The organism is Lelliottia sp. GFLA7, assembly GCF_056490165.1.
This window is the reverse complement of the sequence record NZ_JBWLAQ010000003.1, coordinates 1-115,343: the sequence shown is the minus strand read 5'-3', so window position 1 is coordinate 115,343 and position 115,343 is coordinate 1. Positions and strand designations below refer to the sequence as shown.

At 54.2% G+C, this 115,343-nt stretch carries 102 protein-coding genes, 1 tRNA gene and 1 rRNA gene; 51 read left to right on the top strand and 53 right to left on the bottom strand.

The genetic code is table 11. From position 1 onward, the window contains the following. Positions 1-5: 5 nt before the first annotated feature. Positions 6-851, bottom strand: coding sequence for an AraC family ligand binding domain-containing protein (locus tag AC07RN_RS10820; RefSeq protein ID WP_478336341.1), 846 nt, complete (start codon positions 849-851; stop codon positions 6-8). Between the two features lie 169 nt (positions 852-1,020). On the opposite strand from AC07RN_RS10820, the gene AC07RN_RS10815 reads away from it, so the two are divergent. Together AC07RN_RS10815 and AC07RN_RS10810 are read left to right on the top strand one after the other, a co-directional pair. After that, positions 1,021-1,096: transfer RNA gene (locus AC07RN_RS10815), tRNA-Phe, on the top strand. Between the two features lie 693 nt (positions 1,097-1,789). After that, positions 1,790-3,769, top strand: a complete 1,980-nt coding sequence (locus AC07RN_RS10810) for a methyl-accepting chemotaxis protein (RefSeq protein WP_478336340.1) — start codon at positions 1,790-1,792, stop codon at positions 3,767-3,769. Positions 3,770-3,931: 162 nt separating this feature from the next. Here AC07RN_RS10810 and AC07RN_RS10805 read toward each other — a convergent pair whose 3' ends face one another. Beyond that, entirely contained in the window at positions 3,932-4,483 is a 552-nt protein-coding gene (locus AC07RN_RS10805) for a fimbrial protein (RefSeq protein WP_478336339.1), read from the bottom strand. A 572-nt stretch (positions 4,484-5,055) separates the two neighbouring features. Between AC07RN_RS10805 and AC07RN_RS10800 the strand changes: the two genes are divergently transcribed. Together AC07RN_RS10800 and AC07RN_RS10795 are read left to right on the top strand one after the other, a co-directional pair. After that, complete coding sequence (locus tag AC07RN_RS10800) at positions 5,056-6,429, top strand: HdeD family acid-resistance protein (RefSeq protein ID WP_478336338.1); 1,374 nt, start codon at positions 5,056-5,058, stop codon at positions 6,427-6,429. Between the two features lie 261 nt (positions 6,430-6,690). After that, a complete protein-coding gene (locus AC07RN_RS10795; protein WP_041689229.1) occupies positions 6,691-7,644 on the top strand; it encodes a nickel/cobalt transporter in 954 nt (317 codons plus the stop codon). 30 nt (positions 7,645-7,674) lie between these two features. On the opposite strand, the gene proP is transcribed toward AC07RN_RS10795, so the two are convergent. Beyond that, positions 7,675-9,177 (bottom strand): glycine betaine/L-proline transporter ProP, encoded by a 1,503-nt coding sequence (proP, locus tag AC07RN_RS10790; RefSeq protein ID WP_235134567.1) that lies wholly within the window; start codon positions 9,175-9,177, stop codon positions 7,675-7,677. Between the two features lie 651 nt (positions 9,178-9,828). Between proP and kdgT the strand changes: the two genes are divergently transcribed. After that, positions 9,829-10,824, top strand: a complete 996-nt coding sequence (kdgT, locus tag AC07RN_RS10785; RefSeq protein ID WP_011915576.1) for a 2-keto-3-deoxygluconate transporter — start codon at positions 9,829-9,831, stop codon at positions 10,822-10,824. Between the two features lie 59 nt (positions 10,825-10,883). Here the strand turns inward: kdgT and AC07RN_RS10780 are convergent, their stop codons facing one another. Then, positions 10,884-11,762: a diguanylate cyclase regulator RdcB family protein gene (locus AC07RN_RS10780; protein ID WP_011915575.1), complete on the bottom strand. Its 879-nt coding sequence runs from the start codon at positions 11,760-11,762 to the stop codon at positions 10,884-10,886. Beyond that, a complete protein-coding gene (crfC, locus tag AC07RN_RS10775; RefSeq protein WP_011915574.1) occupies positions 11,759-14,113 on the bottom strand; it encodes a clamp-binding protein CrfC in 2,355 nt (784 codons plus the stop codon). Before crfC ends, AC07RN_RS10780 begins: the two co-directional genes overlap by 4 nt. Before the next feature lie 601 nt (positions 14,114-14,714). On the opposite strand from crfC, the gene AC07RN_RS10770 reads away from it, so the two are divergent. The 19 genes from AC07RN_RS10770 to cbrB all read left to right on the top strand — a co-directional run bounded on the left by AC07RN_RS10770 (position 14,715) and on the right by cbrB (position 28,199). Beyond that, positions 14,715-15,050 (top strand): zinc ribbon domain-containing protein YjdM, encoded by a 336-nt coding sequence (locus AC07RN_RS10770; protein WP_011915573.1) that lies wholly within the window; start codon positions 14,715-14,717, stop codon positions 15,048-15,050. 80 nt (positions 15,051-15,130) lie between these two features. Next, positions 15,131-15,562 (top strand): VOC family metalloprotein YjdN, encoded by a 432-nt coding sequence (yjdN, locus tag AC07RN_RS10765; RefSeq protein WP_478336337.1) that lies wholly within the window; start codon positions 15,131-15,133, stop codon positions 15,560-15,562. A gap of 135 nt (positions 15,563-15,697) precedes the next feature. Beyond that, positions 15,698-16,486 carry a phosphonate ABC transporter ATP-binding protein gene (gene phnC, locus AC07RN_RS10760; protein WP_478336336.1) on the top strand — a complete coding sequence of 263 codons (789 nt, stop codon included), beginning with the start codon at positions 15,698-15,700 and terminating at the stop codon, positions 16,484-16,486. 158 nt (positions 16,487-16,644) lie between these two features. Next, positions 16,645-17,661, top strand: a complete 1,017-nt coding sequence (phnD, locus tag AC07RN_RS10755) for a phosphonate ABC transporter substrate-binding protein (protein WP_478336335.1) — start codon at positions 16,645-16,647, stop codon at positions 17,659-17,661. Positions 17,662-17,926: 265 nt separating this feature from the next. Continuing rightward, positions 17,927-18,706 carry a phosphonate ABC transporter, permease protein PhnE gene (phnE, locus tag AC07RN_RS10750; RefSeq protein WP_478336334.1) on the top strand — a complete coding sequence of 260 codons (780 nt, stop codon included), beginning with the start codon at positions 17,927-17,929 and terminating at the stop codon, positions 18,704-18,706. Between the two features lie 20 nt (positions 18,707-18,726). After that, a complete protein-coding gene (phnF, locus tag AC07RN_RS10745) occupies positions 18,727-19,452 on the top strand; it encodes a phosphonate metabolism transcriptional regulator PhnF (protein ID WP_478336333.1) in 726 nt (241 codons plus the stop codon). Next, complete coding sequence (gene phnG, locus AC07RN_RS10740; RefSeq protein WP_478336332.1) at positions 19,453-19,905, top strand: phosphonate C-P lyase system protein PhnG; 453 nt, start codon at positions 19,453-19,455, stop codon at positions 19,903-19,905. After that, positions 19,902-20,486: a phosphonate C-P lyase system protein PhnH gene (gene phnH / locus AC07RN_RS10735; RefSeq protein ID WP_478336331.1), complete on the top strand. Its 585-nt coding sequence runs from the start codon at positions 19,902-19,904 to the stop codon at positions 20,484-20,486. The genes phnG and phnH overlap by 4 nt, the downstream gene beginning before the upstream one ends. Next, positions 20,486-21,550: a carbon-phosphorus lyase complex subunit gene (locus tag AC07RN_RS10730; protein WP_011915565.1), complete on the top strand. Its 1,065-nt coding sequence runs from the start codon at positions 20,486-20,488 to the stop codon at positions 21,548-21,550. Before phnH ends, AC07RN_RS10730 begins: the two co-directional genes overlap by 1 nt. After that, positions 21,543-22,388 (top strand): alpha-D-ribose 1-methylphosphonate 5-phosphate C-P-lyase PhnJ, encoded by an 846-nt coding sequence (gene phnJ, locus AC07RN_RS10725; protein ID WP_235134556.1) that lies wholly within the window; start codon positions 21,543-21,545, stop codon positions 22,386-22,388. Before AC07RN_RS10730 ends, phnJ begins: the two co-directional genes overlap by 8 nt. Next, positions 22,385-23,140 (top strand): phosphonate C-P lyase system protein PhnK, encoded by a 756-nt coding sequence (gene phnK, locus AC07RN_RS10720; protein ID WP_011915563.1) that lies wholly within the window; start codon positions 22,385-22,387, stop codon positions 23,138-23,140. The genes phnJ and phnK overlap by 4 nt, the downstream gene beginning before the upstream one ends. A gap of 9 nt (positions 23,141-23,149) precedes the next feature. Next, positions 23,150-23,830 (top strand): phosphonate C-P lyase system protein PhnL, encoded by a 681-nt coding sequence (gene phnL / locus AC07RN_RS10715; RefSeq protein ID WP_478336330.1) that lies wholly within the window; start codon positions 23,150-23,152, stop codon positions 23,828-23,830. Then, on the top strand, positions 23,827-24,963 hold the full coding sequence (phnM, locus tag AC07RN_RS10710; RefSeq protein WP_478336329.1) for an alpha-D-ribose 1-methylphosphonate 5-triphosphate diphosphatase: 1,137 nt from the start codon (positions 23,827-23,829) through the stop codon (positions 24,961-24,963). The genes phnL and phnM overlap by 4 nt, the downstream gene beginning before the upstream one ends. Further along, positions 24,960-25,517, top strand: coding sequence for a ribose 1,5-bisphosphokinase (gene phnN, locus AC07RN_RS10705; RefSeq protein ID WP_478336546.1), 558 nt, complete (start codon positions 24,960-24,962; stop codon positions 25,515-25,517). Before phnM ends, phnN begins: the two co-directional genes overlap by 4 nt. Then, positions 25,504-25,938 (top strand): aminoalkylphosphonate N-acetyltransferase, encoded by a 435-nt coding sequence (gene phnO / locus AC07RN_RS10700; RefSeq protein WP_011915559.1) that lies wholly within the window; start codon positions 25,504-25,506, stop codon positions 25,936-25,938. The genes phnN and phnO overlap by 14 nt, the downstream gene beginning before the upstream one ends. Positions 25,939-25,947: 9 nt before the next feature. Then, positions 25,948-26,706, top strand: coding sequence for a phosphonate metabolism protein PhnP (gene phnP / locus AC07RN_RS10695; protein WP_478336328.1), 759 nt, complete (start codon positions 25,948-25,950; stop codon positions 26,704-26,706). Positions 26,707-26,862: 156 nt separating this feature from the next. Then, the gene (locus AC07RN_RS10690) at positions 26,863-27,174 is read left to right on the top strand and encodes a type II toxin-antitoxin system HigB family toxin (protein WP_478336545.1); all 312 of its coding nucleotides are present in this window, start codon (positions 26,863-26,865) and stop codon (positions 27,172-27,174) included. Further along, positions 27,171-27,590, top strand: a complete 420-nt coding sequence (locus tag AC07RN_RS10685) for a helix-turn-helix domain-containing protein (RefSeq protein WP_011915556.1) — start codon at positions 27,171-27,173, stop codon at positions 27,588-27,590. The genes AC07RN_RS10690 and AC07RN_RS10685 overlap by 4 nt, the downstream gene beginning before the upstream one ends. A gap of 123 nt (positions 27,591-27,713) precedes the next feature. Next, positions 27,714-28,199, top strand: coding sequence for an inner membrane protein CbrB (cbrB, locus tag AC07RN_RS10680; protein WP_478336327.1), 486 nt, complete (start codon positions 27,714-27,716; stop codon positions 28,197-28,199). Between the two features lie 57 nt (positions 28,200-28,256). Here the strand turns inward: cbrB and yjdP are convergent, their stop codons facing one another. Both yjdP and AC07RN_RS10670 read right to left on the bottom strand, forming a co-directional pair. Further along, on the bottom strand, positions 28,257-28,580 hold the full coding sequence (yjdP, locus tag AC07RN_RS10675) for a DDRRRQL repeat protein YjdP (RefSeq protein ID WP_407438290.1): 324 nt from the start codon (positions 28,578-28,580) through the stop codon (positions 28,257-28,259). 69 nt (positions 28,581-28,649) lie between these two features. After that, positions 28,650-30,932, bottom strand: a complete 2,283-nt coding sequence (locus AC07RN_RS10670) for an ATP-binding protein (RefSeq protein ID WP_478336326.1) — start codon at positions 30,930-30,932, stop codon at positions 28,650-28,652. Positions 30,933-31,395: 463 nt separating this feature from the next. Here AC07RN_RS10670 and AC07RN_RS10665 point away from each other — a divergent pair, with 463 nt between their 5' ends. The 6 genes from AC07RN_RS10665 (at position 31,396) to AC07RN_RS10640 (ending at position 37,916) form a co-directional block, all read left to right on the top strand. Then, entirely contained in the window at positions 31,396-32,916 is a 1,521-nt protein-coding gene (locus tag AC07RN_RS10665) for a sugar ABC transporter ATP-binding protein (RefSeq protein ID WP_011915551.1), read from the top strand. Then, on the top strand, positions 32,913-33,908 hold the full coding sequence (locus AC07RN_RS10660) for an ABC transporter permease subunit (protein ID WP_478336325.1): 996 nt from the start codon (positions 32,913-32,915) through the stop codon (positions 33,906-33,908). Before AC07RN_RS10665 ends, AC07RN_RS10660 begins: the two co-directional genes overlap by 4 nt. A gap of 29 nt (positions 33,909-33,937) precedes the next feature. Beyond that, positions 33,938-34,879 (top strand): ABC transporter substrate-binding protein, encoded by a 942-nt coding sequence (locus AC07RN_RS10655; RefSeq protein WP_011915549.1) that lies wholly within the window; start codon positions 33,938-33,940, stop codon positions 34,877-34,879. Positions 34,880-35,354: 475 nt separating this feature from the next. Next, on the top strand, positions 35,355-36,041 hold the full coding sequence (locus tag AC07RN_RS10650; RefSeq protein WP_449554892.1) for a D-lyxose/D-mannose isomerase: 687 nt from the start codon (positions 35,355-35,357) through the stop codon (positions 36,039-36,041). A 10-nt stretch (positions 36,042-36,051) separates the two neighbouring features. Continuing rightward, positions 36,052-36,912, top strand: a complete 861-nt coding sequence (locus AC07RN_RS10645; RefSeq protein WP_478336324.1) for a ketose 1,6-bisphosphate aldolase — start codon at positions 36,052-36,054, stop codon at positions 36,910-36,912. Continuing rightward, on the top strand, positions 36,912-37,916 hold the full coding sequence (locus AC07RN_RS10640; protein ID WP_478336323.1) for a carbohydrate kinase family protein: 1,005 nt from the start codon (positions 36,912-36,914) through the stop codon (positions 37,914-37,916). The genes AC07RN_RS10645 and AC07RN_RS10640 overlap by 1 nt, the downstream gene beginning before the upstream one ends. Here the strand turns inward: AC07RN_RS10640 and AC07RN_RS10635 are convergent. After that, positions 37,913-38,644: a response regulator gene (locus AC07RN_RS10635; protein WP_011915545.1), complete on the bottom strand. Its 732-nt coding sequence runs from the start codon at positions 38,642-38,644 to the stop codon at positions 37,913-37,915. The two genes, AC07RN_RS10640 and AC07RN_RS10635, sit on opposite strands and share 4 nt — an antisense overlap. Positions 38,645-38,899: 255 nt before the next feature. Between AC07RN_RS10635 and fdhF the strand changes: the two genes are divergently transcribed. Next, the gene (fdhF, locus tag AC07RN_RS10630; RefSeq protein WP_478336322.1) at positions 38,900-41,047 is read left to right on the top strand and encodes a formate dehydrogenase subunit alpha; all 2,148 of its coding nucleotides are present in this window, start codon (positions 38,900-38,902) and stop codon (positions 41,045-41,047) included. A gap of 149 nt (positions 41,048-41,196) precedes the next feature. On the opposite strand, the gene AC07RN_RS10625 is transcribed toward fdhF, so the two are convergent. Genes AC07RN_RS10625 through AC07RN_RS10615 form a run of 3 tightly spaced genes read right to left on the bottom strand, consistent with a single transcriptional unit; the run spans position 41,197 to position 42,603 of the window. Then, positions 41,197-41,700, bottom strand: coding sequence for an Hcp family type VI secretion system effector (locus AC07RN_RS10625; RefSeq protein WP_186754546.1), 504 nt, complete (start codon positions 41,698-41,700; stop codon positions 41,197-41,199). Positions 41,701-41,710: 10 nt separating this feature from the next. Continuing rightward, positions 41,711-42,055, bottom strand: coding sequence for a putative T6SS immunity periplasmic lipoprotein (locus tag AC07RN_RS10620; protein WP_449554894.1), 345 nt, complete (start codon positions 42,053-42,055; stop codon positions 41,711-41,713). Further along, complete coding sequence (locus tag AC07RN_RS10615; RefSeq protein WP_478336321.1) at positions 42,052-42,603, bottom strand: type IV secretion protein Rhs; 552 nt, start codon at positions 42,601-42,603, stop codon at positions 42,052-42,054. The genes AC07RN_RS10620 and AC07RN_RS10615 overlap by 4 nt, the downstream gene beginning before the upstream one ends. Before the next feature lie 162 nt (positions 42,604-42,765). Here AC07RN_RS10615 and AC07RN_RS10610 point away from each other — a divergent pair, with 162 nt between their 5' ends. Next, positions 42,766-43,440 (top strand): tetratricopeptide repeat protein, encoded by a 675-nt coding sequence (locus AC07RN_RS10610; protein ID WP_407438271.1) that lies wholly within the window; start codon positions 42,766-42,768, stop codon positions 43,438-43,440. A 39-nt stretch (positions 43,441-43,479) separates the two neighbouring features. Here AC07RN_RS10610 and gltP read toward each other — a convergent pair whose 3' ends face one another. After that, positions 43,480-44,793 (bottom strand): glutamate/aspartate:proton symporter GltP, encoded by a 1,314-nt coding sequence (gene gltP / locus AC07RN_RS10605; protein WP_407438269.1) that lies wholly within the window; start codon positions 44,791-44,793, stop codon positions 43,480-43,482. A gap of 419 nt (positions 44,794-45,212) precedes the next feature. On the opposite strand from gltP, the gene acs reads away from it, so the two are divergent. The 3 genes from acs to actP all read left to right on the top strand — a co-directional run bounded on the left by acs (position 45,213) and on the right by actP (position 49,295). After that, a complete protein-coding gene (acs, locus tag AC07RN_RS10600; RefSeq protein WP_478336320.1) occupies positions 45,213-47,171 on the top strand; it encodes an acetate--CoA ligase in 1,959 nt (652 codons plus the stop codon). Positions 47,172-47,334: 163 nt separating this feature from the next. After that, positions 47,335-47,649, top strand: coding sequence for a DUF485 domain-containing protein (locus tag AC07RN_RS10595; RefSeq protein WP_011915537.1), 315 nt, complete (start codon positions 47,335-47,337; stop codon positions 47,647-47,649). Further along, a complete protein-coding gene (gene actP / locus AC07RN_RS10590) occupies positions 47,646-49,295 on the top strand; it encodes a cation/acetate symporter ActP (RefSeq protein ID WP_235134529.1) in 1,650 nt (549 codons plus the stop codon). Before AC07RN_RS10595 ends, actP begins: the two co-directional genes overlap by 4 nt. A gap of 36 nt (positions 49,296-49,331) precedes the next feature. Here the strand turns inward: actP and AC07RN_RS10585 are convergent, their stop codons facing one another. Beyond that, positions 49,332-50,021, bottom strand: a complete 690-nt coding sequence (locus tag AC07RN_RS10585; RefSeq protein ID WP_011915535.1) for an LrgB family protein — start codon at positions 50,019-50,021, stop codon at positions 49,332-49,334. Then, positions 50,014-50,424, bottom strand: a complete 411-nt coding sequence (locus AC07RN_RS10580; RefSeq protein ID WP_478336319.1) for a CidA/LrgA family protein — start codon at positions 50,422-50,424, stop codon at positions 50,014-50,016. The genes AC07RN_RS10585 and AC07RN_RS10580 overlap by 8 nt, the downstream gene beginning before the upstream one ends. Positions 50,425-50,524: 100 nt before the next feature. Here AC07RN_RS10580 and AC07RN_RS10575 point away from each other — a divergent pair, with 100 nt between their 5' ends. Continuing rightward, on the top strand, positions 50,525-51,412 hold the full coding sequence (locus AC07RN_RS10575) for a LysR family transcriptional regulator (protein WP_133631975.1): 888 nt from the start codon (positions 50,525-50,527) through the stop codon (positions 51,410-51,412). Positions 51,413-51,838: 426 nt separating this feature from the next. Here the strand turns inward: AC07RN_RS10575 and AC07RN_RS10570 are convergent, their stop codons facing one another. From AC07RN_RS10570 to soxR, 4 genes are all read right to left on the bottom strand, one after another. Further along, entirely contained in the window at positions 51,839-53,485 is a 1,647-nt protein-coding gene (locus AC07RN_RS10570; protein WP_011915532.1) for a Na+/H+ antiporter, read from the bottom strand. Positions 53,486-53,832: 347 nt separating this feature from the next. Beyond that, positions 53,833-55,182, bottom strand: coding sequence for a guanine/hypoxanthine transporter GhxP (gene ghxP, locus AC07RN_RS10565; RefSeq protein ID WP_011915531.1), 1,350 nt, complete (start codon positions 55,180-55,182; stop codon positions 53,833-53,835). A 306-nt stretch (positions 55,183-55,488) separates the two neighbouring features. After that, positions 55,489-56,154, bottom strand: coding sequence for a glutathione S-transferase family protein (locus AC07RN_RS10560; RefSeq protein WP_449554898.1), 666 nt, complete (start codon positions 56,152-56,154; stop codon positions 55,489-55,491). A 264-nt stretch (positions 56,155-56,418) separates the two neighbouring features. Next, entirely contained in the window at positions 56,419-56,877 is a 459-nt protein-coding gene (soxR, locus tag AC07RN_RS10555) for a redox-sensitive transcriptional activator SoxR (RefSeq protein ID WP_011915529.1), read from the bottom strand. Positions 56,878-56,975: 98 nt separating this feature from the next. Here soxR and soxS point away from each other — a divergent pair, with 98 nt between their 5' ends. Further along, positions 56,976-57,302: a superoxide response transcriptional regulator SoxS gene (soxS, locus tag AC07RN_RS10550; protein ID WP_011915528.1), complete on the top strand. Its 327-nt coding sequence runs from the start codon at positions 56,976-56,978 to the stop codon at positions 57,300-57,302. Here the strand turns inward: soxS and AC07RN_RS10545 are convergent. Together AC07RN_RS10545 and AC07RN_RS10540 are read right to left on the bottom strand one after the other, a co-directional pair. Next, on the bottom strand, positions 57,299-58,885 hold the full coding sequence (locus AC07RN_RS10545) for an EAL domain-containing protein (protein ID WP_478336318.1): 1,587 nt from the start codon (positions 58,883-58,885) through the stop codon (positions 57,299-57,301). The genes soxS and AC07RN_RS10545 overlap by 4 nt on opposite strands. A 338-nt stretch (positions 58,886-59,223) precedes the next feature. Next, entirely contained in the window at positions 59,224-60,627 is a 1,404-nt protein-coding gene (locus tag AC07RN_RS10540) for a sensor domain-containing diguanylate cyclase (protein WP_449554932.1), read from the bottom strand. A 502-nt stretch (positions 60,628-61,129) separates the two neighbouring features. On the opposite strand from AC07RN_RS10540, the gene AC07RN_RS10535 reads away from it, so the two are divergent. Beyond that, positions 61,130-61,411, top strand: coding sequence for a YjcB family protein (locus AC07RN_RS10535; RefSeq protein ID WP_011915525.1), 282 nt, complete (start codon positions 61,130-61,132; stop codon positions 61,409-61,411). A gap of 98 nt (positions 61,412-61,509) precedes the next feature. On the opposite strand, the gene ssb1 is transcribed toward AC07RN_RS10535, so the two are convergent. Continuing rightward, positions 61,510-62,040, bottom strand: coding sequence for a single-stranded DNA-binding protein SSB1 (gene ssb1 / locus AC07RN_RS10530; protein ID WP_011915524.1), 531 nt, complete (start codon positions 62,038-62,040; stop codon positions 61,510-61,512). 245 nt (positions 62,041-62,285) lie between these two features. On the opposite strand from ssb1, the gene uvrA reads away from it, so the two are divergent. Continuing rightward, complete coding sequence (gene uvrA, locus AC07RN_RS10525; protein ID WP_011915523.1) at positions 62,286-65,108, top strand: excinuclease ABC subunit UvrA; 2,823 nt, start codon at positions 62,286-62,288, stop codon at positions 65,106-65,108. Positions 65,109-65,111: 3 nt separating this feature from the next. Here the strand turns inward: uvrA and AC07RN_RS10520 are convergent, their stop codons facing one another. From AC07RN_RS10520 to dnaB, 5 genes are all read right to left on the bottom strand, one after another. Then, positions 65,112-65,465: an MmcQ/YjbR family DNA-binding protein gene (locus tag AC07RN_RS10520; protein ID WP_478336317.1), complete on the bottom strand. Its 354-nt coding sequence runs from the start codon at positions 65,463-65,465 to the stop codon at positions 65,112-65,114. 117 nt (positions 65,466-65,582) lie between these two features. Then, a complete protein-coding gene (aphA, locus tag AC07RN_RS10515; RefSeq protein WP_235134516.1) occupies positions 65,583-66,296 on the bottom strand; it encodes an acid phosphatase AphA in 714 nt (237 codons plus the stop codon). A gap of 193 nt (positions 66,297-66,489) precedes the next feature. Further along, positions 66,490-67,683: an aromatic amino acid transaminase gene (tyrB, locus tag AC07RN_RS10510; RefSeq protein ID WP_478336316.1), complete on the bottom strand. Its 1,194-nt coding sequence runs from the start codon at positions 67,681-67,683 to the stop codon at positions 66,490-66,492. 140 nt (positions 67,684-67,823) lie between these two features. Beyond that, complete coding sequence (alr, locus tag AC07RN_RS10505; RefSeq protein WP_011915519.1) at positions 67,824-68,903, bottom strand: alanine racemase; 1,080 nt, start codon at positions 68,901-68,903, stop codon at positions 67,824-67,826. 153 nt (positions 68,904-69,056) lie between these two features. Next, positions 69,057-70,469 carry a replicative DNA helicase gene (gene dnaB, locus AC07RN_RS10500; RefSeq protein ID WP_478336315.1) on the bottom strand — a complete coding sequence of 471 codons (1,413 nt, stop codon included), beginning with the start codon at positions 70,467-70,469 and terminating at the stop codon, positions 69,057-69,059. Positions 70,470-70,531: 62 nt separating this feature from the next. Between dnaB and AC07RN_RS10495 the strand changes: the two genes are divergently transcribed. Next, the gene (locus AC07RN_RS10495) at positions 70,532-71,515 is read left to right on the top strand and encodes an NADPH:quinone reductase (protein ID WP_478336314.1); all 984 of its coding nucleotides are present in this window, start codon (positions 70,532-70,534) and stop codon (positions 71,513-71,515) included. Positions 71,516-71,827: 312 nt separating this feature from the next. On the opposite strand, the gene pspG is transcribed toward AC07RN_RS10495, so the two are convergent. The 4 genes from pspG to AC07RN_RS10475 form a co-directional block, all read right to left on the bottom strand. Further along, the gene (pspG, locus tag AC07RN_RS10490) at positions 71,828-72,070 is read right to left on the bottom strand and encodes an envelope stress response protein PspG (RefSeq protein WP_235134514.1); all 243 of its coding nucleotides are present in this window, start codon (positions 72,068-72,070) and stop codon (positions 71,828-71,830) included. A gap of 136 nt (positions 72,071-72,206) precedes the next feature. After that, positions 72,207-73,202, bottom strand: a complete 996-nt coding sequence (gene dusA / locus AC07RN_RS10485) for a tRNA dihydrouridine(20/20a) synthase DusA (protein ID WP_011915515.1) — start codon at positions 73,200-73,202, stop codon at positions 72,207-72,209. Between the two features lie 81 nt (positions 73,203-73,283). Continuing rightward, positions 73,284-74,543 (bottom strand): conjugal transfer protein TraF, encoded by a 1,260-nt coding sequence (locus AC07RN_RS10480; protein ID WP_235135686.1) that lies wholly within the window; start codon positions 74,541-74,543, stop codon positions 73,284-73,286. A gap of 218 nt (positions 74,544-74,761) precedes the next feature. Further along, the gene (locus AC07RN_RS10475) at positions 74,762-75,250 is read right to left on the bottom strand and encodes a cupin domain-containing protein (RefSeq protein WP_235134513.1); all 489 of its coding nucleotides are present in this window, start codon (positions 75,248-75,250) and stop codon (positions 74,762-74,764) included. Between the two features lie 116 nt (positions 75,251-75,366). On the opposite strand from AC07RN_RS10475, the gene zur reads away from it, so the two are divergent. Next, positions 75,367-75,882: a zinc uptake transcriptional repressor Zur gene (gene zur / locus AC07RN_RS10470; protein WP_041689221.1), complete on the top strand. Its 516-nt coding sequence runs from the start codon at positions 75,367-75,369 to the stop codon at positions 75,880-75,882. Positions 75,883-75,966: 84 nt separating this feature from the next. Here zur and AC07RN_RS10465 read toward each other — a convergent pair whose 3' ends face one another. The 4 genes from AC07RN_RS10465 to AC07RN_RS10450 form a co-directional block, all read right to left on the bottom strand. Then, positions 75,967-76,176, bottom strand: a complete 210-nt coding sequence (locus AC07RN_RS10465) for a CsbD family protein (protein WP_059179840.1) — start codon at positions 76,174-76,176, stop codon at positions 75,967-75,969. 145 nt (positions 76,177-76,321) lie between these two features. Continuing rightward, complete coding sequence (gene dinF, locus AC07RN_RS10460) at positions 76,322-77,641, bottom strand: MATE family efflux transporter DinF (RefSeq protein WP_478336313.1); 1,320 nt, start codon at positions 77,639-77,641, stop codon at positions 76,322-76,324. A gap of 66 nt (positions 77,642-77,707) precedes the next feature. Further along, a complete protein-coding gene (gene lexA / locus AC07RN_RS10455) occupies positions 77,708-78,316 on the bottom strand; it encodes a transcriptional repressor LexA (RefSeq protein WP_478336312.1) in 609 nt (202 codons plus the stop codon). A gap of 109 nt (positions 78,317-78,425) precedes the next feature. Next, the gene (locus tag AC07RN_RS10450; RefSeq protein ID WP_011915508.1) at positions 78,426-78,794 is read right to left on the bottom strand and encodes a diacylglycerol kinase; all 369 of its coding nucleotides are present in this window, start codon (positions 78,792-78,794) and stop codon (positions 78,426-78,428) included. 154 nt (positions 78,795-78,948) lie between these two features. Between AC07RN_RS10450 and plsB the strand changes: the two genes are divergently transcribed. After that, on the top strand, positions 78,949-81,369 hold the full coding sequence (gene plsB / locus AC07RN_RS10445; protein WP_478336311.1) for a glycerol-3-phosphate 1-O-acyltransferase PlsB: 2,421 nt from the start codon (positions 78,949-78,951) through the stop codon (positions 81,367-81,369). A 350-nt stretch (positions 81,370-81,719) separates the two neighbouring features. On the opposite strand, the gene ubiA is transcribed toward plsB, so the two are convergent. The 5 genes from ubiA to malK form a co-directional block, all read right to left on the bottom strand. Then, positions 81,720-82,589 carry a 4-hydroxybenzoate octaprenyltransferase gene (gene ubiA, locus AC07RN_RS10440; RefSeq protein ID WP_449554903.1) on the bottom strand — a complete coding sequence of 290 codons (870 nt, stop codon included), beginning with the start codon at positions 82,587-82,589 and terminating at the stop codon, positions 81,720-81,722. Positions 82,590-82,601: 12 nt separating this feature from the next. Beyond that, positions 82,602-83,099, bottom strand: a complete 498-nt coding sequence (gene ubiC / locus AC07RN_RS10435) for a chorismate lyase (RefSeq protein WP_133631991.1) — start codon at positions 83,097-83,099, stop codon at positions 82,602-82,604. Between the two features lie 181 nt (positions 83,100-83,280). Then, positions 83,281-84,228, bottom strand: coding sequence for a maltose operon protein MalM (malM, locus tag AC07RN_RS10430; protein ID WP_478336310.1), 948 nt, complete (start codon positions 84,226-84,228; stop codon positions 83,281-83,283). Between the two features lie 115 nt (positions 84,229-84,343). After that, complete coding sequence (locus AC07RN_RS10425) at positions 84,344-85,681, bottom strand: maltoporin (RefSeq protein WP_150099598.1); 1,338 nt, start codon at positions 85,679-85,681, stop codon at positions 84,344-84,346. Positions 85,682-85,752: 71 nt separating this feature from the next. Then, entirely contained in the window at positions 85,753-86,862 is a 1,110-nt protein-coding gene (malK, locus tag AC07RN_RS10420) for a maltose/maltodextrin ABC transporter ATP-binding protein MalK (RefSeq protein WP_235134508.1), read from the bottom strand. 371 nt (positions 86,863-87,233) lie between these two features. On the opposite strand from malK, the gene malE reads away from it, so the two are divergent. The 3 genes from malE to malG all read left to right on the top strand — a co-directional run bounded on the left by malE (position 87,234) and on the right by malG (position 91,083). Beyond that, positions 87,234-88,424 carry a maltose/maltodextrin ABC transporter substrate-binding protein MalE gene (gene malE / locus AC07RN_RS10415; protein WP_478336309.1) on the top strand — a complete coding sequence of 397 codons (1,191 nt, stop codon included), beginning with the start codon at positions 87,234-87,236 and terminating at the stop codon, positions 88,422-88,424. Between the two features lie 121 nt (positions 88,425-88,545). Next, entirely contained in the window at positions 88,546-90,090 is a 1,545-nt protein-coding gene (gene malF / locus AC07RN_RS10410; protein ID WP_449554905.1) for a maltose ABC transporter permease MalF, read from the top strand. Positions 90,091-90,192: 102 nt separating this feature from the next. Further along, positions 90,193-91,083, top strand: a complete 891-nt coding sequence (malG, locus tag AC07RN_RS10405; RefSeq protein WP_011915499.1) for a maltose ABC transporter permease MalG — start codon at positions 90,193-90,195, stop codon at positions 91,081-91,083. 221 nt (positions 91,084-91,304) lie between these two features. Here the strand turns inward: malG and psiE are convergent, their stop codons facing one another. From psiE to pgi, 6 genes are all read right to left on the bottom strand, one after another. Beyond that, positions 91,305-91,715 (bottom strand): phosphate-starvation-inducible protein PsiE, encoded by a 411-nt coding sequence (psiE, locus tag AC07RN_RS10400; protein ID WP_011915498.1) that lies wholly within the window; start codon positions 91,713-91,715, stop codon positions 91,305-91,307. Positions 91,716-91,889: 174 nt separating this feature from the next. Beyond that, on the bottom strand, positions 91,890-93,986 hold the full coding sequence (locus tag AC07RN_RS10395; protein WP_478336308.1) for a YjbH domain-containing protein: 2,097 nt from the start codon (positions 93,984-93,986) through the stop codon (positions 91,890-91,892). Then, positions 93,986-94,723: a capsule biosynthesis GfcC family protein gene (locus AC07RN_RS10390; protein ID WP_478336307.1), complete on the bottom strand. Its 738-nt coding sequence runs from the start codon at positions 94,721-94,723 to the stop codon at positions 93,986-93,988. Before AC07RN_RS10390 ends, AC07RN_RS10395 begins: the two co-directional genes overlap by 1 nt. Next, on the bottom strand, positions 94,720-95,358 hold the full coding sequence (locus AC07RN_RS10385) for a YjbF family lipoprotein (RefSeq protein WP_478336306.1): 639 nt from the start codon (positions 95,356-95,358) through the stop codon (positions 94,720-94,722). The genes AC07RN_RS10390 and AC07RN_RS10385 overlap by 4 nt, the downstream gene beginning before the upstream one ends. A 63-nt stretch (positions 95,359-95,421) precedes the next feature. Beyond that, positions 95,422-95,664, bottom strand: coding sequence for an exopolysaccharide production protein YjbE (yjbE, locus tag AC07RN_RS10380; RefSeq protein WP_011915494.1), 243 nt, complete (start codon positions 95,662-95,664; stop codon positions 95,422-95,424). 365 nt (positions 95,665-96,029) lie between these two features. After that, positions 96,030-97,679: a glucose-6-phosphate isomerase gene (pgi, locus tag AC07RN_RS10375; RefSeq protein WP_011915493.1), complete on the bottom strand. Its 1,650-nt coding sequence runs from the start codon at positions 97,677-97,679 to the stop codon at positions 96,030-96,032. Between the two features lie 374 nt (positions 97,680-98,053). Here pgi and lysC point away from each other — a divergent pair, with 374 nt between their 5' ends. From lysC to AC07RN_RS10360, 3 genes are all read left to right on the top strand, one after another. Then, the gene (lysC, locus tag AC07RN_RS10370; RefSeq protein WP_478336305.1) at positions 98,054-99,403 is read left to right on the top strand and encodes a lysine-sensitive aspartokinase 3; all 1,350 of its coding nucleotides are present in this window, start codon (positions 98,054-98,056) and stop codon (positions 99,401-99,403) included. Between the two features lie 93 nt (positions 99,404-99,496). Beyond that, positions 99,497-100,441: a ketopantoate/pantoate/pantothenate transporter PanS gene (gene panS / locus AC07RN_RS10365; protein ID WP_011915491.1), complete on the top strand. Its 945-nt coding sequence runs from the start codon at positions 99,497-99,499 to the stop codon at positions 100,439-100,441. Positions 100,442-100,503: 62 nt separating this feature from the next. Then, the gene (locus AC07RN_RS10360; protein ID WP_011915490.1) at positions 100,504-100,776 is read left to right on the top strand and encodes a YjbD family protein; all 273 of its coding nucleotides are present in this window, start codon (positions 100,504-100,506) and stop codon (positions 100,774-100,776) included. On the opposite strand, the gene rluF is transcribed toward AC07RN_RS10360, so the two are convergent. Next, the gene (gene rluF, locus AC07RN_RS10355; RefSeq protein WP_011915489.1) at positions 100,777-101,646 is read right to left on the bottom strand and encodes a 23S rRNA pseudouridine(2604) synthase RluF; all 870 of its coding nucleotides are present in this window, start codon (positions 101,644-101,646) and stop codon (positions 100,777-100,779) included. Between the two features lie 189 nt (positions 101,647-101,835). Between rluF and AC07RN_RS10350 the strand changes: the two genes are divergently transcribed. Together AC07RN_RS10350 and AC07RN_RS10345 are read left to right on the top strand one after the other, a co-directional pair. Next, positions 101,836-102,153 (top strand): type II toxin-antitoxin system RelE/ParE family toxin, encoded by a 318-nt coding sequence (locus AC07RN_RS10350; RefSeq protein ID WP_235134500.1) that lies wholly within the window; start codon positions 101,836-101,838, stop codon positions 102,151-102,153. Next, positions 102,146-102,433: an addiction module antidote protein gene (locus AC07RN_RS10345; RefSeq protein ID WP_478336304.1), complete on the top strand. Its 288-nt coding sequence runs from the start codon at positions 102,146-102,148 to the stop codon at positions 102,431-102,433. Before AC07RN_RS10350 ends, AC07RN_RS10345 begins: the two co-directional genes overlap by 8 nt. On the opposite strand, the gene AC07RN_RS10340 is transcribed toward AC07RN_RS10345, so the two are convergent. Together AC07RN_RS10340 and metH are read right to left on the bottom strand one after the other, a co-directional pair. Continuing rightward, complete coding sequence (locus AC07RN_RS10340) at positions 102,430-104,061, bottom strand: Na/Pi cotransporter family protein (protein WP_011915486.1); 1,632 nt, start codon at positions 104,059-104,061, stop codon at positions 102,430-102,432. The genes AC07RN_RS10345 and AC07RN_RS10340 overlap by 4 nt on opposite strands. Before the next feature lie 175 nt (positions 104,062-104,236). After that, on the bottom strand, positions 104,237-107,920 hold the full coding sequence (gene metH / locus AC07RN_RS10335) for a methionine synthase (protein ID WP_478336303.1): 3,684 nt from the start codon (positions 107,918-107,920) through the stop codon (positions 104,237-104,239). A 194-nt stretch (positions 107,921-108,114) separates the two neighbouring features. On the opposite strand from metH, the gene iclR reads away from it, so the two are divergent. Beyond that, positions 108,115-108,942 (top strand): glyoxylate bypass operon transcriptional repressor IclR, encoded by an 828-nt coding sequence (gene iclR / locus AC07RN_RS10330; RefSeq protein WP_478336302.1) that lies wholly within the window; start codon positions 108,115-108,117, stop codon positions 108,940-108,942. 182 nt (positions 108,943-109,124) lie between these two features. Here the strand turns inward: iclR and aceK are convergent, their stop codons facing one another. The 5 genes from aceK to rrf all read right to left on the bottom strand — a co-directional run. After that, positions 109,125-110,846 carry a bifunctional isocitrate dehydrogenase kinase/phosphatase gene (aceK, locus tag AC07RN_RS10325; RefSeq protein WP_478336301.1) on the bottom strand — a complete coding sequence of 574 codons (1,722 nt, stop codon included), beginning with the start codon at positions 110,844-110,846 and terminating at the stop codon, positions 109,125-109,127. Positions 110,847-110,889: 43 nt separating this feature from the next. After that, the gene (gene aceA / locus AC07RN_RS10320; protein WP_478336300.1) at positions 110,890-112,194 is read right to left on the bottom strand and encodes an isocitrate lyase; all 1,305 of its coding nucleotides are present in this window, start codon (positions 112,192-112,194) and stop codon (positions 110,890-110,892) included. Between the two features lie 32 nt (positions 112,195-112,226). Then, the gene (gene aceB / locus AC07RN_RS10315; protein ID WP_478336299.1) at positions 112,227-113,828 is read right to left on the bottom strand and encodes a malate synthase A; all 1,602 of its coding nucleotides are present in this window, start codon (positions 113,826-113,828) and stop codon (positions 112,227-112,229) included. Between the two features lie 270 nt (positions 113,829-114,098). Then, positions 114,099-115,028: a homoserine O-acetyltransferase MetA gene (gene metA / locus AC07RN_RS10310; protein ID WP_011915480.1), complete on the bottom strand. Its 930-nt coding sequence runs from the start codon at positions 115,026-115,028 to the stop codon at positions 114,099-114,101. A gap of 213 nt (positions 115,029-115,241) precedes the next feature. Continuing rightward, positions 115,242-115,343 (bottom strand): 5S ribosomal RNA (rrf, locus tag AC07RN_RS10305); the annotation flags it as partial.

Below are 115,343 nucleotides of genomic sequence, written 5' to 3'. Positions count from 1 at the left end.
TGCCGCTATTTTCTGGAAACGTCTGGAAGGTTTGTGCACAACCGACGGTAGTGGGCTGGCGTGATGCGATAGGCGCGCTGGAACCAGCGACCTAAATGACTTTGATCGGCAAAACCGAGCGCTGCGGCCACATCGACAGGCTGTTCGCCCATCCCCAGCATCTGACGCGCTTTTGCCAGGCGCAGCTGAATAAGCCAGGCGTGCGGTGCCAGGTGGAATTCGCGTTTAAAGCAGCGCGTCAGCGTAAAACGATCGGTGCCCGTTTCTCGCGCCAGATCGGACAGACCAATGTTGTCCCCCATATGAGCATACAAATAATCACGCGCGCGATGGGCAACCGCAGCGCTTTGTCGCTGCACGGACAGTCTTTTGCGCCAGTGACAATGGGAGGTAATTTGCGCGAGCAGATTATCCATTGTGCTCTGCTGCACGATCTTCATCTCCTCATTGTGAAGCGTGGAAAAGGTGTCGCTAATGGTCCGCACCAGCTGCGGTTCACGCGTCAGGGTCTGCGCGAAATGCAGCGAGTAGCTGCCCGGAGTGGATTCATATAGACCGTGCAGCGTGTTGGTCAGCCACTGTTCATCGAGGTAAAAAGTCAGATAGGTAAAACCACCGTCTACCGGCGCGTCACCGTCATGAATTTCACCTGGTTCCAGTAAAAACGCATCTCCTGGATGACTGCGATGCCGCTCGCGGCGGCAGTGGAATTGTTGCGTGCCAGACAGGGTAATGCCCACCAGATAACTGTCGTGCCAGTGCGGATCGAAGGCGTGGCCTTCAAAGTGTGCTTTGATCGTCTCAATACCCGTTTCCGCATGCTGACGCAGCTCAAGCCAGTCGTTTGCCATACCACCTCCTCATCACAATCAGCATTGCTCCGCCCTGGCTTTTTTGTCTGGAAGATTTGTGCAAAATCGACGCGTAGACTGACAGATTGCCGTAAAGTTAAGCAGTTGAACAGCTTTCCCCGAATTAGGGTTGACGATCAAACGGGATTAAGGTTTAATGCGCTCCGTTGCCCGGATAGCTCAGTCGGTAGAGCAGGGGATTGAAAATCCCCGTGTCCTTGGTTCGATTCCGAGTCCGGGCACCACTATTTAGAAGAACCCGCCTATGGCGGGTTTTTTGCTTTTGGAAGCACGTACACTTCCCCAAATCCGTTCGATGACTCGTCACCCTCCCCCGTCCCAACGCAAACCCAGCACGTTCGCCCACTACGCCACCACCCAGAATCCTTCATATCGTTTGTTAACATCATGACCTCATGCAGTAAATCAGGATAACTCCAGCCACGCCTGGATATTTTTGTATTGAATATCAGCGAGTAAGCACTATCCCAGGTTTGCTGCGCATCTTTACTGTGCGTTAAAAAGATGAATTACGCCTGTAATGCTATTGTTTTAACAGATAAAAATGTTGATATCTATTTTCATCATCAACTTAAAAAACCAGTATTTAAACCAAACGAGAAAAAGGGCCTATTTCGTCACTCATAATGACATCTCAATATTCGAAATGAATGCATCACCTTACTCCACAGAAAAGTTAACTCCTTGAATGGTATATTAATATCCACAAACTCACCCTACTAAAAATTAACCTGGTAATTTTGTTTTCATAATATAAATCAATCAGATAACCCCAGACCAGACCATTACCCTACGCAGGATTAAAATACAGAATAAATTCTAAAACGCGGCTGCCGATAGTTGAGATGCGGGATGTTGAGAGTAATAACCTTCTGAAAATCATCCTATTCTCTTCTTTATCTATGTGGACCGGAATAATGACCCAGCATCAAAGTACCTTTACCTATTTTGCAAATTTGCGAATCGGTAAAAAATTGAGTCTCGGATTTGCCATCGTGCTGTTTCTGACAGTGATTGTTGCTTTTACCGGTATTCGGGGTTTTGAACAAATCCAGGACAACTCGGCAAAAACAGCGGTGATGGTAAAGTTAATGGATTCACTCGGGAATGCCCGATCCAGTCGGTTGATTTTCCAGTCCACAAACAATCAAAAAGATCGTGACGTCAATACCGCGTCCATGAATCGAATGGGGGAACTGATTACTCAGCTTCATGAGCAGTTTCAGTGGAGACCTGCAGGTAAAGCGAGTGCAGACAACGTGGCCGAGCTGTTTAAAACCGATCTCGTGGTTCGCGCCATTTTCCTGGATGCTTTTGACAAGCGAGCTGAACTGGCTCAGACCCTGAACACCGACGACCTGTACAAAAGCTCTGTTGACTTAGATGCCCTTAGCCACCAGCCCGGCTTATCGATTGAAACGTCACGCGATATGGCGCATCTGGCCTTTGAATGGAACGATATCGTCACGCGCATTGAGAGCTTTATCCTTAACCCGCAAGAGGTGAGCAAACAGGGAATTAGAGAACAAATTCCTGCCGCTGACGTGATGGCTGAAAAAATTCGCCCGTCATTGTCGACCGACCAGCAGAAAATACTCACTTCCGGTGTTGCCGCTTCACAACGCTATCTCGATGCCCTTGATGCTTACCAACAGGCGCTGAAAAAACAAATCGATACGCAGGCCGAGTTTTCACGTTTAGGCGTGCAGTTGGGCAAAGACATCAATAGCTGGTTCACCTACCAGCAAGAACTATCAAAACAGTTTGTTGGTAATTCCGAATGGATGATGGGATCCACCGCCCTGACAGTGGTCATCCTGGGGGTGCTATTGGCCTGGCTCATTACCCGCTCAATCACCCATCCGTTGAACCAGACGCTGACCCTTGCGCAACAGATCGCTAAAGGCGATCTCACCGGTACGCTGATCACGAATCGCAAAGATGAAACCGGGCAGCTGATTCAAGCCGTCTCTACGATGAATGAGAATCTGAAAGGCATTATTTATAACGTGCGCGACGGCGTAGGGAGCGTGAGTCGGGCATCAACGGAAATCGCCGCGGGTAATATGGATTTGTCGGCCCGCACGGAACAGCAGTCTGCGGCGGTGGTGCAAACGGCTGCCAGCATGGAGCAACTGACGTCTACCGTGGCGCAGAACGCCTCAAATGCACATCAGGCCCGTCAGCTGTCCGAACAGGCGTCGCAGAAGGCCAACGATGGCGGTGCAGTGGTTGATGAATTAATCGCCACGATGAAAGGTATTCGTGACAGCTCGCAACGTATTTCAGAAATTATTTCGGTGATAAACGGTATTGCCTTCCAGACCAATATCCTGGCACTCAACGCGGCAGTGGAAGCCGCGCGTGCGGGTGAACAGGGCCGTGGGTTTGCGGTCGTTGCGGGAGAGGTAAGAAGCCTGGCGCAACGCAGCTCGCAGTCCGCCAAAGAAATTGAAGCGCTGATTAATGAATCGGTATCAAAAGTAGACAGTGGTTTTGTGAAGGTGGAGCATGCCGGTTCCATTATGGGTGAGACGGTGAAATCGGTCATTCAGGTGCGCGATATCATGAGTGAAATTGCCGCCGCCTCCGATGAGCAAAGTCGCGGCATTGCGCAGATAGCACAGGCGATGACGGAAATGGATACCTCTACCCAACAAAACGCCGCACTGGTTGAAGAATCTTCAGCCGCTGCCAGCTCGCTGGAAGATCAAGCGGCACAACTGGAACAAGCGGTAGCCGTTTTTACCTTACCGAATCATGCCGGAGCCAAAACGGTAAAACTCGCCGCCACCGTGAAAAAGCAGGGACTGGCACAAACGTCCACAGTACGAAAATCCGAGGCGCAAAGTTTGGCGCGCGGCGCAGTCAACGGCAGTGACTGGGAAACCTTCTAACGTTTAAACGCTGAGCAAAATGCCCATATCTGTCAATGTCGATATGGGCGTGACGATGAACAGCCCCCCTCGCCAGAGAGGTTTTACATCTGAAGAACCGAGTATTTCCTAAAACGCAGCCAATTAATCACTCAGGGCTGTACGATACTTTTAGGTCTAAAATTAAAGACGCTCGATGTCAATTGTTAACGCGCCTTGCAATGTCCCTGGAACCACGTCCTGCCCGTTAAGCTTAACCATCGCAATATTGAACACGTTCGTGCCTTCCGCAGTGGCCGCTAACGTGCCTTTGTTCAACGCAATAATATTATGCTCTTGGTCAAAAATACCTATCCCCAGTCCTTTCGCACTTGTTTGAGAGACATCATTATTAGCCAGAACAGTGCCATCGGCATTATCCGCATTACCCGAAAAATGATATATCAACCTGCCTTGCTTGGCTAAATCTCCGCATTCTGCCCCGCCGGTAAAATAAAGATGAATATTGGCCCCGCCGCCGCTGTAATTTTTATCCCCCTGACTGATGACATCTTCCAAATTTTGCGTCACGTTGACACTGCTTTGGCTTAAACTCACACTGCAGGCCGATGCAGTAGCGTTCACCGTACCGCTAATTTCCAGGGTGGCGGGAATATCAGGTGTACTTTCCTGTGCGTAAACGCCGGGAAAGGCAAGCAGGGGAGACAACGCCAGCAAAAGTAAACTGTATTTCATTGAAAATCCTTTTATAAACATTTTATATGTATCACTGAATAAAATACGCATAGATTTCGCGCATTTACTTGTGAGCGAACGAGAAAGACAATGTTCACTCTAATACGAATAGATCACTTAGCGTCGTAGCATTATGTAATCGATATTGCATGCGCAAATACCAGCCATTTTAAGAGGCATCATGAACGCGATAATATTTCGTCATAAGAACAACTTGCAATACTTGAGGTGTTACAACATATTTTCCCTATGCGAAACCATTTTAAAAAAGATATCAATGAATTTACTCAGCATTAATGAAAAGTAAATATGTAAAAACAACAAAGCATTCCATGCGATAAATTAAGACAACACAGTTAATATCTCATTTTAGATTCAAATAAAGAGGACTTCTGCGTGCGTTCATTATGATGTTCTTTTGCGCGTCATATTCACGGCAAACGCATCATCGCGTCTTATAAGGGATGTCATTCCGGTGAACGCACCCTCCCCTTCGCTTCTCTATCATTTCCTGAAGCACTTCCGCCCCGAGTGGGTTATAAATGTGGGATACCCATTCCGGAAGCCCCCTTATGATGCGATTGATCCTGATTCTGCTCGGCGTTGATTATCTGCGTTCGCACTGGCGCGGACTGCGGCGCTTCGGGTGGGTCACGCTGATTGCCGGGACGGTTATCTTTATCGACGCGATGGATGGCGTGCTCTACTTCCCTATCGAACCTTTTGCGTTTCTGCTGCTGATTGAAGGCGGCGCAACCTTGCTGGTCGCGCACAGCGGCATGGGCGGGCAGCGCATTTTGCGCTATGTCAAAGGTGCGACATTTTCACTGGCCGCCGTGCTGATCCTCGCCGGAAACCACGACGGTAATATTGTGCTGGCAATGATTTTCGGCACGCTGTTCTTGCTGGATGGCGCGCTACAAATCGCCTCGGCCATTGTGGTGCGCTATCGGCGCTGGCGGTCTGCCCTGGCAGGGGGAATCGTCGAAATTGCGCTGGCGATTTTCTTCTATCAACCGTGGCCCTCGAATTATACAGGCACCGTTCCGTACTGCCTCGGTCTCGGCCTGGCCTTTGCGGGCTGGAATATGTTTATTCTCGCTAACCGGGTCAAAGTGGCGGCAGCCAACCCAGGTCTCAAAGGCGAAGAGTATATGGAAGAAGCCGATACGCATCAGCCTGCCGTGGTGGAATGGGATGGTCCGCCAGACGACGATGAAAAAGCGCTGACGGTTCACGTCTGGACTCCCGTTGGCTCAGCACCCGGCGAGACGATCTCCCGCCCCGTGATCAGCCGTTATATTGCTGCCGTGGATAAAAATGGCGTGATCTCAACCGGTCACGCGGCGCTGGAATCCCCTGGCGGGATTTACATCAGTTTATATCCCGCCGTTGAGATCGACCGCTCACCGGATGCCTTCGCCCGCCTGCTACGCGCCACGCCCGAAAATAACGTGCCGGGTGAATTTCAGTCGGATTACATCACCGAATCCAGTAAATGGTGCCACTCCACCCGCAAGGTGCGGATTCGCAATTACAGCGAAACGCGTCTGGCGGCATTCTGGGAAAACTACCGCCAAAACGAATCCTATAATCTGACCCACCGTAACTGTTCCAGTAGCGTGGCAAGAGCGCTGGAAGCGGCGCTTGAGGGTTCCGTCGGCAGGTTGTGGCAAAAGCGCGGCTTTTGGCTCTCGATTGGGAAACTGATATCCACACCCGAGCTGTGGGTCGCGTTACAACTGCGAAAACGAGCGGAAACAATGGCCTGGACGCCAGGACTGGTGCTGGATTACGCGCGCGCCATGAGCATGCTGGCGGACCCGCGCCCGACAGGCTGGTTCAATACCCTTGGCCGGGCCTTGCGAAAGATGTTCCACCGACGCCTCGCATGGGTAAAAGGGAAGCATGGTGAAGGGGTGACAGGTGAGGAAGATGCTGGCTGATAGTTAAAGCCGATTTTGCATAACGCCCTTTCGAACAGAAAAATCAAAGAGCGAACAACAGGGTGCTATACCGCTTCCACGGCGGATAAATGGGATAACCGTTTTACCCAACCCTGGCTTATTGCGATGGACAGGCAACGATAAATAAAGTCGAGTTTTGCGAATGCATAACAGCCCGTGAGCGCCCCGCAAAATGCCCTCGCCGCCTCGCGACTCACGCTATACTTGCCCCAGAATCCCCCCCTCCTGACAGGCCGCAACATGACGACAAAAATTCTCTCGCGTGACTGGCGTATTCCCACGGCAGGCCTGCTTTTGTTGCTGGTTCTGTTTAGCGGATTCACTTTACATGCTCACTGGAGCGCGTTTATTCAATGGTGTCTCGCCACCCAAATCACGCTGCACCGCTATCTGGTGATGTATTTGTTGCAGCTGAATAATCATCAATACAGCGGCGGATTGTGGCTCCTGACGGGCGCGTTCTTCTACGGCGTTCTGCACGCGATCGGCCCGGGACACGGTAAATTCATCGTCACGACCTATCTCACCACCAATAAAGAGAGCCAGCTTGCCGCGCGCGTCGTACCATTTCTCGGTAGCCTGATGCAGGGCCTCAGCGCCATTCTGTTCGTCTTTGTGCTGGCCGTTGGATTTAACCTCGCCTCTGGCGATCTCAGCGCCAGCCGTTGGTACGTGGAGAAAATCAGCGCATTGCTGATCGGTGCATTCGGTATCTTTATGATTTACCAAACGCTGAAAAGCCTGCGGCCACGCAGAGTTTCCATTCGCAGCGTAACACCGCTCCATCAGCACGATGACCGCTGCGGTTGCGGGCATCACGGCGTCAGCGTCGATGTGGAAAAAGGCGACTGGAAAACGCGTCTGGGAGTGATTCTGGCGATCGGTGCGCGTCCATGCAGCGGGGCGATCATGATTCTGATGTTCTCAAATGCGCTAGGAATTGTGACGTGGGGAATGGCGGCGGTGATGACCATGTCGCTCGGTACCGCGCTGTCGATTATGGGACTATCGCTGGCGGTGCGCTATGCGCGGGAACGGACGGTCGCTTTCTTTGGCGGCAGTTCTACGATGAGCTGGCTGGTGCCCGCGGCAAAAATTGCCGGGGGAATCGTGCTGATCCTGTTTGCAACAGTGCTGTTCCTGACGGTGATCCCCATCAGCGCCAACGGCGACTACATCGCCGCCGGATGCTAATAAAAAACCCGCCGAAGCGGGTTTTTCGTTTTACTCGTTAATGCGTGGATGCTGATCCACCAGACGAGATCGCTTTTTCTGCAGCTCTTCAATCTCTACGTCAAGATCGTCAATCTTCTGCTCAACATTGTCGTAGTGTTCACGCAGAATCTCTTTCGCTTCCTGAAGGTCAGACGCCGCAGGCGTGGCCCCTTTCAGTGGCTGATTCGCGGTCTCTTTCATTGTCAGACCGGTAATCAAACCAATCACCGCAATCACCATCAGATAGTACGCAGGCATCATCAGGTTCTGCGTGCTTTCGACCAGCGAGGCCGCAATGGTCGGCGTCAGACCGGCAACCAGCACCGAAATGTTAAACGCTGCCGCCAGCGCGCTGTAGCGAATATGCGTCGGGAACATCGCCGGAAGCGTTGACGCCATCACCCCGATAAAGCAGTTCAGAATCACCGCCAGCATCAGCAGACCGGCGAAAATCAGGCCCAGCACGTTACTGTTAATCAGGATAAAGGCCGGGATCGCCAGCAGTAAGAGCGCAACGCTGCCCAGAATAATGAACGGACGGCGACCGTAGCGGTCACTCAGCAGGCCCATAATCGGCTGCACAAACAGCATCCCCACCATGATGGCGATAATAATCAGCACACCGTGATCTTCGGAGTAATGCAGGTTATGCGACAGGTAGCTCGGCATGTAGGTCAGCAACATGTAGTAGGTCACGTTGGTCGAAATGACCAGACCGACACAGGTCAGCAGGCTACGCCAGTGTTTCGTCGCAATCTCTTTAAAGGAGACTTTCGGTCCTTCCTGCAGCCCTTCGCGATCGCCCTGCTCCAGTTTTTCAACATGCTGCTGAAACGCCGGCGTCTCTTCTAAGGCATGACGCAGGTATAGACCAATCAGACCCAGCGGCAGCGCCAGGAAGAACGGAATACGCCAGCCCCACTCAAGGAAGTTATCTTCGCCGACGACGGTGGAAATCAGCACCACGACGCCCGCACCTAGCACAAACCCGGCAATCGAGCCAAAGTCCAGCCAGCTTCCCATGAAGCCGCGTTTACGGTCCGGAGAATACTCGGCAACAAAGATCGACGCACCGGTATATTCACCACCGACCGAGAAGCCCTGCGCCATTTTACACAGCAGCAGCAGTATCGGTGCCCAGATGCCAATCGTCGCATAGGACGGAATCAAGCCGATACAGAATGTACTGATCGACATGATCACAATCGTGATGGCGAGTATCTTCTGGCGACCGTATTTGTCGCCCAGCATCCCGAAGAATAAACCACCCAGCGGGCGAATCAGGAAGGGTACGGAGAAGGTACCTAAAGCCGCGATCATCTGCAGGCTCGGGTCGGCACCCGGGAAGAAGACTTTACCTAAAGCGTAGGCAACGAAACCATACACACCGAAATCAAACCACTCCATCGCGTTACCCAGCGACGCAGCGGTAATGGCTTTACGCAACTTGCCGTCATCAATGATAGTGACGTCGCGCAGTGTAATGGGTTTGACTTTTTTCCTTTTAAGCATTGCTATCCTCGTAGACTCAGCCCTGTCCATACCACAGATCTTCTTGCGGTCTGTGAACCTCGAATTCGCCTCATGCGAATCTTCTTCTTCAAGCGTAGCAGGTTTACTTACATTGACGTTTCTCGTCGATACAACCGAACCTGTTGACGCCTGTCTGGGCAGTTAGTGACGTCTTTACCCTACCAGCCTTTAAATAGGTGATCAACTTCACAGATATTTACGTGGGGTGTCAGATGTTGTCAGAAAACGTCAACACACTTTAATGACCGCGAAAATCCTGTGCCCTTTAGGATTCACTTTATAAGGTTATTATTTTCATCAAAATTCAAAAAACCACTCACCTTTATTCACATTAAATTCACAGCAATTTTAATAACTAATAATGTAGACACGCGTTTACAAAAATATGTGATCCAGATAACTAAAACATTGTTTTATTTTCATTGAATCATAATTCCAAAGATCAGATGATAAGCCCGAACACGCCGCCCCGGGTGCATTTCACCCGCCGTAAACAAGGTAAAACTGATTACGGCTTCTGATTAAACAGACGGTTCACCAGACAGTAAGAATTCACAATAACTTGAATTCAATACGAATTTCTACCCGACTTGTCCGCCAGAAACGCGAGATAAGATGTGAGGATTTATCATGAAAATCAAAGCCACAATTGAACGCATCCCTGGCGGGATGATGTTGGTCCCCCTGGTACTTGGCGCAATCTTAAATACCCTGGCCCCGAATACCGGCGCTTATTTTGGCGGATTTACCAAAGGAATGATTTCCGGCACGGTGCCAATTCTGGCGGTGTGGTTCTTCTGTATTGGCGCATCCATTAATTTACGTGCAACCGGAACCGTATTACGTAAATCCGGTACGTTAGTGCTCACCAAAATTGCTGTTGCCTGGGTTGTCGCCATGGGCTGTGCGATGTTCATTCCTGAGAATGGCATTCAAACCGGTTTCTTCGCCGGTCTCTCCGTTTTGGCGATTGTGTCTGCCATGGACATGACCAACGGCGGTCTGTACGCCAGCCTGATGAATCAGTACGGCACGAAAGAAGAGTCCGGCGCATTCGTGCTGATGTCTCTGGAGTCTGGCCCACTGGTGACCATGTTAATCCTCGGCTCCGCGGGCCTGGCATCGTTTGAACCGCACCACTTCGTGGGCGCAGTCCTGCCATTCCTGATTGGTTTTGCCCTGGGCAACCTGGACACCGACTTGCGCGATTTCTTCAGCAAAGCAACGCCGGTTCTGATTCCCTTCTTCGGCTTCGCGCTGGGTAATACCATCAATCTGAACGTGATTATGGACACCGGCCTGCTGGGTATCGTGCTGGGTGTTGCGGTTATTATTATCACTGGTATTCCGCTGATTATTGCCGACCGCGTGATTGGTGGCGGGAATGGTACCGCCGGTGTCGCCGCGTCGTCAGCCGCAGGCGCTGCGGTGGCGAACCCGATGATCATTGCGCAGATTAACCCGTCATTCGAGCCTGTTGCGGCCTCCGCGACGGCACTGGTGGCCGCGTCAGTCATCGTGACCGCGATTCTGGTGCCAATCATCACCGCCCTGTATGCCAAACGTTACGGCAATATCCCGAAAGCCGACGTCGAGCCGCAGCCGGTCGAATCGTTGCACCACTAAGCTCCTCACATAAAAAAACCTCTCATCTGAGAGGTTTTTTGTTTTACCGACGCACCGTATTATTCACCGAACATCTCGCCCACCATCGCGTCCGCCAGCCTTTTCGCCGAACACAATCGCGGCATGCCAAGCGCCACCGTTTGCCAGCTCTGCGTCACCGACCAGCTCACCGGATGACGGTCCGCATGACACCAGTCCCCCAGCCAGCCGAGCATATCTTTATGATCCATTAAACCCGGCGATACCGGTGTGGCGAGCCACTGATGGTAAAAATGACGTGTTGTTGGGGCAGCATTAATGCCCTGAGCAAGATAGTTCGCTGCCAGGCTGCGCAAATTGTCCTTCAGCATCGCCGCGACATCATCATTCGCCAGACGGCAGGCATCACCAAATGCGCCCCAGCGCAGCTCTTCCAGCGCGATATAACACCGTCCCGCCAGCGACCAGCCATCGTATTGGCCCGCCCGCCAGTGGTTAAAGATTTGCTCGCTGTGTTCGCCCGCCTGCACCGTCAAGCCACGCTGTGACAACGCTTTTTCTTTATAGGCCGCGCGTTGATGAAAATAGGAAGAGAGATCGTCGTATTGCTGTATCAATCCCAGAGAGTGTTGCTTGGGACGGTTAGTTTGCTGACGCAATGAGGTTAATTTGTCGGTCATACGCGTCAAGGCCAGATGTCCAGGATCGAACATACCGGCCAGTTTTTCCGCCAGACCCAGCCGCAGGGCAGCATTTTCGCTGAACATTCCCGTCATCGCCCAGGGTCGAAGCTTCGTCTGAGTCATGATCTCCTGGGCTAAACGCTCACGAAACTGCTGCTGCTGAGGCACCAGCGGAGTGAGACGCACCGCGTCCACTCCTTGCACCAAATCAACCATAAATTTGGGATGAATACACTCTAACGTCCGCCCGGGACCGTCCAGCAATGGGGTTGTCATGTTTGCTCTGCCGCGAATAAAGTTTGAATATCATCGCGTAACAATCGGGTATCTTCCTGAATCCACGTCGCAGTTGTAATACATTGCTGCAACAGTTGGCTGAGCGCTCTGGTTGAATGCTCATTTTGCTGTCGCACTGCGAGGCTATCACGCAAGCTTTCCTGTAAACCGGTGAGGCATAACGAGAATTCCGCAAAAAACGTTGCCATGCCTGCCGTAACAGAAACATCGACCTGCGCCACCAAAGCTTTATAGATTTGTTCACAAAATTGATCAATATGTTCTTTGATTCGCGTATGAAGCTGCGCGACGTCAATGACGTATCGCGTGCGCGTCACCACGCAATCCTCCCAACCCCAGCCCGGATTGTTTAGCCAGCGTGAAACCGTTTCGCGCACGCTGCTGGAGCCAGAGATCTCACCGGCGGGACGATTTTCTGAGGCAATCGCGTCGTTAAACAGCCCGCGCGTGTTGAAGTTGAGCTGACTGGCCTGGAACGCCGGGAAGCTAATCCGCGCCCGAAATCCAGCGTGACTTAACTCTTCCTTGATGCGTTTCTCAATCGGACGCATCGCCTCGTTTAAGGATCGCGCCAGCGTCGACTCAAGCTGATCAAAGCGCAACGCTAGCTCGCGGCTGATTTTGCCCTGCGCGTCCAGCATCACGAGTTCACAGGATGAACGGATTTTGCTCAGCACAATCTGCGCCTGGCCTTCGTCATCGAGCACCAGTTGCCCCATGTCGTGTTGCGCCCCGTTTCGCAAATTCATGCGGTCAATGCCGGCCAAATCGAGAATGTTATCGCCGTCAAAAATATGGCTAATCGCCTGCTGGATCTGGTTTTTCTGATGTGTGATAAACGTTTGTGCCGCATCCAGTGCCTGCTCGACTTCGTGTCCGACTTCGTCGCTCACCACATCCTGACGCATCTGAAGCAGTGCCATATCCTCTTCCAGACGAGAAATATTCAACTCCAGCTCATCAAAGGCGACCGTCAGCCCCTGATAGCGGAAATCGAGATATTCACGGGCGTTCTGCGCATAGTTGAGGAGCTTATGGGACGCCGAGCGCAACGCATACAGCGACGCGTTGGCATACGCGGCATAAATCAGTTTGCGAATCGGCTGCTCAAACAGCGAATCTTCCCACAGCAGATCGGCGGCATGGCGAATATGTTCTACGTCATCCAGATCCGCCGTGCGCCAGCGACGCCCCAGTGCGGCTTCCGCAAAATCTTGCACCCAGCGCTGCTCCTGATGATCCGGCAAACGGCCATTATTGGCGATTTCAAAGCGCGCACGATTCGCCAGATAGGCCCACATCGAGGAGACGGGATAAATCTGCCCTGGCGAAATATTGCCTTTCATCAGCGTGCCGGAAATCATCGCCCGCACCTGTTCTTCATCGTCGCTATTGCGGTCTTTCTGATCGAATTTATTGACCAGCGCGTACAGCGGCACTGATTTGCCCACCGCCGAAATCGCTTGCCGCACCTCTTCATCAGAAATCGATTTAAGCTGGGTGTAATCCATCACCGCCAGCACCGCCGAGGAGCGCGCAAGCTGCTCGTTGAGCATTTTTTGCAGATGCGGTTGCCCGGCTTCATTCGGCCCTGGCGTGTCAAGCAGCGTCAGTTGCCCAAGGTGAGAATCCATGCCCGCGAGGTGGACAAACTCCACTTCAATCACCGGAATATGCTCAATCGCGGTGTATTCAGTAAACGGAAAATCAACGCCTAGCGCCTGAGAGAGCCGCACTAAATCATTCAGGCTTTTCAAACACTGAAAAATAGGCTCCGCGCCAAGATAATGTTTTTCGAAGGCTTGACCTTGCTCAATGCGCCCGAGCAACGCATTCATGTCTTTATCAATTTCGAGGCGCTGCGTCAGCTTGCCGCGATCGTGATTACACAGTTTTTCCTGCAATTGTTTAATCAGCGTGTCGATCGGTGAAACGTGGGCAAAATGCAGCACTGGCTCTTTTTGCCCCGGCGTGTGGCGGATCATCGTCGGCAGCGCGGTCATTGGACGATTACGGTTGGGTAAGACTTCCGTGCCGACAATCGCATTAATCGTGGTCGATTTCCCGGCCTTCATCGTGCCAACAATGGCCAGCACCATCTCAAGACGGGTTATTTTTCGTAATTCGTTATTCAGCATCGACAGCTGGGTTTCAACACCCCGGGTGCTGAAGTGCAAAGGCAGCACATTATTGCTGACACCGGTTATTGCTGCAGTCGTGCTATCCATTGCCGCAATCGGCATTGATTTCAAGGCATCAAGATTCTGTAAAGCAAGTTGTAGCAGCCGCTCTGCTTCCTGGCTCAATTCAAATATTGTTTGTGTGTGCATGATAAAAGCCTTTCCTTAACGCAAATTTATTACTTTTATTAAGCCAGATAGTTTTAATAATGAAATTTCGGCTTTATTGATTACGCGTGGAAATTAGGTTCATTGAATATAAGCGTCTGATGACAAAACAAATATAATCTGTTTGCAGCGTAGAGCGCTCGTACACTCCTCTCGGCTAGAAAAGCCGAAAGATAATGAGCGTAGACCATTTTTTATGGAGCTATAGGATATATCAAAGTAATTTACCCACCTAAAAAGAGAGGTAATTCCCGGTCACCAAAGAAGAAGTGGCAAATCCGGTTGCGGTTGCTAAATAACAACAGCGCACCTCACCTTATCCGAAATGTCAGTACCTGGCAATTTGCGCAATAAAATATTCTATATATTTCATTGCGATGTTTATCTCTTAAGCACGCTGTTAGCATCGCTTAACTGACTGACAGGAAATGTCACTCCAGATGCGGTGTTTTATTTATTTTTTAAAAAAAGAATATCACCGACAAAAGTGGGGGCTTACGCTATACTTGACGCCTTTTTCGGCAAACTGCCGTGTTTTGGCTGGCGCTTTCCAGCCCCGTTCGCACTTTTAGAGGATACCGATATGTCTCTTCCACACTGTCCAAAATGTAATTCCGAATACACCTATGAAGATAATGGCATGTTCATTTGCCCTGAATGCGCCCATGAATGGAATGACGCAGAAACATCGCAAGATAGCGATGCGCTGATCGTAAAAGACGCCAACGGTAATCTGTTGGTCGATGGCGATAACGTCACCGTCGTAAAAGACCTGAAAGTAAAAGGCAGTTCTTCCATGCTGAAAATCGGCACGAAGGTGAAGAATATTCGTCTGGTTGAAGGCGACCATAATATTGACTGCAAAATTGACGGCTTCGGCCCAATGAAGCTCAAATCAGAATTCGTTAAAAAGAACTGATTTGCCTGCCCGGTAGCGCTTAGCTTACCGGGCAGACTGGAACTACACTTATCGAGCTTCTCTTACCTGAGGTAATGATTATGCCGTTAAGTCCCTACATCTCTTTCGCCGGAAACTGTGCAGAGGCCACCGCCTTTTATCAGCAAACGCTCGGCGCAGAACTCCTCTACAAAATCACCTTCGGCGAAATGCCCAAAGACGAGCACAGCGAAGACGGCTGCCCTTCGGGCATGTCATTCCCTGATTCCGCCATTGCCCATTCCAACGTCCGCATCGCCGGGAACGATATTATGATGAGCGACGGCCTGCCCGGTGACAAAGCCCAGTACGCAGGCTTTACGCTGGTGCTCGACACGCAGGATGTATCAGAAGGCAAACGCTGGTTCGATAATCTCGCCGAGGGCGGCAACATTGATATGGCGTGGCAGGAAACCTTCTGGGCGCACGGATTCGGTAAAGTCATCGACAAATATGGCGTTCCGTGGATGATTAACGTCGTTAAACAGCAGTAACAGGCTGGCGGAGGCCGCGTGCTTCCGCCTGTCATCCCTTTCACCTCAACTCTTCAAACTCCCGCAACCAATACTTAACCCAAATGTCACATTAATCCGCCAGCATGAGGCCACATTTATCGTGAGGCCCAGCACATGCAAACTGTCATCCGCGTCGAGAAACTGAGCAAGACCTTTCATCACAATAAGGCCCTGCATGCCGTTGATCTGACCGTCGAGAAAGGCGAAATGGTGGCGCTGTTGGGGCCTTCCGGTTCAGGCAAATCCACGCTTCTGCGCCATCTGAGCGGCTTAATTACCGGGGATAAAACGCCTGAAAGCCACGTCGAACTGCTGGGAAATACCGTGCAGCGCGCGGGGCGTCTGGCAGGCGACATCCGTAAAAGCCGCGCGCAAACCGGCTACATCTTCCAACAGTTCAACCTGGTAAACCGCCTGACGGTGATGGAAAACGTACTGATTGGCGCGCTCGGCAGTACCCCTTTCTGGCGCACCTGTCTGCGCTGGTTTTCACCCGTTCAAAAACAGCACGCTCTTCAGGCGCTGACCCGCGTTGGCATGGCGCATTTCGCCCACCAGCGCGTCTCCACGCTATCCGGTGGACAACAGCAGCGCGTGGCGATTGCCCGGGCGCTGATGCAAAAAGCCAAAGTGATTCTGGCCGATGAACCCATTGCCTCTCTCGATCCGGAATCTGCCCGCATCGTGATGGAAACCCTGCGCGACATTAACCAGAACGACGGCATCACCGTGGTCGTGACGCTGCATCAGGTGGATTACGCCCTGCGCTACTGCGAGCGCATCGTCGCCCTGCGTCAGGGACACGTGTTTTACGACGGCTCAAGACAGGCCTTTGATAACGACCGTTTTGACCATCTCTACCGCGGCATTAATCGCGTCGAAGAGAACGCGCAGGCTGCTTAATTTAACTGAAAAGACCAGGCGTAATTGGCGCAGCCAGATTGGACACGTACAGCGCGGAAAAACCGGAGCGTACACGTAGTACGTGAGGATTTTGAGCACTGTCCGGGTTCAAGCTGGCAAGTGAAATAGCCTGGAACAATGCCAAATGAGGATGATCGATGAGCTACAAAGCCGTTGCCGCGCTGGCCTTTACCAGCATGTTCAGTATCAGCGCCCTGTTAAGCCCGGCGTACGCCGAAGAACAGGAAAAAGTGCTGAACTTTGGCATTATTTCGACCGAATCACAGCAAAACCTGAAGCCCCAGTGGGAACCGTTCCTGAAAGATATGGAAACCAAACTGGGGATCAAAGTGAACGCCTTCTTCGCGCCGGATTACGCGGGCATTATCCAGGGCATGCGCTTTAACAAAGTGGATATCGCCTGGTACGGCAACCTCTCCGCCATGGAAGCGGTGGATCGTGCTAACGGCCAAGTCTTTGCGCAGACCGTCGCCGCTGACGGTTCTCCGGGTTACTGGAGCGTACTGATCGTTAACAAAGACAGCCCAATCAATAACCTCAATGACATGCTCGCCAGGCGCAAAGATCTGACGTTTGGGAACGGCGATCCAAACTCAACGTCCGGTTTCCTCGTCCCTGGCTATTACGTCTTCGCCAAACACAATATCTCCACCAGTGAATTCAAACGCACCGTCAACGCGGGACATGAAACCAACGCGCTGGCTGTCGCCAATAAACAGGTCGATGTTGCCACCAACAACACCGAAAACCTCGACAAGCTGAAAACCTCCGCGCCCGAAAAACTGAAACAGCTGAAGGTTATCTGGAAATCACCGCTGATCCCTGGCGACCCGATCGTGTGGCGTAAAAACCTCTCCGAAGGCACCAAGGACAAGGTGTACGACTTCTTTATGAATTACGGGAAAACGCCAGAAGAGAAAACCGTGCTGGAACGCCTGGGCTGGGCACCGTTCCGCGCCTCCAGCGACCTGCAGCTGGTGCCGATTCGCCAGCTCGCGCTGTTTAAGCAGATGCAAAGTGTGAAGGATAACAAAGGCCTGAGCACGGAAGAGAAGACCAGCAAAGTGTCCGGCCTGCAGGCGCAGCTGGAAGATCTCGACCGTCTGACCGCCGCCCTGAGCGCGATGACCAGCGTGAACAAAGTGGTGCAGTAACTCAAGTCCCCTCTCCCTTGAGGGAGAGGGTTAGGGTGAGGGGGAAAGGCACACGCTGATGCCCTCACCCCGGCCCTCTCCCACAGGGAGAGGGAGAAAAACCGCGCCGAGCACTTCCCTCTCCCACAAGGAGAGGGAGAAAAGTTGCACCAGACAGTTCCCTCTCCCTTGAGGGAGAGGGTTAGGGTGAGGGGGAAGGCACACGCTGATGCCCTCATCCCGGCCCTCTCCCACAGGGAGAGGGAGAACAGATTAAGGAGCCAACATGCAAACCATCACCGTTCCACCGCCAAAGCGCAGCTGGTTTTCGCTGATCAGTTGGGCCATTTTGCTGGCGGTCCTGGTCGTCTCCTGGAAGGGCGCGGAAATGAACCCGCTGATGCTCATTCAGGACTCCGGCAACATGGCGACCTTCGCCGCCGACTTCTTCCCGCCAGACTTTAGCCAGTGGCAGGATTACCTCAGCGAAATGGCGGTCACCATGCAAATCGCCGTCTGGGGCACCGCGCTCGCGGTGGTTCTCTCGATTCCATTTGGCCTGATGAGCGCCGAAAACATCGTGCCGTGGTGGATTTACCAGCCGATGCGCCGCCTGATGGACGCTTGCCGCGCCATCAACGAAATGGTGTTCGCGATGCTGTTCGTGGTCGCCGTCGGTTTGGGCCCTTTCGCGGGCGTCATGGCGCTGTTTATCCACACCACCGGCGTGCTCTCCAAGCTGCTTTCCGAAGCGGTCGAAGCCATTGAACCCGGTCCCGTCGAAGGCATCCGCGCAACGGGTGCCAATAAAATCGAAGAAATTCTCTACGGCGTGCTGCCCCAGGTAATGCCGCTACTGATCTCCTACTCACTCTACCGTTTTGAATCCAACGTGCGCTCCGCCACGGTGGTCGGCATGGTTGGCGCAGGCGGAATCGGCGTCACGCTCTGGGAAGCGATCCGCGGCTTCCAGTTCCAGCAAACTTGCGCGTTGATGGTGTTAATCATCATGACCGTCAGCCTGCTGGATTTCCTGTCTCAACGTTTGCGTAAGCACTTCATCTAAGTTGCGAGGCATTGATTGTTATGCACTTATCCAGACATCCGACCAGTTACCCAACCCGCTGGCAAGAGATTGCCGCGAAGCTCGAAGTGGAGCTGCGCACCCACTACCGCTGCGGGGATTTTTTGCCCGCCGAGCAACAGCTCGCCGACCGCTATGAAGTGAATCGCCATACCCTGCGCCGCGCCATTGACCAGCTAGTTGAGCGCGGCTGGGTACAGCGCCGTCAGGGCGTGGGCGTGCTGGTCCTGATGCGTCCGTTCGACTACCCGCTCAATTCCCAGGCGCGCTTTAGCCAGAATTTACTCGATCAGGGCAGCCACCCGACCAGCGAAAAACTGCTCTCGGTGCTGCGCCCGGCCTCCAGCCATATCGCCGATGCGCTGGGGATTCAGGAGGGAGATAACGTAGTGCATCTGCGCACGCTGCGTCGCGTTAACGGCGTGGCTGTCTGTCAGATCGACCACTACTTCGCTGACCTCGCCCTGTGGCCGATTCTGCAAAATTTCTCCAGCGGCTCGCTGCATGATTTTCTGTTTGAGTCGACCGGGATCGCGCTCAAGCGCACCCAGACGCGGATCAGCGCCCGTCGCGCACAAGCCAAAGAGAGCAAAGTGCTGGAGATCCCCAACATGGCACCGCTGCTCTGCGTGCGCACCCTTAACCATCGTGACGGTAAGATCAATGCGACGGAATACTCCGTCAGCCTGACCCGCGCCGACATGATCGAATTCACCATGGAGCACTGAATGCCTTTCACCCTCTCCACTCGCCAGCGCTGGATGAGCGTGCTCGCGCACAGCCAGCCCGCCGCGCTGCAGGCACACATGCATCGGCTGAATATCACTGCGGACTATGAGTCAATCCGCGCGCCCGAAATTGGTCTGGTACAGATTCAGGCGCGGATGGGCGGCACCGGCGCACGTTTTTTTGCCGGTGACGCCACGCTCACGCGTGCGGTGATTCGCCTCACCAGCGGGACGCTCGGCTACAGCTATCTGCTTGGACGCAACAAAGACCACGCCGAGCGATGCGCCGTTATCGACGCGTTGCTGCAAGAACAACCCCATTTCCAGACCCTAATGGAAACCTTAATTGCCCCGCTGGAAGCCGATCGCGCCGCACGTATCGCCGCGCGCCAGGCCGAAGTGAACACCAGCCGGGTCGACTTCTTTACGCTCGTTCGCGGAGATAACGCATGACTCTCAAACCCGCTTTTACGCTGCCCGTGCAGGATGCCCAACACAGTTTCCGTCGTCTGCTCAAAGCCATGAGCGAGCCGGGCGTGATTGTCTCGCTGCATCAGCTCACCCACGGCTGGCAGCCGCTTAATCTCGCGACCACCAGCGTGCTGCTGACGCTCGCTGACAGCGACACGCCCGTATGGCTTTCCACCAGCCTGCAAAATGATATCGCCAGCCAGAACCTGCGTTTTCACACCAGCGCACCGCTGATCGACCAGCCGCAGCAGGCGTTGTTCGCCGTGGCGGATGAAAAAATCAGCCACGAGCAGTTGAACGCACTTTCCGAAGGCTCGGCCGTCGCGCCGGAAACCAGCGCCACGCTGATTTTGCAGGTCTCAAGCCTGAGCGGCGGTCGCATGCTGCGCCTGACGGGCGCCGGGATTGCCGATGAACGTATGGTCGCCCCGCAGTTACCGGAATGCATCATTCATGAACTCACCGAGCGACCGCATCCGTTCCCGCTGGGTATCGATTTGATCCTCACCTGCGGCGAGCGCCTGCTGGCGATTCCGCGGACCACGCATGTCGAGGTGTGCTGATGTACGTCGCCGTCAAAGGGGGCGAGAAGGCGATAGCCGCCGCCCATGCGTTGCAGGAATCCAGACGACGCGGCGATGAAGCGCTGCCCGAGCTGGGCGTCGCCCAAATAGAACAGCAGCTCAATCTCGCCGTCGATCGCGTGATGACCGAAGGCGGCATTGCCGACCGCGAGCTGGCAGCACTGGCGCTGAAACAGGCCAGCGGCGATAACGTCGAAGCCATTTTCCTGCTGCGCGCCTACCGCACGACGCTGGCAAAACTGGCGGTGAGCGAGCCGATTAACACCGCCGAGATGCGCCTTGAGCGCCGAATCTCAGCGGTCTACAAAGATATCCCTGGCGGCCAACTGCTGGGCCCGACCTACGATTACACCCATCGCCTGCTGGATTTCACCCTGCTGGCAAACGGTGAAATCCCGGCGCTGCAAACCCGAGACGCCGAGCACGCGTCGTCCCCGCACGTGTTTAGCCTGCTGGCGAATCAGGGGCTGGCGAAAGCGGAAGAAGATTCGGGCGCCACGCCCGATGACGTGACTCGCACGCCGCCGGTTTATCCCTGCTCACGTTCGTCGCGCCTGCAACAGCTGATGCGCGGCGACGAAGGTTATCTGCTGGCGATGGCCTATTCCACACAGCGTGGCTACGGGCGCAATCACCCGTTTGCGGCGGAAATTCGCAGCGGCCAGGTGGATATTGAGATCGTTCCGGAAGAGCTGGGTTTTGCGGTGAACGTTGGCGAACTGCTGCTCACCGAGTGCGAAATGGTCAACGGATTTGTCGCGCCAGCGCAGGAAGATCCCCATTTTACACGGGGCTACGGGCTGGTGTTTGGCATGGGCGAGCGTAAAGCGATGGCGATGGCGCTGGTTGACCGCGCGCTACAGGCCCCCGATTACGACGAGAATATTGCGGGCCCGGCGCAGGACGAAGAGTTTGTGCTGGCGCACGCGGATAACGTCGAGGCGGCGGGCTTTGTCTCACACCTCAAACTGCCTCACTACGTCGATTTCCAGGCCGAGCTGGAACTGCTGAAACGTCTGCAACGGGAGCGCAAAAATGGCTAACCTCAGCGGGTATAACTTTGCTTATCTGGACGAGCAAACCAAGCGCATGATCCGCCGCGCCATCTTAAAAGCGGTAGCCATTCCCGGCTATCAGGTGCCGTTTGGTGGCCGTGAAATGCCGATGCCGTACGGCTGGGGAACTGGCGGAATTCAGCTGACCGCCAGCGTAATTGGCGAGACGGACGTGCTGAAGGTCATCGACCAGGGCGCAGACGACACCACCAATGCCGTGTCGATCCGCAACTTCTTCAAGCGCGTCACGGGCGTGAACACCACCGAAAAAACCGAAGACGCCACGCTCATTCAAACCCGCCACCGCATCCCCGAAACGCCGCTCAGCGAAGATCAAATTTTGATTTTCCAGGTGCCGATCCCGGAACCGTTGCGCTTTATTGAGCCGCGCGAAACCGAAACCCGCACCATGCACGCCCTGGAAGAGTACGGCGTGATGCAGGTGAAACTGTACGAAGACATCGCCCGCTTCGGCCATATCGCCACCACCTACGCCTATCCGGTGAAAGTGAACGGGCGCTACGTGATGGACCCGTCGCCCATCCCGAAATTCGATAACCCGAAAATGGACATGATGCCCGCGCTGCAGCTGTTTGGTGCGGGACGCGAAAAGCGCATCTACGCCGTGCCGCCGTATACGCGTGTCGAAAGCCTGGATTTCGACGATCACCCGTTCACGGTGCAGGAGTGGGACGAGCCGTGCGCTATCTGCGGCTCCAAACACAGCTATCTCGACGAAGTGGTGCTGGACGATACGGGCAAACGGATGTTTGTCTGCTCCGACACCGATTTCTGTCGCCAACAGAGCGAGGCGAACGGCCAATGAAACCGCTGCTTTCGGTGAATAATCTGACCCATTTATACGCGCCAGGAAAAGGCTTTAGCGACGTGTCGTTTGAGCTGTGGCCGGGCGAAGTGCTGGGCATTGTCGGTGAATCCGGCTCAGGCAAAACCACGCTGCTGAAATCTATTTCCGCGCGCTTAACGCCGCAAAATGGCGAAATTCGCTATCAGGATGAGTCGCTGTACGGCATGAGTGAAGCCGAGCGCCGCCGTCTGCTGCGCACCGAATGGGGCGTGGTGCATCAGCACCCGATGGACGGACTGCGCCGCCAGGTGTCGGCGGGCGGGAACATCGGTGAACGGCTGATGGCCACCGGCGCACGCCATTACGGCAATATCCGCGCCACCGCCCAGCAGTGGCTGGAGGAGGTGGAAATCCCCGCGTCGCGCATTGACGACCTGCCGACCACGTTTTCCGGCGGGATGCAGCAGCGCCTGCAAATCGCCCGCAATCTGGTGACCCATCCAAAACTGGTGTTTATGGATGAGCCAACCGGTGGACTGGACGTGTCGGTCCAGGCGCGGCTGCTGGATTTGCTGCGCGGGCTGGTGGTGGAACTGGATCTCGCGGTGGTGATTGTCACCCACGATTTAGGCGTAGCACGTCTGCTGGCGGATCGTTTGCTGGTCATGAAGCAGGGCCAGGTGGTGGAAAGTGGTTTAACCGACCGAGTGCTCGACGATCCGCATCACCCCTACACGCAGCTGCTGGTGTCATCCGTTTTGCAGAACTAAGAGGTCAACATGATCCGCGTAGAAAATGTCAGTAAAACGTTTGTGCTCCATCAGCAAAACGGCGTGCGCCTGCCAGTCCTGCAAAACGCCTCGCTCGAGGTAAACGGCGGCGAATGCGTGGTGCTACACGGTCATTCCGGCAGTGGAAAATCGACGCTTTTGCGCTCGCTGTACGCCAACTATTTGCCCGACGAAGGGCATATTCATATTCGCCACGGTGATGAATGGGTGGATCTGGTGCAGGCCCCGGTGCGCAAAGTGCTGGAAGTGCGTCGGGCGACGATCGGCTGGGTGAGCCAGTTCCTGCGGGTGATCCCGCGGATCTCCGCCCTCGACGTGGTGATGCAGCCGCTGCTGGATCTGGGCGTGCCGCGCGAAGCGTGCGCCGCGAAGGCCGCGAATTTGCTGACACGCCTGAACGTACCGCAACGCCTGTGGCATCTCGCGCCATCGACATTTTCTGGCGGGGAGCAGCAGCGCGTGAATATCGCACGCGGGTTTATCGTCGATTACCCCATTTTACTGCTCGATGAACCGACCGCCTCGCTGGACGCCAAAAACAGCGCCGCCGTCGTCGAACTGATTGAACACGCCAAAACGCGGGGCGCAGCGATCGTCGGGATCTTTCACGACGCTACGGTGCGCGATCGCGTAGCGGATCGTTTGCACGCCATGGGAGTCGCACCATGATTATCAATAACGTCAAACTGGTGCTGGAAAACGAGGTCGTCGAAGGATCGATTGAAGTCCAGGACGGCGAAATCCGCGCCTTTGCCGAAACGCAAAGCCGAACGCCTTCGGCGATGGACGGCGAAGGCGGCTGGCTGTTGCCGGGGCTTATCGAACTGCACACCGATAACCTCGACAAATTCTTCACGCCGCGCCCGAAGGTGGACTGGCCCGCCCATTCGGCGATGAGCAGCCACGACGCGCTGATGGTCGCCTGCGGGATCACCACCGTGCTGGACGCGGTGGCGATTGGCGATGTGCGTGACGGCGGTGATCGCCTGGAAAACCTCGAAAAGATGATTAACGCGGTGGAAGATACACAGAAGCGCGGCCTGAATCGCGCCGAACACCGCCTGCATCTGCGCTGCGAACTGCCGCATCACACCACCCTGCCGCTGTTTGAAAAGCTGGTTGGGCGCGAGCCGGTGTCGCTGGTGTCGTTAATGGATCACTCGCCGGGTCAGCGCCAGTTCGCCAACATTGAAAAGTATCGTGAATATTATCAGGGCAAATATTCGCTCAGCGATGATGAAATGGCGCGCTACGAAGAGGAACAGTTGGCGCTGGCCGCGCAATGGTCGCAGCCGAACCGGCTGTCGATTGCCGCGATGTGCCGCGAGCGGAATATTGCCCTCGCGAGCCATGACGACGCCACGCACGAGCATGTGCTCGAATCCCATCAACTTGGCAGCGTGATCGCCGAATTTCCCACCACGTTCGAAGCGGCAGAAGCCTCCCGCAAGCACGGGATGAACGTCCTGATGGGCGCGCCCAATATCGTGCGCGGCGGATCGCATTCCGGCAACGTTGCCGCCAGTCAGCTCGCCTCGCTGGGGCTGCTGGATATTCTCTCGTCCGACTATTATCCCGCCAGCCTGCTGGATGCGGCTTTCCGCGTTGCCGACGATGCAGGCAACCGCTTTACCCTGCCGCAGGCGATTCGTCTGGTGACCAAAAACCCGGCGGATGCGCTGAACCTACAGGATCGCGGCGTCATCGGCGAAGGCAAACGAGCCGACCTGGTGCTGGCGCACCGCAAAGGCGAGCACGTTCATATTGACCACGTCTGGCGTCAGGGAAAACGGGTGTTCTGATGGGAAAACTGATCTGGCTAATGGGGCCGTCTGGCTCCGGAAAAGACAGCCTGCTGACGGCGCTGCGCCAGCAGGAACATACACGGCTGTTAGTGGCGCATCGTTACATTACGCGTGCGGCGAATGCGGGCAGCGAAAACCATATCGCCCTGAGCGAGCAGGAATTTTTTACCCGCGCCGGGCAAAATTTACTGGCACTGAGCTGGCACGCGAACGGCTTTTATTACGGCGTCGGCGTGGAGATCGACCTGTGGCTGCATGCCGGATTTGACGTGCTGGTGAACGGTTCGCGCGCCCATTTGCAACAGGCACGAGCCCGGTACGGACAGGCGCTGCTGCCCGTCTGTTTGCAGGTCTCGCCTGACGTGCTGCGTCATCGCCTGCAAAACCGAGGGCGGGAAACCGCGCGTGAGATTGACGAACGGCTGGAGCGCGCCGCGCGCTATACGCCATCCGACTGTCATCTCCTCAATAACGACGGAAGTTTGCTACAGTCAGTCGATAATTTGATCGCGCTTATTCGCCAGAAGGAAAAACGCCATGCCTGCCTGTGAACTCCGCCCCGCCACCCCTGAAGATGCTCAGGCCGTTTACGGTCTGATCTGCGAACTCAAACAGGCGGAATTCGATCGTGACGCGTTTCTGGCGGGCTTTCTCGCCAATCTTCAGGATCGCAACATGCATTATCAGCTGGCGGATCTGGACGGACAGACCGTCGGCATGATTGGCCTGCATCTGCAATTTCACCTCCATCACGTTAACTGGATCGGCGAAATTCAGGAGCTGGTGGTACTGCCGCAGGCGCGCGGTCTGAAAGTCGGTAGCCAGCTGCTGGCCTGGGCCGAAGACGAAGCGCGCAAAGTGGGTGCGGAGATGACGGAGCTGTCGACCAGCGTGAAGCGCGTCGATGCCCACCGTTTTTATCTTCGCGAAGGGTATGCCCAGAGCCACTATAGATTCACCAAACCTCTGTAAGGAGGCGCTATGAGTTTGACGATTACGCTGACGGGAACGGGCGGCGCGCAGCTGGTGCCGGTCTTTGGCTGCGACTGCGCGGCGTGTCGTCGGGCGCGATTACAGGAGGCTCATCGCCGTCGCCCGTGCAGCGCGGCGGTCAAATTCAACGACGCGGTGACGCTGCTGGACGCAGGCATTCCGCATCTGATGGATGACTGGCCGGCGGGCAGTTTTCAGCAGTTTTTGCTGACGCATTATCATATGGATCACGTCCAGGGGTTGTTCCCGCTGCGCTGGGGCATGGGCGCAACCATTCCCGTGTACGGCCCGCCGGACGATGCGGGCTGCGACGATCTGTTCAAACATCCCGGTATTCTGGATTTCAGCCACACAGTAGAATCCTTTGTGATGTTCGAACTCCAGGGTTTACGGGTGACGCCGCTGCCGCTGAACCACTCTAAGCTGACGTTTGGCTATCTGCTGGAAAGCGCGCACAGCCGCGTGGCGTGGCTGTCTGACACCGCCGGGCTGCCGGAAAAAACGGTAAAATTTCTGCTCAACAACCAACCGCAGTGCATCGTTATCGATTGCAGCCACGCGCCGTGCGAGGAAACGCCGCGCAATCATGGCGATCTGAACACGATTATCGCACTCAATGAGGTGATTGGCTGCCCGCAGGTAATTTTGACCCACATCAGCCACCAGTTTGACGTGTGGCTGATGGATAACCCGTTGCCAGACGGGTTTGAAGCGGGGTACGACGGGATGGTTTTGGTGCTGGATTGAGTTTTAAGTCTCTACCTGAGCGCTATGGGATAGCTCACTTTCCCCAGCAGAAGGTGATTTATGAGAGTTAAAAATAATACATAGTTTACATATTGTGAACGACCAGGTGTGGTGCTACAGTGTTCACATAATGTAAACGGATGGAAGTCATGCATGATGCACGTCATTTCGAAAGAGCCTTTTGAGGAAGCGGCAAAGCACTACCCAAACGATTCGTTAGCTCTTCTGGCGTTGTACCGCTTACTTCGTGAGACAGATTTTGTTTCACCGACAGAACTGAGAACGTTAATACCGAGTCTGGATAATTTTAAGTATCGGAATAAATGGTGGGTATTAGATGTGGGGGGCAACAACTTGAGGATTGTCGCTTATATCAATTTTGTGAATAAACGCTTTTACGTGAAGCATATCGTCACCCACTCTGAATACGATAAGTTGAACCGCTACTACAGGGAGAACAAAGAATGATCACTGATACCGCAAGAGCCATTGAGGCCACTAAACAACTCGTCGACGCTGTTCCTTTCCTGGGTGGCAGTTCTTCAGAGAGTGATTATCGCGAAGCCCTGGCGCTGGTGGATTATCTGATCGAGAAAGACGATGAAAATCCCCTGATTGACTTCCTCGCGAGCAAAATTGCCGACTATGAAAATAATAGCGACCGCTTCGCTGAGTTTAATAAATCTGTCGCTGAAATGCCTGTCGGCGTTGCTCTGCTGCGCACGCTGATCGATCAGTACAAGCTTTCTTACGCTGATCTGAAAGAAGAGATTGGTTCGAAATCACTGGTCAGCCAGATCTTATCCGGACAACGCTCTCTGACCATCACCCACATTAAGGCCCTTTCTGCACGCTTCGGTGTGAGACCGGAATGGTTCCTGTAACTCGTTTTTGGTTTGAAGCGGGGTACGACGGGATGGTTTTGGCGCTGGATTAACACCACTTCACTGTCACTTCACTTTCGCCATTTATGCTCCCCTTCAAATGACTATATGAAGGGGACTTTCATGACTAAAACACGCCGTATTTTCCATCACGCCTGCTGGTTTGCGTTACTGGGACCGCATCTTGGCGTCCCTGTTACCTTCGCTGGCGAACTGCTCACCAATCACCGCACGGCGGAAAACCTCTTGCTACAAATCGTCCTGAATTTTCCGTTTTTTATGGCCGTGACGTGGTTTCTGGGAGGGGTTTCTGCCCTGCTGACCGGGATCGCCGCAGCCTGTCTTCCGCCACAAATTTATCAGCACGCCTGGCATAGAACACTCGCCTGCGGGGCCATGGGTTCAGTGATTGCAACACTGTACGGGCTGATTTATTCAGGCTCCATCGATTCAGTTATCTTCTGGATGGCAACGGGTCCCGGGCTGTTGGCCGGACTGATCATGGGCAGGTTTGTGCCGTATCTTCCTGGCCGCGGGGATAAAAAATATGTGCGTCCAGCCCTCGTGAAAATCCCAACAGGGAGTGCGCAACCCGAACTGAAAGAGTAAGCGTTAGTGGTCTGCGAGTGAGTGCGGTACGTCCTGCGCACTCACTCTCATCGACGACTACCGATCGTAATTGTCTTCCAGCCGCTGTTCATCGTCTTCAAGCTGACGTCTGTCCTGATCGAGCTGGCGCTGTCTGTCGTCTAACTGACGGCGGCGATCCTCAAGCTGGCGGCGTCGGTCGTCATACTGACGGCTGTCGTTGCGACGGCGGTCTTCATAGCGATCATCATCGTCATCCCGGCGGCTATTGCTGCTGGGAGTGTAGGCGTCGTTAATCGCCTGCTGAATGTTGCCGATAGCATCGTCAACAATGTCGGCATGTGCCAGCTGGCTGGTTAAAGACAGCAGACCAAATAACAGGGCAGAAGCGTATTTTTTCATAATGCCAGTCTCGCAGTTGGGCTGGCTGTACGTTAATCAACGGCGTAAACCGGGAGTAGCGGAGGAATCTCAAATTTTCATCGCTTTGCGCAGCGCCTGCGCCAGCTGCGCGCGCGTGAAGGGCTTGCGCAATAGTTCAACGTCCGGCAGCTGTGGATTGTGCGTTGGACGCAAATCCTGGCCGCTCACCAGAAGCACCGGAAGAAGCGGGAAATGCGTGCGAACGTGGTGAATCACCTCCGCCCCGCTCATGCCGCCTGGCAGCATTAAGTCGCTGATAAACATCTCGATATCAGGTGAGGATCCCAGCATTTTCAGCGCCTGTTCGCCGTTTTCAGCTTCCAGGGTTAAATAGCCAAGCTGATGCAACTGCTCGCACAGCGTCTGGCGTACATCGGCTTCATCCTCCAGCACCAGCACCAGCCGATCGCTTTGCGGTAACGCACTTGCCGCCTGCGTTTCATCCTCAATCATCACCTGCTGCAATGAGCGCGGGAGCTGGAGCCGCACGGTCGTGCCTTGCCCCGGCGCGCTTTCGATTTCCACGCGCCCGCCTGACTGGCGCACGAATCCGTAGACCATCGACAGGCCCAGTCCGCTGCCGCTGCCGGTCTGCTTGGTGGTGAAGAACGGCTCAAACACCCGCGATTTCACCTCCTGGGACATGCCGCTGCCATGGTCGATGACCTCCAGCGCCACCATATCCTGACGACGGCCATCGCTGCGAGTAACACGCTGATTCCATGTGCGGATTCTGATAATGCCGCCCTCGCCTTCCATCGCATCGCGGGCGTTCATCACCAGATTGATAATGGCGTTTTCCAACTGGCTGACGTCAATCCACGCGGGCCATGCGGGGTGCTGCGCCTCAATGTCCAGCGTGATGGTGGCAGGCAAAGAGTGGCACATCAATTCGCCGAGATTTTCCAGCAGCGGCTTCATCTCGACCGCGTGTGGATGCAGAGATTGTTTGCGCGAAAAGGCCAGCAGGCGCTGCGTGAGCAACGCCCCACGCTCGGCGGCTTTGAGCGCACGGGTGATGCGCGGCGCGTCCGGCGAGTCGGGATTCGCCAGCTCAAGGCTGCCGATAATCACCGCCAGCAGATTGTTAAAATCGTGCGCTAGCCCGCCCGTAAGCTGGCCCACGGCTTTCATTTTTTGGCTGTGCAGCAGGGCTTCTTCCAGCCCCTGACGCTCCAGTCTGTCGATTTCCATCTGCGTGGTTTTTTGTTTCAGCAGCCGGGTGGTGTGCTCAAGCGAGGCGGTGTTACGGGCAAACACGTTGAACGCGCGCGCCAGTTCGCCCAGCTCATCGCGCCGCTGTAGCGCAGGCACCGACACATCCGGCTCGCCGTGCGCCAGCCGCGACATGGCGCGGGAAATGGCCGTGAGGTTGGAGCCTAAATTGCGGTAGATATACCAGCATGCGCAGCCAGTGATAATCAGCGCCAGCAGCGCAAAAACGCTGATGAACACGCTGATCGAGCGCAGCTCTTTATGGCTCTGCGCGGTGCGTAATTCCGACGCCTGCGCCACCTGCGCCACGTACTGATTGATATCGCTGTTTAAAATCGCCACCAGCGCTTTGATGTGAAACATGTACCAGCTGATCGCCAGATCGCTCTCTTCAAGCTGCTTTGACAGCGGCGCGAGCTTGCGCAGCTCGGCGTTGAAATCTGGCAGCACAAAATCAATCACCGGCAGCGTGGCCGACTGCGGCAGAGAGGCCATCACTGCATTCAGTTGCTGGATAGTGGCGCGCGGTGACGGGGTTTCAATGGCGGCCATCAGCAGCCGGTCCATCTCGCCAAGCAGTTGTGCATCCGGCACATCGCCGCCAACGCGACGGTTGATGTCCTGCAAATGGCGCAAAAAGCTTTGGCTTTGATAGAGCGAGCTCAACAGCTCGTTGCGTTCCAGATGGCGGCGCTGTCCGCGCTCGAGCATCCCGGTCACGCTTTGCTGTAATTCATTGCTGCGGCGAATAATTCGCGCCACCAAAGCCGGTTCCTGCTGCGCCAGCGGCGCATCGGCGAGTTGTTCCAGCGAGTGGCGCAGCGCCATCTGCGTTTGCTTGAGCCGATCCGCCTCGCTTTTGTACTCTAGCGCCCCCACCACCTGCGACAAGCGCACCGCCGCGGTCGCCACATTTGCGGTGTCGCGCGCCAGATTCATGCTGCCGGTCATGTCGTTCAGCGTTTGCTGCTGGACCTGCTCCTGTATCTGGCTGGCATGCCGAAAACCGAGCACCGCCACGCCGCTGACCATCAACGTCACGGCTACCACCAGCAGATTAAAAATCAGCAGGCGGCCACGGGCGCTGGCAAAAAAGGGCGGGCGGCGAGATGGCATGTTTGTTGGCTCCAGTGTGGTTTGATGCCCTCACCCCGACCCTCTCCCACAGGGAGAGGGGGAAGAACAGAGGGCTGAGGACATGATTTTTCCACTCCATTGGGGAGAGGGGAAGAGCAAAGCCTCCCGATAAGGCGAGGCGTAATGTCATTCTTTTCCCTGTAACGCTCCCCCAAAGGACCGAGGGCGCGATTTTCTCCCTCTCCCTTAGGGAGAGCCTCGCACCATGAGGCGGGGTGTAATGTGCTTCTTTTTCCCAGAACACTCCTCCAAAGGAACAAGGGCGTGGTTTTCTCCCTCTCCCTTAGGGAGAGGGCTGGGGTGAGGGTAAAAGGTCATCACCGCCCTAAACTGTGATCCACATTAACTATTCATAACTATGACAAATATGAACGGCTTCTGACATTTTGCATTTACCGGGATGTGATGGACTGCTGATATCGACCTTCACAGGAGATCCGCCATGAGCAGGACCCCGGTATTAGAGATGCGCAATATTGCCAAAACCTTTGGCAACTTCCATGCGCTCAAGGGTGTGGATCTGACGGTCTGGCCCGGCGAGATCCACGCGTTAATGGGCGAAAACGGTGCGGGCAAAAGCACGCTGATGAAGATCCTCGCGGGAGCGTATACCGCCACCAGCGGCGAAATTCTGATCGACGGCCAGCCCTACACCATCAAAGGCCCAAAAGACGCGCTGGCGGCGGGCATTACGCTGATTTATCAGGAGATGCAGCTCGCGCCCAATCTCACCGTGGCGGAAAATATTTTCCTCGGCAGCGAGCTGTCACGCGGCGGGCTGGTGCAGCGTAAAGAGATGGCCGCGCAGGCGCAGACGGTCATCGACCGGCTGGGTGCGCATTTTAAATCCACCGATTTAGTCATGAAGCTCACCATCGCGGAGCAGCAGCAGGTGGAAATCGCCCGCGCGCTGCATCGCAAAAGCCGCGTGCTGGTGATGGATGAACCCACCGCCGCCCTCTCCTCACGTGAAACCCATCGCCTGTTTGAACTTATTTTGCGACTGCGCGATGAAGGGATGGCGATTATCTACATCAGCCACCGCATGGCGGAGGTGTATGAGCTGTCTGACCGCGTGAGCGTCCTGCGCGACGGGCAGTACGTTGGCAGCCTGACGCGCGACAAACTGAATGCCTCCGAGCTGGTGCGCATGATGGTGGGGCGTCCGCTGAGCGATCTGTTCAACAAAGAGCGCGATATCCCGCTCGGCGGCCCGCGTCTTAATGTGCACCACCTGACGGATGGCAAAAAAGTCCAGCCATGCAGCCTGCAGGTACGTTCCGGCGAAATCGTCGGGTTGGCCGGGCTGGTCGGTGCCGGGCGTTCCGAGCTGGCGCATCTGATTTTTGGCGTACGTAAAGCCACGGGCGGCATGATTGAGGTCGACGGTGAACCGGTGGTGATTCACTCCCCGCGCGCCGCCATCGATCAGGGTATTGGTTATTTGACCGAGAACCGCAAAGAGCAGGGGCTGTTCCTGGAACTGGCGGCGCAGGAAAACATCACCATGGCGACGCTTGAGCGCGACGCCTCCTTCGGCATGCTGAACCGCAAAAAAGCGCAGTCCATTTCCGATGACGCCATCGCCCTGCTCAACATCCGCGTGCCGCATTCGCAGGTGCGCGCGGGCGGGTTATCGGGCGGCAATCAGCAAAAACTGCTGATCTCCCGCTGGGTGGCGATTGGCCCGCGCATTTTGATTCTGGATGAGCCAACGCGCGGCGTGGACGTCGGCGCAAAAAGTGAGATTTACCGCATCATGAACCAGATGGCGCGCAAAGGGGTGGCGATTTTGATGATCTCCAGCGAGCTGCCGGAAGTGGTCGGCATGAGCGACCGGGTCTACGTGATGCGCGAAGGCAGCATCGCTGGCGAACTGCACGGCGAAAGCATTACTCAGGAAAATATCATGACGCTGGCAACCGGCGTGAACGACTCTCATCATCAGGCGGTGCAACCATGACACAAACTCCTACTCCGCAACAGGTGGCGAAATCGGCCTCCGCCAAAAAAATTCTGATGAGCGATCTGATGCAAACGGTCGGGATTTTGCCGATTTTGATTCTGATCGTGGCGGTATTTGGCTTTATCGCCCCTAACTTCTTCACCGAAAGTAACCTGCTGAATATCACCCGTCAGGCGTCGATTAACATCGTGCTGGCGGCGGGCATGACCTTCATCATTTTGACCGGCGGGATCGACCTGTCGGTGGGGTCGATTCTGGGCACCACGGCGGTAGCAGCGATGGTGGTGTCGCTGATCCCCGAATTCGCGATGCTCTCGATTCCGGCCGCGTTAATGCTCGGCATGGTGTTAGGGCTGTTCAACGGCGCGCTGGTGGCGTTTGCCGGGTTGCCGCCGTTTATCGTCACGCTCGGCACCTATACGGCGCTGCGCGGCGCGGCTTATCTGCTGGCCGACGGCACCACGGTGATTAACTCCAATATCAGTTTTGAATGGATCGGCAACAACTATCTGGGCCCGGTTCCGTGGCTCGTGGTGATCGCCCTGGCAGTGATCGCAATTTGCTGGTTCATTTTGCGCCGCACCACCCTTGGCGTTCATATCTATGCGGTTGGCGGCAACATGCAGGCGGCGCGTCTGACCGGCATCAAAGTGTGGCTGGTGCTGCTGTTTGTCTACGGCATGAGCGGCCTGCTGTCTGGCCTGGGCGGCGTGATGAGCGCCTCGCGGCTCTACAGCGCGAACGGCAATTTAGGCATGGGATACGAGCTGGACGCCATCGCGGCGGTGATCCTCGGCGGCACCAGTTTTGTCGGCGGGATCGGCACGATCACCGGCACGCTGGTGGGCGCGCTGATTATCGCCACGCTGAATAACGGCATGACGCTGATGGGCGTTTCGTACTTCTGGCAACTGGTGATCAAAGGGGCGGTGATCATCATTGCGGTTCTGATCGACAAATACCGTACCCGACATCATCAAAGTGCATAACAACAACATCTTACCTTGAGGACTACCCTATGCGTTTGAAGCCATTAGTTACCGCGCTTTGTGCAGGCGCACTGCTTGCCTCCGCGCCGTTTGCGCAGGCAAAAGATCTGAAATCCATCGGCGTGACGGTGGGCGATTTGGCCAACCCGTTCTTTGTGCAGATAACCAAAGGTGCGGAGCTGGAAGCGCGCAAACTGGCGGGTGATAACGTCAAAGTGACGCTGGTGTCCAGCGGTTACGATCTGGGCCAGCAGGTGGCGCAGATTGACAACTTTATCGCCGCAAAAGTGGACATGATCATCCTAAACGCCGCGGATTCCAAAGGGATCGGCCCGGCGGTGAAACGCGCGAAAGAAGCCGGGATCGTGGTGGTGGCGGTTGACGTGGCGGCCGAAGGGGCCGATGCGACGATCACGTCCGATAACACCCAGGCGGGTGAGATGGCCTGTAAATACATTACCGATCGCCTGAAAGGCAAAGGCGATGTGGTGATCATCAACGGACCGCCGGTGTCTGCGGTGCAAAACCGTGTCGAAGGGTGCCAGACCGAGTTTAAGCGCCATCCGGGAATCAAAGTGCTGTCGTATAACCAGAACGCCAAAGGCAGTCGTGAAGGCGGCCTGGAAGTGATGACCGCGCTGCTGGCCGCCAATCCGAAGATCGACGGCGTGTTCGCGATTAACGATCCTACGGCGATCGGTGCTGATCTGGCCGCAAAACAGGCACAACGTAACGAATTCTTTATCGTCGGCGTGGATGGTTCACCGGATGGTGAAGAGGCGCTGAAGCGTGAGAATTCGCTGTTTGTCGCGACGCCAGCGCAGGATCCGCAGGTGATGGCGGCCAAAGCGGTTGAGATTGGCTACGACATTTTGCAGGGCAAAGCCGCGCCGAAAGAGCCGGTGCTGATCCCAGTGACGATGATCGATAAGAAGAGCGTCGCGAACTATAAAGGCTGGACGGTTAAATAAGATGAGTGCGGTCTGATGCCCTCACCCTAACCCTCTCCCACAAGGAGAGGGAACCGGTAGGTGCGGTCTGATAGCCTCACCCTAACCCTCTCCCACGGGGAGAGGGAACTGCCTGGTGCGGTCTGATGCCCTCACCCTAACCCTCTCCCACGGGGAGAGGGAACTTGGTGGGTGCGGTGTGATGGTCTCACCCTGGCCCTCTCCCACAAGGAGAGGGAACTTGGTGGGTGCGGCCTGATGCCCTCACCCTGGCCCTCTCCCACGGGGAGAGGGAACCGGTGGGTGCGGTCTGATAGCCTCACCCTGGCCCTCTCCCACAAGGAGAGGGAACTTGGTGGGTGCGGTCTGATGCCCTCACCTTGGCCTTTCCCACAAGGCGAGGGAACTGGTGGGTGCGGTCTTTTCTTTCCCCCTCTCCCTTGGGGAGAGGGCCGGGGTGAGGGGCACAGCGCGCACATTCATTCAAGGAGTTCCCATGAAACGCTCCGAAATCAATGAAATCCTCGGCCATACGCGGCAGTTTTTCTCGAAGCATGATGTGCATTTGCCGCCGTTTGCCAGCTTCCCGCCAACGCAGTGGCAGCAGCTTGACCATCACGCCTGGCGCGAAGTGTTTGACCTCAAACTCGGCTGGGACGTGACGGCGTTCGGCGGGAACCACTTCGCAGAGCGCGGGCTCACGCTTTTTGCGCTGCGTAATGGGTCGCCCAACGGCACGCCCTATGAAAAATGCTACGCCGAAAAAATCATGCATGTGCGCGACGGCCAGGTGACTCCCATGCATTTTCACTGGCGCAAGCGCGAGGACATCATTAATCGCGGTGGCGGGAACCTGATTATCGAACTTTGGAATGCTGGCACGCATGAAGAAACGGAAGAAACCGACGTCACGGTCAGCGTTGACGGTTGCTTTCAGACGCATGCAGCGGGCAGTCAGTTGCGCCTTCGACCCGGGGAAAGCATCTGTCTGACACCGGGGCTTTATCACAGTTTTTGGGGGGAGCGGGGGTTTGGCGATGTGCTGGTTGGCGAAGTCTCATCGGTCAATGACGATGATCACGACAACCACTTTTTGCAGCCTGTCTCGCGTTACAACAATATCGAAGAAGACGAACCGGCCGTGCTGGTGCTGTGCAACGAGTACAGCCTGTTTCGTCTATAAGGAGTGAATAATGCCGCTGATTTCTCTCGCCGCGGGGCTGGAACACGCCCGTGAAAACCGTTACGCACTGGGCGCGTTCAACGTGCTCGACTCCCACTTTCTGCGCGCGCTTTTCGCCGCAGCAAAACAGGAGCGCTCGCCGTTTATCATCAACATCGCGGAAGTGCATTTTAAGTATTTGTCCCTCGATTCATTAGTCGAAGCGGTGAAGTTTGAAGCCGCGCGCCATGATATTCCCGTGGTGCTAAATCTCGATCACGGCCTGCATTTTGAGGCGGTGGTGCGGGCTCTGCGCTTAGGATTCAGCTCCGTGATGTTTGATGGCTCGACGTTGAGCTATGAAGAGAATATTCGCCAGACTCGTGAAGTGGTGAAAATGTGCCACGCGGTCGGCGTGTCGGTGGAAGCCGAACTGGGTGCGGTGGGCGGTGACGAAGGCGGCGCGCTGTACGGCCATGCCGACGAGGCCTTTTTCACCGATCCGCAGTTGGCACGTGAGTTTGTCGACCAGACGGGTATCGACGCGCTGGCCGTGGCCATCGGCAATGCGCACGGCAAATACAAAGGCGAGCCGAAACTCGACTTCCCGCGTCTGGACGCCATCCGCCAGCAAACCGGCCTGCCGCTGGTGCTGCACGGTGGCTCCGGGATCAGCGACGCGGATTTCCGCCGCGCCATTGAACTGGGTATTCACAAAATCAATTTCTACACCGGGATGTCGCAGGCCGCGCTGGCGTCGGTTGAGCAACGCATCACGCATCGCCAGCCAATTTATGATGAGTTTGCCGAGCTGCTGTTAGGCATTGAAGAGGCGATTACTGACACCGTTTCTGAACAAATGCGCATTTTTGGTAGCGCGGGGCAGGCGTAATGGAACGCAAAGGGGTTATCGCCGCGGGCAACATGCTGGTCGATCATGTTCATCAGATCGTCCAGTGGCCGGAGCGCGGCTGGCTGGCGGAGATTATTCACAGCGAGCGGGCGACCGGCGGCGCACCGCTTAACGTCCTGCTGACGCTGGCGAAAATGCACGTCGGTTTGCCGTTGCAGGCGGTCGGTCTTATCGGAGAAGACAGCGATGGCGACTACATTATGGCGATGCTCGACCAGTACCACGTCAATCGCCAGCGGGTACAGCGCACCACGTTTGCCCCCACGTCAATGTCGCAGGTGATGACCGATCCCAGTGGGCAACGCACCTTTTTCCATTCGCCTGCCGCCAATCGCTTGCTCGATCTCCCCGCTTTTGACCGACTCGATTCTTCGATGAAGATTTTCCATCTGGGGTATCTGCTGCTGCTCGACAGCCTGGATATGCCGGATGACGAATTTGGCACCCGCAGCGCACGCCTGCTGGCGCAAATGCGCGAGCAAGGGTATGAAACGTCGCTCGATTTGGTGTCACGCAAAGGCGATCCGCGCTATCAGCCGCTAGTGCTCCCTGCCCTGCGCTATGTGGATTATCTGGTGATCAACGAGCTGGAAGTCGGGGAATTTAGCGGGCTGGAGATGCGTAACGGTGATGATGCCCCGGATATTGACCACATCGCGCTGGCGGCGTCGCAGCTGTTGGCCGCAGGGGTCAAACAGCGCGTGGTGATTCATTGTCCCGAAGGGGCCTGGGGCGAAACGCCGGGCGAGCCGGGCAAGTGGATTGCGTCAAAACAGCTCGAACAGGACGAGATTATCGGCAGCGTTGGCGCGGGCGATGCGTTTTGCGCAGGTTTTTTGTATGGCTGCCACGAAGCCTGGCCGTTGACGGACAGTATTCAGCTGGCGCATGCCTGCGCGCGAGCCAGCCTGCTGGCCGCGAATGCGATTGACGGGGCAAAAACGTTGGAGGAGCTTAAGACGCTAATTCACGACAACGCTTAGGCCGCTTTATCGTGATGGGACACGTCTGCGGCAAAGACGTAGCCCAGCCCACGAATGGTTTTAATCAGCAGCGGCTGATGCGGATTGATCTCGATTTTGCGTCGCAGACGCATGATTAACACGTCGATGGTGCGGTCAAACACGTCGGCGCTTTCGCTGTGGGTCAGCTCCAGCAGTTGTTCGCGGCTTAACACCCGCCGTGCGTTTTGCGCCAGCGCCAGCAACAGACCGTATTCCCCCTGCGTTAAAGGCACCGTCATGCGCTGGGGATCGCTCAGCTCACAGCGCGTGGTGTCGAGCGTCCAGCCGTTAAAACCGATCCCTGATACGCGCGGAGCAGTCGGTTCCGCCGCCAGTACGCCGGTGCGCCGTAGTACGGCTTTGACCCGCGCGACGACCACGCGCGGATTGAACGGTTTACCGATGTAATCATCCGCGCCCATCTCCAGCCCTACCACCACATCGGATTCGCCGCCCATGCCCGTAAGCATCACCACGGGCAGCTCGGGCCGCAATTTTTGCAGTTGCTGCAACACCATCAGGCCGTTGATATCCGGCAGCATCATATCCAGCAACACCAACGCAATCGCGGGTTCACGCTGCGCCATCGCCAGCGCATCCAGCCCGTTATGACAGACATGCACGGCAAAAACGTGCTCATTGAGCACATCCTGCAGCAGTTCGCAAACCGCGGTATCGTCATCAACAACCAGAATCGCCGGTTTCATCGCATGCTTCCGTCAGGGGATTATGTTAAGTCTGACCTATTCTGCAAACGGCTCCAGCCAAATCCATGACCGCGTGACGGAATTTCAACCCATGTCACATCCATTGCCCTTCGACACGTCAATTTTGACGATTGCCTGCTCCTCGTCAGGGTTTTTGGTGCACATCGCCCGTAAAGTCAGGGCATACCCACAATAAAAACATGGCATAGAAGCTGCATAATGGGTGCGAAGAACTGATTAACTGGAGCGAGACCGATGAAAAAAGTCGTCACGGTTTGCCCCTATTGTGCCTCGGGTTGCAAGATAAACCTGGTGGTCGATAACGGCAAAATCGTCCGGGCGGAGGCTGCGCAGGGTAAGACCAATCAGGGCACGCTGTGCCTGAAAGGCTATTACGGCTGGGATTTTATTAACGATACCCAGATCCTGACCCCCCGTCTGAAAACCCCGATGATTCGCCGCACGCGCGGCGGCAAGCTGGAGTCTGTCTCCTGGGATGAAGCGCTGGATTACGTCGCCAGCCGCCTGAGCGACATCAAAGCGAAGTATGGCCCGGATGCGATCCAAACCACCGGATCATCACGCGGGACGGGTAACGAAACCAACTATGTAATGCAAAAATTCGCGCGCGCCGTTATTGGTACCAATAACGTCGATTGTTGCGCTCGCGTCTGACACGGCCCATCGGTTGCAGGTCTGCACCAGTCGGTCGGTAACGGCGCAATGAGTAATGCGATCAACGAGATAGATAACACCGATCTGGTGTTTATTTTCGGCTATAACCCGGCGGATTCACATCCGATCGTGGCGAATCACGTCATTAACGCCAAGCGCAACGGGGCGAAAATCATCGTCTGCGATCCGCGTAAAATAGAGACGGCGCGTATTGCAGATATGCATATCGCGTTAAGAAATGGCTCAAACATCGCCCTGCTCAACGCGATGGGACACGTCATCATTGAAGAAAACCTGTACGACCAGGCGTTTATCGCCAGCCGTACCGAAGGGTTTGAAGAGTATCGCAAGATTGTCGAAGGCTATACGCCGGAGTCGGTCGAAACGATCACCGGCGTGAGCGCGCAAGAGATTCGCCAGGCCGCGCGGATGTATGCGGCGGCGAAAACCGCGTCGATTCTGTGGGGCATGGGCGTCACCCAGTTCTATCAGGGCGTGGAAACCGTGCGCTCGCTGACAAGCCTGGCCATGCTGACGGGTAATCTTGGTAAACCGCACGTGGGCGTTAACCCGGTGCGCGGGCAAAACAACGTTCAGGGTGCCTGCGATATGGGCGCGCTGCCGGATACTTATCCGGGCTATCAGTACGTGAAGTTCCCGGAAAATCGCGAGAAATTCGCCAAAGCCTGGGGCGTTGAAAGCCTGCCTGAGCATACGGGGTATCGCATCAGCGAGCTGCCGCATAGAGCGGCGCATGGCGAAGTGCGCGCGGCGTACATCATGGGCGAAGATCCGCTTCAGACAGACGCTGAGCTTTCTGCGGTGCGTAAGGGCTTTGAGGATCTTGAGCTGGTGATTGTGCAGGACATCTTTATGACCAAAACCGCGGCGGCGGCGGATGTTATTTTACCGTCAACGTCATGGGGCGAGCATGAAGGGGTTTACACAGCGGCGGACCGCGGCTTCCAGCGCTTCTTTAAAGCGGTGGAGCCGAAGTGGGATCTGAAAACCGACTGGCAGATTATCAGCGAAATCGCGACCCGCATGGGCTATCCGATGCACTACAACAACACCCAGGAAATATGGGACGAGTTGCGTCATCTGTGTCCGGATTTCACCGGCGCTACCTACGATAAAATGGGTGAGCTGGGGTATATCCAGTGGCCGTGCCGCGACGAATCGGATGCCGATCAGGGAACGTCGTATCTCTTCAAAGAGAAATTCGATACCCCGAACGGACTGGCGCAGTTCTTTACCTGCGACTGGGTCGCGCCTATCGATAAGCTCACCGACGAGTACCCGATGGTGCTCTCTACGGTGCGTGAAGTGGGCCACTATTCGTGCCGTTCGATGACCGGTAACTGCGCGGCGCTGGCTGCACTGGCCGACGAACCGGGCTACGCGCAGATCAACACCGCCGATGCCGCACGACTGGGTATCGAAGATGAGGCGCTGGTGTGGGTAAGTTCGCGTAAGGGCCGCATCATCACCCGTGCACAGGTCAGTGAGCGCCCCAATAAAGGCGCGGTGTATATGACTTATCAGTGGTGGATTGGGGCCTGTAACGAGCTGGTGACGGAAAACTTAAGCCCGATAACCAAAACGCCGGAGTATAAGTATTGCGCTGTGCGCGTGGAGTCTATCGCCGATCAGCATTCTGCCGAGCAATATGTCATTGATGAATATGCGAAGCTGAAAGCCAGTTTGCGCGAAAGCGCCATGGGTTGATTCTCACGCGGCGTTCAATAATGAAATGGGATGATTTATTCATCCCATTTTTATTTTTAACTTAAAACCACGTCCTATGGACGTGGTCATCGGAATACCAGGCCTTAGCAATGTCACCGTTATCCTCAGAAGATAGGCCGTAAAGGTAATCAACGCTGCTGTTGTTGGTTGTAGCCTACCGGGCGACTCCAGTCGTCGTCATACTTGATATTTCCTTCAAGATAAAACCATTCAATTCCTGAATAGGAAATAGCGATATTTTCCATCATGCCGGGAGTGTGAGAACCGGGCATATATGCATGGGCCGCGTTAACTGACATGATCACAATACTGTTAAGTGTAAGACGGTAGATCTCATACTCAATACCCGCTTCGTTTATATCGTAGTAGTGAATGACGGCCTTTTTTAGCCGTTTGCTTTGGCAGGCAGCCACTGCGAAATAGGGAGAGGTTTTATCAATTTCTTTATGCAGCGTAAATGCATTGTGTTGCCGCGATCCCATTAATTTACCCGTATTACGGCATGTGTTTTGGAAAACGCCGTAGCTGCTATTCATGATCTCAATAGCCCCCTCACGGCCCAGGGCCATGCAGCTACCTTTAATCTGGTTTCCATTTTCATCGTAAAGATACATATAAGCTGGTAATGACATTGCAATTTCCTTATTGAGAGCTTTGAACGTTCCAGTCGTTGTCGATAAAAAACACGTAGCGATAATTTATATTGTTCAATGTATAAGACACGCCATAGGTGTAGCCGGGCGTGAGCGCTAATTTCACACATGATGCGGGGTAGGAAAGCGAGAGAGTCTGTTCAGAGGCAAATTCTTTGTATTTTCCACCTTGTGTAGAAGAAATGTTATAGCGGCTTAAAATGTCTTCTTTATTCACTGAGAAGCAGACTTTCTCTTTATCCACGAGTACTGAGCGCCAGGGGGCTGCTCGATCGCCAACGCCGCAACCAGTGAGAATAGCAAAGCATGGAAGGAGGGTAAAAAAACGCCTCATTGTGGGAAACTCCCTAATATTTTCTGATAACGAGCCATAAGCTGTGGAATGGGTTCTGATGGGTCATAATCTTTGAGGCGGTATAAGTCACTACGATTGCCGAAGCCGTATGTTTTCAGCAGCCAGTAATCACTAACAATGCAAGCCTGGTTTTCAATGCCGTAATCCATGAGGTTTGGTTTATTGAGCTCGTAGTTATAATCAACTGCCCATGAGAATGCTCCCCGCGTTCTGACCATCATTCCACGCTGATGCTGCCAGACGTGCATCATCTCATGCAGAAAAATATGCTGACCCCCGACGCGATCCAGTTTGAGGAAAGGTCTGGAAAAATCAGACTCATATACTCCCTCCTGAAAATACATTTCACCGTTTGGGGTCATAGCATAATTGCTGGCCTGCATGTTGAAAGGTAAGTAACTGGCTCTATGGATCCAGACCTCGTTATAACGAATGCTGAAACTATAGAGTGTACGGGCCAGATTGATTTCCCCAAGCGTTAGGCGACGTAAACCACCTCTGTCAATGTCGTTCATTTCCCTGAGCATTTGCAGACCTTATCCACTGGTCAAAAAATATTCATACTCTGTAATTTAAAACCTTTCTTGCAAAAAAATGCTCACCTTCATTATCAGGCAGTCAGGTCACCCTTTCTCATTTTGTCGCATATTTATTATACTGCGCGCCATGTACCCCAATGATAAGACTCCATGAAAGCCATTTTTTCCCTGCTGTTACTGTTTACAACACTTGCCAACGCTGACGAAATTGGCAGCCAATTTAAAGAAAAGGCCGAAGCCGGTGATGCGCGCGCGCAGTACTACCTGGCAGACACCTGGTTCAGTTCGGGTGATGATAAGCAAGCTGGGCTGTGGGCCGAAAAAGCCGCCAAGGGCGGTGATATCGACGCCATGGCGCTGCTCGCGCAAATCCATTTCAAGCATGGCGAATATGCTCAGGCAAAAACGCTGGCGCAACAGGCCACACTTGCGGGCAGCAAACGCGGCGCTATCATGCTGGCGCGTTTGCTGGTGAATACCCAGGCCGGAACCACCGACTATCCGCAGGCGATCAAACTGCTGCAAACCGCGACGGACGATATCGATAACGATTCGGCGGTGGATGCGCAAATGCTGTTAGGTCTGATTTACGCCAACGGCGTGGAGATGGCGCAGGATGATGCTCAGGCCGAACTGTGGCTCAAACGCAGCTCTGCCCTTTCACGCACGGGGTATGCGGAATACTGGGCCGGAATGGTGTTCCAGCAGGGTGAAAAAGGGTTTATCACGCCCAACAAACAGAAAGCGCTGTACTGGTTTAATCTGAGCTGTAGCGAAGGATTTGATACGGGCTGCGAAGAGTTTGAGGCGTTGAGCGGCGAATAAAAGAGTTCCCTCTCTCTGCCGAGAGAGGGAATCAAAGCATTACTGATCGGCCGTCTTATCGAAACGACCTAGCACTTCCCGTTCGTACGCCATCGCTTTTTTGCGGTCGAACTGGTGTTCCCACTTGGCGATCACCAGCACCGCCAGCGCATTGCCCACCACGTTTAACGCAGTACGCGCCATGTCGAGAATACGGTCAACACCGGCGATAAAGGCCAGACCTTCCAGCGGAATACCGACGCTGCCCAGCGTCGCCAGCAGAACCACAAACGACACGCCCGGCACGCCTGCGATACCTTTCGAGGTCACCATCAGCGTCAGTACCAGCACGATTTCCTGCCACAGTGACAGATCGATTCCGTACAGCTGCGCGATAAAGATCGCCGCAATACTCTGATACAGCGTGGAGCCATCCAGGTTAAACGAGTACCCGGTCGGCACCACAAAACTGGTGATAGACGCCGGTGCGCCGTAGGCTTCCATCTTCTCGATAATGCGCGGCAGCACGCTCTCAGAGCTGGCCGTGGAGTACGCCAGAATCAGCTCCTCTTTCAGGATGCGAATCAGGATCCAGATACGTAATCCGCAGAGACGCGCCACCAGCCCTAGCACCACCAACGCAAAGAACAGAATCGCGAAGTGTACCAGGATAACCAGCTTCGCCAGCGGCCACAGTGAGGCAAAACCGAAGTTCGCGACGGTAACAGCAATCAGCGCAAACACGCCCACCGGCGCATAACGCATCACCATATGCGTCACTTTAAACATGGTTTCGGAAATCGAACGGAACACCGTGACCAAGGGTTCGCGATGGGTCGCTGGCAGGGACGAAAGCCCCAGGCCAAACAGCACCGAGAAGAAGATGATCGGCAGCATTTCGCCTTTTGCCATCGACGCCACGATATTGGTCGGCACCAGCGAAAGAATGGTTCCCATCAGGCCATGAGCATGGCTTTGCACTTCTGCCGTTGTGCTTTGGTATTTCGAAATATCCACCGTCGCCAGCTGCGACATATCAATCCCGGAGCCTGGCTGGAACACATTCGCCAGAGTAATACCCAGAATGATAGCAACCGTAGTGATCACTTCGAAATAAAGGATGGTTTTTGCGCCGATGCGGCCTAACTGCTTCGCATCGCCGACGCCTGCAATACCGACCACCAGCGTCGAGATCACAATCGGGACAACAATCATTTTGATCAGGTGAATAAAGATATCTCCGGCAGGAGACAGCATGTTCACCACCAGCCACTCGCGGCTGTCGCTATGATAATGCAGATAACTACCCAGCAAGATGCCCAGCACAAGGGCGAGCAGAATTTGCCAGGCCAGGCTGATTTTCAAAATTTTCATAAAAACAGGCTTCCTCAATGAAGCGTCCTGATCATCAGGAATGAATATGGACACATACTGAAAGGGTATGAATTGTGTTGCGTTGGTTTATAGGGTTTTTTAACGCGGCGTATCATTATCATCTGCATGGCCTGCTGCGCAAGCCTTATAGAACGAGGCATTTCACTGACAAAAGGCGTTATGACGCTAATTTATAATAATTCCTATTAATAACCTTTTGTTATAAAAACGGTTTTTTTTCATTATTTGTGAATAATCATTCACCTGAATTATTTCCCTTCTAAGTGTCATTTGCTGATTTTTTGAACTATTCAAACATTGCGTGATCTGTCGCCCAAATAACAAACAAAGCTGGCAAAGCCCCTACAATTAACGTTTTTGCGACATATTATTAACATCCTACAAGGAGAATAAAAGCCATGAGCCAAATCCACAAACACGACATTCCCGCAAATATTGCGGACCATTGCCTGATTAATTCGGAGCAGTATAAAGAGAAGTATCAGCAATCCATTTCTGACCCTGACGCCTTCTGGGGCGAGCAGGGGAAAATTCTTGACTGGATGAAGCCGTATCAGAAGGTGAAAAACACCTCTTTTGCGCCGGGCAATATCTCCATTAAATGGTATGAAGACGGCACGCTGAATCTCGCGGCCAACTGCCTGGACAGACACCTCGCCGAGCGCGGCGATCAGACCGCCATTATTTGGGAAGGTGACGACGCGTCCCAAAGCAAACACATCACCTATAAAGAGCTGCACCGCGACGTGTGCCGTTTCGCCAACGTCCTGCTGGAGCAAGGCATCAAAAAAGGCGATGTGGTCGCCATTTATATGCCGATGGTGCCCGAAGCTGCCGTCGCCATGCTCGCCTGCGCGCGCATCGGGGCGATCCATTCTGTTATTTTCGGCGGATTCTCGCCGGAAGCCGTAGCCGGACGCATTATCGATTCCAATTCAAAACTGGTGATCACTGCCGATGAAGGCGTGCGCGCTGGACGCAGTATTCCGCTGAAGAAAAACGTCGATGAAGCGCTGAAAAACCCGAACGTCAAGAGCATCAGCAATGTGGTGGTGTTCAAGCGTACCGGCGGTAACGTTGAGTGGAAAGAGGGCCGCGACCTGTGGTGGAGCGACCTGATTGAACAAGCGAGCGACCAGCATCAGCCCGAAGAGATGAACGCCGAAGATCCGCTGTTTATCCTGTACACCTCCGGCTCTACCGGCAAGCCAAAAGGCGTGCTGCACACCACCGGCGGCTATCTGGTGTACGCGGCCTCCACGTTTAAATATGTCTTTGATTATCATCAGGGCGATATCTACTGGTGTACCGCTGACGTGGGCTGGGTCACCGGTCACAGCTATCTGCTGTACGGCCCGCTGGCCTGCGGCGCAACCACGCTGATGTTTGAAGGCGTGCCCAACTGGCCAACGCCTGCGCGTATGTGCCAGGTGGTTGATAAGCATAAAGTGAACATTCTGTATACCGCACCGACGGCGATCCGCGCCCTGATGGCGGAAGGCGACAAAGCCATCGACGGCACTGATCGTTCTTCCCTGCGCATTCTCGGCTCCGTGGGCGAGCCTATCAACCCGGAAGCGTGGGAGTGGTACTGGAAGAAAATAGGTAACGAAAAATGCCCGGTGATCGACACCTGGTGGCAGACCGAAACGGGCGGCTTTATGATCACCCCAATGCCTGGTGCAACCCAGCTGAAAGCCGGTTCGGCGACCCATCCGTTCTTCGGCGTGCAGCCTGCGCTGGTGGATAACGAAGGCAATCCGCTGGAAGGGGCAACTGAAGGCAACCTGGTAATTACCGATTCGTGGCCGGGTCAGGCGCGTACGCTGTTTGGCGATCACGATCGCTTTGAGCAGACCTATTTCTCGACCTTCAAAAACATGTATTTCAGCGGTGACGGCGCGCGTCGTGACGAAGACGGCTATTTCTGGATTACCGGGCGCGTGGATGACGTACTGAACGTCTCCGGCCACCGTCTGGGGACGGCTGAAATTGAGTCTGCGCTGGTCTCGCATCCAAAAATTGCCGAAGCGGCTGTGGTGGGGATCCCGCACAACATCAAAGGCCAGGCGATTTATGCTTACGTCACGCTGAATCACGGCGAAGAACCGACGCCGGAACTGTACACCGAAGTGCGCAACTGGGTGCGAAAAGAGATTGGTCCGCTTGCCACACCCGACGTGCTGCACTGGACCGACTCCCTGCCGAAAACCCGTTCCGGCAAAATCATGCGCCGAATTCTGCGCAAAATCGCGGCGGGTGACACCAGCAATCTGGGTGATACCTCCACACTCGCCGATCCAGGCGTAGTGGAAAAACTGCTTGAAGAGAAGCAGGCCATCGCGATGCCTTCGTGACTGAATGCCGCTCCAGGCGGTTTCCTCTCCCTTGAGGGAGAAGGTTAGGGTAAGGGGGATTTCTGCAGTCTGATGCCCTCACCCCGGCCCTCTCCCACAGGGAGAGGGAGAACACCACACCACTGATAACTATAAACCTACCTTACCTTTGGAGAGTTCTGTGATGAATGACGACATTTATCAACGGATAGAAAACAGTGCGCATTTCAGGGAGCTCGTCGAAAAACGGCAACGGTTTGCCTTCACGCTTTCTATCATCATGCTGATCATCTACGTCGGCTTTATTCTGCTGATCGCCTTTGCACCGCACTGGCTCGGTACGCCTTTGCATGCCGGAACCAGCGTGACGCGAGGCATTCCCATCGGTATCGGCGTGATTGTGATTTCATTTGTGCTGACTGGCGTGTACGTCGTGCGCGCGAACGGTGAATTTGATCGCCTTAACAAAGAAGTGTTGCGCGAGGTAAAAGCCCCATGAAGCGAGTCCTGACGGCGCTAGCCGCCACACTGCCCTTCGCGGCCAACGCGGCTGATGCCCTAACCGGCGCGGTGGAACGCCAGCCAACCAACTGGCAGGCGATTATCATGTTCCTGATTTTCGTGCTGCTGACGCTGTATATCACGTACTGGGCGTCGAAACGCGTGCGCTCACGTAATGATTACTACACGGCAGGCGGCAACATTACCGGTTTCCAGAACGGGCTGGCGATTGCGGGTGACTTTATGTCCGCCGCGTCGTTCCTGGGGATTTCTGCGCTGGTCTATACCTCTGGCTACGACGGGCTGATTTACTCGCTCGGCTTCCTCGTCGGCTGGCCGATTATTCTGTTCCTGATCGCCGAACGTCTGCGTAATCTTGGGCGCTACACCTTCGCCGATGTGGCGTCTTATCGCCTGAAACAGGGACCGATCCGCACCCTGTCTGCCTGCGGATCGCTGGTGGTCGTCGCGCTGTACCTGATCGCGCAAATGGTCGGGGCCGGCAAACTGATTCAGCTACTTTTCGGCCTGAACTATCACATCGCCGTAGTATTGGTCGGAGTACTGATGGTGATGTACGTCCTGTTTGGCGGCATGCTCGCCACCACGTGGGTGCAAATCATCAAAGCCGTTTTGCTGCTGTTCGGCGCAAGTTTTATGGCCTTTATGGTCATGAAACACGTGGGCTTCAGCTTCAATAATCTGTTTACCCAGGCGATGGCGGTTCACCCCAAAGGTGAAGCGATTATGAGCCCTGGCGGGCTGGTTAAAGATCCAATATCCGCCCTATCGCTTGGTCTCGGATTGATGTTTGGTACCGCAGGCTTGCCGCACATTCTGATGCGTTTCTTCACGGTGTCAGACGCCCGCGAAGCGCGTAAAAGCGTGTTCTACGCCACCGGATTTATGGGTTATTTCTACATCCTGACCTTTATTATTGGCTTTGGCGCGATCATGCTGGTAGGTGCGAATCCGGCATTCAAAGATGCCGCAGGCACGCTGATTGGCGGTAACAACATGGCAGCGGTGCATCTGGCCGATGCCGTGGGCGGTAACCTGTTCCTCGGCTTTATCTCCGCTGTCGCCTTCGCCACCATTCTGGCGGTTGTGGCGGGTCTGACGCTGGCGGGCGCTTCGGCGGTCTCGCACGATCTGTATGCCAACGTGTGGCGTAAAGGTGCGACTGAACGTCAGGAGCTGAAAGTCTCCAAAATCACGGTTCTGATTCTGGGCGTGGTGGCGATTCTGCTGGGCATTCTGTTCGAGAATCAGAACATCGCCTTTATGGTGGGACTGGCCTTCTCGATTGCGGCAAGCTGTAACTTCCCGATTATCCTGCTCTCGATGTACTGGTCAAAACTGACCACGCGCGGGGCAATGATTGGCGGCTGGCTGGGCCTGCTGACGGCGGTGATCCTGATGATCCTCGGCCCAACGATTTGGGTGCAGATTCTCGGTCACGAAAAAGCCATCTTCCCATACGAATACCCGGCGCTGTTCTCGATTGCCGTGGCGTTTATTGGGATTTGGTTCTTCTCGGCCACCGATAATTCAGCCGAAGGTAAGCTGGAGCGTGAGAAATTCCGCGCCCAGTTTATCCGTTCTCAAACGGGCTTAGGCATCGATCAGGGCCGCGCGCACTGATCAACTGATCTCCCCGGCCGCGCTGGCCGGGGAATTTTAAAACATCATCCACGCCACCAGCGGTGCCGCCAGCACCATCACCACGCCAGACAGCATCATCACCAGACTGGCGACCACGCCTTCTTGCTGACCTAGCTCATAGGATCGCGCCGTTCCTGCGCCGTGCGACGCCGCGCCAAATCCGGCACCTTTCGCCATGCCTTCGCGAATCGACAAACGCAGAAACAGAATATCGCCCACCGCCATGCCGAACACCCCGGTGACAACGACAAACAGCGCCACGAGATCCGGCTGGCCGCCCAGCGGTTTCGCCGCCGCCAGCGCAAACGGCGTGGTCACCGAACGTACCGCCAGGCTGCGCTGAATTTCATCCGATAACGTAAACCAGCGCGCCAGCCAGACGGAGCTGGTGACGGCCACCACCGTCGCGGTGACGACCCCTGCAGTCAGCGACATCCAGTGACGTTTGATAATCGCGAGGTTGTCATACACGGGCACGGCAAAGGCGATCGTCGCCGGGCCTAACAGCCACAGCAGCCAGTGCGATTCGCCAATGTAATTCTGCCAGGAGATGTGGCCAAAAATGAGCATCAGCACCAGCAAAATGGGCGTGAACACCAGCGGCATCAGCGGCAATGTGTGAAAGCGGCGATACAGGCGTTTATTGGCAAAATAGATAACCAGCGTGGCGATAAGGCACAGCAGACTGACCTGAAAATTAGTCATGCTTCTGCCTGCTGATTTCAAAGCGATACACTTTATCCACCACCCACGCGGTCGCGCCCAGCACCATCAGCGTACTCAGCGCAATGACGGCAAAAATGCGCCAGCCATCGACCATCAGCAGTTGGGCGTAATTGACCACAGCCACCACCGCAGGCACGAAAAAGAGCAGCATTTCCGCCAGTAGCCAGCTTGCGCCTGCGCGCACCCAGTTCAGCGGGATAACGCGACACACAATCAGCGTCAGCATTAACATCATGCCCACCAGATTGGCGGGCAGCGGCAAATGCAGCCAGCTGACGAGGTATTCTGCGAAAACAAACAATCCAGCATAAAGCCCGACCTGAACCGGAATCTGGAGTCGTTGCATAACGGCAGGCGTAACACGACTTAACGCCACGGCCATGGGGATTTCCTTGAAATGAGATGAAGCGCCAGTATAGAGACCGCACGTAACGGACTGAAATGAATTAAAATCATCAAATGCATAGTCTCGGGGAATAATCATGGACATCAGAACGCTGCGCTATTTTGTCGAAGTGGTTCGCCAGCAGAGTTTTACTCGCGCAGCGGAAAAGCTGTTTGTCACCCAACCCACCATCAGCAAAATGCTGAAAAACCTTGAAGACGAACTGAACTGTACGCTGTTGATTCGCGACGGGCGCAAGCTGTTGCTTACCGATACCGGGCGCGTGGTGTTTGAACGTGGCCTGGCGATTCTGGCGGAGTTCCGCCAGCTGGAAGCGGAGCTTGGCGATATTAACCACCTGAACAAAGGGCTGTTGCGCCTCGGTATTCCGCCGATGGTCGGGATGATGATGGCCGGGCCGATCAGCCTGTATCGCCAGCGCTATCCAGGCGTCGAGCTGAAAATTTCTGAGTTTGGTGGATTAACCGTGCAGCAGGCGGTGATGAACGGGGAACTGGATCTGGCGATGACCGCCCTGCCCGTCGAAGAAGACAGCGGTCTGGCGACGCTACCGCTGTTCAGCCATCCGCTGTGCGTTTTGGTTCCACGCTCAGGCGACTGGCTGAGTATTGAAACCGTTAAGCCCGAACTGCTGGCAGAGCATCCGCTGCTGATTTACAACGAAGATTTCGCCCTCAGCCGCCAGCTGATGCAGCTGTTTAGTCAGCACGACGTGAAGCCGCGCATCGCCGTGCGCAGCGGCCAGTGGGATTTTCTCGCGGCAATGGTACAGGCGGGTGTAGGCATCGCGATTTTGCCGCAACCCATTTGCGAACGTCTGGATAAAAACACGCTGCGCTGGATCCCGCTCGAAAGCGATCTGCACTGGCAGCTAGGCATGATTTGGCGCGAAGGGGTTTATCTGTCGAACAGCGCGCAGGCGTGGCTGACGTGCTGCGAGGGGTTTTGGGCTCCCTCACCCTAACCCTCTCCCAAAGGGAGAGGGAACGTAAAATCCATGCGGTAGAGGTGGGACGCTCTCTGAGGGTTAGCTTACCACTCCCCCTCCCCGTGGGAGAGGGAACGTAAGACGCATCCGGTAGAGAGGGAGGCTCTCTGAGGGTTAGCTTACCACTCCCTCTCCCGTGGGAGAGGGAACGTAAAAGTCATCCAGTAGAGAGGGACGCCCTAAAAGGGAGAGCAAACCACTCCCTCTCCCACGGGAGAGGGAACGTAAAACGCATCCGATTGAGAGGGAGGCTCTCTGAGGGTTAGCTTACCACTCCCCCTCCCCGTGGGAGAGGGAACGCAAAACGTATCCGACAGAGCGGGACGCCCCAAAAGGGAGAGCAAACCACCCCGACCCTCTCCCGTGGGAGAGGGTCGGGGTGAGGGCATCAGACCGCACGTATTACTGACTCTCGATCAACAGCGCTTCCAGCAAATCGAGATCGTGCAGCAATTTTTGCAGCGTCTCATTGCTGATCTGGCGCGTCGCGCGCAGGTGGTACAGCTCGGCACGCTCGGAGCGTAACGCGGCCAGGCGGAAGCGCCGCTCAAGTTTCTCGGCCAGCATGGAGCTTTCAACATCATTGCTGCCATCGGCGCGACGGCGCAGGTTACCGATCACCCGCGAACTGACCTCGGTCAACAGCTGGTTATCAATGTTCTCTTCGATATCCGCGGCAAGACGTTCTTCCATTTTCTGGATCGCCACAATCGCCACTTCCGCCGTTGCGGCCCGCGCGATGCGCTCCTCTTTATGCTGCTGGGCATGGTCGGCCACTTCCAGATGTTGCAGCAAAATCGGCAGCATCACCACGCCGATAAACAGCGAGAACAGAATCACGCCCGCCGCCAAAAAGACCAGCTCATAACGCGCCGGGAAGACGTTCCCGTCCGGCAGCAGCAGCGGAATGGAAAGCACACCGGCAAGAGTAATGGCCCCGCGCACGCCCGCAAATGACGCAATCAGCAGTTCGCGCGTGGTCCACGAGCCAAACTCCATCGGCTTCTTCTTGAGAAAGCGCATGCTGAAGTTTTTCATCGTCCACAGCCAGCCAAAGCGCACCAGCATCAGCGCGACGTAAATCAGCACGATATCGGTAAACAGCATCCAGGTTTCAACGTTTGGATCGGCTTCGGCCGCCACCAGCGAGGATTCCAGAATACCCGGAAGCTGCAGGCCCAACAGCAGGAAAACCATGCCGTTAAACACAAACTCCAGCATCGCCCAGGTGCTGTTGGCGCGCAGACGCATCGCCAGCGGCGCACGACGCATCACGCCTGCACGGGTGATGGTCATACCCGCTGCAACCGCCGCCAGGATGCCCGACACGCCGATATGTTCCGCAATCAGGTAGGATGCGAACGGCAGCAGGAACAGCAGAACGATTTGCGTTGCAGGCTCATCGCCGCCCCAGCGACTGAGGAAGCCCAGCGAACGACCATACAGCCAACTGACGACAAAACCGGCCAGGATGCCGCCAATCGCCACTTTGAAGAATTCAACGGTTGCGCCGCCGATAGTGAAAATCATGGTGCCCATCGCCACGGCGACGGCAAACTTGAGCGCCACCAGGCCGGAGGCGTCATTCATTAGCGCCTCGCCCTGTAAAATGCCCATGATTTTCTTCGGAATACGCCCTTCGCCGACAATACCGGACAGCGCCACGGCATCGGTAGGCGACAGCACTGCAGCTAGCGCAAAGGCCGGAATCAGCGGGATGCCCGGCACGATCCAGTAAATCAGGAAGCCTATCCCGACCACCGTGACGACCACCAGGGCCAGCGCGAGGCCAAATATCTCTCGCCCGTGCTCAAGGAATTCGCGCGTCGGCGTTTTCCAGCCATCGGCAAACAGCAGCGGCGGGATGAACAGCACGAGGAACAGTTCGGGATCGAACTCGACGTGCAAGCCAAACGTCGGCCATGCCAATAGCGCGCCGATGGCAATTTGCATCAGCGGGAGGGGTAACTGGAAGGGTAGTACGCGGGTGACTACCCCGGAAAGTGAGACCACGAGGGTCATGATGAGAATGGTGAAGAAAATTTCCATGCGTTCCCTGTTTGCGTGTTTCTTATTGTCTAAAACCTGAAGCGTCGTGCTTCTATTTTACCCTCTTCAGAGTAACGCAAATGACAACGAGATGTGGTCTGAAAATGAAAACGGGCAGCCTAAGCCACCCGTTTTCGCACATTAGTACCCTAAATAATTCGGGTTACAGGACAAAACGCCTTTAGCGTTTTGAACAGCGCTTGCGCTGGCCCCGAAGGGGCGAGGCCATAGGCCGAGTAACGCGGCGACGCAGCGCCCCCCCCCCGGGAGCTTACTGATGTAAGTGACCGGGGTGAGCGAGGAAAGCCAACGCACATGTAACTTGAAGTATGACGGGTCACTTTAAATCAGATGGCCCAGCCGCCCGCATAGAACGCCACCAGTGCGATGGCGATCACCACGGTGCCAACGTTCAGCTTGCGCCATTCGCCAGAAACCAGACGACCAATCACCAGCGAGGCAAAGCCAATCATGATGCCGGTGACGATGTTGCAGGTCAGTACGATGAAGACGGCGGTAATCAGGCCAGACATCGCGTCAACGAAATCGGCAAAATCGATTTTCGCTACGTTGCTCAGCATCAGCAGACCAACATACATCAGCGCCGGTGCGGTCGCGTAAACCGGGACCAGATAAGAGAGTGGCGACAGGAACAGGATCAGCAAGAACAGCACGCCGACGGTGATTGCCGTCAGACCGGTTTTACCGCCTGCCGCCGTACCGGCTGCGGACTCAATGTAGACCGCTGCCGGAGCCGCGCCCACCAGACCGGAGAAGACGCTGCTCAGGGAGTCGGTGGTTAGCGCTTTGCCGCCATCGATAATCTGGCCGTCTTTATCCAGCAGATTGGCCTGACCTGCAACCGCACGGATGGTCCCCGTGGCGTCAAATACCGCGGTCATGACCAGCGCCAGCACGCTTGGCAGCACAATCGGATTCAGCGCGCCGACAATATCGAGGCTACCAATCAGAGAGTTACCCTGTTCATCACTCAGCGACGGCATCGCAAAGATACCGGAGAAGTGAACGGTCGGATCGAAAAGCAGGCCGACCACGGAAATCCCGATAATCGTCAGCAAGATACCGCCAGGCACTTTCAGTTTTTCCAGGCCGATAATGACCGCCAGGCCAATGAGCGACATGATCACCGGGAAGCTGGCGAAATGGCCCATCGCAACCGGCAAGCCGTCGAGTGGGTTTTTAACTACCAGGCCCACGCCGTTGGCAGCAATCAGCAGCAGGAACAGGCCGATACCGATGCCCGTACCGTGCGCCACGCCTTGCGGCAGGTTCCGTAAAATCCAGCTGCGGATGCCGGTCGCAGAAATCACGGTAAACAGCACACCCATCAGGAACACCGCACCCAGTGCAACAGGCACGCTGATGTGTTGGCCCAGCACCAGGCTGAACGCGGTGAATGCGGTCAGTGAAATTGCGCAACCAATCGCCAGCGGCAGGTTAGCCCACAGGCCCATCACGATAGAACCCAGACCCGCAACCAGACAGGTGGCAACGAACACCGCAGCAGGCGGGAAGCCCGCTTTACCCAGCATACCCGGCACAACGATCACGGAGTAAACCATCGCCAGGAAGGTCGTCAGACCGGCGACAACTTCCTGACGCACGGTGCTGCCGCGAGCAGAAATTTTGAACATGGCGTCGAGTGAACCGCCAGTACGCGCTGAAGGCGTAGACATAGAAAACATCCCCTGAGAATTTTTATCATTCGTTTATAAGCGTGGTGGACAACTCCACTGCCAGCGAAACGTCAAATCCTTGTGCTACGTTTGCGACGAATAGGGGCCGTCACAAAAAAAGCAAACGTTCAGCTCCGCGCTTACAAAACGGGTGGTTAATTGAAGGCAAACGATTATCTAGCCTAATACAGGCCCTTTTCAACTTAACTTTGTCGTTTTTCGCTAAAATTACCTTATGACGCTGAAGAAATAACCAGAGGATGCGCAAACGTTATCGTGAATGCGCAATTTAATAACAATTCATGTTTATCCGGGGATTTCAAACGGCCCGCCCTGCTGAATCGCACGTTGCCACGCGGGGCGCATTTCGACCTTTTTCTTCCATGCGTGTAGATGCGGCAGGTTGTCGACTCCACCGCGCGCAAGTAACGCGAATACCGGGAAGCTCATCTGAATATCCGCCATGCTGAGATGATCGCCTGCAAACCAGCTGTTCTCGGCCAGTTGCGATTCGACAAAACGCGCGTGCGTTTCAATCTGACCGTTGAGATAGCCTTTCTGTACGCCTTGTGCCAGCAAGTTACCCAATGTTCGCAGACCAAAAGGCACCGGCGGTTTGCCCAGACTATTAAAGACCAGTTTCATCATCAGAAGCGGCATCAGCGACCCTTCGGCGTAATGCAGCCAGAAGCGATACTGGGTTTTATGCGCCGCATCCTGAGGTTTAAGATGCGACTCCGGATCATAGGTTTCTTGCAAGTATTCAAGAATTGCACCCGATTCCGCGAGGATCAGGCCGTTATCTTCTACTACAGGCGATTTACCCAGCGGGTGGATTTTCTTGAGCGACGGCGGCGCCAGCATGGTTTTTTCGCGCTGATAGCGGACAATTTGATACGGCACGCCGAGTTCTTCGAGCGCCCAGATCACGCGCTGTGAGCGGGATTGATTCAAGTGGTGGAGCGTGAGCATGGTTTTCTCCTTTGATTCATACAAACTAACTATAGAAAATTGCACAACTCCGCGAAAAAATTTTGGCTAAAATCTGAACATCCGCGCTGGCGAAGATGACGATTTTGCATACAATTAAAGTGTCAGCACAAACCGGAACCTCCCCAACTGCTCGACATGAGGGGTGTTGATGTCGGGGGAAACCCTCCCGTGAACCAGCGGGATAGAGAGAAAGACAAAGACCGGGAATAAACTAAAGCGCCTTAGTCTGGCGCTTTAGTTTTTTTATTCTTCGCCCAGCAGACGTGCGCCCGTGCCCTGCTCACCCAGTTTGTCGCCTGGGTTACGCAACGGGCAATCGCTCCGGGAAAGACACCCACACCCGATGCATCCATCCAGCTCATCGCGCAGCGCAACCAGCGTATGGATGCGCCGATCCAGCTCTTCCCGCCACTGCGAGGAGAGATCTTTCCACTCTTTTGCACTCAGCGAATGGCCTTCTGGCAGCACGCCAAAGGCGTCGCTGATGGTCGCCAGCGGGATACCGATGCGTTGCGCAATTTTGATAATTGCCACGTAACGCAGCACATCGCGGGTATAACGGCGCTGATTGCCGCCGTTACGGATGCTTTTAATTAGCCCTTTTGTTTCATAGAAATGCAGCGCCGAGACCGCCACCCCGCTGCGTTTTGCGACTTCACCCGGTGTGAGCAACGCTTTAATTCTCGGTAATCTCTTTTCCATAAAACCTCTTTACCTCAAGTTAACTTGAGGAATTATACTCCCCCGCAGAGAAAACGACCAATCAACTGAAAGTGTTGTATTTAAAGAGGGGCAACCTTATGTCACATCAGCAAATTATTCAGACATTGATTGAATGGATTGATGAACATATCGACCAACCATTAAACATTGACGCCGTCGCGAAGAAATCGGGCTATTCGAAATGGTATCTGCAGAGAATGTTCCGCACGGTCATGCATCAGACGCTGGGCGATTACATTCGTCAGCGCAGATTGCTTTTGGCAGCGCAGGCGTTGCGCAGCACGCGCCGCCCGATTTTTGATATCGCGATGGATTTGGGATACGTTTCACAGCAGACATTTTCCCGGGTATTTAGACGCGAATTTGATCGCACCCCGAGCGATTACCGCCACCAGCTCAACTAGCTGGTACGCGGGACAAGAACGTAAACAGGGTGCTGCTGCCAATCCATAAACTCTTGCGGCGGCATCGCCTTCGCAAAATGCCAACCCTGGCAATATTGCACGCCACGCTTCAGTAACCAGGTCACCTGCTCCGCCGTCTCCACCCCTTCAGCGATGGTTTTCAGCCGCAAGCTCTGGGCCATCTCAATGATGTGTTCTGCAATAAGGTGACTGGTGCTGTTGGTCGTCAGGGTATCGATAAACGATTTATCGATTTTCAGGATGTCGACGTTCAGTGAATACAGGTTATGCAGGTTGGAATAACCGGTACCAAAGTCATCGATCGCGACTTCATACCCGGCCTGACGGAAAGCCTGAATCACAGGGGTGGTTTTCGGCACATCAATAAATCCGCGCTCAGTCACTTCAATCTTAATTTGTTGAGCGCGCACGGAATATTGCTGAGCTTTATCAGAGATCAGGGCGATTAGGCGAGAAGAGTGGAAATCGGATGCCGACAGGTTAATGGAGATATAAAGATGCGGGTTATTCCCCAAAAAATGCCCGAGATCGTTAAAGACCTCTTCAACAACATAATCGGTAATCCGCTCAATCATGCCCTCTTTTTCTGCCAACGGAATAAACTCTGCGGGACTCATCACCTGACCGTTAAAACCTGGCCAACGAAGTAGGGCTTCCGCCCCTACGCATTGCTTATTTTTTATATCAATAATGGGTTGATAATGTACACACAGCTGGCGTTTATTTAATGCGCGGTGCAATAAACGTCCAGGTGAATTAAATTCTCGATGTGTGCGTGACCACACCAGCAATATAATTACGCTGCAAATCATTCCCAGCGGCAGCGTCAATGTCGCCTGATGATAAAGCATTTCATAAAATCGGGTATTCGAGGTAGAAACAATCGCGGCGATAGGACGTTTCGCAGAATTCGCGGTGGTGTAAAAGCGGCCATTACTTTGAAATGCTTGCTCAGGATTACCTAATAGCGAATGTAATAAAGAAATTTCGGCGTGTGGACTGACGGAAAAGAAATCGTTAGTCACCGTATCATATACACCCCATGTCAATGCATGGTCGGCCGACATGACTTCACCATATGACAATGGGTTGACCACCACCACGTAATTTCCGCGCTGCATATATGTCATTTTATAACCGGCGAAGAACGGCGTATCGCGGAAATAATAGATAGAGACGTCGGGTTTACGTGTGTAATTTGCGGTAGGGATAATGTAGGGTTGATCTGGCGTGGAGACAGTGGAACATAAAAAGCGCTGACCATCTGCATATATTAAATCAGCCACGTAGAGACGTCCACGAACGACATTTAACATATATTGCCGATGCGCAGGCGAACACACTTCGCCCTGGTATTTTTTGGCAGCGTCGCGGGCTAAATCAACCTGTTCAATAACGAGTTCAGTTTTATCTAAAGCGAGTTGGGCAAAGGTACGTAGCTGGCTGCTTGTTTCGGTAACGGCTCTTAGCTGGGCAAACCATAGCGCAAGCATCACCGGTAGCAGAACTACCATGATGATCCCGACTACTCTCAGCACCTTGCGCCGTGCACTACGATTCATTTCCGCCCTATATCCCTGCAATATGTGTGCCTGTAGTAATGAAGGCCGGATGCTTTGATAAACAGGTGATTACGTTGCATGAATCATGCGAAGTTAGCAACTGACTTTTAGTATTAAAATTCTCAAAGTTAGTTATGACGATAATATGTGTCCGTAACTCAAACTAAAAGTATGCGTTTCGTTTTTATTAGGGAAAGTTATTATCCAGCATTACCGGTGAGTTTTAAGATAACACGACAGGGGATCATTGATTAAGTCAAACTCGCAACAGCCTGAAAAAAACACATCTTAATCATGAAATTTAGGATTATTTGCAGATAAACATTACGAATGATGATTTATAAATAATCAATCGCGATCACCGTTTTTCCTCTTCCGCTACGTTTTGCATCATATAACGCTTTATCGGCACGCGTAAGCAGTGAAGAGGTATCGCGTTGACCATGACAGACCTCTACCACACCCGCACTAAAGGAAAGAACCAACGATTTGTCTTCGACCCGCATGGGTCTGTCAAAGAGCGAGGAACGCAGCAGTGTGGAAAGCGCCATCGCTGCCTGGCTATCGGCTTGCGTGAGCAGAAGCAAAAACTCCTCGCCGCCAACCCGCCCTAGAGCAGAGAGTCTCGGGCTCAACTCACGCAGCCGGTCGCAAAAATAGACCAGGGCCGCATCTCCGACCTGATGGCCCCACTCATCATTAATCTGTTTGAAATAGTCGAGATCGAACATCAACACGCAGAAAGGGCTTCCCGTTTCTGACGGCTGATGTTGCTCCGTCGCCGCTTGAAGCTTCTGCAAAATAGCGGAGCGATTAAAACAGCCGGTGAGATCGTCAGTGGTGGCCCTCAACGCCAGCTGACGTTCCGCTTTTTTGCGTTCGGTGATATCCAGACCAATGTTCAAAATAGAGCCATCGGGCAGCAGAATATTCGACCACAAAATCGTGAGTTGTGATCCGTCTTTTCGCAGCGGGTGCCACTCGTACATATCTTTCAGGGACGAGATATGGATTGAATCACGCACCCGTCGGCGCTCTTCGGGATCGGGATAAAAAAGCGCCAGAGGATCGGGATGGGCATTGATTTCCACCATGCTCCAGCCGAATACTTTTTCGCATTCACCGTTCCACAACACGCAACGGTTATGTCGATCAAAAGAGGTCATTAATACCGGGGCACGTTCAAACAACGTTTTATATTGAGTCACCACACGCTGCATCTCAATGGCCGTGCGCTCTCGGGAAATAATTTCGGCAAAATAATCTTTGAGCTTTTCAGCGAGAACAACAACAATATTTTTCAGCACGGGCAACGTATCAATACGCTGCGAAAACGCGAGAAAGAAATAGCCGCTGCAACGTCCATCCCGGGAGGATAATTTACATAACACCCCGCTTTGTAATTGCGCATGCCCTGGATGCTGGGGTGAAAATATTACCCTGCCGACGTTTTCTTTCCAGTAAATAGACCGCCACGCGCGGTGATGCTGTTGCAGCAACGTGCTGGCCAGGAAATCCGTCACTTCAAAAGGGTGACAAATCACCTCCCCCGCGCAAACGACGCGCGACTGAGCGCTTTCATCATCGATACTGACCCAGGCAAGCGTCGAGCCAAGCGTACGGTTGATCGTTTCCAGCATCTCAGACAGCGAACGCTGAAGAGTAAGCAGCGGCATCAGCTTTGCTAAAGCATGCAAAGCCAGCATGCTGTCGTTAATCACTTCGCGGCATGTGTCTTTCATCATTTTTATTCGCAGGTGATTGAATAATATAAATCGGGCATAACGAATAACTCAACATTCGTATAAAAATTGATTTAATGATTATTTAAAGACAGCGCATACTTATGTAAATATAAAAATTGCATGTGTGAAGAAGAAATGACAATGAGAACAAATAATCTATTAATTCAGAAAGTTGAGTTATTAGCTGTGCGTATAATTAATTGTCCGTTCAAGCATAAGTCATAGTAGTAATACTGTAAATATTCTCGCTCCTCACCTAAGCCACCCCCCTTTTCGCTATCCTAATGAATTCCTTATGAACACACAGTTAAACTGTCCCTTCGCCTGCGAAGATATATTTTCACGACAACGAATCCTTACGCAGAAGCGGCTTGTCACGCACAGTTTTCCAGCAACAGCACTGGCGAATAAAAGAACAAACGTGATATAGTTCACACATATTTTGCAACGTGAAACGCCGTTTCATTGTTACTTTTTTGTTATCTCGAGGATAGGTTTTATGGCAACCATTACTACCAGCATGGTTCTTTTGCGCTGGCCGTTATTGAGTGCAGTGATGATGTTTTTAGCCAGCACGCTCAATATTCAGTTCCGTAAATCAGATTATGCAGGGCTCGCCGTGATCAGCACCTTATTGGGACTGGGCGCAGCATGCTGGTTTGCGACGGGCTTACTGGGCATTACGATGGCGGACGTGGCAACTATCTGGAGCAATGTGAAAGTCGTCATGGTGGAAGCCATGAGCCATACCCCACCCGACTGGCCGATGGTCATCACCTGATCAATCGCGCAATTTTCGCGTAACGCATCGACTTTCTGAAACAAAAAGCCCTGCAAATGCAGGGCTTCTGGCAATACAAAACATGTCGTCTATAACAATCAGAACGGAATGTCGTCGTCGAAATCCATTGGGGGTTCGTTAGACGGTGCCGGTGCGGACTGCTGTTGCGGACGAGACTGCGCGCCGCCGCTGAACTGGTTGCCGCCGCCCTGTGGCTGTTGGGGTTGACCCCAGCTGCCCTGCTGCTGCTGACCGCCGCCTGCCGGAGCACCACCGCCCTGACGGCCACCCAGCATTTGCATGGTGCCGCCAACGTTAACCACGACTTCAGTCGTGAACTTCTCTGCACCGGACTGATCGGTCCATTTACGGGTACGAAGCTGACCTTCGATATACACCTGAGAACCTTTACGCAGATATTCACCAGCCACTTCGGCCAGTTTGCCGAACAGCACAACGCGATGCCATTCAGTCTGCTCTTTCATCTCACCGGTCGCTTTATCACGCCAGGATTCGGAAGTAGCCAGCGTAATGTTGGCAACTGCACCACCACTCGGCATGTAGCGTACTTCCGGGTCCTGGCCCAGATTACCGACGAGAATCACCTTGTTTACGCCTCTGCTGGCCATGATCGTGTCTCCTGAATTCGTTTCTTAATAGTGTAACGCGCGAGTGTATCATTTCCATGTAGCATTTTGATAGTTGCGTAGCATGTTCCAGAGTTCTCTTGCGAACTCGACATTGTTACACAACGAATCAGAAAATGCATTCCAATACTGTATATTCAAACAGGTCGGATTGTGTCATAATTAGCCGTTTCTGCCGTTTGTCCTTCAAACAAACCAGGCATCCGAGTCTCTACCGGGAAAGGTGAATGGATAAGATCGAAGTACGGGGCGCCCGCACCCATAATCTCAAGAATATCAACCTCATAATCCCTCGCGACAAGCTTATTGTCGTGACCGGGCTTTCGGGGTCTGGCAAATCATCACTGGCTTTCGACACCTTGTATGCCGAAGGACAGCGCCGTTACGTTGAATCGCTTTCTGCCTATGCGCGTCAGTTTTTGTCGCTGATGGAAAAGCCGGACGTTGACCACATTGAAGGGTTATCGCCTGCCATTTCTATTGAGCAAAAATCAACATCGCACAACCCGCGCTCAACGGTCGGCACCATTACTGAAATTCACGACTACCTGCGCCTGCTGTTTGCCCGCGTAGGCGAACCGCGCTGCCCGGACCATGACGTGCCGCTGGCGGCGCAAACCGTCAGCCAAATGGTGGATAACGTGCTGGCACAGCCGGAAGGCAAACGCCTGATGTTGCTGGCCCCCATCATTAAAGACCGAAAAGGCGAGCACGCGAAAACGCTGGAGAACCTGGCAAGCCAGGGTTACATCCGCGCCCGTATCGACGGTGAAGTGTGCGATCTGTCCGATCCGCCAAAACTTGAGCTGCAAAAGAAACACACCATTGAAGTGGTCATTGACCGCTTTAAAGTGCGTGAAGACCTCACGCAGCGCTTAGCCGAATCGTTTGAAACCGCGCTGGATCTCTCCGGTGGGTCGGCGATTGTGGCTGACATGGACGATCCAAAAGCCGAAGAGCTGCTCTTCTCGGCGAACTTTGCCTGTCCGATTTGCGGCTACAGCATGCGCGAGCTGGAACCGCGTCTGTTCTCGTTCAACAACCCGGCGGGTGCGTGTCCAACCTGCGACGGTCTGGGCGTGCAGCAATATTTCGATCCGGATCGCGTGATCCAGAATCCCGAGCTTTCGCTGGCGGGTGGTGCGATTCGCGGCTGGGATCGCCGTAATTTCTACTATTTCCAGATGCTGAAATCACTGGCGGAGCACTACAAATTCGACGTTGATGCACCGTGGGGCAGCCTGGGCGCAAATGTTCATAAAGTGGTGCTGTACGGTTCTGGAAAAGAGAATATTGAATTCAAATACATGAACGATCGCGGCGATACTTCCGTGCGTCGCCATCCGTTTGAAGGCGTGCTGCATAACATGGAACGCCGTTATAAAGAGACAGAATCCAGCGCCGTGCGCGAAGAACTGTCGAAATTTATCAGCAACCGTTCCTGTACCTCCTGTGAGGGTACGCGTCTGAAGCGCGAGGCTCGCCACGTCTTTGTCGAGAACACGGCGCTGCCGACCATCTCGGATATGAGCATCGGCCATGCAATGGATTTCTTCACGAATCTCAAGCTTGCGGGCCAACGCGCGCAAATTGCCGAGAAAATCCTGAAAGAGATCGGCGATCGTCTGAAGTTCCTGGTCAACGTCGGCCTGAACTATCTGTCACTTTCTCGCTCGGCAGAAACCCTCTCCGGCGGTGAAGCGCAGCGTATCCGTCTGGCAAGCCAGATTGGTGCGGGTCTGGTTGGCGTGATGTACGTGCTGGATGAGCCGTCAATCGGCTTGCACCAGCGCGATAACGAGCGTCTGCTCGGCACGCTGATTCATCTGCGTAACCTCGGCAATACGGTGATTGTGGTTGAGCACGATGAAGATGCGATCCGCGCCGCTGACCATGTGATCGACATCGGTCCTGGTGCTGGCGTGCACGGTGGTCAGGTCGTGGCCGAAGGCACGCTGAAAGACATTATGGCGGTGCCGGAATCCTTGACCGGCCAGTTCATGAGCGGAAAACGTAAAATTGAAGTACCGAAGCAGCGCGTCGCGGCCAATCCGGAAAAAGTGTTGAAACTAACCGGTGCGCGTGGCAACAACCTGAAAGATGTGACTCTGACGCTGCCGGTGGGGCTGTTCACCTGCGTAACAGGCGTGTCGGGTTCCGGTAAATCGACGCTGATTAACGACACGCTGTTCCCGATTGCGCAGACTCAGCTAAACGGCGCAACGCTGGCAGAACCCGCGCCATATCGCGAGATTCATGGCCTGGAACATTTCGATAAAGTTATCGATATCGACCAAAGCCCGATTGGTCGTACGCCGCGCTCTAACCCGGCGACCTATACCGGCGTGTTTACGCCTGTACGTGAACTGTTTGCCGGTGTTCCTGAATCACGTTCGCGCGGGTATACGCCGGGACGTTTCAGCTTTAACGTGCGCGGCGGACGCTGTGAAGCCTGTCAGGGTGACGGCGTGATCAAAGTCGAAATGCACTTCTTGCCGGATATTTATGTGCCGTGCGATCAGTGCAGAGGCAAACGCTATAACCGCGAAACGCTGGAGATTAAGTACAAAGGCAAAACGATCCACGAAGTGCTGGATATGACCATCGAAGAAGCGCGTGAGTTCTTTGATGCAGTGCCTGCGCTGGCGCGTAAGCTGCAAACGCTGATGGACGTGGGGTTGACCTACATTCGTCTGGGGCAATCGGCGACAACGCTGTCCGGCGGTGAGGCACAGCGCGTGAAGCTGGCGCGTGAGCTGTCGAAACGCGGGACGGGTCAGACGCTGTATATCCTGGACGAACCGACCACCGGTTTGCACTTTGCCGATATTCAGCAGTTGCTTGAGGTGCTGCATCAGTTGCGCGATCAGGGCAACACGATCGTGGTGATTGAGCACAACCTGGACGTCATCAAAACCGCTGACTGGATTGTGGATCTGGGTCCAGAAGGCGGCAGCGGCGGCGGTGAAATCCTTGTCTCCGGTACGCCAGAGACGGTGGCTGAGTGCGAAGCCTCGCACACCGCGCGCTTCCTGAAACCTCTGCTGTAGTTCTTAGACTGAAAGTTGCTGCCGGGTCGTGTCCGGCAGCAACTCGATGGCCTGCTGATAAGACGCATCCACCAGATAGTAAATCTGCGAATCCGGCAGCGATCCGTCGAGATAAATCGTGCTCCAGTGCGCTTTATTCAGATGCTTGCTGGGACGCACATCGCTGTGCTGCTGACGCAGCAAATCCGCGAGCTCCGGACTGGTTTTTAACGAGGCTGCCGGACGACCTTCGACATCTTTCACCATCGCAAACAACACATCGGCCACTTTGATTTGCGTGGCTTTCCATTCGCTGTGAACGCTTTGTTCAGCGCCGGTTTTGTTCATGCAGTATTGCAATATCTCCGAAACTGTCATCTGTGTTCCCCTTTCAGTGGGTTGAATGCGACCTGAGAAACTGCCCCTTTAAGTGTGCAGCAAGACGGCGAAAGGTAAACCCAGGCAAGCCTGATTTGTTCAAAAAATAATCACAACTCAGTATTCGGAATTTACAATCACCTCTTCCCCGAACGCTCCCGCCATCGGCAACGGACGATATGTCGAGTTTGAAGCCCGTAACACGCGGATGCCTCTGGCACCGACATCGCGGGCTGCAGTGATATCGTTATCCGAATCACCATAGAAAACTTTGATATTTTTCTGTTCCAGCCACTGTGTTTTGGTGTTTTGCCCCGCTTTGTCGCCCGCAAAAATCACCGGATTCATGTTTGCAGACGGAATCGCAAAATCGCCCTGCAGCGTTTTAGAGACTGTTTCGGTTTTGGTCTGGCTACGACCCGTCACGAAATAGATACTGTCGCCGCGTTTAACGTGCATGGCGATCAGCGCGCGGCCGACTTCTTTCGGAATGCTGAATTCATCCCAGCCGTTATTCATTTTTTCCCAGAATTCAGGATTTTTGAGGTATTCCTCGTTGGCTGGCGAGAAGGTTTTTTTACCGCGCCAGAAGCCAGGGCTCGAGAAAAGGACGGTATCGTCGATATCGAAACCGACAGCCATAGGCGCGCGGCCCATCAGACTGTTTTCAATTTGTGCCACAGAGACCCAGTGAATGGGGGCTTGTTCAGCCAAAATGGCGGCGGTAGTACCGGTATAAAGTGGTGTCGGTGCAGAAGCGCGGGCGACGACTGCATTATTTAGCGAGAACAATAAGCAGGCGGCGCTGAGCGCCAGTGTGATCTTGCGCATGTATTCCCCTGAATATTCTATTTTTTATGCTTTTAAATTGAGCGAATGGTCAAAAAACTATCAGACCATAACCTCTGAAGCAGATGATGGGAAGACAATTCTTAATATTAACCCTGGTAGAATGAGGGATATCACAGAGGCAGCCGTCAGATACGAACCCTCTCTGCGTGAGAGAGGGTTTGTTGGTAAGCACTTACATCACAGCAGCGAACGCCTGTGCAACACGCTGGACGTTGTGGGCGTTTAGACCCGCGACACACATGCGGCCACTGGCGATCAGGTAGACGCCAAACTCTTCACGCAGACGGTCGACCTGTGCCGCGCTCAGACCGGTGTAACTGAACATACCGCGCTGTTTGAGCAGATAATCAAAGTTATGCCCCGGCACGGTCTCTTTCAGTACGTTCACCAGTTCCTGACGCATCGCCAGGATTCGCTTACGCATGGCTTCGACTTCCGCAAGCCACAGCGATTTCAACTCGTCGTCACCGAGAACGGTCGCCACTACCTGCGCGCCAAAGGCCGGCGGGCTTGAATAGATACGGCGAACGGTGGCTTTAAGTTGCCCCAGCACACGCCCGGCGGCCTCTTCATCTTCACAGATAACGGACAAGCCGCCGACACGCTCGCCGTACAGTGAGAAGATTTTTGAGAAGGAGTTGCTGACCAGTGCAGGCAATCCGGCGCTGGCAATGGCGCGAATGGCGTAGGCATCTTCTTCCATGCCTGCGCCGAAGCCCTGATAGGCGATATCGAGGAACGGGAGCAGATTGCGTGTTTTCAGAACCTCAATCACCGCATCCCACTGATCGTTGGTCAGATCAGCGCCGGTCGGGTTATGGCAGCACGGATGCAGCAGGACAATGCTGCGTTCCGGGAGCGTATTGAGCTTTTCCAGAAGCGCATTAACGCGCACGCCGTTGGTTTCATTGTCGAACCACGGATAGGTGTTCACGACAAAACCCGCGCCTTCAAAGATCGCGACGTGGTTTTCCCATGTAGGGTCGCTGACCCATACGCCTGATTCCGGGAAGTATTTCTTCAAAAAGTCTGCACCGACCTTCAGCGCACCGGAGCCGCCCAGCGTCTGAATAGTCGCCACACGCTTTTTCTGCAACACCAAATGATCGGCCCCGAAAAGCAGCGGCGCAATGGTATTGCGATAGGTGTTCAGCCCTTCCATCGGCAGATAAAGCGACGCGCCATGCGGCACTGAATTCATGCGCGCTTCGGCTTCGGTGACGGCTTTTAGCTGAGGAATAATGCCGTCTTCGTTGTAATACAGACCGATGCTCAGGTTCACTTTGTCGCTGCGCGGATCTTCTTTAAAACGCTCCATTAAGGAGAGGATGGGGTCGCCGGCGTAGGCGTCAACTTTCTGGAACACGCGATGGTTCTCCGGATATCTAAGAGGCAGGTATTTCAACAATAAACCGGAAGTGAAAGAAGGTCGAGAGGATGTTAATGAAGTTGGGGTACGGCCTGTTTGCCTGCACCCCAAATGCCCCGTCAAAAGAAGAAAACAGGTTAGTCGATGTATTTCATCGCCACGCGAGACGTCAGACGCGTGATAAGTTCGTAAGCACTCACTTTCGTGATTTCAGCAATCCGCTCAACAGGCAAACCTTCGCCCCACAGCACAACGGCATCACCCGCTTTATCCTGAGCGTCTGGCCCCAGATCGACGCAAATCATGTCCATCGCGACACGGCCGACAATCTTCACCTCACGGCCATTCACCAGCACTGGCGTTCCCGAAGGTGCCGCGCGCGGATAACCGTCGCCATAACCCATCGCCACAACGCCCAGGCGCGTATCGCTCTCGCTCACCCATGTGCCGCCATAACCAACCGGTTCACCCGCTTTGTGCTCGCGCACAGCGATCAGGTTCGACACCAAAGACATTACCGGCTGCAGACCAAAATCAGGGCCCCAGGGTTTGTTTTCCAGCGGTGAAACGCCGTAAAGAATGATGCCAGGCCGCGCCCAGTCAAAGTGCGATTGCGGCCACAGCAAAATGCCGCCAGAGGCCGCGATGGAACGCATGCCCGGTTTGCCTTCGCAAAAGGTATTAAAAATATCGAGCTGCTGCTCCGTTGCGCCACATTCCGGTTCGTCGGCGCGGGCAAAATGGCTGACGATATTCACCGGCTGGTGCACGTTTTTGCACTGGCTTAAGCGCTGATAAAACGCCTCGGCCTGTTCCGGACGCACGCCCAGGCGATGCATGCCCGTATCAAGCTTCATCCACACGGTCACCGGTTCGCTCAGTTCAGCCGTTTCCAACGCCAGCAGCTGTTCTTCATTATGAATTGCGGTGTGCAGATGCTGATCGGCAATCGTCGTCAGGTCAGTAGCTTCAAAGAAACCTTCTAACAACAGAATGGGTTGCGTAATACCGCCCGCGCGTAAGCGTAGGGCTTCTTCGAGACGGGCGACGCCAAAGGCATCGGCATCAGGGAGCGTTCGCGCGGTCTCAAGAAGACCGTGTCCGTAAGCGTTCGCTTTCACGACTGCAACGAGTTTACTGGCGGGCGCCAGTTCACGCAGACGTTGCAGGTTGTGTCGCAGAGCGCGGCGGTTAATGACTACAGTTGCCGCTTGCATTTGAATTCCTTGCCGTAAAGAAAAAGTATTCCTCTAAATCATTTGCGTCACAGCAAGGCGGCAAGACTGTAAATCCCCGGGTGATTAGATAACTAAGCGACCGGGGTGAACGGGTAAAGCCAACGCCGCTGTGGCGCGAAGGATGACGAGGAATTATTCGTCGTCGTATTGAGGTCCCGCATAATTATCGAAGCGCGACCATTGTCCGTTAAAGGTCAGGCGCACCGTACCGATCGGGCCGTTACGCTGCTTACCAATAATGATTTCTGCGATGCCTTTCATGTCGCTGTTTTCGTGATAAACCTCGTCACGATAGATGAACATGATCAAGTCGGCATCCTGCTCGATGGAGCCAGATTCACGCAAGTCTGAGTTAACCGGGCGCTTGTCAGCACGTTGCTCCAGGGAGCGGTTAAGCTGAGAAAGTGCGACGACGGGCACCTGTAATTCTTTCGCTAACGCCTTGAGCGAGCGAGATATTTCGGCGATTTCCAGCGTACGGTTATCCGACAGCGACGGAACGCGCATCAGCTGCAGGTAGTCGATCATGATGAGACCAATGCCGCCGTGCTCACGGGCAATACGACGCGCGCGCGAGCGCACTTCGGACGGCGTCAGGCCGGAAGAGTCATCGATATAAATATTACGTTTTTCCAGCAGGATGCCCATGGTGCCAGAGATGCGCGCCCAGTCCTCATCATCGAGCTGGCCGGTACGGATGCGGGTCTGATCGACGCGTGACAGCGACGCCAGGGTACGCATCATGATCTGGTCTGAAGGCATTTCCAGACTAAAGATAAGTACCGGTTTATCCTGCAACATCGCCGCATTTTCGACGATGTTCATCGCAAATGTCGTTTTACCCATCGACGGACGTGCCGCGACAATAATCAGATCCGACGGCTGCAAACCGGCGGTTTTTTTATTCAGGTCGTCATAACCGGTGTTCACGCCCGTGACGCCGTCGTGCGGCTGCTGGAACAGCGCTTCGATGCGCGCAACCGTCGAATCAAGCACGTCGGCGATATTGCGCGGGCCGTCATCTTTATTTGCCCGGCTTTCGGCAATTTTAAATACGCGTGATTCCGCGAGATCCAGCAGATCTTCACTGGTCCGGCCCTGTGGATCAAAACCGGCTTCGGCGATTTCGTTTGCTACGGCGATCATTTCACGCACAACCGCACGTTCGCGCACAATGTCAGCGTACGCGCTGATGTTCGCCGCACTTGGCGTGTTTTTTGATAACTCTGCGAGGTAGGCGAAACCACCGACGCTATCCAGTTGCCCCTGACGCTCAAGCGATTCCGCGAGCGTGATCAGGTCAATCGGGCTGCCCGACTCCTGCAGACGCGCCATTTCGGTGAAAATATGGCGGTGCGGACGGGTATAGAAATCGTCAGACACGACACGCTCGGCGACATCGTCCCAGCGTTCGTTGTCCAGCATTAAACCGCCCAACACCGACTGTTCCGCTTCAATCGAGTGCGGCGGGACCTTTAGCCCGGCAACCTGGAGGTCGCGGTCACGGGGTTCAGTCTGTTTGTTGAAGGGTTTATTTCCTGCCATAGTGAATGGAGTTACCGAGATAAAGAATGGGTCGAAAGATTACCACATTTTCTGGAGGAATCATGGCAACGCGCATTGAATTTCACAAGCATGGTGGCCCCGAAGTACTCAAAGCGGTGGAGTTCACTCCAGCCGCGCCTGGTGAGAACGAAGTCCAGGTAGAAAATAAAGCGATTGGCATCAACTACATCGACACCTATATTCGCGGCGGGCTGTATCCGCCACCGACCATGCCGAGCGGTTTGGGAACCGAAGCGGCGGGCGTGGTGGTCAAAGTCGGCAGCGCCGTTAAGCATATTAAAGAAGGCGACCGCGTGGTGTATGCGCAGTCGGCGCTGGGTGCTTACAGCTCTGTTCATAACGTCCCTGCCGATAAAGCTGCAGTACTGCCCAATGCCATCTCGTTTGAGCAAGCCGCAGCATCATTTCTCAAAGGGCTAACGGTCTTCTATCTGCTGCGTAAAACCTACGAAATCAAACCGGATGAGCCGTTCCTGTTCCATGCTGCCGCAGGCGGCGTAGGGTTAATCGCCTGTCAGTGGGCGAAGGCGCTGGGCGCAAAACTGATCGGCACCGTCGGCAGTGCGCAAAAGGCGCAGCGTGCAAAACAGGCTGGTGCATGGCAAGTGATTAACTATCGTGAAGAGATCATTGCGGAGCGGGTGAAAGAGATCACCGGCGGTAAAAAGCTGCGCGTGGTGTATGACTCTGTGGGGAAAGACACCTGGGAAGCCTCGCTGGATTGCCTGCAACGCCGCGGGCTGATGGTGAGCTTTGGTAATTCCTCCGGCGCAGTGACGGGCGTTAACCTGGGCATTTTGAACCAGAAAGGCTCGCTGTATGTGACTCGCCCTTCCCTTCAGGGATATATCACTACGCGTGATGAATTGACCGAAGCCAGTAACGAATTGTTCTCGTTGATCGCCAGCGGCGTCATTAAAGTGGATGTGTCTGATGCGCAGAAATATCCGCTGAGCGAGGCGCAGCGCGCGCATGAGGTGCTGGAAAGTCGTGCGACAGAGGGATCGAGTTTGCTGCTTCCCTAATTTGCTCGTTTCCCCTCAATAATTCATGTTGCAGAAAGGCGGCAATTGAATAAATCCCCGGGAGCTTACGCAAGTAAATGACTGGGGTGAATGAAAGCAGCCAACGCATCTGCGGCTTGAATTATGACGGGGATATAAGAAATTGGGCTTCCCGTGGGAAGCCCTTTCTTTTTTTAGTTCGGCTGTATGTAGGGTACAGCGCGATGAATTCTTTAACGGCAACAATAGTGACAGATTTGATAAGTAAATCCTATTCTGTTCTAAGCCGTGCTGCCGGAAAAGTTACAGGTATGTGACGAACGCCTCAATACCTTAGTAACGAAAGCGGTTATTGCGCTGATAATTTGGGACTTTTGGCGGTTTCACTGCCCTTATGACCCACACAACCGCAATCGCCAGCAGTAACCACGGCAACAGTTTGATCATCAGCGCAAACAACCCGCCGACGAACATCAGCGCCGTGGCGACAACCAGCGCGGCGATAATCCCGAGCAATGAAATACCCGTCACCATCAGCATGACAAAAAATCCAATCACAAAAAGTAGTTCTAGCATGGCGCTCTCCCGAATATCCCACAACGATGCCAAAGCTATTACAAGAAACGTGCCAAAATTAACTTACTGATTTAGAAAAAAAACGCCCCGCAGCGATGTGCAGGGCGTGGTGAATTTGACGATCTTTTAGTGAAAATTATCGTTTGTCGGCGACCAGGCGCAGAGCGTGTTCCAGCACTTCAATATCTGCGCCCGCTTTATGCGCATTTTCACTCAGGTAACGACGCCATTGACGCGCGCCCGGAATTCCCTGGAAAAGCCCAAGCATATGGCGGGTGACGTGCCCCAGATAGGTGCCATTGCTCAGCTCACGTTCGATGTAGGGATACATCGCACGCACCACGGCAACCGGATCGCTGTCCGCACCCTCAATACCGAAGATTTCGCGGTCGACCGTCGCCAGAATACCCGGATTTTGGTACGCCTCACGCCCAACCATCACGCCATCCATATGCTGCAGGTGCGTTTTAGCCTCTTCGAGAGATTTAATGCCACCGTTGATCGACATCGTCAGATGCGGAAAATCACGCTTGAGTTGATACACACGCGGGTAATCCAGCGGCGGGATCTCGCGGTTTTCTTTCGGGCTAAGACCCGACAGCCAGGCTTTGCGTGCGTGAATGATAAACGTCTCGCACTCGCCTTTCCCGGCAACGGTATCAATGAAATCACACAGGAATTCGTAGCTGTCCTGATCGTCGATTCCAATACGCGTTTTGACGGTAACAGGAATCGACACCACGTCGCGCATCGCTTTAATGCCATCAGCCACCAGCTGCGCGTTGCCCATCAGACAGGCGCCAAACATGCCGTTCTGCACGCGATCGGACGGACAACCCACATTGAGGTTAATTTCGTCGTAGCCACGCGCTTCTGCAAGCTTTGCACATTCTGCCAGCGCGGCAGGATCGCTGCCCCCCAACTGCAGCGCCACAGGATGCTCTTCTTCGCTGTAGGCCAGATAGTCGCCCTTACCGTGAATAATCGCTCCGGTGGTCACCATTTCGGTGTACAGCAGCGTGTGACGAGACAACTGACGCAGAAAGTAGCGGCAATGTCTGTCCGTCCAGTCGAGCATCGGCGCGATGGAGAAACGGTGTGCAGGGAAAGTGGACTTTAATTCTGACGACATGGCGAAGTTTTAGGCATCTGCTGGAAAAGGGGCGCTACTATAGCACAAAGAAAACCGGAGGCGCATGGCCTCCGGATCTCCTTAGAACGTCACGCTCAACTGCGCGCCGGCGCCCCAGGTTTCGTCTTCGCCATACAGACCCATCAGATCCACATGGACGGTGTTGAACGGTGCAAATCCGACACCACCGGTGAACACGTTGCTATCGTTACCCTTCACATCCGCACGGTAACCGGCACGGACTGCCAGCCAGCTCAGCGGGGTGACTTCCGCACCGACGCCCACGTATTGTGAGTTTTCTTCACTTTTGAAGCCTTTGGTTTCGGTGAGGTCGCCATCAGCCGTTAAGGTCAGCAGATCGGTGTGCCACGCCACGCCAGCGGTCACCAACGGACGGATCTGGTAGGTATCTTTATAGTTCACCACCTCTCCCGTACGGCCATTACGGATACGGATGTCTTTGGTATCGATATCACGAGACATCAGGTTCTGCCCGCTCAAGCCTACCGTCCAGTTTTCGCCAAAATCAGCGGTCACACCGGCATCGACGTTAAAACCGGTATCGTCTGTACGGTAGCGGCTGCTGTTCCAGTCGTTGCTGTCGTAGTCGTAAATGGACGTGGTGTAGTTGTAGAGCCAGGTTTTCTGCAGTTTTGGTGTGATACCCACGGAAACTGGAACATCCGCAATATCAAACTGGCGGGCAACCGCAACACCGTAGTCAGAGACAATCGCTGCCCGGCCTGACGCCGTGGAGTTAAGGTTTTTGGTAATTTGATCGGTGCCGTTTAATGCGGCGTCCAGTGCAACCCCACCCGCGACAATTTTGCTGTTCTGGATGCTGCGCAGATAGTCGATATCTTGCTGATCGATAGAAGAGCTTACGCGCGCATGCGCATTGCCTTTCGCCACAAAGGCCACTGAGAGCACGTTATTAGGAATACTGACCGCAATACCTGCACCCGCATTTGCCCGCGCCGTTTTGCCTTTTAGACTGCTGAGTTCGTCAGCGAGATCTTTTGCCGCGCCCTGGAACTGATTAACAGAACCTAATGGGTTAGCGATAATCTCTGCTGCAGTTAGACTGTCCACAACATCGCTGTAGTGGTCAACTTTGTCACTGATGTCGTCGATTTGATCCTGAAGATTATCTTTATCCGTAATTCTGGCGCCAACGGACGGCAAAATGACGGTAATGTCATCATCCGGTTTAGCTTTAGCCAACAGCGCCGGGTTGATTAACACCCCGCTGCCATAATTGCCCGCCGCCACACCCGTACCACCCATTGCATCGCTACGCGCTTCCGTCCAGGTATTAGCGGCAGACGCCTGATTTGCCATCAGCAGAGATACAGCAATGCTAACCACCGAAAATTTAAAAGTTTTTTTCACAGTATGCCCGTCTTATAGTGTTATTAAACAACCCCCGCTATTTACGCCCATACGGGAGCGAACTATTGCTGTGAATAGGAACCAAAAGACCTGCTATTTCCTTAAGTTAAATCACCCAACTGGCCTATTGTATTTGTGACGGCCCTCAATATTTATAGAAGAGGAAATTATTTTCGCCCAGGTTTTCCGTCATGGGGACCAAAAAACTGCGGGGGATGGTCGACCCAACGGTCTTCTCGAGTGGCGGCATACATCGGGTTAAGCGGGTAGTAGATACGGTTGTGTTTTTTGTTCGCTTCCCCTACTACCAGCAGTCGTACATCTTCGTCGGTGTTGTTGATAAAGGTGTGGCATACGCCCGTTCCGGCAGGAAAACCGACGCTGTCCCCTGGCTCTAGCTTCCACAGATAACCGTTGATCCACACTTGCGGATGACCTTCAATAACGTGGATAAACTCTTCCTCGTCACTTTCTGCATGCGGATAGGAAGTGCGACGACCCGGCGGTAAGCGCTCATGATGGATTCCAATACGCCTTAGCCCCATTTTGCGAGCCAGCGGCGCACCAATTGCAAAGCGTTCTTCACTGTCCGGATACGTCGAATCGTCTGCTCCCTCGACGTCGCGCCAGTGTTGAATGCAGTCAGGTCTTTTCATTGTTTATCTCCCCATATTGCGTTGCGTCAGGTATAGCACACCGCGTGGGATCTCGGCGTTTTTAACAGAACATGATAAAGTGGGGGTTTTCCGGCCTACTACTCTTCGAGGTGCAAATGGATAAGACCACAACGCAGGAGCTGCTCGTGCAAGCTGAAAAGCTCTGCGCGCAACGCAATGTGCGCCTGACCCCGCAGCGCCTTGAAGTTTTGCGTCTGATGAGCCTCCAACAAAACGCGATCAGCGCTTACGATTTGCTTGATCTGCTGCGTGTTAACGAGCCGCAGGCTAAACCGCCGACGGTTTACCGTGCGCTCGATTTCCTGCTGGAACAAGGCTTTGTGCATAAAGTGGAATCAACAAACAGCTATGTGCTTTGCCACTTGTTCGATCAACCGACGCACACATCTGCGATGTTTATCTGCGACCGATGCGGAGCCGTGAAGGAAAAAGCGGCGGAAGGGGTAGAAGACATTATGCATTCGCTGGCGGCCAAAATGGGCTTTGCGCTACGTCATAATGTGATTGAAGCACATGGCCTGTGTTCGGCCTGTGTGGAGGTGGAAGCGTGCAGTCATCAAGATGCGTGTCAGCACGATCACTCAATTCATGTAAAAAAGAAGCCGCGCTAAAATGCAAATCGGGCGGCCTTTAAGCCGCCCTCAGGGATAGTACGTCCATGTATTTTCGGGTAGAACTTTTCGCTACAGAATTACCTACCAGCGATAATCGTGACGTTTTTCCCAATCACCGACCTCTTTCTCGGCCTGATCTTTCTGGTAACCGTAACGTTCCTGAATTTTACCGACCAGTTGGTCACGCTTACCTTCGATAATGGTCATATCATCGTCAGTCAGCTTACCCCACTGCTCTTTCGCTTTACCTTTAAACTGTTTCCAGTTACCGCCGATTTCGTCTTTATTCATAATCATGTCCTCATCGTTCGGTTATCACGTAAATTTGTATCGTCCGTTACGTTCATTTCCTGCTGGACGTGATAATAATTGTAGATAAGGATTCGGCAGTCGTTTCGATATTCAGAATCTTTAACCATTTTGCCAAAAGAAGCCGCTACGAGAACCAGCTGTTTTTGCGCCAGTGACGCCGCCAGATAACCCACAGCGACAGGCCTCGCAGAGCAAGAAAGACAGCTAACGCCAGCCACAAACCATGGTTCCCCAAATAGGGGACGGTGAGCAAGGTCAAACCGAAACCCGCCGCGGCGACCGCCATGCTATTGCGCATTTCCGCGCCCCGGGTCGCACCAATGAACATGCCATCCAGCAAATAACACCAGACACCCACCACCGGTAAAACCACTTGCCAGAAAATGTAATGACGAGCCAGCTCACGCAGTTCAGGTAATGACGTCAGAAGGGCGACAATATGCCCACCAAAGAGAGCGTAAATCAGCGCAAACACCAGTGCGACCAACCCGGACTGACGACAGGCAGCACGCCAGACTTCTTGTAATTTTCCGGCCTGCCGCGCACCGTATGCCTGACCCGAGTGGGCCTCAACGGCATAGGCAAAACCATCCAGCGCATAAGCGGTAAACGTCAGTAGCGTCATCAGCACCGCGTTGACCGCAACGATCTCAGGCCCAAGACGCGCGCCCAATACGGTCATCGCACCGAAGCATAGCTGGAGCAACAGAGAGCGCAACATGATGTCGCGGTTCAGCGCCAGCAGCTTGCGCATATTGCCCCGCCAGGCATTTTTCAGCATCGCGAGCGAAACGCCACGCATCACCAATACACGTTTGACCATCCATAAGCCGATAAAGAACGTGGCATATTCCGCGACAACGGTTGCCAGTGCGGCACCCTGCACATTCATATGCAAACCCATCACCAGCCACAGATCGAGAACGATATTCAGGACATTCCCCACCACCAGCAAAATGACCGGGGCACGGACATATTGCACACCGAGTAGCCAGCCAAGCAGAACGAGGTTAGCGAGTGAAGCAGGGGCGCTGAGCCAGCGAATCTCCAGAAAACGGCGCGCCTGTTCCAGCACGGCTTCGCTGCCACCGACAATATGCAGCGCCAGATCGATCAGAGGTGTACGCAATACGACAATCAGTAGCCCGGCACCTAACGCCAGGATCAGCGGCTGAACCAGCGCCCGCCCAAGGCGTACCGGATCTTTCGCGCCAAAGGCCTGGGCGGTCAGTCCGGTCGTGCTCATGCGCAAAAACAGGAGCAGCATAAAGAGGAAGCTGGTCGCCATCGCACCAATCGCGATGCCACCTAAATAGACGGGAGAATCAAGATGTCCAATGACGCCCGTATCCACCAGTCCAAGCAAAGGAACGGTGATATTGGAAAAAATCATTGGCAGCGCAAGACGCCATAATGCCTTGTCTGAAGTTGTCAGCAGAGACATAGGAAATTACCGGAAGCGAGATAAGACAGTCAGGCTGCGTGGATGACGCAGCCTGTCAGAGAGAAATTACAGCCATTCACCGTTGCGGATAACGCCAACCGCCAACCCTTCAATAGAGAAGGTTTGCTCGCGCAGATCCACCAGAATCGGAGAAAACTCACTGTTTTCAGGCAGAAGTTGCACGGTGTTACCCTGTTTTTTCAGGCGCTTAACCGTGACTTCGTCGTCAATACGCGCAACAACAACCTGTCCGTTGCGCACATCCTGAGTTTTATGTACCGCCAACAGATCGCCGTCCAGAATACCAATATCCTTCATGGACATACCGCTAACACGCAGTAAGAAATCTGCGCTCGGCTTAAACATACCCGGATCAACCTGATAGTGGCCTTCAATGTGCTGCTGTGCCAGCAACGGCTCACCCGCCGCAACGCGACCGATAAGAGGGATGCCCGTTTCTTCTTCCACCAGTAAGCGGATACCGCGAGACGCGCCTGAAACAATCTCAAGAACGCCTTTACGTGCCAGCGCTTTAAGATGCTCTTCCGCGGCGTTTGGTGAACGGAAGCCCAGGCGCTGTGCGATTTCCGCACGCGTGGGTGGCATTCCCGTCTGGCTGATGTGATCCCTGATGAGATCAAACACCTCTTGCTGTCTGGCCGTTAACGCTTTCATTCCGCCCCCTGGGTGTATATACAGTTATGCTGTGAGTATATACAGTCAAAGGCGAATTTGGAATCAAAAACTGCACAAAAAACCAGAGACTTATTCGATTCCTGAAAGCTTATCGAAAATGTGACCAAAGGAGGGTGACCCAGGTAATGGCAGCGATGATAATCGCCAGCAGTACAGCGGCAGAGCCCATGTCTTTCGCACGACCAGAAAGTTCGTGGAAATCAGAGCCAATACGGTCAACAACGGCTTCGATAGCGCTGTTGAGAATTTCCACTATCATCACCAACAGTACTGAGCTGATGAGAAGTACGCGGGTGATAGCATCAACATCAAGGAAGCACGCGATAATCACGGCAATAATTGCGGCAACGCCTTCTTGCCGGAAGGCGGCTTCATTTATCCATGCCGCGCGGAAACCTTTCCATGAATAACCGGCAGCTTTGATGATTCGGGTAAACCCAGTGGTATTATTGGCCATTAAAAGAACCTTTTATTAGATTTAGCGTCAGTAACAAGGGCTGCGGCGGGTTTCGCAGCAGCCTGAAGTATGACGGGTAACAACAGAAATCTTGCGCGCTTTCTGTTATCCTTGCGCCGCAATTGCATTATTAACCAGAGGCTTTACATCGTTTATGTCCGGCTGGCCACGAATTTACTACAAATTACTTAATTTACCATTAAGCGTACTGGTAAAAAGTAAGTCTATCCCGGCGGAACCCGCGCTGGAATTAGGGCTCGATACCTCACGCCCTATTATGTACGTTTTGCCTTATAACTCGAAGGCAGACTTACTCACGCTGCGCGCCCAATGTCTGGCGCACGATTTACCGGATCCTTTGGAACCCCTGGAAATCGACGGCACCCTTCTCCCTCGCTATGTGTTTATCCACGGCGGGCCGCGCGTGTTTACCTATTACACGCCGAAAGAAGAGTCGATCAAACTGTTCCACGACTATCTTGATCTGCACCGCAGCAACCCCGATCTGGATGTCCAGATGGTGCCGGTGTCGGTGATGTTTGGTCGTCGTCCAGGGCGTCAAAAAGGTGAAGAGAATCCGCCGTTGCGCATGCTTAACGGCGTCCAAAAATTCTTTGCCGTGTCATGGTTGGGTCGCGATAGTTTTGTTCGTTTCTCGCCGTCGGTGTCGTTACGCCACATGGCTGATGAGCACGGCACCGATAAAATTATCGCCCAAAAACTGGCACGCGTTGCGCGTATGCACTTCGCCCGTCAGCGTTTAGCCGCTGTGGGGCCACGCTTACCTGCGCGTCAGGATCTGTTCAACAAACTGCTGGCATCCAAAGCGATTGCTCGCGCGGTTGAAGACGAAGCGCGAAGCAAGAAAATCTCCCATGAGAAAGCGCAGCAAAACGCTATCGCACTGATGGAAGAGATTGCCGCGAACTTCTCTTACGAGATGATCCGTCTGTCTGACCGTATCCTGAGCTTCACCTGGAACCGTCTGTACCAGGGGATTAACGTTCACAACGCCGAGCGTGTGCGCCAGTTGGCCCACGACGGCCATGAGATTGTCTATGTGCCTTGCCACCGCAGCCACATGGATTATCTGCTGCTCTCCTACGTGCTCTATCACCAGGGGCTGGTTCCGCCGCATATCGCCGCCGGGATCAACCTGAATTTCTGGCCAGCAGGTCCGATTTTCCGCCGACTGGGCGCGTTCTTTATTCGTCGTACCTTCAAGGGCAACAAGCTCTATTCAACGGTATTCCGCGAATATCTGGGCGAACTGTTCAGCCGCGGCTACTCCGTAGAGTACTTTGTCGAAGGTGGTCGTTCCCGTACCGGTCGTCTGCTCGATCCGAAAACCGGGACGCTGTCGATGACCATTCAGGCCATGCTGCGCGGCGGTACACGTCCTATTACGCTGGTGCCGATTTATATCGGTTACGAGCACGTGATGGAAGTGGGCACTTACGCTAAAGAGCTGCGTGGCGCGACGAAAGAGAAAGAGAGCTTACCGCAGATGCTGCGCGGTCTGAGCAAGCTGCGTAATCTCGGTCAGGGCTACGTTAACTTTGGCGAACCGATGCCACTGATGACGTATCTGAACCAGCATGTACCAGAATGGCGAGAGTCTATCGATCCGATCGAAGCCATTCGCCCGGCGTGGTTGACGCCTACGGTAAACAATATTGCTGCCGATTTGATGGTGCGTATTAACAATGCGGGTGCGGCTAACGCCATGAACCTGTGTTGTACCGCGCTACTGGCCTCGCGTCAGCGCTCACTGACGCGCGAACAGCTAACCGAACAGCTCGACTGTTATCTCGACATGATGCGCCATGTTCCGTACTCAACGGACTCAACCGTACCGTCTGTGACGGCGGGTCAACTGATTGACCATGCGCTGCAAATGAACAAGTTCGAGGTCGAGAAGGACACGATTGGTGACATCATCATTCTGCCGCGCGAGCAGGCGGTGTTGATGACGTACTATCGCAACAATATCGCGCATATGCTGATGCTGCCGTCGTTGATGGCTGCCATCATCACTCAGCACCGTCGTATTTCCCGTCAGGAAATACTGCGTCATGTTGAAGTGCTTTACCCGATGTTGAAAGCGGAGTTGTTCCTGCGCTGGAGCAAAGACGAGCTGGCGGCAGAGCTGGATAAATTGACCGAAGAGTTGCTCCGTCAGGGGTTGATCGCGGTGAAAGGCGATGAGCTGCATATCAATCCGTCACGTTCTCGCACGCTTCAACTGCTGGCTGCTGGCGCACGAGAGACGCTGCAACGCTACGCCATCACCTTCTGGCTGCTGAGCGCTAATCCGTCCATTAACCGTGGAACGCTGGAAAAAGAGAGCCGCACGTTGGCTCAGCGTTTGTCTGTGCTGCACGGCATCAACGCACCAGAATTCTTCGATAAAGCGGTGTTTAGCTCATTGGTGCTGACGCTGCGTGACGAAGGTTATATCAGCGATACCGGAGATGCCGAGCCTGGTGAAACCATGAAGGTTTATCAGATGCTGGCGGAACTGATTACGTCTGATGTGCGTTTGACGATTGAGAGTGCAACGCAGGACGAGTAGCGGGTTTCTGCGATCCGCTTTAGTGCGGAAACTAAAACGGCAACCTGATGGTTGCCGTTTTGCTTTGGCCTTGTGCGGCCTGATGCCCTCACCCCAACCCTCTCCCACAGGGAGAGGGAGAAGACATCAAAAACGACAACGGTGTTACCGTTTTGTTTTTGGCCTTGTGCGGTCTGATGCCCTCACCCCAGCCCTCTCCCACAGGGAGAGGGAGAAGACATCAAAAACGACAACGAGGTTGCCGTTTTGCTTTTGGCCTTGTGCGGTCTGTTGCCCTCACCCCAGCCCTCTCCCACGGGAGAGGGAGCAAACACTAAAAACGGTCACTATCGAGACCGTTTTGCGTTGACCTAAGACCAGTAACTCATCGCCAGACCTAAAAACAGCACCAGTCCAACGTAGTTATTATTCAGGAAGGCTTTAAAGCAGGCTTCACGATCGCGCCTGGCGATCAGCTTTTGCTGATACGCAAACAACAGTCCCGCCACCAGCACCGACCAGTAAAACTCCCAGTTCAGCCCGTTCAGACGGCCAATGACCACCATCAGCGCCAGTACGGCGACCTGCAATATCCCAATGATCAGCTTGTCGTGACGACCGAATAAAATCGCCGTCGATTTGATGCCGATTTTCAGGTCATCATCACGGTCGACCATAGCGTATTGAGTGTCGTAGGCCACCGCCCACAAGATGTTGGCGAGAAACATCAGCCAGCAGCTCAGCGGCACGGACTCACTGACGGCAGCAAACGCCATGGGAATTGACCAGCCGAACGCTGCGCCTAGCACCACCTGCGGCAAATGCGTATAACGCTTCATGAACGGATATACCCACGCCAGCGCCAGCGCCGCCACCGAAAGCAAAATCGTCATGGTATTAAGCGTGAGCACCAGCAGGAAAGCGAGTACGACCAGCACAACAAACAGCGTGCGCGCCTCTTTTTCCGATACCTGGCCGCTGGGCAGTGGGCGATTGGCGGTGCGTTTAACGTGTCCGTCAAACTTACGATCGGCATAATCATTCACCACGCAACCCGCCGCGCGCATCAGCCAGACGCCAGCCACGAAGACCGCCAGGATCCACAGCGGTGGCAAACCGGGAGCCGCGACCCACAGTGCCCACAGCGTTGGCCACAGCAGCAGCAAAGCACCGATCGGTTTATCTGTTCGCATCAGGCGGTGAAAGGCCAGCAGCTTATCCTGCGTCAGACTCCACTCCATTTTCATATCCTCTTAGTACAACGGCGATGCGGGCAAAAACAGTTCCGTCAGCATTAACGGTTTGCCGCTTAAGCGCAGGCGGGAACGGCGTCCCCACAGATCGGCATCGCGCCCTATTTCAATAAAATCACGGGTGAGCTCGGACGACGTAAAAAGATAGCGTCCCAGCGGGGTTTTACCCAATGTTTGCAGAGCCAGTTCTGGGCCAGAAAGCGTGGATTCCGGAACGACGGTGCGCCCGGCAAGCCATGGCTCGCCATCCGCGCATAGCAGGATTTCACGCAGCCAGTAGCGTTCTTCTTTTGGCAACAACGGTAGCTCGCTGGAGACCTCATCAGCGGACACAAATCCTTCCTGAATCAGCGTCACGGTGACGTTTTTCCCCTGCTGCTCAAAACGTTTCGTCATGGAATCTTCCAGCAGCAACCAGTCGAGTTGCTCAGGGCTCAGCGCGGGTATTTGGTCAAAATAGCGCAGCGCACGCAGTTGCGTTAGCGCAGGGTGTGACATGCCAGACTCTCCGATACATAACGTATGGCTATTGTATCGCAGAAATGCAGGTTGGGGGCGTTCAAACGTGGATTAGCGAACATTATCGCAACAGTGGCGCAACAGCATAAACAGCGCCAAAAAAAGTGCGCCCACTCAGGCGCACTAAACTACTGACAAAATCAGCACTGTGGGGAGACGGTCACCCCTTGCCTTTTACACTGCTGATAAAGGTCGAACGGGCAGTGGTTGAACCTAAACGCTCAGCTTCATCAAGCAGCTTCAGCGCTTTGTCGACATCGCCGCTATCAACGGCCTGTTTGATCGCTTTGTTGAAGTAGGTTTCAGTATCGTTCAGTACCGGTGCAGATTTTTTCACCGGAGCAAGTGCAGGAGCGGCAGCAGTCGTTGCTGGCGCTGCATAAGCTGGCGCAGGCGCTGCGGTGTTGCCCACAGTGACAGGCCCGGTAGAAGAAGAACCAAAGAGCGGCCCGACCAGAACACTTGAGGCGCTATTGGTAGACACTTTCAATTTCACAACGCCGTCTGTGGTATGACGGGCAATAGGATCCGGGATATCCGGTACAGCGTTACCGATACCTTTGGCATAGGCTTTTGCCGGGTCCAGCAGCGTTGTTGTTTGCTGGAGATCTTTGTCAGTCGTGAAGACCAGCACATAGATCTTCTGCTGACCCAACGCTGGCGTCAGGCGCATCACCCCACCAAGACGATCGGCGCTCATCACACCGGGTTCTTGATAGGTAAAGTATTCGCTTGGGAAGAATGCAGATGGCGTCAGATTCTGATCGAGAATCAACACATTCGGTGCAAAAACGCTGGTTTGTTTGTTCACTTCACTGGAGAGCGTCAAGGTCAGCTCACCAATGTTTGCCGGCACGCTATAGGCCGCTACGGGGCCAGTGATACCAGGGACATTCAGGGTTTGGCCACCGGTCGAAAGCTGAGTCGTTTGCGTTTTAGACTGATCGACTGGGGTCCATACAAGTTGCTGCAACGCCGCCGCCGGAATAGCCGGAGCCGTCGTTGTATTCTGTGGAACAAAATTCACATTTGCGAGCGTGATGGCAGGAACGCTGGCCAATAATCCCGCTGATAAGCAAAGGGCTACGAGACTTTTCTTCATTTTCATTGTTATCACCTCATAAAGCACAGGTTCAGCGGTAGCCGGGCAATAGCGCGCCGTTCCTAAGGGATAGAGGGGCTTTCGCCCCTCTGTTTGATCAGTTCGTCAGATTAAGACGGTATTACCACCAGATTTCCATCTGAGCGCCGAATGACCACTCATCGTTGTCGCCACGGCTAAAGCTGTTCAGAGAAGTGTCACTGTAAGCAACGCCTGGGTTATAACCCGCTTTGGTGTTATTACCGCTTGGCGCATAGCCCCATTTTTCATCCCACTTGGCATAGGTCGCGAATACACGAATTGCCGGGCGAGACCAGATGCTGTCGCCAGCCTGCCATTGTTGTGCCAGGGTGATTTTGTATTGGTTGTTGGTATCGCCAGTCTCTTGAGACTTAACGTTGTCATAGCCAACTTCCAGCAAGGTACTCATGATTGGCGTCCATTTGAACATTGGACGCACGCCCACTGTCCACCACTTAGTACCATTATTGCTGTCCAGATTGATGTCCTGATACATACCGACATACATCAGGTCCCAGCTATCGCCTAAGGAGATCGCACCGTGGTCCAGAACACGCCACAGGTGGCCATTATTGTTCATCGCATAGTTGATATTATCGGAGGTGCCGATGCTTGAACCTTGCGACAGGCCTTTACCCTGAGAGGTCATAGAATCAGTCGCATATTGCAGGACAAACTTGTTGAAGCCTTTCAACATGCTTTGGGTGTGTTCTGCGGTGAACATCCAGCCATCTTTTGATGCACCGTCAACCAGATAATAGCCATCACGTTCATTGGCACGGCCATAATCGGCACCCAGTTCCAGCGTTCCGCCTGGGTTAATTTCCATCTGCGCTAAACGAACGTCGAAAACGTCATTCGCTGTGCGCGTGGTGTAGTCATAAATGCTGTTGCTGGCGAATGAAGAAGAACCGCCCGCTTCAGAAGAACGCGTCGCAGCCAGAGACAGTTTACCGAAGCCGACGTCGATGTTTTCCAGACCCGCACCAGGACCAGAAATATCCCAGTAGTAGAAGTCGATCATGTGAACGTCATGACGTTGATAGAAACGCTTACCGGCCCAAATGGTAGAACCTGGCAGCCAATCAATCAGGTTTTTACCCTGCACGTTTGCTTCACGGAATGCCGGGTCAGTCGCTTCCCAGTCATTCTGCTGTGCAACGGAATACGCTACGTTGGTATCGAAATAGAAGCTCTTATCACCTTCTTTCCAGACTTCCTGACCCAGTTTAATCTCGGCATACGTTTCACATTCGTTACCGAGACGATATTTACTTTGGGCACCCGTTGCCTGGAAGCATTGCTGCTCACCACCACTCCCGGTCCAGCCAATGCCAGAACGAGCATAACCTTTAAAGTCGACAGCACCGGCCTGGGCAGACAAGATGCCTGCCGCAATGGCGAGTGCCAGAGGAACTTTGCGCAGAGTAATCATTATTCTATCTCCTGAGATCATTGCTTTTCTTTGAACACTTCACCTGTCGGTTTCGTGCCTTTTATTGGGAGTGCTTAAACGCCGGGCTCTTTGTGCAACCGACGACATGCGGTGCCATCCTCACGGAACAGATGGCAACGCTCTGGCGGCAAGCCGATAGCGAATGTGGCACCCTCTTCTACCAACACCACGTCATTCTGGCGGTACACCAGGTTCTGACGGATGGCGGGGATCTGGATATGAATCTGTGTTTCATGACCAAGCTGTTCGACGACCTGAACTTCACCTTCCAGCGTCACATCAGCGATCTGACTCGGCAGTAAATGCTCAGGACGGATACCCAGGGACATATTCGCCCCGACCTGTACGCTGGCGCTGTCCACTGGCAGCCAAATCTGCTGACGGTTAGGCAGTTCCACCTGTACCTGTTCGATAGCTGTCGCAGTCACTTTTACCGGCAGGAAATTCATTTTTGGCGAGCCAATAAAGCCCGCAACAAAACGGTCGGCCGGGTAGTGATACAGCTCTAAAGGTTTGCCCACCTGCGCGACGCGGCCTGCGTCCAGCACCACAATTTTGTCGGCGAGCGTCATCGCTTCAACCTGATCGTGGGTGACGTAAATCATCGTGCGGCCAAGACGTTTATGCAGACGGGAAATTTCAATACGCATCTGAACGCGCAGCGCGGCGTCCAGGTTAGAAAGCGGTTCATCAAGCAAAAAGACGCGCGGTTCTGCTACCAACGTACGACCAATCGCCACGCGCTGACGCTGCCCACCGGACAGGGCTTTTGGTTTGCGTTCCAGCAAATGTGCCAGCTGCAGCACTTCGGCCACCTGATTCACGCGCTGGTTGATAACGTCTTTTTTGGCTCCGGCCAGCTTCAGACCGAAGGACATGTTTTCGGCAACGGAGAGATGGGGATAAAGTGCATAGGACTGGAACACCATACCCACGCCGCGTTCTGCAGGCGGGATGTCATTCATGCGCGTCTCACCAATAAACAGATCGCCGCTGGTGATGGTTTCAAGTCCGGCAATCATACGCAGCAGAGTTGATTTACCGCAGCCCGATGGACCGACAAACACCACGAACTCACCTTCGTGGATGTCCAGATCGATGTCTTTCGACACCACTACGTCGCCCCAGGCTTTCGTTACATTCCGCAGTTGTACGCTCGCCATGCCCTTCTCCCTTCGTTACAACCTGTCACCGACAGAAACATTCAAGATGGGCTGAATATGGGGCATCCATTACTGTTGTGAATCCTCCACCCCCTCGTTTTTTTGTGGGGGAGGAGGCGGGAGGATGAGGCCGGCGGTTCTGCCCCCGCATCAGGCGGGCTGCGGCTAATTTCGTGATACATGCGACAAAAATCTGCGTGTTTTTATGTGCGCCATGACTCATAACTTAAATCTATGCAACACAGATCACATAAAGAGGGGGTGGGGCGTAGGGCTAAGGAGGATGGAAAGAGGATGTCAAATAAGGAGACTGAGTCACGTTGAACCACCTCAGTGTATCCATGAGCACATCACCCAAAAGGATGGCAGATATGAAGATCAATACTGGCGCACGCGTTTTCGCCTTGTCCGCCCTGGCAGCAATGATGATTTCCGCACCGGCGCTCGCCAAAATTGAAGAAGGTAAACTGGTTATCTGGATTAACGGCGACAAAGGCTACAACGGCCTGGCCGAAGTGGGTAAAAAATTCGAAAAAGACACCGGCATTAAAGTCACCGTTGAACACCCGGACAAACTGGAAGAGAAATTCCCGCAAGTCGCAGCAACGGGCGATGGCCCGGACATTATCTTCTGGGCGCATGACCGTTTCGGCGGCTATGCACAATCGGGTCTGCTGGCGGAGGTCTCTCCAGATAAAGCGTTCCAGGACAAACTGTTCCCGTTTACCTGGGACGCAGTGCGTTATAACGGCAAGCTGATCGCTTATCCGGTCGCCGTTGAAGCACTCTCTCTGATTTACAATAAAGACCTCGTACCGAACCCGCCAAAAACCTGGGAAGAGATCCCGGCTCTGGATAAAGAGCTGAAGGCGAAAGGTAAGAGCGCGTTGATGTTTAACCTGCAAGAACCGTACTTCACCTGGCCGCTGATTGCGGCTGACGGCGGGTATGCGTTCAAGTTTGAAAACGGCAAATACGACGTGAAAGACGTGGGCGTGGACAGCGCTGGTGCGAAAGCCGGTCTGACCTTCCTGGTCGACCTTATTAAAAACAAACACATGAACGCGGATACCGATTACTCCATCGCAGAAGCGGCGTTCAATAAAGGCGAAACCGCGATGACCATCAACGGTCCGTGGGCCTGGTCTAACATCGATAAGAGCAAAATCAACTACGGCGTCGCACTGCTGCCTACCTTTAAAGGCAAGCCGTCTAAACCGTTCGTTGGCGTGCTGAGCGCAGGTATCAACGCCGCCAGCCCGAACAAAGAGCTGGCGAAAGAGTTCCTCGAAAACTACCTGCTGACCGACCAGGGTCTGGATGTGGTGAACAAGGACAAACCGCTGGGTGCTGTCGCACTGAAATCCTTCCAGGAGACTCTGGCGAAAGACCCACGCATTGCCGCCACCATGGATAACGCCCAGAAAGGCGAAATCATGCCAAACATCCCGCAAATGGCGGCGTTCTGGTATGCCACCCGTACTGCTGTGATCAACGCGGCAAGCGGTCGTCAGACGGTAGATGCTGCGCTGAAAGATGCACAGGGTCGTATTACGAAATAATGCTTTTATCCCCTCTCCCTTTTAGGGAGAGGGTTAGGGTGAGGCCGCCTGTATCCCCTCGCCCCGACCCTCTCCCCTAAGTGGAGAGGGAGAACAAAAAATGCTGTAGAGGAAGATCCCCATGGATGTCATTAAAAAGAAGCACTGGTGGCAAAGCGACACGCTGAAATGGTCAGTGATAGGTCTGCTCGGCTTACTGGTGGGCTACCTTGTTGTTTTAATGTATGTACAGGGGGAGTACCTGTTCGCCATCATGACGCTGATTTTAAGCTCAGTTGGCCTGTATATTTTTGCCAATCGCAAAGCCTACGCCTGGCGCTACGTGTATCCGGGTGTCGCCGGGATGGGGCTGTTTGTCCTGTTCCCCCTGATTTGTACTATCGCCATCGCCTTCACCAACTACAGCAGCACCAACCAGCTCGCTCAGGAACGCGCCCAGCAGGTGCTGATGGACCGTTCCTACCAGGCCGGAAAAACCTTTAACTTTGGTTTATATCCAGCGGGAGAGGAGTGGAAGCTGGCGCTGTCAGACGAGGAAAGTGGTAAACAATACGTCTCCGACGCTTTCAAACTTGGCGGCGAACAAAAGCTGACGCTTAAAGAAGCGGATGCCCTACCAGAAGGCGAACGCGCCAATCTGCGTATTATCACTCAGAATCGCCAGGCGCTGACGCAACTCACCGCCGTGCTGCCTGACGAAAGCAAAGTCATCATGAGCTCGCTGCGCCAGTTCTCAGGCACGCAGCCGCTGTACACGCGAGCGGATGACGGCTCGCTGACCAACAACCAGACCGGCGTGAAATATCGTCCAAATAACGATATCGGGTTCTATCAGTCCGTAAATGCCGATGGCAAATGGGGCGACGATAAACTCAGCCCAGGCTATACCGTCACCATCGGTTGGGACAACTTTACCCGCGTCTTTACCGACGAAGGCATCCAGAAACCGTTCATGGCCATTTTCGTCTGGACGGTGGTGTTCTCCGTCCTGACGGTGATCCTGACCGTGGCGGTCGGCATGGTGCTCGCGTGCGTGGTGCAGTGGGAGTCCCTGAAGGGCAAAGCCATTTACCGCGTGCTGCTGATTCTGCCCTACGCCGTCCCGTCGTTTATCTCGATTTTGATTTTCAAAGGCCTGTTCAACCAGAGCTTCGGTGAAATCAACATGATGCTGGGCGCGCTGTTTGGCATTAAGCCGGCGTGGTTTAGCGACCCAACAACGGCTCGCTCGATGATTATCATCGTCAACACCTGGCTCGGCTATCCGTACATGATGATCCTGTGCATGGGCCTGCTGAAAGCAATTCCGGACGACCTGTACGAAGCCTCCGCGATGGACGGCGCGGGCCCGTTCCAGAACTTCTTTAAGATTACGCTCCCGCTGCTGATCAAGCCGCTGACCCCGCTAATGATTGCCAGTTTTGCCTTTAACTTTAATAACTTCGTACTGATTCAGCTTCTGACCAACGGCAGCCCGGACCGACTCGGCACTACCACGCCCGCGGGCTATACCGACCTGTTGGTAAGCTATACCTACCGCATCGCCTTTGAAGGCGGCGGTGGGCAGGACTTCGGTCTGGCGGCGGCGATTGCCACTCTGATCTTCCTGTTGGTGGGCGCGCTGGCGATTGTGAATCTGAAAGCCACACGTATGAAATTTGATTAATCGGAATCACCAGGCGTCATTGACGCAACCAGTCCGGACGCTGCCAGCGTTCAGACTGGCAAGTGAAATAGCCTGGAGCGGTATTAAGGAGTAAGAATTATTATGGCTATGGTCCAACCCAAATCTCAAAAGCTGCGCCTCTTCGCGACGCACTTAGGCCTGCTGATTTTTATCGCAGCCATTATGTTCCCGCTGCTGATGGTTATCGCCATCTCGCTGCGCGAGGGCAACTTTGCTACCGGCAGCCTGATCCCGGAAAAAATCTCCTGGGAGCACTGGCGACTGGCGTTAGGTTTTAGCGTCGAGCACGCCGATGGCCGCGTGACGCCGCCGCCGTTCCCGGTTCTGCTGTGGCTGTGGAACTCAATCAAAGTGGCCGGTATTACCGCCGTGGGGATTGTGGCGCTCTCAACCACCTGTGCTTACGCGTTTGCCCGCATGCGCTTCCCGGGCAAAGCGACGCTGCTGAAAGGGATGTTGATCTTCCAGATGTTCCCGGCGGTGCTATCGCTGGTGGCGTTGTACGCGTTGTTTGACCGTCTTGGTCAATACGTACCGTTTATCGGTCTAAACACGCACGGCGGCGTGATCTTCGCCTATCTGGGCGGCATCGCGCTGCATGTATGGACGATTAAAGGTTATTTCGAAACCATCGACGGATCGCTGGAAGAAGCGGCTGCGCTGGATGGCGCCACGCCGTGGCAGGCCTTCCGCCTGGTATTGTTACCGCTGTCGGTGCCGATTCTGGCCGTGGTCTTTATTCTGTCGTTTATCGCGGCCATTACTGAAGTACCGGTCGCGTCCCTGCTGCTGCGTGATGTGAATAGCTACACGCTGGCAGTCGGTATGCAGCAATATCTCAACCCGCAAAACTACCTGTGGGGCGACTTTGCCGCAGCCGCTGTACTCTCCGCCATCCCGATTACCGTGGTGTTCCTGCTAGCTCAGCGCTGGCTGGTGAACGGCCTGACGGCAGGCGGTGTGAAAGGTTAAGCTTCATCATGTTATGCCACTGCAACCCTCAACTTTGACGTAATGTATTGACCCAAAACTCTAAATATTTCGGGGTGCTGGAAGGCGGCAAGCGAGTGAATCTCCAGGAGCTTACTCAAGTAAGTGACTGGGGTGAACGAACGCAGCCAACGCATCAGCAGCCTGAAATATGACGAGTTAACTTGTGACTGTTGTTTGGCGGCCCTCGGGCCGCCATTTTTTTATTCCCGCTTCAGCCGTTTGGAGTTGCACAGCCACAAAGTGATCACCAACAGCAGGATCGCCGCCGAGTAGATCAGTACGTCGAGCGGTGATTTATGATCGACGATGATCAGCCGCACAATCGCGGTGATCCCGATATAGACAAAGTAACGCAGCGGGAAGTGAAAGCCGGATTGAAAGTACTTCACAATCAGGGCGATAAATTCGAAGTAGAGAAAGTAGACCACCAGTCCTTCCACCAGCTCATATTTGCTGGTTTGCTCGGGGGCGAACAGCACATCAGCCAGATGTACCGTTTCTTTGCCCAGAAAGACGACCAGAATCAGGCCAAGGCTTAACAGACCCATATTCAACACGGTCTGGAGAATCGTTGAGATAAACTCAACGCGCGGACGCGTCAGGGATGTCATACAGCACCTCAATCTCAGGGGCGAAGTACCTGTATAACGCAAAATTGTGACGGAGATCTATATTTTTTGTTTATGTTTTATGCAAAGCAAAATAATACCCCTCACCCAGGCTCTCTCTCTAAAAGGGAGAGGGCGAAAACCAGCCCCCTTTGAGCAGAGGGTGAGGGGAAAGCATCAGCGGAAGTTCACGCTCCGATCGCTGGTCATGTCATACAGCTGGAACTTACGTCCAAGCTGCTGACCCCCGTCGCGCGTCAGCGGCGTCCAGCCAATTGCCGCACGGCTACGGGTTGGTCCGGATGAGAACAGATCCAGCGGAATCGACACATACACGCCTTTGGTGAAGTCCCCTTCGCCGTATTCTTCTGGCGAAACGTTGGTAATCGTGGCGTAACCGCCGACCACCACGCCGCTGTCGAAGCGTTTGGCGACTTCCAGCGTGCCGCCTTTATCGCCCGCCAGATACTGCCCGACGCTGGCTTTCACCAGCACGTCCTGCGCAAATGACGGGGTCCAGTAGGCAGTCAAATGCCCGGTTTTGACGCTGTAATCGGTGAACTTCATCATGTCTTGCGCGCTACGCCAGTCACGCTGTTTCACGTAGTTGGCATCAAGACCAAACGCCCAGTTGCTATCGACCGGGCGGTACAGGAGTTCTGCACCCGCGCCGCCGTACATGGTTTCCAGATAACCGCCATATACCTGGCCATAGAAACTGTTGCCGAGATACTGGAAATAGTTGGCCTGCATGTTGTTCACATACACATCGTTCTGCACATACTCACGCACGCGGGTACGCACACGCGGCAGTTTTGAGTCGCTTGGTGGATTGGTGTAGTTAAATTTGTCGTAGTTATTGGCGATATTGCCAAACAGGCTACCGGTGGTCAGGAGATGATCCGTCACCCACAGATCTGCCGTAGCCATTACGCCCAACTGATACATATAGAAATTTTCTGGCCCACCAACGGACTGGTTCAGTACCGGATCGACATGGAAATCAAAGCGAGATTTGTCGATATACCAGCCCTGCTCGGTGGTTTCTGGCACCACCGGTTCTACGCGTTTTTGCACCAGTTCGGTTTCATGCCCCAGCGGTTCGCCTTCGAGATGACGCTTCAGGCTGGCCACGTCCGTTTCGGTCGTCACCTGCGGCATATTGAGGCGATTTTCCGTCACGCGGATCGTGCGGATCCCATCCGGCAGATCGTTCATGATGATCCGATTGGCGCGCTCGATCCCTTCGCGGGAATCGCGGTATTTCACCTGCTCGCCCGTGACGTATAGCGTGTCACCTTTTGCCTGGATTTTAGGATCGGCAAGGCCCGCATTGTATTTCAGCAGCGTGAGCTGATTCGCCACCACCGAGTGCTGAATGATCGCGTCCTGCGGCTGCGGCTGATACGCAGGCCGTGCATTGTCGTTATAGGACGGCCGCATATCGTTAAAGTTGGTGCGCAGCGTAAAACCAAACATCACGGTGTTACCGCGCTCGTAGCTGAGGTTAACGTCGGCCCAATCGGTGACGCGGTAAATAGCGCCAACGTTAAACTTGCTCTTCTGCTCAATCTTGCCCGCAAAGTCTTCGGTATAGTTGTTGCCTTCGTATTCCAGCTTCAGGCGCAGCGGCTGCCATGGCGTTTGATATTCCACGCCACCGAACAGTGATGCCGGGCCGTGGAACATCTGGTCCCCGCTCACCGAACCGGCTTTCTTATAGCTGTTGTCGCGATAGCAATATTTGTCGCTGTAGGAGCAGAATGGGTTTTTCACGTTGCCGCTGGTGCCGAGATACCCCCAGCCCAAACCGAGTGAGAAATCGAACGGTCCCCAGGCTTTGCTGGCGACCAGATATTCCGCATCAAAAAGCCCTGTACCGCCGATATCGCGCGCGCCCGCGGACACCTGCGGCATCCAGTAGCTCTCCTCCCACAGACGCAGTTTGAGGTCGAACGCTTTGTCTTTGTAAGTCTGGTTACCGGAAAACGCATCAACGCTACTGTACTGTTTAGTGCGCACATCGGTATAACGCAGCGTCGTTTCCAGCCATGGGAAAAGCTGTACGGAAGCGGAGTAGTAGCGGTACTGGTCGTTATCGCGATAGTTAAGACTGATTTCGCCCTCACGCGCCATACGCGCGGTGGGCGTTTGCATGAGCCCGACGCCGCCGAAATCTGACTGTGATGGGCCAATGGGTGCCGGATACGTTTCGGCATGACAGGCGGCGCTTACGCACAGCGCCAGCATGCTATAGAGATAAGGTCTTTTCATTATTCCGGTATCCGCTGCGTCAGAGAGCGAAGCATGTCGGTGTTCAGCCCGTCATACGCCTTCGTCCAGAAGTGATCGGCAAAGCCGACAAAAATCACGCTGCCCGGCATGGGTTCGATGTGGCGCTTGTTCCAGTACGCAACAGGGACGTTTTGCCTGCGGCCATCGGGGTAAATCACCCACGCGTAGCTGTTTTCCGCACCACTCAGCAAGTGTTGTTCGTCCAGATAACTCGCCACGTCGCGCCCTGGCGTAAAGGGTTTTTGGCCTGGGCTGCTGAGCAATCCCGCCACGGTAACGGTTGAAGGCTTCGCCACAATCCACAGCGTGTAGTCGCCTTCCAGCGTCGGGTTGCCGTTTTCCGTTACGCGGACTTCATCGGGATCCAGAGTCACCCGCTGGCGTCCGGTTACGGTGATCGCCTGCAACTGCTGGCGCACCGCATTGATTGCTGCCGCCGTGTCGCCGTCTTCTTGCTCTGCCAGTCCGGTCAGGCGAGCCAGTAAGGCCTGGTGTTTTTGTTCTGCTATCGCCGTTGCCTGGCGTTCGCTGATGATGGAGCCGGGCCACCAGCTGTTTGCCAGCCGGGGCTGCCCAACGAGATCGATCAGATGTTCAGCATTGGATAAGGTTTTTGGCTCTTTGTTGTCCGGGGTATAGACCTTAACGGTGCCCGCAGACCACGCCAGCGGCGCGGCGAGCGTGACGATCAGCGCAACGCTTGTGATGATTTTCATGATTTCGCCGCCTTGATCAGGGTGGCTTTTACCGGGAAGAAATCCGCGCCAAGGTACTGCAGCGACTGACGAATCTGCCCTTCCTCATCCACCCAGAAGCGGTTATGCCACGTCGCCTGATCGGTTGTAACTTCTTCATCCAGCACGCGGACCTGGGTTTCATCGCTGCCCAGCGTTACGGTATCCGTGCCGTCCCAGCGGAAAACGGAACGCGCGGTGGCGTAGCGGACCTGCTTGTGCTCGGTCCAGCCCAGAGTGCGCGTCCAGCTTGCACCATCGACAATTTGATTGGGTTTGATGAGGGGGTCCGCCGCGAGATTATTCACCTCAAGCAGGTTGTCACCGCCCAGCAGGGTTTTCACGATACGCCCATGCTGCGTCACGATGGTGGCCTGATCTTGCGTCACCCATTTCTGCTGCCCGTTTTCATCGAAAGCGAGCACCACAAAAAGCTGCGGGCCATCGTTTAACTGCATGTACTGGCTGGCATACGGCATGTTCTGGATGTCATCGTCCGTAAGATGTACGCCAGGCGTGCCAAACACGCTGTCCCACAGTGAGTTGCCCAGCCCTTTTGTGGTGGCTGAGCAGGCCTGTAAAAGCAGGCAAATCAGAATGATTGCAGGTCGCTTCACGACTCTTCTCCGAAGGGGCGAAATAACCACACCGAAGTGTGGTTATGATTAAAACACCCGTGATTACTGAGTGCTGGTTGTCGTGGTGGTCGTGGTTCCGGTATTGGAGCCATCACCGCCACCGGTTGCCGCCAGAGCGACACCCACGGCCGAGCCTACGGTGCTTGTCGCCGTCGCGGTAGAACTTCCCGCTGAGGCAGACGTTGCTGCTGAGCCTGCTGCTTCCCCGACCTGAACCGGAGCTGCATAGACAGACGTTGCCGCAAGCGCAGTTATGGCAAAAATGCCATACAGTACTTTCTTCATAACAATTTCCCTTCAATGAATGAATGGAGATTTGCCCAAAAAGAAATTCAGGCGGATTCGAGTATACACAACTAAAGCAGGCGGATTGACGTACGGGGAAATAGCCAGGCGGTTTTAGGATAAATGGATGAAAGGAAATATAATCCGCAAATAAATATTAATAAACTCATTTACATTCAATAAGTTAAAATATAACAAACAACGTTCACACTCCGTATTTTCCTAAAATAACCCGCAGTAATTAACGGGGTAATCAGGCTTTTCGGATTAAACTCATAATAGAAATTTGCGTCAGGTAACGGACAACCGGAATTATCCGATAAAAAAATGCCGGCATTTCGCCGGCATGTATTACGGAATAAAGATTACGCGCGCCAGGATTTATAGCGATTAATCAGACCATTTGTTGAACTGTCATGGCTGTTAATATCTTTATCATCACCCAGCTCCGGCAGAATACGGTTTGCCAGCTGTTTGCCCAGCTCAACGCCCCACTGGTCAAAGGTGAAGATGTTCAGGATGGCACCCTGAGTAAAGATTTTGTGCTCATACAACGCAATCAACGCACCCAGGCTGAACGGCGTAATTTCACGCAGCAGGATGGAGTTGGTTGGGCGGTTGCCTTCGAAGACTTTGAATGGCACCACGTTTTCCAGCGTCGCCGGATCTTTACCCAAATCGCGGTATTCCTGCTCAACCACATCGCGCGCTTTACCAAACGCCAGTGCTTCGGTCTGTGCAAAGAAGTTAGACAGCAGCTTCTGGTGATGATCGGACAGCGCGTTGTGGGTTGTCGCTGGCGCGATGAAATCACACGGAACCATTTTGGTGCCCTGGTGAATCAGCTGATAGAACGCATGCTGACCATTGGTACCCGGCTCCCCCCAGATGATTGGGCCAGTCTGGTAATCCACCGCGTTGCCGTTACGGTCAACGTATTTGCCGTTGGATTCCATGTTGCCCTGCTGGAAGTACGCCGCAAAGCGGTGCATGTACTGGTCGTACGGCAGGATCGCTTCGGTCTCAGCACCAAAGAAGTTGTTGTACCAGATGCCGATCAGCGCCAGCAGAACCGGCAGGTTTTTCTCGGGCGCGGTGTTGGCGAAGTGTTTGTCCATCGCGTGTGCGCCGGAGAGCAGCTCAACGAAGTTGTCATAACCAACGGACAGAATGATCGACAGGCCAATCGCCGACCACAGAGAATAACGACCGCCAACCCAGTCCCAGAATTCAAACATATTGGCGGTGTCGATGCCGAACTCACCCACAGCTTTGCCATTGGTGGACAGCGCCGCGAAGTGTTTCGCCACGTGTTTGTTGTCACCCGCCGTTGCCAGGAACCAGTCGCGCGCGCTGTGGGCGTTGGTCATGGTCTCCTGGGTGGTGAAGGTTTTAGACGCCACCAGGAACAGCGTGGTTTCTGGATTCACTTTTTTCAGCACTTCGGCGATGTGGGTGCCATCGACGTTAGACACAAAGTGCATGTTCAGATGATTTTTGTACGGACGCAGCGCTTCGGTCACCATGAACGGGCCGAGGTCAGAGCCACCGATACCAATGTTGACCACATCAGTAATCGCTTTACCGGTGTAGCCTTTCCAGCTTCCGGAAATAATTTCTTCTGAGAAGGTTTTCATCTTCTCCAGCACCGCATTGACTTCTGGCATCACATCTTTGCCATCAACCATAATCGGCGTATTGCTACGGTTACGCAGCGCAACGTGCAGCACGGCACGGTCTTCGGTGCGGTTGATCTTCTCGCCGGAGAACATGGACTTGATGGCCCCAGCCAGATCGGTCTCTTTCGCCAGATCCTGCAATTTCGCCAGCGTCTCTTCCGTGATGCGGTTTTTGGAGAAATCTACCAGCATCTGATCGTCAAAGGTTGCGGAGAATTTGCTGAAACGGTCGCCGTCTTTCGCGAACAGATCCGCGAGGGAGACGTCTTTCATTTCGTCGAAGTGTTTTTGTAGTGCCTGCCAGGCAGAAGTCTGCGTTGGATTGATGTTTTTCATTAGCAATACTCTTGTGATTTGAGAATTGTGACTGCGGTCGATTGTAGCGCCTGCGCGGAGAAATTGTGATGGTTTTTATGCCATTGGCCTGGTCTGTATCAAACGCGAGTGAAAAGACCCAAAAAGTATAGCTGCTGAATCCTGGGACTGCGGACGGTCAAAAGTAGCCCGTTCAGCCATAAAGTGAAGGATAAAATATCGTCCTTTTATAAGTCCTGTTACTCAGGGGGTACCCCCCATGAAAAATCCGCATAATCCCAGCGTTGACAGGACTCCTCCCGCATTTTATTTATAGGGCGGTATTTGCGCCTGCACCTGTTTTCATTTCATTCTTGTGCCAGGGTCGCTTTATTCTTTTCCTACACGAGGATGTTATGACGAGTTTTGTTGTCGCCAAGTTTGGCGGGACCAGCGTGGCCGATTACGCTGCCATGAACCGCAGCGCCGATGTGGTGCTGGCCGATCCGAATACCCGCCTGGTTGTGCTCTCTGCATCAGCAGGTGTGACTAACCTGCTGGTTGCGCTGTCTGAAGGACTGGAAGCGACCGAACGCTTTGTGAAGCTCGATGCGCTGCGCAAAATTCAGTTCGATATCCTCGAGCGTATGCAGAATCCGCACGTCATTCGTGAAGAAATTGAACGCCTGCTGGAAAATATCACCACCCTGGCAGAAGCCGCCTCGCTGGCGACATCCACTGCGTTGACCGACGAACTGGTGAGCCACGGCGAGTTGATGTCCACCCTGCTGTTCGTTGAGATCCTGCGCGAACGCGACGTGATGGCCCAGTGGTTTGACGTGCGTAAAGTGATGCGCACCAGCGACCGTTTTGGCCGCGCCGAGCCGGACGTTGCCACGCTTTCCGAGCTGTCAAAACAGCAGTTGGCCCCGCGCCTTGCAGAAGGTATCGTCATTACTCAGGGCTTTATCGGGAGCGAAGCCAAAGGCCGCACCACGACGCTTGGCCGTGGCGGAAGCGACTACACGGCAGCCCTGCTGGGTGAAGCGTTGTACGCGACCCGCGTTGATATCTGGACCGATGTCCCGGGCATTTACACCACCGATCCACGCGTGGTGCCTGCCGCCAAACGTATTGACGTGATTGCGTTCGAAGAAGCGGCTGAGATGGCCACCTTCGGCGCGAAAGTGCTGCATCCGGCCACATTATTACCTGCCGTACGCAGCGATATCCCTGTGTTTGTCGGCTCCAGCAAAGATCCAAAAGCGGGCGGCACATTGGTGTGCAAAAACACCGTAAACCCACCGCTGTTCCGCGCGCTGGCGATGCGCCGCAAGCAGACGCTGGTCACGCTTCACAGCCTGAATATGCTGCATTCACGCGGATTTCTCGCCGAAGTGTTCGGTATTCTGGCGCGCCATAATATCTCGGTTGATTTGATTACCACGTCGGAAGTGAGCATCGCGTTGACGCTGGATACCACCGGCTCAACGTCTACCGGCGACACGCTGCTGACGCAGTCGCTGCTGATGGAGCTTTCCGCTCTGTGCCGCGTGGAAGTGGAAGAAGATTTGGCGCTGGTCGCGATCATCGGCAATAAGCTGTCACGCGCCTGCGGCGTGGGCAAAGAGGTGTTTGGCGTGCTCGACCCGTTCAACATCCGCATGATTTGCTACGGCGCATCCAGCTACAACCTGTGCTTCCTGGTGCCGGGTCATGAAGCCGAGCAGGTCGTGCAGAAACTTCATCATAATTTGTTTGAATAAAATTGCTTAGCAGGATAAACAATACCTATCAGCCGGGCACAGACCCGGCTTTTTTTATAACTAAACAACACACTAAAATCGCAAGGAAAGACTATGTTATCCGCCATCACCCGGCTGTTCCCGTTATGGGCGCTGCTACTCTCTGTGCTCGCTTATTACACGCCAACGACGTTCACCCCAATCGGCCCGTGGGTCACCACGCTGCTGATGCTGATTATGCTCGGCATGGGTGTGCACCTGAAAATCGACGACTTTAAGCGCGTGCTGTCGCGCCCTGCGCCCGTCGCGGCGGGCATTTTCCTGCACTATCTGGTGATGCCGCTGGCCGCCTGGCTGCTGGCGATCGCATTTAAGATGCCGCCGGACTTATCCGCGGGTATGGTTTTGGTCGGCAGCGTCGCCAGCGGCACGGCGTCGAACGTGATGATCTATCTGGCCAAAGGCGATGTGGCGCTGTCTGTCACCATTTCATCCGTTTCGACACTGGTGGGCGTGGTCGCTACGCCGTTGCTGACGCGTCTGTACGTTGATGCACATATTCAAGTTGATGTGATGGGGATGCTGCTCTCGATTCTGCAAATCGTGGTCATTCCGATTGCGCTAGGCCTGGTGATTCACCATCTGTTCCCGCGCGTGGTGAAGGCCGTTGAGCCGTATCTGCCCGCCTTTTCCATGGCGTGTATTCTGGCGATTATCAGCGCCGTGGTCGCGGGTTCAGCCTCGCACATCGCCTCTGTCGGTTTTGTGGTCATCATCGCGGTGATCCTGCATAACACCATTGGCCTGCTGGGCGGTTACTGGGGCGGAAAACTGTTTGGCTTTGACGAATCTACCTGCCGCACGCTGGCGATAGAAGTCGGAATGCAGAACTCGGGTTTGGCTGCCGCGCTGGGTAAAATTTACTTCTCCCCGCTCGCGGCACTGCCAGGCGCATTGTTCTCGGTGTGGCATAATCTGTCTGGATCGTTGCTGGCGGGCTACTGGTCAGGGAAACCCATTGAACAACAACACAAGAAAGATGGGGTGAAAGAGGGTTAATTCGCTTCGCGCCAGGTCTGGCTTGCTTTACACTGAAGCCTCTATTACAGGAGGCTTCAGCGATGGCTACACCGAGATTGACCCAGAAAGACATGACGGAAAGCGAACAGCGCGAGCTGAAAACCCTGCTCGATCGCGCGCGCATCGCTCATGGACGTACGCTGACCAACGCCGAGACCAATCAGGTCAAAAAAGAGTACATCGACAAACTGATGGCTCAGCGAGAAGTTGAGGCCAAAAAAGCCCGCAAAGTCAAAAAAGCGCAGGCATTTAAACCCGACACCGAATCAACATTTTCCTGGTCAGCCAATACTGCACCACGTGGAAGGCGCTAATTAGCGCCCTTTCTTTTTGCGGCCAGGCTGAACAAAACGCTTTCCGGCTGGCTTGTTGCGTTCTTTTTCGGCGGAGGCCGGTGCGTTCACAACAGGCCGCTTAATGCCCTGAGTTTTCGGTTTGGCCTTCGTCTTTGGCTTCGCGTCAGACGACGAATTTTCGATGAGCTTAAACAGCTCAATCAGTTCATCACCGTTCAAATCGCGCCATTCCCCGAGCGGGATACCCGAAAGGCTAACGTTCATAATACGTGTGCGTTCCAGCTTTGTGACTTCAAAGCCAAAGTGCTCACACATGCGACGAATCTGTCGGTTTAACCCCTGAACCAGCGTAATGCGAAACGCAAACGGCGCCTCTTTTTTGACTTTACACTTCTTGGTGACGGTGCCCAGAATCGGGACGCCAGCACCCATTCCACGAATAAAATCGTCGGTGATCGGTTTATTAACCGTGACCACATACTCTTTTTCGTGGTCGTTACCCGCACGCAGGATTTTGTTGACGAGATCGCCGTGGTTAGTGAGGAAAATCAGCCCCTGTGAATCTTTATCGAGACGACCAATCGGGAAGATACGGCTGCTGTGGTTAACGAAATCCACGATATTGTCGCGCTCGCCATCTTCCGTGGTGCTGACAATGCCAACCGGTTTGTTCAACGCGATAAACACCAGGTCTTCTTCGTTTCTAGGCTCGATCAACTGACCATTCACTTTGACCACATCGCCAGGAGCGACCTGATCGCCGATAGCCGCGCGTTTACCATTGATAAACACGTTACCCTGCTCGATGTAGCGGTCAGCTTCGCGGCGCGAGCAAATCCCACTCTCGCTAATGTATTTGTTTAATCGGGTTGATTGGTTGGGCAGCATAATTTCTCCTTTATAGGCGAAATATACCTTAGGTTGCGGCTGGTAAAAAGATTAGCCACCAATATCTCAGTCGAGTTTGCGGCGCGCTTTCAAGATCTCCACGTTTGTCATTTACTCCCCTACGAACACCTTCTAGTTTTCTTCCTCTCGTCAAACTGATGCTGTAGTTTAAAAACAACACGGAGTAGTATGAAGGAGATTGTTCAAACAGAATCCTTCCGTCGCTGGGAGCAAAACGTAAACGATCCGCGTGCCAAGACACTCATTGCAGCACGTTTATTCCGCCTGGCGAATGGGCTGCCTGGTGATGTAAGACCTGTCGGAGAAGGTATCAGCGAGCTACGAATTCATTACGGCCCGGGTTACCGGATCTATTTTAAATCGCAGGGAAACACACTGATCATTTTGCTCAGTGGCGGCAATAAAAACAGTCAGGATAAAGACATCATTCTGGCAAAGACACTCGCAAGGTCACTCAAACACCGGGAGTTTACACACCATGATTGAACTCACTCATTACGATCCTGCCAGGGCGCTTATCAATGATGATGAAATTAGCGTATTCATGGCTGATGCGCTAGAAACTGGCGATTCTGCCTACATTGCTCAAGCATTAGGGGTCGTTGCCCGCGCAAAAGGAATGTCTACGATTGCGTCACAAACGGGTTTGTCTCGCGAACAGCTGTACCGCTCTTTTAGTGAAAAGGGTAACCCAACGCTTAAAACCACACTTGCCGTTATGAAAGCGCTGGGTCTTGGATTGACGATCAAAAGTGCCGAAGATTAATAATCATCCCTTTCATCATCTTCGTCCGGCTGTTCCATCACGCTGTAGGCCACGGAGCAAAACAGCGAGTTGAGACGCTTCATGTCGCCGAGCAGCCCCAGGTGCAGAGAGCTGGTTTCAATACTTTGCACGTTTTGCTGATGCAGGCGGTCAACGTGCGCATGCGAGTAGCGGCGATTGAGGATACGGAAGCGGTGTTTATTCCGGCGCAAACGGCGTGCGCTGGGCACATCGCCGGAGAAGAAGACGGACATCGCCAGCTTCAGGTTGTTAAGCAACAGTTCCTGCAATGCGTCCAGTTCAGCCACCCCTTCGAGGGAAAATGCCCGGCGGGCCGCCAGCGATTTATCGGCAATTTCGCTGCCCATACGCTCGACGATATCGGATGCCTGCTCAAGGTTTAGCGACATCTCGATAATCTCCGCCCAGCGGCGGGATTCCTCCTCGGCCAGTTCGTCCTGAGGCATGCGCGCCAGATAGAGTTTGATGGCGGTATAAAGCACGTTGATATCATCAGCCACCTTACGCAACTCTTTTTCTTCGCGCGGCTCACCGTGCATGACCTTTTTCAGGCCATCCAGCATCGTCTCCATCGCATCGCCAATACGCAGCGTCTCGCGCGCGGCGTTAGCCAGTGCCAGCGCAGGCGTATCCAGTGCGGAGGTGTCCAGGTGTTTCGGCTTCAGGCGTGCGTCGAGCTCTGGCTCATCGCGTATCATTCGTTTGCAGAACCGCGCCATTGGCCCGGCGAAGGGCACCATCGCCACGCAGCGCACCAGGTTGTAGAAAACGTGGAAGTAGATAACCAGCTCGGCTTTCGGTAAAGGAAGATTGTCCATCGCGTTCGCCAGCGGATGCACAAATGGCAGAATAATCAGGCTGCCCACCAGCTTAAACAGCAGACTGCCGAGCGCCACACGGCGGGCGGCGGCGTTGGCTCCGCTGTTGTTCAGCATCGCCAGCAGCCCCGAGCCGAGGTTTGCGCCGATCACCAGACACAGCGCCACCGGGAACGAAATCGCCCCCGCCGCCGTCAGGGTAGCAGTCAGCAATACCGCCGCCAGGCTGGAGTAACTGATGATGGCGAAGACCGCGCCAATTAGCGCATCGAGCATGATGTCGCCGGTCAGCGAAGCAAAAATCACCTGCACGCCGTTAGCCTGAGTAATCGGCGTTACGGCCTGAACAATCAACTCCAGCGCCAGCAGGATCAGCCCGAGGCCAATGCCCACGCGCCCAAGCTGGCCTTCGCGCGTCTGTTTGCGTCCTAAAAAGAAGATCACGCCGATGAAAATCAGTAGCGGCGAGAGCCAGGAGAGATCGAAGGTTAACACGCGCGCCATCAGCGCGGTCCCCACGTCCGCGCCCAAGACGATAACCAGCGCGGGCGTCAGCGCGACAAGGTCTTGCGCCACAAACGAGGTGACGAGCATCGTGGTCGCATTGCTGCTTTGCACAAGCGCGGTGACGCCAATACCCGCACAAAAGGCGAGCGGTTTCTTCTCAACGCTGCGGCTGAGGACGGTCCGTAAGCGTGCGCCAAACACACGCATCACCCCGGTACGAACAATATGGGTGCCCCATACCAGGAGAGCGACGGCAGAAAGCAGGTGTAACAGTGTCAGCACGGAAGTGGGTTCTCCTTATCGTTATGTGTTCCTTTGGTTCTCTCCCCGCATTTTTATTACGCCAGGAGAGACCTTCTTCCAGTATAAGGCTTTAAACGTAAGAAAGAGACAGGGCGCCTCATGAGCGCCCTGTATGTTGTAAGAAAAAGTGATTTAGGTCTGGCAAGTCAGCAGGTTAATCCGCGTCGTAGCCCAGATTTGGCGCTAACCAGCGCTCCACTTCTGAGACGCTCATCCCTTTACGCATGGCGTAGTCTTCCACCTGATCGCGTTGAATCTGTGCGACCGCGTAATATTTGCTGTCAGGATGGCTGAAATACCAGCCCGAAACGGACGCGCCGGGCCACATGGCGAAGGATTCCGTCAGCTTCATGCCGGTATGGGTTTCGACATCCAGAAGTTGCCAGATCGTCCCTTTCTCGGTGTGTTCAGGGCACGCCGGATAGCCAGGCGCCGGGCGAATACCCTGGTAGTTCTCGCGAATCAGCTCCTCATTGCTGAGGTTTTCGTTCGGAGCATAACCCCAGTGCACTTTGCGCACGCGCTCATGCAGATATTCCGCGAAGGCTTCGGCCAGTCGGTCAGAAATCGCTTTAACCATGATTTTGTTGTAATCATCGTGCTGTGCTTCAAAGGCATCAGCGAGGGCGTCTTCTTCAAGGCCCCCGGTGACGGCAAACGCGCCAATGTAGTCCGCTTTGCCGCTCAGTTTAGGCGCGACAAAATCGGCCAGGCAGTAGTTCGCAAACCCGACTTTTTCAGTTTGCTGGCGCAGATGACGGCTGACCGCCAGCACGTTGGTGCGGGTTTCATCACGATAAATTTCGATGTCATCGCCCACGCGATTAGCCGGGAACAGGCCAACCACACCGCGCGGATTCAGCGTTTTTTCTGCACTTAGCTGGTCGAGCATATCGTTGGCATCTTTGAACAAGCGCTGGGCTTCTTCGCCCACCACATCATCCTCGAGGATGCGCGGGTATTTCCCGGCCAGCGACCAGGTCATGAAGAACGGCGTCCAGTCGATGTAATTACGCAGCGTTTCGATGCTGGCGGTGACGTCCTGCACGCCCAAACGGTGCGCCACGGGCGGCGTATAGCTTGACCAGTCGAATGCCAGATCGTTTTCGCGCGCGGCGGCAAGCGTCACCGGCGGTGTACGCGGCTTTTTACGCGCATGCTGGATACGCACGGTGTCGTACTCTTTGCGCGTTCTCGTCACAAAATCATCGCGTTGCGTGTCGGACAGCAGTGCAGACACCACGCCAACGGTGCGTGAAGCGTTCTGCACGTAGATCGTCGGTCCGCTGTAGTTCTGCTCGATTTTGACCGCCGTATGCGCTTTTGAGGTGGTCGCCCCGCCAATCAGCAGCGGAATGGTAAAGCCCTGGCGTTCCATCTCTTTTGCCACGTTAACCATTTCGTCGAGCGACGGGGTGATCAACCCGGACAAGCCAATCAGATCGGCATTCACTTCCCGCGCAGTTTTGAGAATTTTATCTGCCGGAACCATCACGCCTAAATCGATGATTTCGTAGTTATTACACTGCAGCACCACGCCGACGATATTTTTGCCGATGTCGTGCACATCGCCCTTCACGGTGGCGATCACCATCTTGCCGTTGCTGGAACTTTTTTCTTTGCTGGCCTCAATGTAAGGCTCGAGATAGGCCACGGCTTGCTTCATCACACGCGCAGATTTCACCACCTGCGGCAGGAACATTTTTCCCTCGCTGAACAGATCGCCCACCACGTTCATGCCGTCCATCAGCGGCCCTTCAATCACTTCGATAGGGCGTGCAGCCTGCTGGCGCGCTTCTTCGGTGTCCAGCTCGATAAACTCGGTGATCCCTTTGACCAGCGAATATTCCAGACGTTTTTTCACATCCCAGGCGCGCCATTCCGCCTGCTGAATATTGGCGCTTTCATCGGCTTTACTGCCGCGATATTTTTCTGCCAGATCCAGCATGCGTTCGGTGGCGTCATCGCGACGGTTTAAAATGACATCTTCCACACCCTCGCGCAGCTCGGCAGGCAAGTCATCGTAAATCGCCAGCTGTCCGGCGTTGACGATGCCCATGTCCATCCCGTTGCGAATCGCGTAGTAGAGGAATACGGCGTGGATCGCCTCACGCACCGGGTCGTTGCCACGGAACGAGAACGACACGTTGGAAACGCCGCCGGAGATCAGCGCATGCGGCAGCTCGCGTTTGATGTCTTCACACGCGCCAATAAAATCCTGCGCATAGTTGTTGTGCTCTTCGATACCGGTCGCGACGGCGAAAATATTCGGGTCGAAAATAATGTCTTCCGGCGGGAAGCCGACCTCTTCGGTCAAGATCTTGTAGGCGCGGCGGCAAATCTCAATTTTGCGCTCGCGCGTATCCGCCTGACCGACTTCATCAAAGGCCATGACCACGACTGCCGCGCCGTAGCGACGCACCTTTTTAGCGTGGTGGATAAACGGCTCAACGCCCTCTTTCATCGAGATGGAGTTAACGATGCCTTTACCCTGAATGCACTTCAGCCCTTTTTCGATGACGTCCCATTTTGAGGAGTCAATCATGATCGGCACGCGGGCGATGTCTGGCTCACCGGCAATCAAATTCAGGAAACGCACCATCGCCGCTTCGGCGTCGAGCATCCCTTCATCCATGTTGATGTCGATGATCTGCGCGCCGCTTTCGACCTGTTGACGCGCAACGTCCAGCGCTTCGTTGTATTTCTCTTCTTTGATCAGCCGTTTGAATTTGGCAGAGCCGGTGACGTTAGTTCGTTCACCGACGTTCACAAACAGGCTCTCTTTGCTGATGGTCAGCGGTTCAAGACCCGCCAGACGACAGGCCACCGGCAGATCCGGCAGCTTGCGCGGCGGCAAGCCCGCTACGGCGTGACTCATTGCGGCGATATGTTCTGGCGTGGTGCCGCAGCAGCCGCCAACAATATTCAGGAAGCCGGACTCGGCCCATTCACGAATTTGCGCTGCCATGGTCACCGCATCAAGATCGTATTCCCCAAAAGCGTTTGGCAGGCCCGCATTGGGGTGCGCGGTGACGTAGCAATCGGCGATACGTGAAAGTTCCTGGACGTACTGACGCAGTTCGTCAGGCCCCAACGCACAGTTCAGGCCGAAGGTCAGCGCATCCGCGTGGCGCAGGGAGTTGTAAAACGCTTCGGTTGTCTGCCCGGAGAGCGTACGCCCGGAGGCGTCGGTAATGGTGCCCGAAACCATGATCGGCAAATCAACGCCCAGCGCTTCCATCTCTTCTTTTACGGCGAAGATGGCGGCTTTGGCATTGAGCGTATCGAAGACCGTTTCGATCATGATCAGATCGGAACCGCCTTCCACCAGCGCTTTGGTCGATTCACGATACGCGGCCACCAGTTGATCAAAGGTGACGTTACGGAAAGCAGGGTCGTTAACGTCTGGTGAAATTGACGCGGTACGGTTAGTCGGCCCCAGAACGCCGGCCACATAGCGGGGTTTTTCCGGCGTTCGCGCGGTCCATTCGTCAGCGCAGGCGCGCGCCAGCTTTGCCGCGGTGAAGTTGATTTCCGCCGACAGGGATTCCATCTGGTAATCGGCCATGGCGATGGTGGTCGAGTTAAACGTGTTGGTTTCGACTATGTCTGCACCCGCCTCAAAATAGGCGTGATGAATCGCCGCAATGACGTCAGGTTTACTGAGCACCAGCAGGTCATTGTTGCCTTTCAGGTCGCAGGGCCAGTCGGCGAAACGTTCGCCGCGGAAATCGTCTTCGCTCAGACGGTAGCTTTGGATCATGGTGCCCATGCCGCCGTCCAGCACCAGAATTCGTTCGTTTAACTGCGCACGCAGTTGCTCTATTTTGCTGCTCACACTTGCTCCCGACAACGCTCACCCAGGCCACCAGGCCAGTCATCCATACTGGCATAATCTGACAGAGCGGAGAAGTCACACAGCGTTAACATGAGACATGTTCACTATCACTCATCCGATCAGTCAGGATAACGGTTGCAAAATCACCAAATAAAACGAAAATGATTTCCACGATACAGAAAAAGGAGCTCGCTATGGTTGCTACCGTTCCCGCAAAACGCGGCAGAAAACCTGCTGCCACCACCACCGCTCAGCCTGCGGGTCAGGTCCAGTCTTTGACGCGTGGATTAAAGCTGCTGGAATGGATAGCCGAATCGCACAGCAGCGTAGCGTTAACCGAGCTGGCGCAGCAGGCGGGCTTACCGAACTCCACAACCCATCGTCTGCTGACTACCATGCAGCAGTTGGGTTTTGTCCGTCAGGTTGGCGAGCTCGGGCACTGGTCGGTGGGCGCGCATGCGTTTATCGTCGGCAGCAGTTTCCTGCAGAGCCGTAATTTGCTGGCGATTGTGCATCCGATTCTGCGCAAGCTAATGGAAGACTCCGGCGAGACGGTCAATCTGGCGGTGTTGGACCAGAGCGATCATCAGGCGATTATTATCGACCAGGTACAATGTACGCAGCTGATGCGTATGTCTGCGCCGATTGGCGGCAAGCTGCCCATGCACGCTTCTGGCGCGGGAAAAGCGTTCCTGTCGCAGTTGAGTGAGGAGCAAGTCACTGGCCTGCTGCATCGTAAAGGGCTGCATGCTTATACGCATGCCACCCTGGTTTCACCGGTACATCTAAAAGAAGATTTAGCCCAGACCCGCAAACGCGGCTACTCGTTTGACGATGAAGAGCACGCACTTGGCCTGCGCTGCATCGCGGCGTGTATTTTTGATGAGCATCGCGAGCCGTTTGCCGCGATCTCAATTTCCGGACCGATTTCACGCGTCACTGACGATAGCGTAACGGAGTTGGGTGCGCTGGTGATTAAAGCGGCCAAAGAAGTGACGCTAGCCTATGGCGGGAGTCGTTAAGGTTTTTGCTGTCTGATGCCCTCACCCCAACCCTCTCCCACCGGGAGAGGGAGAAAACACTTAAAACGGCAACCAGATTGACGTTTTGCTTTGAGCCTGTGCAGTCTGATGCCCTCACCCCGGCCCTCTCCCACGGGGAGCGAGAGAAAACACTTAAAACGGCAACCGGGTTGCCGTTTACTTTATCCTCGCAGGCAAAAGCGCTGCCGTTTGCGGTACGCGTACACATCTTCGACATGCCCCTCTTTGATGCGCGTTTGCAGACTGCGCCAGTAATCGGCGCGGAACAGATCGTCGTGCATCTCTTCAAAGAGCGGTCCGATGCGCGGGTCGGCGCAGAGCCAGTGGCGAAACTCCTCAGGGAAAACATCACCGGGTGAGACGCTGTACCACGGCTCGCTGGCGAGTTCATCCTCTGGATATCTTGCCGCTGGAATGGTGCGGAAATTCACCTCGGTCATGTAGCAAATTTCGTCGTAATCGTAGAACACCACGCGCCCGTGACGGGTCACGCCAAAGTTTTTAAACAGCATGTCGCCTGGGAAAATATTGGCGGCGGCAAGCTGGCGGATCGCGTTCCCGTACTCTTCAATCGCATCACGTAATTGCGCCCCCTCAACCTGCTCCAGCCAGATATTCAGCGGCACCATGCGACGTTCAATATAAAGATGGCTGATAGCAATTTTATCGCCTAGATCGGTAATTTTACCCGGCGCTTCCTGAAGCAGGAGCGCCATCAGCGTGGGGTCGATCTGGCGCTTATCCAGCACAAAGTTTTCAAACTCTTGCGTGTCCGCCATACGCCCGACGCGATCGTGCTCTTTCACCAGCTGATAGCAGGCGCGAACGTGCGCTGCCGTCATCTCTTTTTGTGGTGCAAACTGATCTTTAATGACTTTAAACACGCGGTCAAAACCTGGCAGCGTGAACACCAGCATCACCATCCCGCGGATACCCGGCGCTTCGATAAACTGCTCATCAGTGCTGGTGATGTAGTGCAAATACTCGCGATAGCTTTCGGTTTTAGCGTGCTTTTGGCACCCAATCGCCATGTAGAGTTCGGCGGTGGTTTTGACGGGTAAAATTTCACGTAGCCATTCGACCAGCGCGGCGGGAAACGGGGCATAGACCATGAAATACGAGCGGGCGAAACCAAAGACAATGCTGGCCTCAGCGCTCGTCGTCAGGCAGGTATCGACAAACAGTTCGCCGTCATCAGAGCGATGAATCGGCAGCAAAAAAGGGAGTGTGGCATCGGGTGTGATGAGTTTGCCAACCAGCCATGCCGCTTTATTGCGGAAAAATAGCTCGTTTGCGACTTGTAAGTGGCTGTGGCGTAACGTCTCTTCACCAAGGGTTTCGACCAGATGCGCCGAGATGTAGCCGACATCCCGCGTTTTATTCTGCCAGGGCAGCCGCAGGGCTAAGTCCGACAACACGTTGTTGAGGGCCTTTTCCCAGCCCTTTTCGGGGAAAAAATCCTTTGCTAACGGACGAGGGATCGCCCGAAAGCGGCGCGCCGGCTGAGAACTGAAAATAAATAACCGCTCAGGAGATAACGAGCGGTGGTCAAATAACCGACAATAGACGGAGTTGAAAAAGCTCTCCGCAATCTCGAAGCGCGGGTAATCCGGTAATAAATGGGTGTAGTGCTCTTTCACACGCAGCAGAAAATCGACGTCGGTGCTTTTGCCCTCGGTGATACAACGTAACTGTTCCACCACGAGGCCGACATGGTGGTCGTAAAGGTGGATACGCTGCTTCATCGCCTGCTGCACGGCGTGCCAGTCGGCGTGTTCAAAGCGCTGTTGTGCGCCTGAAGTGACTTCCAGAAAACGACCATACTGCGCATCGAAGCCCTGCAGAATGGTTTGTGCAATCAGTAATTCCAGACCACGCGACATAGTTTTCCCTCGCCCCCTCCCGGAGGGAGAGGGAAAAATGCGGTTAGAACTGTGATTCTTCGGTCGAGCCGGTCAAGGCGGTGACGGATGAGGCGCCGCCCTGAATGATGGTGGTGACTTTGTCGAAGTAGCCCGTTCCAACTTCTTGCTGATGAGAGGCAAAGGTGTAGCCTTTTTGGCTCGATGCAAATTCTGGCTGCTGCACTTTTTCGACATAGTGGCGCATGCCTTCACCCTGCGCGTAGGCATGCGCCAGGTCGAACATGTTGAACCACATGCTGTGAATGCCCGCGAGCGTAATAAATTGATATTTGTAGCCCATCTCAGAGAGCTGCTGCTGGAAGCTGGCGATGGTGTTGTCATCCAGATTTTTCTGCCAGTTAAACGATGGCGAGCAGTTGTAGGCCAGCAGTTTGCCAGGGTATTTGGCATGGATAGCATCGGCAAAGCGTTTTGCCAGCGCCAGATCTGGCGTGGAGGTTTCACACCACACAAGGTCTGCATACGGCGCATAAGCCAGGCCACGGCTGATGGCCTGCTCGATACCCGCATGAGTACGATAGAAACCTTCGCTGGTGCGCTCGCCGGTAATGAATTCGCTGTCGTAAGGATCGCAGTCGGAGGTGATCAGGTCAGCGGCATCGGCATCGGTACGGGCGATAACCAGCGTCGGGACACCCAATACATCTGCCGCCAGACGCGCGGCGACCAGTTTCTGAATGGCCTCCTGAGTCGGCACCAGGACTTTGCCGCCCATATGCCCGCACTTCTTCACGGACGCCAGCTGATCTTCAAAGTGAACCGCCGCTGCACCGGCTTCAATCATGGATTTCATCAGCTCAAACGCGTTCAGCACGCCGCCAAAACCGGCTTCTGCATCGGCGACGATCGGCAGGAAATAATCGACATAACGCGGATCGTTCGGCTCAATCCCCGAAGACCACTGGATCTGATCGGCACGACGAAACGTGTTGTTGATCCGATCGACAACCGACGGCACGGAGTTAGCCGGATAGAGCGATTGATCCGGGTACATGCTGGACGCCAAATTAGCATCAGCCGCCACCTGCCAGCCGGAAAGATAGACCGCTTCGATTCCCGCTTTCGCCTGCTGTAACGCCTGGCCGCCCGTCAGCGCACCGAGGCTATTGATGTACCCTTTTTTCGATTCACCGTGCAGCAGACGCCACATTTTGGCCGCGCCAAGCTGTGCCAGCGTGCATTCCGGATTGACTGAGCCGCGTAATTTCACCACTTCCTCTGCGCTGTACGGGCGTTCAATGCCTTCCCAGCGCGGCTGTGTCCACTCTTTTTGTAATTCTTCGATCTGTTGGGTACGCGTTTTCATGTGCAGATGCTCCGTATTGTTATGAGGTGGATTTATGCAAGCAGGCGATAACCTGGCAGAGTGAGGAAGTCGATTAATTCGTCTGAGGTGGTGATTTGTTCCATCAGACGCGCGGCGTCATCGAAACGACCACTGCTAAAGCGGTGTTCGCCCAGCTCGTCCTGGATAGTCATCAACTCTTCGCCCAGCATCTGGCGGAACAGCGATTTCGTTACCGGTTTGCCGTTGCTGAGGGTCTTCTGGTGATGAATCCATTGCCAGATAGAGGTCCGGGAAATCTCGGCCGTCGCGGCATCTTCCATCAGACCGTAAATCGGTACGCAGCCGTTACCCGAAATCCACGCTTCGATGTACTGCACGGCGACACGAATATTTGCGCGCATACCTGCTTCAGTACGTTCGCCTTCGCAGGGCGCCAGGAGTTGCTCTGCGGTGATAGGGGCGTCGTCTTCCCGGCTGACGGAAAGCTGATTCTGGTTATCGCCTAATGTCCGACTGAAGACTTCCAATGCGGTGTCTGCAAGGCCTGGATGGGCAATCCACGTGCCGTCGTGACCGTTATGGGCTTCCAGCTCTTTGTCCGCCTTCACTTTGCTCAGCACCTGATGGTTGCGCTCGGCGTCTTTGCTCGGAATAAACGCAGCCATTCCGCCCATCGCGAATGCACCGCGCTTGTGGCAGGTTTTAATCAGTAAGCGCGAGTAAGCGTTCAGGAAAGGCTTATCCATCGTGACCGCCTGACGGTCGGGTAAGACACGGTCAGGATGATTTTTCAGGGTTTTGATGTAGCTGAAAATATAGTCCCAGCGCCCACAGTTGAGGCCTGTGATGTGATCGCGTAAGGCGTGCAGGATCTCATCCATCTGGAATACCGCCGGCAAGGTTTCAATCAACAGCGTGGCTTTGATGGTGCCGCGCGGTAAATCAAAGCGATCTTCTGCATAGCTAAACACTTCACTCCACCAGGCCGCTTCCTGCCAGGACTGGGTTTTTGGCAGATAAAAATAGGGACCACTGCCTTTTGCCAGCAGGTTTTGATAGTTGTGGAAGAAGTACAATGCAAAATCAAACAGGCTGCCGGGAATCGGTTCGCCACGCCAGGTAACGTGTTTTTCAGGCAGATGTATGCCACGTACGCGGCAGATTAAGACGGCAGGGTCCGGCTTGAGCTGGTAGATTTTCCCAGCTTCGTTGGTGTAGCTAATCGTGCCATTAACCGCATCGCGCAGGTTGATCTGGCCTTCGATCACTTTGCGCCAGTCTGGTGCGAGCGAATCTTCGAAGTCCGCCATAAAGACTTTAACGTTGGCATTCATGGCGTTAATCACCATTTTGCGCTCAACCGGGCCGGTGATTTCAACGCGACGATCCTGCAAATCTTGAGGAATACCGCGAATTATCCAGTCTGACTCACGAATGGAAGCGGTTTCCGAAATAAAGTCAGGCAGCTTGCCGTTATCAATATCCTGCTGTTGCTGAATGCGCGCCGCCAGCAGCGTATGACGCTTTGGCGCGAAGCGCGTGACCAGCTCAGCGAGAAATTCGACAGCCTCTGGCGTCAAAATCTGTTTTTCCTGCTCTCCGTATGGCTGATTAAAGGCCAGTTCGTCTGCTGTCGTTGCTTGTTGAGTCATTACGCTGCTCCTCATCAAAGATCCAAATACACTCATCCAGCGCGAGCGAAAGATCGTTGGACAGTTTTCGCTCAGCAGAGTTAAGACTATCTATTATTTTTCTAAAATCAAAAACAATTTCCATTTTAATTACTAAACGTATTTAACTAACTGATTAACAATAAGTTAAATATTTTTAAGTAGTTGGTTTTGATTTCGGAAATAAAAAAGGCACCCGAAGGTGCCTTATCTGGAGAGCTGAAACGCTTTAGGATCGTTCGAGTCAGTCAATTATTCTAGCGTTGGATTCATATGTCGCAGATCGTATGGCGTGATCTGGTAGACGTAATAATTGAGCCAGTTGATAAACAGCAAATTACCGTGGCTACGCCAGGAGGCTCTGGGAGGGATTTGCGGATCGTTTTTGGGGAAATAATTGTACGGCACTTCCGGGCTCAGGCCCGCTTCGACATCACGGAAAAACTCGCTTGCCAGAGTATGTGCGTCGTATTCAGGATGCCCCGTGACAAAGGCAATACGCTTGTCTTTGCTGGCAAAGAGATAGGCATCCCCATCTTCCGTCTCGGCCAGGATTTCCAGATCGGTGTAATCACGAATAAGTGCGGCCGGGAAATCAGCATAGCGTGAATGAGGCGCCAGGAAAAAGTCATCAAAACCACGCGTCAGCAACGCGTGTGGATGAAGAATATGGTGTTCGTAGACGCCAGACAGCTTGTCTGAACGCGTCTGTTTAGGGATGCCGTAAAGAATATTCAGTGCCGCCTGGACCGCCCAACAGACAAACAGCGTTGAAGTCACATGATCTTTAGCCCACTCCAGCACCTGTTTGATCTGCGGCCAATAGGCGACATCGTTAAACTCAACCAGCCCAAGCGGTGCCCCCGTGACAATCAATCCATCGAAATTATCGTTACGGATATCTTCAAAATCGCAGTAAAAGTTGTTGAGGTGCTCGGAAGGAGTGTTGCGTGACTCGCGTGCATCGATACGTAAAAGCTGAACATCCACCTGCAGCGGGGAGTTCGACAGAAGGCGAAGGAACTGGTTTTCCGTTTCGATTTTTTTGGGCATCAGGTTGAGGATAAGGACCTTCAGCGGACGAATTTCCTGACCTGTCGCACGCGAGGCCTTCATCACAAAGACGTTTTCTTCTCGCAAAAAATTGACGGCTGGTAGCTCGTCCTGCACCCGAATCGGCATAACCTTAGATCCTCACAGCATACGTATAAACGTTTAGACATCCAGATAGCTGACAATAACGAAGATTGATATGAATGTCGAGTCTGTATGAGAAAGGTGAGAAAGTTTCAAGGAGGGGAATTATTGTGATTGGCTTATTTTCTGCGCATTATCACCACAAAAACACAAGCAAAAAACCCCGGACCTTGCGGACCGGGGTTCTTCTTTATTGATGCCTGGCAGTTCCCTACTCTCACATGGGGAGACCCCACACTACCATCGGCGCTACGGCGTTTCACTTCTGAGTTCGGCATGGGGTCAGGTGGGACCACCGCG

Coding starts and splice junctions, on each gene's coding strand:
- AC07RN_RS10545 (WP_478336318.1), bottom strand. CDS start 58,885: ATGAATCGTAGTGCACGGCGCAAGGTGCTGAGAGTAGTCGGGATCATC.
- AC07RN_RS10480 (WP_235135686.1), bottom strand. CDS start 74,543: ATGGCAAATCAGGCGTCTGCCGCTAATACCTGGACGGAAGCGCGTAGC.
- AC07RN_RS10580 (WP_478336319.1), bottom strand. CDS start 50,424: ATGGCCGTGGCGTTAAGTCGTGTTACGCCTGCCGTTATGCAACGACTC.
- phnE (WP_478336334.1), top strand. CDS start 17,927: ATGCAAACCATCACCGTTCCACCGCCAAAGCGCAGCTGGTTTTCGCTG.
- AC07RN_RS10730 (WP_011915565.1), top strand. CDS start 20,486: ATGTACGTCGCCGTCAAAGGGGGCGAGAAGGCGATAGCCGCCGCCCAT.
- plsB (WP_478336311.1), top strand. CDS start 78,949: ATGTCCGGCTGGCCACGAATTTACTACAAATTACTTAATTTACCATTA.
- malE (WP_478336309.1), top strand. CDS start 87,234: ATGAAGATCAATACTGGCGCACGCGTTTTCGCCTTGTCCGCCCTGGCA.
- AC07RN_RS10810 (WP_478336340.1), top strand. CDS start 1,790: ATGACCCAGCATCAAAGTACCTTTACCTATTTTGCAAATTTGCGAATC.
- soxS (WP_011915528.1), top strand. CDS start 56,976: ATGTCACATCAGCAAATTATTCAGACATTGATTGAATGGATTGATGAA.
- aceA (WP_478336300.1), bottom strand. CDS start 112,194: ATGAAAACGCGTACCCAACAGATCGAAGAATTACAAAAAGAGTGGACA.
- dusA (WP_011915515.1), bottom strand. CDS start 73,202: ATGTCGTCAGAATTAAAGTCCACTTTCCCTGCACACCGTTTCTCCATC.
- malM (WP_478336310.1), bottom strand. CDS start 84,228: ATGAAAATGAAGAAAAGTCTCGTAGCCCTTTGCTTATCAGCGGGATTA.
- AC07RN_RS10690 (WP_478336545.1), top strand. CDS start 26,863: ATGCACGTCATTTCGAAAGAGCCTTTTGAGGAAGCGGCAAAGCACTAC.
- phnD (WP_478336335.1), top strand. CDS start 16,645: ATGAGCTACAAAGCCGTTGCCGCGCTGGCCTTTACCAGCATGTTCAGT.
- AC07RN_RS10595 (WP_011915537.1), top strand. CDS start 47,335: ATGAATGACGACATTTATCAACGGATAGAAAACAGTGCGCATTTCAGG.
- alr (WP_011915519.1), bottom strand. CDS start 68,903: ATGCAAGCGGCAACTGTAGTCATTAACCGCCGCGCTCTGCGACACAAC.
- ghxP (WP_011915531.1), bottom strand. CDS start 55,182: ATGTCTACGCCTTCAGCGCGTACTGGCGGTTCACTCGACGCCATGTTC.
- phnL (WP_478336330.1), top strand. CDS start 23,150: ATGATCCGCGTAGAAAATGTCAGTAAAACGTTTGTGCTCCATCAGCAA.
- ubiC (WP_133631991.1), bottom strand. CDS start 83,099: ATGTCACACCCTGCGCTAACGCAACTGCGTGCGCTGCGCTATTTTGAC.
- ssb1 (WP_011915524.1), bottom strand. CDS start 62,040: ATGGCCAGCAGAGGCGTAAACAAGGTGATTCTCGTCGGTAATCTGGGC.
- gltP (WP_407438269.1), bottom strand. CDS start 44,793: ATGAAAATTTTGAAAATCAGCCTGGCCTGGCAAATTCTGCTCGCCCTT.
- yjdN (WP_478336337.1), top strand. CDS start 15,131: ATGCCGTTAAGTCCCTACATCTCTTTCGCCGGAAACTGTGCAGAGGCC.
- AC07RN_RS10685 (WP_011915556.1), top strand. CDS start 27,171: ATGATCACTGATACCGCAAGAGCCATTGAGGCCACTAAACAACTCGTC.
- AC07RN_RS10650 (WP_449554892.1), top strand. CDS start 35,355: ATGAAACGCTCCGAAATCAATGAAATCCTCGGCCATACGCGGCAGTTT.
- phnK (WP_011915563.1), top strand. CDS start 22,385: ATGAAACCGCTGCTTTCGGTGAATAATCTGACCCATTTATACGCGCCA.
- actP (WP_235134529.1), top strand. CDS start 47,646: ATGAAGCGAGTCCTGACGGCGCTAGCCGCCACACTGCCCTTCGCGGCC.
- zur (WP_041689221.1), top strand. CDS start 75,367: ATGGATAAGACCACAACGCAGGAGCTGCTCGTGCAAGCTGAAAAGCTC.
- acs (WP_478336320.1), top strand. CDS start 45,213: ATGAGCCAAATCCACAAACACGACATTCCCGCAAATATTGCGGACCAT.
- AC07RN_RS10795 (WP_041689229.1), top strand. CDS start 6,691: ATGACGACAAAAATTCTCTCGCGTGACTGGCGTATTCCCACGGCAGGC.
- AC07RN_RS10820 (WP_478336341.1), bottom strand. CDS start 851: ATGGCAAACGACTGGCTTGAGCTGCGTCAGCATGCGGAAACGGGTATT.
- AC07RN_RS10615 (WP_478336321.1), bottom strand. CDS start 42,603: ATGCTCAGGGAAATGAACGACATTGACAGAGGTGGTTTACGTCGCCTA.
- AC07RN_RS10450 (WP_011915508.1), bottom strand. CDS start 78,794: ATGGCCAATAATACCACTGGGTTTACCCGAATCATCAAAGCTGCCGGT.
- AC07RN_RS10805 (WP_478336339.1), bottom strand. CDS start 4,483: ATGAAATACAGTTTACTTTTGCTGGCGTTGTCTCCCCTGCTTGCCTTT.
- aceB (WP_478336299.1), bottom strand. CDS start 113,828: ATGACTCAACAAGCAACGACAGCAGACGAACTGGCCTTTAATCAGCCA.
- AC07RN_RS10780 (WP_011915575.1), bottom strand. CDS start 11,762: ATGACAACCCCATTGCTGGACGGTCCCGGGCGGACGTTAGAGTGTATT.
- uvrA (WP_011915523.1), top strand. CDS start 62,286: ATGGATAAGATCGAAGTACGGGGCGCCCGCACCCATAATCTCAAGAAT.
- AC07RN_RS10395 (WP_478336308.1), bottom strand. CDS start 93,986: ATGAAAAGACCTTATCTCTATAGCATGCTGGCGCTGTGCGTAAGCGCC.
- AC07RN_RS10655 (WP_011915549.1), top strand. CDS start 33,938: ATGCGTTTGAAGCCATTAGTTACCGCGCTTTGTGCAGGCGCACTGCTT.
- iclR (WP_478336302.1), top strand. CDS start 108,115: ATGGTTGCTACCGTTCCCGCAAAACGCGGCAGAAAACCTGCTGCCACC.
- panS (WP_011915491.1), top strand. CDS start 99,497: ATGTTATCCGCCATCACCCGGCTGTTCCCGTTATGGGCGCTGCTACTC.
- AC07RN_RS10635 (WP_011915545.1), bottom strand. CDS start 38,644: ATGAAACCGGCGATTCTGGTTGTTGATGACGATACCGCGGTTTGCGAA.
- AC07RN_RS10800 (WP_478336338.1), top strand. CDS start 5,056: ATGATGCGATTGATCCTGATTCTGCTCGGCGTTGATTATCTGCGTTCG.
- AC07RN_RS10660 (WP_478336325.1), top strand. CDS start 32,913: ATGACACAAACTCCTACTCCGCAACAGGTGGCGAAATCGGCCTCCGCC.
- phnP (WP_478336328.1), top strand. CDS start 25,948: ATGAGTTTGACGATTACGCTGACGGGAACGGGCGGCGCGCAGCTGGTG.
- AC07RN_RS10665 (WP_011915551.1), top strand. CDS start 31,396: ATGAGCAGGACCCCGGTATTAGAGATGCGCAATATTGCCAAAACCTTT.
- psiE (WP_011915498.1), bottom strand. CDS start 91,715: ATGACATCCCTGACGCGTCCGCGCGTTGAGTTTATCTCAACGATTCTC.
- dnaB (WP_478336315.1), bottom strand. CDS start 70,469: ATGGCAGGAAATAAACCCTTCAACAAACAGACTGAACCCCGTGACCGC.
- AC07RN_RS10610 (WP_407438271.1), top strand. CDS start 42,766: ATGAAAGCCATTTTTTCCCTGCTGTTACTGTTTACAACACTTGCCAAC.
- AC07RN_RS10570 (WP_011915532.1), bottom strand. CDS start 53,485: ATGGAAATTTTCTTCACCATTCTCATCATGACCCTCGTGGTCTCACTT.
- AC07RN_RS10390 (WP_478336307.1), bottom strand. CDS start 94,723: ATGAAAATCATCACAAGCGTTGCGCTGATCGTCACGCTCGCCGCGCCG.
- soxR (WP_011915529.1), bottom strand. CDS start 56,877: ATGGAAAAGAGATTACCGAGAATTAAAGCGTTGCTCACACCGGGTGAA.
- malK (WP_235134508.1), bottom strand. CDS start 86,862: ATGGCGAGCGTACAACTGCGGAATGTAACGAAAGCCTGGGGCGACGTA.
- AC07RN_RS10620 (WP_449554894.1), bottom strand. CDS start 42,055: ATGAGGCGTTTTTTTACCCTCCTTCCATGCTTTGCTATTCTCACTGGT.
- ubiA (WP_449554903.1), bottom strand. CDS start 82,589: ATGGAGTGGAGTCTGACGCAGGATAAGCTGCTGGCCTTTCACCGCCTG.
- AC07RN_RS10585 (WP_011915535.1), bottom strand. CDS start 50,021: ATGACTAATTTTCAGGTCAGTCTGCTGTGCCTTATCGCCACGCTGGTT.
- yjbE (WP_011915494.1), bottom strand. CDS start 95,664: ATGAAGAAAGTACTGTATGGCATTTTTGCCATAACTGCGCTTGCGGCA.
- kdgT (WP_011915576.1), top strand. CDS start 9,829: ATGAAAATCAAAGCCACAATTGAACGCATCCCTGGCGGGATGATGTTG.
- yjdP (WP_407438290.1), bottom strand. CDS start 28,580: ATGAAAAAATACGCTTCTGCCCTGTTATTTGGTCTGCTGTCTTTAACC.
- AC07RN_RS10495 (WP_478336314.1), top strand. CDS start 70,532: ATGGCAACGCGCATTGAATTTCACAAGCATGGTGGCCCCGAAGTACTC.
- AC07RN_RS10475 (WP_235134513.1), bottom strand. CDS start 75,250: ATGAAAAGACCTGACTGCATTCAACACTGGCGCGACGTCGAGGGAGCA.
- pspG (WP_235134514.1), bottom strand. CDS start 72,070: ATGCTAGAACTACTTTTTGTGATTGGATTTTTTGTCATGCTGATGGTG.
- phnF (WP_478336333.1), top strand. CDS start 18,727: ATGCACTTATCCAGACATCCGACCAGTTACCCAACCCGCTGGCAAGAG.
- phnO (WP_011915559.1), top strand. CDS start 25,504: ATGCCTGCCTGTGAACTCCGCCCCGCCACCCCTGAAGATGCTCAGGCC.
- AC07RN_RS10640 (WP_478336323.1), top strand. CDS start 36,912: ATGGAACGCAAAGGGGTTATCGCCGCGGGCAACATGCTGGTCGATCAT.
- AC07RN_RS10520 (WP_478336317.1), bottom strand. CDS start 65,465: ATGACAGTTTCGGAGATATTGCAATACTGCATGAACAAAACCGGCGCT.
- AC07RN_RS10575 (WP_133631975.1), top strand. CDS start 50,525: ATGGACATCAGAACGCTGCGCTATTTTGTCGAAGTGGTTCGCCAGCAG.
- AC07RN_RS10670 (WP_478336326.1), bottom strand. CDS start 30,932: ATGCCATCTCGCCGCCCGCCCTTTTTTGCCAGCGCCCGTGGCCGCCTG.
- malF (WP_449554905.1), top strand. CDS start 88,546: ATGGATGTCATTAAAAAGAAGCACTGGTGGCAAAGCGACACGCTGAAA.
- pgi (WP_011915493.1), bottom strand. CDS start 97,679: ATGAAAAACATCAATCCAACGCAGACTTCTGCCTGGCAGGCACTACAA.
- aceK (WP_478336301.1), bottom strand. CDS start 110,846: ATGTCGCGTGGTCTGGAATTACTGATTGCACAAACCATTCTGCAGGGC.
- AC07RN_RS10645 (WP_478336324.1), top strand. CDS start 36,052: ATGCCGCTGATTTCTCTCGCCGCGGGGCTGGAACACGCCCGTGAAAAC.
- AC07RN_RS10465 (WP_059179840.1), bottom strand. CDS start 76,176: ATGAATAAAGACGAAATCGGCGGTAACTGGAAACAGTTTAAAGGTAAA.
- AC07RN_RS10625 (WP_186754546.1), bottom strand. CDS start 41,700: ATGTCATTACCAGCTTATATGTATCTTTACGATGAAAATGGAAACCAG.
- AC07RN_RS10770 (WP_011915573.1), top strand. CDS start 14,715: ATGTCTCTTCCACACTGTCCAAAATGTAATTCCGAATACACCTATGAA.
- AC07RN_RS10345 (WP_478336304.1), top strand. CDS start 102,146: ATGATTGAACTCACTCATTACGATCCTGCCAGGGCGCTTATCAATGAT.
- crfC (WP_011915574.1), bottom strand. CDS start 14,113: ATGCACACACAAACAATATTTGAATTGAGCCAGGAAGCAGAGCGGCTG.
- AC07RN_RS10350 (WP_235134500.1), top strand. CDS start 101,836: ATGAAGGAGATTGTTCAAACAGAATCCTTCCGTCGCTGGGAGCAAAAC.
- phnC (WP_478336336.1), top strand. CDS start 15,698: ATGCAAACTGTCATCCGCGTCGAGAAACTGAGCAAGACCTTTCATCAC.
- metA (WP_011915480.1), bottom strand. CDS start 115,028: ATGCCGATTCGGGTGCAGGACGAGCTACCAGCCGTCAATTTTTTGCGA.
- lysC (WP_478336305.1), top strand. CDS start 98,054: ATGACGAGTTTTGTTGTCGCCAAGTTTGGCGGGACCAGCGTGGCCGAT.
- phnG (WP_478336332.1), top strand. CDS start 19,453: ATGCCTTTCACCCTCTCCACTCGCCAGCGCTGGATGAGCGTGCTCGCG.
- proP (WP_235134567.1), bottom strand. CDS start 9,177: ATGCTTAAAAGGAAAAAAGTCAAACCCATTACACTGCGCGACGTCACT.
- phnM (WP_478336329.1), top strand. CDS start 23,827: ATGATTATCAATAACGTCAAACTGGTGCTGGAAAACGAGGTCGTCGAA.
- rluF (WP_011915489.1), bottom strand. CDS start 101,646: ATGCTGCCCAACCAATCAACCCGATTAAACAAATACATTAGCGAGAGT.
- malG (WP_011915499.1), top strand. CDS start 90,193: ATGGCTATGGTCCAACCCAAATCTCAAAAGCTGCGCCTCTTCGCGACG.
- AC07RN_RS10535 (WP_011915525.1), top strand. CDS start 61,130: ATGGCAACCATTACTACCAGCATGGTTCTTTTGCGCTGGCCGTTATTG.
- lexA (WP_478336312.1), bottom strand. CDS start 78,316: ATGAAAGCGTTAACGGCCAGACAGCAAGAGGTGTTTGATCTCATCAGG.
- aphA (WP_235134516.1), bottom strand. CDS start 66,296: ATGCGCAAGATCACACTGGCGCTCAGCGCCGCCTGCTTATTGTTCTCG.
- cbrB (WP_478336327.1), top strand. CDS start 27,714: ATGACTAAAACACGCCGTATTTTCCATCACGCCTGCTGGTTTGCGTTA.
- dinF (WP_478336313.1), bottom strand. CDS start 77,641: ATGTCTCTGCTGACAACTTCAGACAAGGCATTATGGCGTCTTGCGCTG.
- AC07RN_RS10360 (WP_011915490.1), top strand. CDS start 100,504: ATGGCTACACCGAGATTGACCCAGAAAGACATGACGGAAAGCGAACAG.
- phnJ (WP_235134556.1), top strand. CDS start 21,543: ATGGCTAACCTCAGCGGGTATAACTTTGCTTATCTGGACGAGCAAACC.
- phnH (WP_478336331.1), top strand. CDS start 19,902: ATGACTCTCAAACCCGCTTTTACGCTGCCCGTGCAGGATGCCCAACAC.
- AC07RN_RS10540 (WP_449554932.1), bottom strand. CDS start 60,627: ATGAAAGACACATGCCGCGAAGTGATTAACGACAGCATGCTGGCTTTG.
- AC07RN_RS10560 (WP_449554898.1), bottom strand. CDS start 56,154: ATGCTCACGCTCCACCACTTGAATCAATCCCGCTCACAGCGCGTGATC.